This is a genomic window from Candidatus Merdisoma sp. JLR.KK011, from assembly GCF_036941125.1.
Lineage (GTDB): Bacteria > Bacillota > Clostridia > Lachnospirales > Lachnospiraceae > Laedolimicola.
Genome location: NZ_JAYWSZ010000003.1, coordinates 461,374 through 576,716, shown reverse-complemented (window position 1 = coordinate 576,716; position 115,343 = coordinate 461,374). Strand labels below are relative to the sequence as shown.

General features: G+C 45.6%; 98 protein-coding genes and 1 riboswitch (2 of these 99 only partly in view). Of the genes, 1 reads left to right on the top strand and 97 read right to left on the bottom strand.

Features of this window, described 5'->3' with window-relative positions; genetic code table 11:
• From VV089_RS03660 to VV089_RS03390, 55 genes are all read right to left on the bottom strand, one after another.
• Window positions 1–279, bottom strand: the 5' portion of a protein-coding gene (locus tag VV089_RS03660) for a bifunctional adenosylcobinamide kinase/adenosylcobinamide-phosphate guanylyltransferase (RefSeq protein WP_172541538.1). It extends 246 nt beyond the left edge of the window; the window shows 279 of its 525 coding nt (coding positions 1–279); it begins with the start codon at window positions 277–279; its stop codon lies off the left edge, out of view.
• Window positions 280–348: 69 nt separating this feature from the next.
• Entirely contained in the window at window positions 349–1,719 is a 1,371-nt protein-coding gene (locus VV089_RS03655; RefSeq protein WP_334334994.1) for a cobyrinate a,c-diamide synthase, read from the bottom strand.
• A 54-nt stretch (window positions 1,720–1,773) separates the two neighbouring features.
• Window positions 1,774–3,798: a precorrin-6A reductase gene (gene cobK / locus VV089_RS03650; RefSeq protein WP_334334993.1), complete on the bottom strand. Its 2,025-nt coding sequence runs from the start codon at window positions 3,796–3,798 to the stop codon at window positions 1,774–1,776.
• Window positions 3,799–3,909: 111 nt separating this feature from the next.
• Window positions 3,910–4,953: a cobalt-precorrin 5A hydrolase gene (locus tag VV089_RS03645; RefSeq protein WP_334334992.1), complete on the bottom strand. Its 1,044-nt coding sequence runs from the start codon at window positions 4,951–4,953 to the stop codon at window positions 3,910–3,912.
• 7 nt (window positions 4,954–4,960) lie between these two features.
• On the bottom strand, window positions 4,961–6,109 hold the full coding sequence (gene cbiD / locus VV089_RS03640; RefSeq protein ID WP_334334991.1) for a cobalt-precorrin-5B (C(1))-methyltransferase CbiD: 1,149 nt from the start codon (window positions 6,107–6,109) through the stop codon (window positions 4,961–4,963).
• Window positions 6,110–6,146: 37 nt separating this feature from the next.
• Window positions 6,147–6,896, bottom strand: coding sequence for a peroxide stress protein YaaA (gene yaaA / locus VV089_RS03635; protein ID WP_334334990.1), 750 nt, complete (start codon window positions 6,894–6,896; stop codon window positions 6,147–6,149).
• Between the two features lie 44 nt (window positions 6,897–6,940).
• On the bottom strand, window positions 6,941–8,011 hold the full coding sequence (cobT, locus tag VV089_RS03630; RefSeq protein ID WP_334334989.1) for a nicotinate-nucleotide--dimethylbenzimidazole phosphoribosyltransferase: 1,071 nt from the start codon (window positions 8,009–8,011) through the stop codon (window positions 6,941–6,943).
• A gap of 41 nt (window positions 8,012–8,052) precedes the next feature.
• Entirely contained in the window at window positions 8,053–8,676 is a 624-nt protein-coding gene (locus tag VV089_RS03625; protein ID WP_334334988.1) for a precorrin-8X methylmutase, read from the bottom strand.
• A complete protein-coding gene (locus VV089_RS03620; protein WP_334334987.1) occupies window positions 8,670–10,181 on the bottom strand; it encodes a cobyric acid synthase in 1,512 nt (503 codons plus the stop codon). Before VV089_RS03620 ends, VV089_RS03625 begins: the two co-directional genes overlap by 7 nt.
• Window positions 10,178–11,317, bottom strand: coding sequence for a threonine-phosphate decarboxylase CobD (gene cobD / locus VV089_RS03615; RefSeq protein ID WP_334334986.1), 1,140 nt, complete (start codon window positions 11,315–11,317; stop codon window positions 10,178–10,180). The genes VV089_RS03620 and cobD overlap by 4 nt, the downstream gene beginning before the upstream one ends.
• 74 nt (window positions 11,318–11,391) lie before the next feature.
• Complete coding sequence (gene hemC, locus VV089_RS03610; protein WP_334334985.1) at window positions 11,392–13,899, bottom strand: hydroxymethylbilane synthase; 2,508 nt, start codon at window positions 13,897–13,899, stop codon at window positions 11,392–11,394.
• Entirely contained in the window at window positions 13,896–14,627 is a 732-nt protein-coding gene (gene cobJ / locus VV089_RS03605) for a precorrin-3B C(17)-methyltransferase (protein WP_172541160.1), read from the bottom strand. Before cobJ ends, hemC begins: the two co-directional genes overlap by 4 nt.
• Before the next feature lie 63 nt (window positions 14,628–14,690).
• Window positions 14,691–15,881, bottom strand: coding sequence for a glutamyl-tRNA reductase (gene hemA / locus VV089_RS03600; protein WP_334334984.1), 1,191 nt, complete (start codon window positions 15,879–15,881; stop codon window positions 14,691–14,693).
• Complete coding sequence (gene cobM / locus VV089_RS03595; protein ID WP_172541162.1) at window positions 15,882–16,637, bottom strand: precorrin-4 C(11)-methyltransferase; 756 nt, start codon at window positions 16,635–16,637, stop codon at window positions 15,882–15,884. It abuts the gene before it with no gap.
• A gap of 191 nt (window positions 16,638–16,828) precedes the next feature.
• Window positions 16,829–17,047, bottom strand: a riboswitch (cobalamin riboswitch).
• 47 nt (window positions 17,048–17,094) lie between these two features.
• Window positions 17,095–18,057 carry an acyltransferase gene (locus tag VV089_RS03590; RefSeq protein ID WP_334334983.1) on the bottom strand — a complete coding sequence of 321 codons (963 nt, stop codon included), beginning with the start codon at window positions 18,055–18,057 and terminating at the stop codon, window positions 17,095–17,097.
• Window positions 18,058–18,287: 230 nt separating this feature from the next.
• Window positions 18,288–19,973 carry an AAA family ATPase gene (locus VV089_RS03585; protein ID WP_334334982.1) on the bottom strand — a complete coding sequence of 562 codons (1,686 nt, stop codon included), beginning with the start codon at window positions 19,971–19,973 and terminating at the stop codon, window positions 18,288–18,290.
• Window positions 19,974–20,075: 102 nt separating this feature from the next.
• Window positions 20,076–21,284: a glycosyltransferase family 2 protein gene (locus tag VV089_RS03580; RefSeq protein ID WP_334334980.1), complete on the bottom strand. Its 1,209-nt coding sequence runs from the start codon at window positions 21,282–21,284 to the stop codon at window positions 20,076–20,078.
• 26 nt (window positions 21,285–21,310) lie between these two features.
• Entirely contained in the window at window positions 21,311–22,753 is a 1,443-nt protein-coding gene (locus VV089_RS03575; RefSeq protein ID WP_334334979.1) for a CDP-glycerol glycerophosphotransferase family protein, read from the bottom strand.
• Window positions 22,754–22,835: 82 nt separating this feature from the next.
• The gene (locus tag VV089_RS03570; RefSeq protein ID WP_334334978.1) at window positions 22,836–23,957 is read right to left on the bottom strand and encodes a rhamnan synthesis F family protein; all 1,122 of its coding nucleotides are present in this window, start codon (window positions 23,955–23,957) and stop codon (window positions 22,836–22,838) included.
• Window positions 23,926–25,398: a glycosyltransferase family 4 protein gene (locus VV089_RS03565; RefSeq protein WP_334334977.1), complete on the bottom strand. Its 1,473-nt coding sequence runs from the start codon at window positions 25,396–25,398 to the stop codon at window positions 23,926–23,928. Before VV089_RS03565 ends, VV089_RS03570 begins: the two co-directional genes overlap by 32 nt.
• Entirely contained in the window at window positions 25,395–26,621 is a 1,227-nt protein-coding gene (locus VV089_RS03560; protein ID WP_334334976.1) for a glycosyltransferase family 2 protein, read from the bottom strand. Before VV089_RS03560 ends, VV089_RS03565 begins: the two co-directional genes overlap by 4 nt.
• Before the next feature lie 70 nt (window positions 26,622–26,691).
• A complete protein-coding gene (locus VV089_RS03555) occupies window positions 26,692–27,588 on the bottom strand; it encodes an NAD-dependent epimerase/dehydratase family protein (RefSeq protein WP_334334975.1) in 897 nt (298 codons plus the stop codon).
• A 48-nt stretch (window positions 27,589–27,636) separates the two neighbouring features.
• On the bottom strand, window positions 27,637–28,794 hold the full coding sequence (locus VV089_RS03550) for a glycosyltransferase family 2 protein (RefSeq protein ID WP_334334974.1): 1,158 nt from the start codon (window positions 28,792–28,794) through the stop codon (window positions 27,637–27,639).
• 29 nt (window positions 28,795–28,823) lie between these two features.
• Complete coding sequence (locus VV089_RS03545) at window positions 28,824–29,963, bottom strand: hypothetical protein (protein WP_334334973.1); 1,140 nt, start codon at window positions 29,961–29,963, stop codon at window positions 28,824–28,826.
• Window positions 29,960–30,961, bottom strand: coding sequence for a class I SAM-dependent methyltransferase (locus VV089_RS03540; protein WP_334334972.1), 1,002 nt, complete (start codon window positions 30,959–30,961; stop codon window positions 29,960–29,962). The genes VV089_RS03545 and VV089_RS03540 overlap by 4 nt, the downstream gene beginning before the upstream one ends.
• Before the next feature lie 138 nt (window positions 30,962–31,099).
• On the bottom strand, window positions 31,100–32,395 hold the full coding sequence (locus VV089_RS03535) for a hypothetical protein (protein WP_334334971.1): 1,296 nt from the start codon (window positions 32,393–32,395) through the stop codon (window positions 31,100–31,102).
• Between the two features lie 78 nt (window positions 32,396–32,473).
• Window positions 32,474–32,974, bottom strand: coding sequence for a hypothetical protein (locus VV089_RS03530; RefSeq protein ID WP_334334970.1), 501 nt, complete (start codon window positions 32,972–32,974; stop codon window positions 32,474–32,476).
• Window positions 32,975–32,983: 9 nt separating this feature from the next.
• Window positions 32,984–33,769 (bottom strand): hypothetical protein, encoded by a 786-nt coding sequence (locus VV089_RS03525; RefSeq protein WP_334334969.1) that lies wholly within the window; start codon window positions 33,767–33,769, stop codon window positions 32,984–32,986.
• A 320-nt stretch (window positions 33,770–34,089) separates the two neighbouring features.
• On the bottom strand, window positions 34,090–35,436 hold the full coding sequence (locus tag VV089_RS03520; protein ID WP_334334968.1) for a zinc ribbon domain-containing protein: 1,347 nt from the start codon (window positions 35,434–35,436) through the stop codon (window positions 34,090–34,092).
• 253 nt (window positions 35,437–35,689) lie between these two features.
• A complete protein-coding gene (locus VV089_RS03515; protein ID WP_334334967.1) occupies window positions 35,690–37,375 on the bottom strand; it encodes an AAA family ATPase in 1,686 nt (561 codons plus the stop codon).
• A gap of 23 nt (window positions 37,376–37,398) precedes the next feature.
• Complete coding sequence (locus tag VV089_RS03510; RefSeq protein WP_334334966.1) at window positions 37,399–39,084, bottom strand: AAA family ATPase; 1,686 nt, start codon at window positions 39,082–39,084, stop codon at window positions 37,399–37,401.
• Between the two features lie 23 nt (window positions 39,085–39,107).
• The gene (locus VV089_RS03505) at window positions 39,108–40,793 is read right to left on the bottom strand and encodes an AAA family ATPase (protein ID WP_334334965.1); all 1,686 of its coding nucleotides are present in this window, start codon (window positions 40,791–40,793) and stop codon (window positions 39,108–39,110) included.
• Window positions 40,794–40,895: 102 nt separating this feature from the next.
• A complete protein-coding gene (locus VV089_RS03500; protein WP_334334964.1) occupies window positions 40,896–42,104 on the bottom strand; it encodes a glycosyltransferase family 2 protein in 1,209 nt (402 codons plus the stop codon).
• A 75-nt stretch (window positions 42,105–42,179) separates the two neighbouring features.
• Window positions 42,180–44,123 (bottom strand): rhamnan synthesis F family protein, encoded by a 1,944-nt coding sequence (locus tag VV089_RS03495; RefSeq protein WP_172541953.1) that lies wholly within the window; start codon window positions 44,121–44,123, stop codon window positions 42,180–42,182.
• Between the two features lie 9 nt (window positions 44,124–44,132).
• Complete coding sequence (locus tag VV089_RS03490) at window positions 44,133–45,257, bottom strand: FkbM family methyltransferase (RefSeq protein WP_172541952.1); 1,125 nt, start codon at window positions 45,255–45,257, stop codon at window positions 44,133–44,135.
• Window positions 45,258–45,268: 11 nt separating this feature from the next.
• Window positions 45,269–46,474 (bottom strand): GT-D fold domain-containing glycosyltransferase, encoded by a 1,206-nt coding sequence (locus tag VV089_RS03485; RefSeq protein WP_172541951.1) that lies wholly within the window; start codon window positions 46,472–46,474, stop codon window positions 45,269–45,271.
• Between the two features lie 38 nt (window positions 46,475–46,512).
• The gene (locus VV089_RS03480; protein WP_172471450.1) at window positions 46,513–47,628 is read right to left on the bottom strand and encodes a glycosyltransferase; all 1,116 of its coding nucleotides are present in this window, start codon (window positions 47,626–47,628) and stop codon (window positions 46,513–46,515) included.
• 36 nt (window positions 47,629–47,664) lie between these two features.
• On the bottom strand, window positions 47,665–48,714 hold the full coding sequence (locus VV089_RS03475; RefSeq protein WP_334334963.1) for a DUF268 domain-containing protein: 1,050 nt from the start codon (window positions 48,712–48,714) through the stop codon (window positions 47,665–47,667).
• Between the two features lie 46 nt (window positions 48,715–48,760).
• Window positions 48,761–49,237: a hypothetical protein gene (locus VV089_RS03470; RefSeq protein WP_334334962.1), complete on the bottom strand. Its 477-nt coding sequence runs from the start codon at window positions 49,235–49,237 to the stop codon at window positions 48,761–48,763.
• A gap of 30 nt (window positions 49,238–49,267) precedes the next feature.
• Complete coding sequence (locus VV089_RS03465; RefSeq protein WP_334334961.1) at window positions 49,268–50,401, bottom strand: methyltransferase, TIGR04325 family; 1,134 nt, start codon at window positions 50,399–50,401, stop codon at window positions 49,268–49,270.
• Between the two features lie 5 nt (window positions 50,402–50,406).
• Complete coding sequence (locus VV089_RS03460; protein WP_334334960.1) at window positions 50,407–51,477, bottom strand: hypothetical protein; 1,071 nt, start codon at window positions 51,475–51,477, stop codon at window positions 50,407–50,409.
• A gap of 87 nt (window positions 51,478–51,564) precedes the next feature.
• Window positions 51,565–52,719, bottom strand: a complete 1,155-nt coding sequence (locus VV089_RS03455; protein ID WP_334334959.1) for a hypothetical protein — start codon at window positions 52,717–52,719, stop codon at window positions 51,565–51,567.
• Between the two features lie 29 nt (window positions 52,720–52,748).
• Window positions 52,749–54,338: an amidohydrolase gene (locus VV089_RS03450; protein WP_334334958.1), complete on the bottom strand. Its 1,590-nt coding sequence runs from the start codon at window positions 54,336–54,338 to the stop codon at window positions 52,749–52,751.
• 23 nt (window positions 54,339–54,361) lie between these two features.
• Window positions 54,362–55,714 carry a sodium/glutamate symporter gene (locus tag VV089_RS03445; RefSeq protein WP_334334957.1) on the bottom strand — a complete coding sequence of 451 codons (1,353 nt, stop codon included), beginning with the start codon at window positions 55,712–55,714 and terminating at the stop codon, window positions 54,362–54,364.
• Window positions 55,711–56,874: an ATP-grasp fold amidoligase family protein gene (locus VV089_RS03440; protein WP_334334956.1), complete on the bottom strand. Its 1,164-nt coding sequence runs from the start codon at window positions 56,872–56,874 to the stop codon at window positions 55,711–55,713. Before VV089_RS03440 ends, VV089_RS03445 begins: the two co-directional genes overlap by 4 nt.
• Window positions 56,875–56,902: 28 nt before the next feature.
• Window positions 56,903–58,090 (bottom strand): hypothetical protein, encoded by a 1,188-nt coding sequence (locus VV089_RS03435; RefSeq protein WP_172541943.1) that lies wholly within the window; start codon window positions 58,088–58,090, stop codon window positions 56,903–56,905.
• A gap of 48 nt (window positions 58,091–58,138) precedes the next feature.
• Window positions 58,139–59,041, bottom strand: coding sequence for an FkbM family methyltransferase (locus tag VV089_RS03430; RefSeq protein ID WP_172541942.1), 903 nt, complete (start codon window positions 59,039–59,041; stop codon window positions 58,139–58,141).
• Between the two features lie 145 nt (window positions 59,042–59,186).
• Window positions 59,187–59,315: a hypothetical protein gene (locus tag VV089_RS03425; protein ID WP_334334955.1), complete on the bottom strand. Its 129-nt coding sequence runs from the start codon at window positions 59,313–59,315 to the stop codon at window positions 59,187–59,189.
• A gap of 130 nt (window positions 59,316–59,445) precedes the next feature.
• On the bottom strand, window positions 59,446–60,792 hold the full coding sequence (locus VV089_RS03420) for a zinc ribbon domain-containing protein (RefSeq protein ID WP_334334954.1): 1,347 nt from the start codon (window positions 60,790–60,792) through the stop codon (window positions 59,446–59,448).
• 255 nt (window positions 60,793–61,047) lie between these two features.
• Window positions 61,048–62,727 carry an AAA family ATPase gene (locus VV089_RS03415; RefSeq protein WP_334334953.1) on the bottom strand — a complete coding sequence of 560 codons (1,680 nt, stop codon included), beginning with the start codon at window positions 62,725–62,727 and terminating at the stop codon, window positions 61,048–61,050.
• Window positions 62,728–62,750: 23 nt separating this feature from the next.
• Window positions 62,751–64,430 (bottom strand): AAA family ATPase, encoded by a 1,680-nt coding sequence (locus VV089_RS03410; protein WP_334334952.1) that lies wholly within the window; start codon window positions 64,428–64,430, stop codon window positions 62,751–62,753.
• A 199-nt stretch (window positions 64,431–64,629) separates the two neighbouring features.
• Window positions 64,630–66,306, bottom strand: coding sequence for an IS66 family transposase (locus VV089_RS03405; RefSeq protein ID WP_334334951.1), 1,677 nt, complete (start codon window positions 66,304–66,306; stop codon window positions 64,630–64,632).
• 4 nt (window positions 66,307–66,310) lie between these two features.
• Complete coding sequence (locus tag VV089_RS03400; protein WP_172541642.1) at window positions 66,311–66,493, bottom strand: hypothetical protein; 183 nt, start codon at window positions 66,491–66,493, stop codon at window positions 66,311–66,313.
• A 535-nt stretch (window positions 66,494–67,028) separates the two neighbouring features.
• Window positions 67,029–67,442 (bottom strand): type II toxin-antitoxin system VapC family toxin, encoded by a 414-nt coding sequence (locus tag VV089_RS03395; RefSeq protein ID WP_334334950.1) that lies wholly within the window; start codon window positions 67,440–67,442, stop codon window positions 67,029–67,031.
• Window positions 67,432–67,656 carry a UDP-N-acetylenolpyruvoylglucosamine reductase gene (locus VV089_RS03390; RefSeq protein WP_172540435.1) on the bottom strand — a complete coding sequence of 75 codons (225 nt, stop codon included), beginning with the start codon at window positions 67,654–67,656 and terminating at the stop codon, window positions 67,432–67,434. The genes VV089_RS03395 and VV089_RS03390 overlap by 11 nt, the downstream gene beginning before the upstream one ends.
• Before the next feature lie 391 nt (window positions 67,657–68,047).
• Here VV089_RS03390 and VV089_RS03385 point away from each other — a divergent pair, with 391 nt between their 5' ends.
• Window positions 68,048–69,358 (top strand): IS4 family transposase, encoded by a 1,311-nt coding sequence (locus VV089_RS03385; RefSeq protein WP_334334949.1) that lies wholly within the window; start codon window positions 68,048–68,050, stop codon window positions 69,356–69,358.
• A gap of 373 nt (window positions 69,359–69,731) precedes the next feature.
• Here VV089_RS03385 and VV089_RS03380 read toward each other — a convergent pair whose 3' ends face one another.
• From VV089_RS03380 to leuB, 42 genes are all read right to left on the bottom strand, one after another.
• A complete protein-coding gene (locus VV089_RS03380; RefSeq protein ID WP_334334948.1) occupies window positions 69,732–71,495 on the bottom strand; it encodes an AAA family ATPase in 1,764 nt (587 codons plus the stop codon).
• 102 nt (window positions 71,496–71,597) lie between these two features.
• Window positions 71,598–72,044 (bottom strand): hypothetical protein, encoded by a 447-nt coding sequence (locus tag VV089_RS03375; RefSeq protein WP_334334947.1) that lies wholly within the window; start codon window positions 72,042–72,044, stop codon window positions 71,598–71,600.
• 173 nt (window positions 72,045–72,217) lie between these two features.
• On the bottom strand, window positions 72,218–73,903 hold the full coding sequence (locus VV089_RS03370; RefSeq protein WP_334334946.1) for an AAA family ATPase: 1,686 nt from the start codon (window positions 73,901–73,903) through the stop codon (window positions 72,218–72,220).
• 23 nt (window positions 73,904–73,926) lie between these two features.
• On the bottom strand, window positions 73,927–75,612 hold the full coding sequence (locus VV089_RS03365; protein WP_334334945.1) for an AAA family ATPase: 1,686 nt from the start codon (window positions 75,610–75,612) through the stop codon (window positions 73,927–73,929).
• Between the two features lie 28 nt (window positions 75,613–75,640).
• A complete protein-coding gene (locus VV089_RS03360; protein WP_334334944.1) occupies window positions 75,641–77,320 on the bottom strand; it encodes an AAA family ATPase in 1,680 nt (559 codons plus the stop codon).
• A 115-nt stretch (window positions 77,321–77,435) separates the two neighbouring features.
• Complete coding sequence (locus tag VV089_RS03355; protein WP_334334943.1) at window positions 77,436–78,644, bottom strand: glycosyltransferase family 2 protein; 1,209 nt, start codon at window positions 78,642–78,644, stop codon at window positions 77,436–77,438.
• 45 nt (window positions 78,645–78,689) lie between these two features.
• Window positions 78,690–79,883: a glycosyltransferase family 2 protein gene (locus tag VV089_RS03350; RefSeq protein WP_334334942.1), complete on the bottom strand. Its 1,194-nt coding sequence runs from the start codon at window positions 79,881–79,883 to the stop codon at window positions 78,690–78,692.
• A gap of 5 nt (window positions 79,884–79,888) precedes the next feature.
• A complete protein-coding gene (locus VV089_RS03345) occupies window positions 79,889–81,046 on the bottom strand; it encodes an SPASM domain-containing protein (RefSeq protein ID WP_334334941.1) in 1,158 nt (385 codons plus the stop codon).
• Between the two features lie 14 nt (window positions 81,047–81,060).
• Window positions 81,061–81,999: an NAD-dependent epimerase/dehydratase family protein gene (locus VV089_RS03340; protein ID WP_334334940.1), complete on the bottom strand. Its 939-nt coding sequence runs from the start codon at window positions 81,997–81,999 to the stop codon at window positions 81,061–81,063.
• Between the two features lies 1 nt (window position 82,000).
• On the bottom strand, window positions 82,001–83,260 hold the full coding sequence (locus VV089_RS03335; protein ID WP_334336201.1) for a glycosyltransferase family 8 protein: 1,260 nt from the start codon (window positions 83,258–83,260) through the stop codon (window positions 82,001–82,003).
• 78 nt (window positions 83,261–83,338) lie between these two features.
• Entirely contained in the window at window positions 83,339–84,208 is an 870-nt protein-coding gene (locus VV089_RS03330) for an alpha-1,2-fucosyltransferase (protein WP_334334939.1), read from the bottom strand.
• A 28-nt stretch (window positions 84,209–84,236) separates the two neighbouring features.
• Window positions 84,237–84,722 carry a hypothetical protein gene (locus VV089_RS03325; RefSeq protein WP_334334938.1) on the bottom strand — a complete coding sequence of 162 codons (486 nt, stop codon included), beginning with the start codon at window positions 84,720–84,722 and terminating at the stop codon, window positions 84,237–84,239.
• A 19-nt stretch (window positions 84,723–84,741) separates the two neighbouring features.
• Window positions 84,742–85,785 (bottom strand): DUF268 domain-containing protein, encoded by a 1,044-nt coding sequence (locus VV089_RS03320; RefSeq protein WP_334334937.1) that lies wholly within the window; start codon window positions 85,783–85,785, stop codon window positions 84,742–84,744.
• Window positions 85,786–85,831: 46 nt separating this feature from the next.
• Window positions 85,832–86,917 (bottom strand): FkbM family methyltransferase, encoded by a 1,086-nt coding sequence (locus VV089_RS03315; RefSeq protein ID WP_334334936.1) that lies wholly within the window; start codon window positions 86,915–86,917, stop codon window positions 85,832–85,834.
• 19 nt (window positions 86,918–86,936) lie between these two features.
• Window positions 86,937–88,211, bottom strand: a complete 1,275-nt coding sequence (locus tag VV089_RS03310; RefSeq protein WP_334334935.1) for a glycosyltransferase family 2 protein — start codon at window positions 88,209–88,211, stop codon at window positions 86,937–86,939.
• Between the two features lie 59 nt (window positions 88,212–88,270).
• A complete protein-coding gene (locus VV089_RS03305) occupies window positions 88,271–89,572 on the bottom strand; it encodes a glycosyltransferase family 2 protein (protein WP_334334934.1) in 1,302 nt (433 codons plus the stop codon).
• A complete protein-coding gene (locus VV089_RS03300) occupies window positions 89,548–90,750 on the bottom strand; it encodes a hypothetical protein (protein ID WP_334334933.1) in 1,203 nt (400 codons plus the stop codon). Before VV089_RS03300 ends, VV089_RS03305 begins: the two co-directional genes overlap by 25 nt.
• A 4-nt stretch (window positions 90,751–90,754) precedes the next feature.
• Window positions 90,755–91,906 (bottom strand): hypothetical protein, encoded by a 1,152-nt coding sequence (locus tag VV089_RS03295; RefSeq protein ID WP_334334932.1) that lies wholly within the window; start codon window positions 91,904–91,906, stop codon window positions 90,755–90,757.
• Between the two features lie 20 nt (window positions 91,907–91,926).
• Window positions 91,927–93,165 carry an acyl-CoA reductase gene (locus tag VV089_RS03290; protein ID WP_334334931.1) on the bottom strand — a complete coding sequence of 413 codons (1,239 nt, stop codon included), beginning with the start codon at window positions 93,163–93,165 and terminating at the stop codon, window positions 91,927–91,929.
• Window positions 93,119–94,213, bottom strand: coding sequence for a LuxE/PaaK family acyltransferase (locus tag VV089_RS03285; protein ID WP_334334930.1), 1,095 nt, complete (start codon window positions 94,211–94,213; stop codon window positions 93,119–93,121). The genes VV089_RS03290 and VV089_RS03285 overlap by 47 nt, the downstream gene beginning before the upstream one ends.
• A complete protein-coding gene (locus tag VV089_RS03280; RefSeq protein WP_334334929.1) occupies window positions 94,197–94,928 on the bottom strand; it encodes a thioesterase II family protein in 732 nt (243 codons plus the stop codon). The genes VV089_RS03285 and VV089_RS03280 overlap by 17 nt, the downstream gene beginning before the upstream one ends.
• Window positions 94,918–96,327, bottom strand: coding sequence for an AMP-binding protein (locus tag VV089_RS03275; RefSeq protein WP_334334928.1), 1,410 nt, complete (start codon window positions 96,325–96,327; stop codon window positions 94,918–94,920). The genes VV089_RS03280 and VV089_RS03275 overlap by 11 nt, the downstream gene beginning before the upstream one ends.
• A 30-nt stretch (window positions 96,328–96,357) precedes the next feature.
• Entirely contained in the window at window positions 96,358–96,600 is a 243-nt protein-coding gene (locus tag VV089_RS03270) for an acyl carrier protein (RefSeq protein ID WP_334334927.1), read from the bottom strand.
• Between the two features lie 27 nt (window positions 96,601–96,627).
• The gene (locus VV089_RS25180) at window positions 96,628–96,855 is read right to left on the bottom strand and encodes a hypothetical protein (protein ID WP_442891464.1); all 228 of its coding nucleotides are present in this window, start codon (window positions 96,853–96,855) and stop codon (window positions 96,628–96,630) included.
• Window positions 96,833–97,324, bottom strand: a complete 492-nt coding sequence (locus VV089_RS03265) for a radical SAM protein (RefSeq protein ID WP_334334926.1) — start codon at window positions 97,322–97,324, stop codon at window positions 96,833–96,835. Before VV089_RS03265 ends, VV089_RS25180 begins: the two co-directional genes overlap by 23 nt.
• A complete protein-coding gene (locus VV089_RS03260; RefSeq protein WP_334336200.1) occupies window positions 97,312–98,259 on the bottom strand; it encodes a transketolase family protein in 948 nt (315 codons plus the stop codon). The genes VV089_RS03265 and VV089_RS03260 overlap by 13 nt, the downstream gene beginning before the upstream one ends.
• A gap of 47 nt (window positions 98,260–98,306) precedes the next feature.
• Window positions 98,307–99,116: a transketolase gene (locus tag VV089_RS03255; protein ID WP_334334925.1), complete on the bottom strand. Its 810-nt coding sequence runs from the start codon at window positions 99,114–99,116 to the stop codon at window positions 98,307–98,309.
• Window positions 99,109–99,897 carry an SDR family NAD(P)-dependent oxidoreductase gene (locus VV089_RS03250; protein WP_334334924.1) on the bottom strand — a complete coding sequence of 263 codons (789 nt, stop codon included), beginning with the start codon at window positions 99,895–99,897 and terminating at the stop codon, window positions 99,109–99,111. Before VV089_RS03250 ends, VV089_RS03255 begins: the two co-directional genes overlap by 8 nt.
• Window positions 99,897–100,367 carry a 3-hydroxyacyl-ACP dehydratase FabZ family protein gene (locus VV089_RS03245; RefSeq protein ID WP_334334923.1) on the bottom strand — a complete coding sequence of 157 codons (471 nt, stop codon included), beginning with the start codon at window positions 100,365–100,367 and terminating at the stop codon, window positions 99,897–99,899. Before VV089_RS03245 ends, VV089_RS03250 begins: the two co-directional genes overlap by 1 nt.
• Before the next feature lies 1 nt (window position 100,368).
• Window positions 100,369–101,346, bottom strand: coding sequence for a transketolase family protein (locus VV089_RS03240; protein ID WP_334334922.1), 978 nt, complete (start codon window positions 101,344–101,346; stop codon window positions 100,369–100,371).
• Complete coding sequence (locus VV089_RS03235; protein ID WP_334334921.1) at window positions 101,333–102,172, bottom strand: transketolase; 840 nt, start codon at window positions 102,170–102,172, stop codon at window positions 101,333–101,335. Before VV089_RS03235 ends, VV089_RS03240 begins: the two co-directional genes overlap by 14 nt.
• Window positions 102,173–102,184: 12 nt before the next feature.
• A complete protein-coding gene (locus VV089_RS03230; protein ID WP_334334920.1) occupies window positions 102,185–102,835 on the bottom strand; it encodes a NeuD/PglB/VioB family sugar acetyltransferase in 651 nt (216 codons plus the stop codon).
• 35 nt (window positions 102,836–102,870) lie between these two features.
• Window positions 102,871–103,980 (bottom strand): DegT/DnrJ/EryC1/StrS family aminotransferase, encoded by a 1,110-nt coding sequence (locus tag VV089_RS03225; RefSeq protein WP_334334919.1) that lies wholly within the window; start codon window positions 103,978–103,980, stop codon window positions 102,871–102,873.
• A 326-nt stretch (window positions 103,981–104,306) separates the two neighbouring features.
• Entirely contained in the window at window positions 104,307–104,918 is a 612-nt protein-coding gene (locus tag VV089_RS03220; RefSeq protein ID WP_334334918.1) for a recombinase family protein, read from the bottom strand.
• A gap of 236 nt (window positions 104,919–105,154) precedes the next feature.
• Entirely contained in the window at window positions 105,155–105,583 is a 429-nt protein-coding gene (locus VV089_RS03215; RefSeq protein WP_334334917.1) for a DUF6465 family protein, read from the bottom strand.
• A gap of 249 nt (window positions 105,584–105,832) precedes the next feature.
• Window positions 105,833–107,071 (bottom strand): DUF1015 domain-containing protein, encoded by a 1,239-nt coding sequence (locus VV089_RS03210; protein ID WP_334334916.1) that lies wholly within the window; start codon window positions 107,069–107,071, stop codon window positions 105,833–105,835.
• On the bottom strand, window positions 107,071–108,234 hold the full coding sequence (locus VV089_RS03205) for a phosphoglycerate dehydrogenase (RefSeq protein ID WP_172540471.1): 1,164 nt from the start codon (window positions 108,232–108,234) through the stop codon (window positions 107,071–107,073). Before VV089_RS03205 ends, VV089_RS03210 begins: the two co-directional genes overlap by 1 nt.
• Window positions 108,227–109,312 (bottom strand): 3-phosphoserine/phosphohydroxythreonine transaminase, encoded by a 1,086-nt coding sequence (gene serC / locus VV089_RS03200; protein ID WP_334334915.1) that lies wholly within the window; start codon window positions 109,310–109,312, stop codon window positions 108,227–108,229. The genes VV089_RS03205 and serC overlap by 8 nt, the downstream gene beginning before the upstream one ends.
• 200 nt (window positions 109,313–109,512) lie before the next feature.
• Window positions 109,513–110,871, bottom strand: coding sequence for a L,D-transpeptidase family protein (locus VV089_RS03195; protein WP_334334914.1), 1,359 nt, complete (start codon window positions 110,869–110,871; stop codon window positions 109,513–109,515).
• A 189-nt stretch (window positions 110,872–111,060) separates the two neighbouring features.
• On the bottom strand, window positions 111,061–112,746 hold the full coding sequence (gene ilvB / locus VV089_RS03190) for a biosynthetic-type acetolactate synthase large subunit (protein WP_334334913.1): 1,686 nt from the start codon (window positions 112,744–112,746) through the stop codon (window positions 111,061–111,063).
• Window positions 112,747–112,891: 145 nt separating this feature from the next.
• Window positions 112,892–114,556 (bottom strand): dihydroxy-acid dehydratase, encoded by a 1,665-nt coding sequence (ilvD, locus tag VV089_RS03185; RefSeq protein ID WP_172540467.1) that lies wholly within the window; start codon window positions 114,554–114,556, stop codon window positions 112,892–112,894.
• Window positions 114,557–114,699: 143 nt separating this feature from the next.
• Window positions 114,700–115,343: the 3' portion of a 3-isopropylmalate dehydrogenase gene (gene leuB, locus VV089_RS03180; protein WP_172543436.1), read on the bottom strand. It continues 439 nt past the right edge of the window; the window shows 644 of its 1,083 coding nt (coding positions 440–1,083); its start codon lies off the right edge, out of view; the stop codon is at window positions 114,700–114,702.

Genomic DNA, 115,343 nt, shown 5'->3' with positions numbered 1-115,343 from the left:
TTCGTTTGCCGTCAGGTTGGAAAGACACTCCAAAAGAACGACGCCTTCCTTTGGAAGCTTCAGTTCTTTCAAGTTTACATAACGTTCCACTGTAAGAAACCCTTTCCCGGATCTGAGCTTTTGGTGGCGTTCCACCCGTTTTCTGCCTTCCTCTCCGAAGGGCTTCATTGTGGCTATATAATAGAGGGGAAGCCCTGTTTCATTCGAAAGCCTTACGGCCCGGTTCTCCGCATACTCCGATTTTCCGCTTCCGCTTCCTCCGGTAATCAGCACAAACATGGCGTCACCTCACATTTCCCTAGAACAATCAGCATAAATATGAAGCCTCCTCATATTTCCTCAAAACGATCAGCATAAATATGAGGCCTCCTCACATTTCCTAAGGAAATTCCAGGCTGCTTTGGTGTTGGAATAGAAAAATAAATGGGGAAAGCCGGCATATAAGGTCTCGCTTCCATGCACGCATTTCCAGCTCCGCTTCCGCAAAGGCTTTTTCGCCCTCATACTGCAGCCGCAGTTTCCACTCTCCCAGTAGTGAAATTCATGGCCTCTTATCTCTGCCCCCTTCTCAAACAGCATCTGATCTTCCAGGGCCTCCAGGGTTACATAGCCGAATCTGGTCAGCCTCTCCCTCCGGCCGGCCCCTGCATCCAGAACGCCTGCCATAGGATAGTCCCTGCCGTCCGCTCCTTCCAGACTCTTGTGCAGATAGAGAAAGCCGCCGCATTCTGCAATGCAGGGAAGCCCTCCCCGAACCGCCCTGCAAACGGAAGCCCGCATGGAGGCATTCTCACTCAAAGCTTTTGCGTGAAGCTCTGGATAACCGCCGCTTAAGATAAGCCCCTGGATTCCTTCTGGAAGCTCCCTGTCATGGAGGGGTGAAAAGCGCACCAGACGGGCGCCCATTTCCTCCAGAAGCTGCAGATTGTCCCGATAGGTAAAACAAAACGCCTCGTCCTCCGCCACTGCAAGGGCCACACTTCCGGGATTCTTCAAAACGGGAACCTGGGGCGCTTCATATTCCAGGCTGGGCGCTGCCGCTGCCATAGCCAGAAATGCGTCCAGATCCAGCGTTTCCTCCAGACGCTCTGCCAGCTTTTGAAGCTTCTCCTGGAGGGCTTCGATCTCTCCCGGCAGTACCAGGCCCAGATGGCGGCTTTCCAGGGTCAGCTCCGGAAGTCTCGGCACATACCCCAGAACCTTCAAGGGAAAATGCTCCTCCACCATTCTTTTCAAATCCGGGTACATGCCCTCAGACACCTGGTTTAAAATAATTCCCCGGATATGAGAGGGCTTTTCAAATTCCAGGAAGCCCTGGATCAACGGCAGCAGGGAGACGCTTAAGCCGCGGCAGTTTACAATCAGAACCACCGGAATGTCCAGTGTTCCGGCTACATCCGCCGAGCTTGCCGCTGTGGAAATGCCGGCCAGGCCGTCAAAATAGCCCATGACCCCCTCCACCACGGAAATCTCCGCCTCCTGGGCAGCCTTTCCAAAGAGATAACGGGTGATCTTCTCTTCCGTAAAAAAGGTGTCCAGACTGCCGGAGCGTGTGCCGATAACACGGCTGTGAAACATCGGATCAATATAGTCCGGGCCGCATTTAAAAGAAGCCGTCCGGTATCCTCTGTTTACCAGGGCTTTGAGAATTCCGCAGGTGATCAAAGTCTTTCCGCTTCCGCTGGCCGGAGCGGCCAGCATGATTCTTGGCAGTTTCATCTATGTTTTCTCCTAAATTTCCATTGCTCTAAAGCAGTGCGCATACCGGATTCCTCAGTCTGGAAGCTCCTGCTCCTGCCGGTTCCCACAGGCTGTAAAAATATACACGGGATTCTGGCCTGTCATCAGCTGATACCGGCCCAGAGTCTTTGCCTTTGAAAGCTGCACCTGTACGGTTTCCACATGGGAAAAGGGAAGCTCCTTAAAGCATTGCACTGCCTCGCCCACGGTTTCCAGCGTTACTGCGTTTACTGCCACCCGGACAGCTGGGTTTTTCTTAAGCAGAAGCGTAAGAATCTCCCGCAGATTCCCGGAAGAGCCGCCGATAAATGCATGTGTGGGAGCCGGAAGCTGTTCCAGCGCCTCCGGCGCCGTGCCTTCGATGACCTTCACATTGGAGGTTTGGAACCTTCGGGCATTTTCTCTGATAAGACGGGCAGCCTCCTCTTCCTTTTCAATGGCCCAGACCGTCCCCTCCGGCGCCTGCAGCGCCATTTCCACGCTGACGGATCCCGTTCCGGCGCCGATATCGTAGATCATGGAATTCCGCGCAAGTCCAAGCTTTGCCACAGAAAGGCAGCGGATCTCGCTCTTGGTCATAGGCGCCTTTCCCCTAAGAAATGCCTCGTCGGGAATGCAGGAGACCGCGCCGCCCTTATAACCGGGATTTTCAATAAGAGCCGCACAGAGGCCGTCAAAGGTGATGTTCCTAAGCTCTTTTGGACTTCCTTTTGTGATATGCTCCTCAAAATAGCCGAGCCGCTCTCCCACATAGATCGCCACATGTTCCAGGCCATAGTATAGAAGCTCATCACATAATGCCTGCACATTGTCTTTTCCGCCAAGAAGGGTAAAGGTGCGGAAATTCTCCCGGACAGCCCCTATGAGATTGCTCTTGCGGCCATGAATGCTTACCAGCTTCACATCCTCCCAGCCAATCCGAAGCCTGCTGCACAGATAGGACACAGAGGATATGCCGGGCAGAAGCTCTGTCTTAATGCCCTCCTGCTCAAATAGCGCAAGCAGCCGCTTTGCGTTGCTGTAAAATCCCACATCCCCGGAAAGGGCTATGGCAATCCTTTGGTACTCTGGGTGTTCCTGAAGATAAGCGCGCATCTCATCCGGGTCGTAAGCATCCAGCATAGGCTTTTGCAAAGGGGCGAAGCCTTCAATCATCCGCCTTGCTCCCAGAATGCAGTCGGCCTGCTCAAAGACTGCCCAGGCCTCCTTTGTCATATTTTCCTGGGGCCCCATGCCGATTCCCGCCAAAAATGCACGTCTTTCCTGGAATCTATCTCTCGGATAGCTTTTCAGAGAAAAGCGCTTGCGCAAAAGCGCAATTCCCTCTTCCACGGAACGTCCTTCCTGCTCCGGAGGCCTTCCGATCAGCACCACCTTCGCCCCGGCTTCCCGTGCTGCCAAAAGCTTTTCCCCGAAGCCGCCTTCTTTTCCGGACTCCTTGGTCACAAGCCAGGAAGCGCCGAACTGGCGGAGCATGGCTGTATTCAGTTCCTTGGAAAAGGGGCCCTGCATACAGATAAGGTGCTGTCCCAGGAATCCAAGGCTCTGACAATGCTCTACCACCTCTTTGGATGCGAGAACCCGGGCATAGACCCGTTCCTGGTAATCGGGCAGAGTTGTAAAATGATGAAGCTCCTTGCTTCCAGTGGCCGTCAGAATCCGTCCTGTCGTTCCGGCCAGATAGGCGGCTGCTTCCTCCACGCTTCCTACAGTTATACAGTCCTCTCCTGCCTGTTCTCCCTTTCTATCCTCAGCCCGGATAAGGCGGAGATATTCACAATCTGCCTCTTTGCAGGCTGTCCGTATGTTACGGGATACCTCTGTGGCATAAGGGTGGGTAGCGTCCAATACCAAAGGACGCCCCTCTGCCTCCAAAAGCTGTGCCATTTCTTCCTGGGTCAGACGGCCCTGGCGTACATGAAGATGATCTTCTTCCCTCACCAGATGGCTCCCGTATTCGGTTGCCACGCAGGCAAGAACCTCCAGTCCTTCCCCGGCGAGCCATTCGCTGAGCTGACGCCCCTCTGTTGTTCCTGCAAATACAATTATCTGTTTCATACCCTTTTTTATCCTAGTTCCGCAGTACCCATGAAGTGCATTCCGTACAGAAGTATTTCCGGTCTCAGAAGCATGAGCCCGTAAATCCTTCACGGGTATTGCTGTTTTTGTTTAAAATCTTACCACGTATTCTTCCAGTGCTATTGCAACGGTAACGCCGTTTTCCGCTGTCTTTCTCTGGAGCAGCTTTGTCCGGCCGGAGGCTTTGAGGGCGCTGCGCTCGCATATATTCCCCAGGCCGGTTATCTCTTTTACAAATGCGGATTCCAGAAAGCCCTCCTCACAGGCCGCCCCTTCCAGCTCCTCCCTGCTGTAAGTGAGAAATTCTGCTGTATAAGCCTCGCAGAACTCCAAAAGTCCCGGCTCTTCCTTTTTTAAGTCAATGGAAGCTACCCGTCTGATGCTGTGCATGGAAATCTGGTTCTGGGCCATAACCTTTTTTACCAGGGCTTCTATCTGCTCCTTTGAAGTTCCTTTCTTACATCCAATGCCGAGAACTGTAATCCGAGGCACCAGGTGAAGGGTCATAGGAAACGGATTGCAGCTGTCGTCCAGGGAAATGCTGATTCCCAGCTCCTTGTTCGTTCCAAGAGCCAGCTCTACGGGCACCTGCCCGGACAGCTCAAAATCACTGTAAAGCCCTAGGGGGCGCTTTTCCAGCACCTGGGCGGAAATCCGTTTGGCAAGCTTCAGATTATCCAGATACAGATTCTCTTTCCTGGCAAAGCTGTCTACGGAAAAACGTCCGCCTGCGTCCGTAGCCGTTGTAATCACCGGTATGGAGCCGCAGATGGCGGCAAGCTCCCGGGTCAGCTCATTGGCTCCGCCCAGATGGCCGGACAAAAGAGAAATCAGAAACCTTCCCTGTTCATCCATGCACAGCACCGCAGGATCCGATGCCTTGCTCTCCACAAAAGGAGCAATGGCGCGGACTGCAATTCCGGCGGCCCCGATAAAGAGCAGGGCATCCTGGGACGCAAACTGCCGCTTCGTCCATTCTCTTAAAGGTTCTTCCAGAACGGGAACGCCCCAGGAAGCTGCCTCTCTTCCTTTTGCACAGATCTCGCATGAATTGCCTCTGGAATCCATAACCTTGCGTATCTTTTCCCCATGCCGGCAGCCGGCACGGGTAAATGCAATCATAGCTAATTTCATAATGTTTTTATTCCAGTTCCTTAATATTCCAGTTTTGCAGTATCTCCTCCGCATGGGCCGATCTTCCCAGGATTCCATGCTTCTGGGAAAAGGTAATCACACCGCAGGGAAATGCGCCGCCGGTTCTGTGACTGGCGTAGAATTCCATCCGTTCCATGAGGCGGCTCATCACTCCCTCCAAAAGCCCGGCAGCCTTTAGAAGCTCCACGGCCTCGTCGGTGGTCACACAGGCCATAAGGGTCTTGGCCGTATCCGCTCCGGCTCCCAGTACGGCTGCATGGGAGGTAAGAATCTCCATTCTGGCATCTGCGTTGTGGGAGTGGGTGTTCATGATTCCTCCGGCCAGCTTCACCAGCTTGCCGATATGTCCTGCCACAAGCACACCCCGGAAACCGTATTCTGCCGCAGCGTCAAGGGCTTCCCCCAGAAAATTGCTGTACTTCACGCACTGCTCCAGCAGCTTCGGGTTATATTCTTTCAGAAAATCCAAGCCATAATTGCCGGGGGCCAATACCAGATACCTGTTTCCCCGGGCCTGCTGCATGCGGATCTCCATGCGGATTGTTTCAATGAGCGCAGCCTCGCTCATGGGCTCCACAATTCCGCTTGTGCCAAGAACCGAGATGCCGTCCTCAATCCCCAGCCTGGGGTTAAAGGTTTTCTTGGCAAGGTCCCGGCCTTCGGGAATCGAGATGATTACGGAAATCCCTCCCTCATATCCAAAACAGCTGCATATTTCCTCCACGCCCTCCCGTATCATAGCCCGGGGAACCCTGTTGATGGCAGCGCTTCCCACGGGCTGCTCAAGCCCTTCCCTGGTTACCCGGCCTACGCCCTCGCCCCCGTCAATGCGGATCCCCTCCTCTGGTGTCTTATGCACCGCAGCATATATTTTGAGGCCGTCGGTTACATCCGGGTCGTCTCCCGCATCCTTTTTTACAGCACAGGAAACCGTGTCTTGGGAAAATGGAATCTTTATATCCAGAACTTCCAGATTCAGAAGAATGCCCTTTGGCGTCATCAGTTCTATATTATGCACCGGCTTCCCTGTAAAGAGCATCTGCGCCGCCGCCTTTGCCGCTGCGGCTGCACAGGAACCGGTCGTATAGCCCAGGCGCATTTTTTGATTGTTTTTGTAAATGTATTGATCTAACATCTGCTTCTTATCTTTCCGAGCCTGTCTTCCCTGTTGTCTAAGCTCCTGTTTTCAAAAACACATACTCACCGGGCCCGGATCTGTCCGCACAGTAAGAAAACCCAAGCCCCTCAAACTTCCGGACGTCCTCCGGCTCTTCTATCTGCTGCATGGAAAGCCACCGTACCATCTCGCCCCGGGCCATCTTGGCTTCCGTCCCCTTCACCTTGACCTTCCCCTCCTGCAGGCTTCCAAACACACAGGTCACATACCGGATCTCTCGCTTAAGATAAGGCTCTATGGCTTTGGAATACTCCTTTGAAGCCAGATTCAGAACCACCTGTTCCTCCCTTACCAGCTCCTTATAAAGCCTGTCTCCCCAGAAGGCATAGAGATCCTTCGCTTCCCCCACGGAAAGCCGCGCCTGCATCTCCAGCCGGTAGGGCGTTATCCCCTGCTTTGGACGCAGCATCCCGTAAAATCCGCTTAAGATCCACAAATGCTTCCTCACATACTCCCACTGATCCACCGTAAATACCTGCGGCGCCATATACTGGTACTGAAGCCCCACATAGGAAAGCAATGCAGGCGTCCTTCCCTTTTCCAGATCCATACAGGCGTACCTTAGATAGTTTTCCTCTGTAATCTTCTCATTGGTGCGAAACAGTTCCCGGAGCGCTCCCCTGTCAAAAGTCTTCAGGCGGCTTAAGAGCTTCTTTGTCTCCTCCAAAAAGAAAGGCTGTCCCTCTGCTTCTATGGAATCCGTATCCACACGCATCTGCTTTGCCGGTGAAATGATAATCTGCATTCACTCGCTCCTTACTTCAAAAATACCGTTCCTCCAAAAAGGCCCTATTTCAAATGCTCATAAGCCTCCACCTTCGCATCGTTCCAGCCGGGAAGGCCCTCGTACAGGGCAAAGGCATACTGATACAAGCTGTAGGCCGTCACTGCCCCGGTGCCTTCTCCCAGATGCATACCGGCCTGGATCGGGGCCTCCATTCCCAGAGCTTCTAAAAGAAGCCGTCCCGCCGGCTCCGCAGAGCAGTGGGTGGGCACCATATACGCCTTGCATTCTGGAGCCAGAAGGGCCGCGCAGTAAGCCGCCACCGACGAAATAAATCCGTCAATCAACGCCGGAACCCGGCAGACGGCCGCCCCGATATAGCAGCCAATCATCCCTGCAATATCCAGGCTCCCCACCTTGCCAAGCACATCCAGAACATCCTCCTTATCCGGCTGATTCACTTCAATGGCCCTCTTAATCACCTGAATCTTCCGTTCCAGCCCTTCACTGGAAAGTCCCGCTCCCCGTCCCGTCATCATTTCCACTTCCCGGGACAAAAGAACCGAAGCCATGGCCGAGCTTGGGGTAGTATTCCCGATTCCCATCTCCCCGGTAATCACCATCCGGAATCCCTTCTCATAAAGCTCCTTCACAACCTCAATCCCTGTCACAATGGCCTGAACCGCCTCTTCCCGGGTCATAGCCGGCCCCTTGGCGATATTTTCCGTCCCATAGCGCACGACCCGGTTCCAGATCCGCGGATGTTTTCCGTCTACCAGCATCCCGATATTCACGGGAATAATCTCAATCCCCTGTGTCCGCGCCATGATGCAGACGGAAGAAATCCGTTCTCCCATATTCTCCAGAACCTGGGCCGTCACCTCGCTCCCGGTCTGGCTGACCCCTTCCGCCACAACTCCGTTATCCGCCCCCATAATCACGACCACAGGCTTAAGCTCCTTTGGATGGGCCGTCCCGTAAATCCCGGCAAGCTGAACTACCATCTCTTCCAGCTTTCCCATCCCCCGTAAAGGCTTGCACAAAGAATCCCAGCGCCCCCAGGCTTCTTCCACAGCCCTCTCATCCAAAGGCCGGATCTCCTCTATATACTTTTGAAGCGTCTCAAACAATTCCATCACACCAACCTCCTGATCTCCTGAAAGCTCTCGCAGCGTTGTCATTGATACAACAGCGCATTGCAGACAGCCGCCGCAATATTGCTCCCCCCTTTACGCCCCTTGGGGACAATAAAAGGCACTCCGGCTGTCATAATCAATTCCTTGGCTTCCACCACATTCACAAACCCCACCGGCGCCCCTACAATCAGCACCGGCTGAATCTCCCCGGCCTGAATGAGCTCGTAAAGCCGAATCAGGGCCGTAGGCGCATTTCCCACCGCAATCACCAGATTTTCCCGAAGAGCCGCCGCCCGTTCCATGCAGACAGCCGCCCGGGTGCAGCCCCGCTCCCTGGCCTCCTCTGCCACATCCGGCGCGTCCATAAAGCAGTGAACCTCTCCCCCATACTCTGCAAGCCGCCTCTTGTTGATCCCCGAAGCAGCCATCCTTGTATCCGTCACAATGGACACGCCCTTCTTAAGAGCCTCCACCGCCAGAGCGGCCGCTCCCTCGGAAAAGCAAAGATTATCCGCATAGTCAAAATCCGCCGATGTATGGATACACCGCTTTACAACGGAAAATTCCGGCTCGGGCCAGGTTCTTCCCTTCAGCTCCTTTGTGATCATCTCCATACTCCGGGCTTCAATCATTTCCGGCTTAACAAATTGTATTTTCTCTAACATGTAATTCCTGCCTCCAGTATCTCATAAATTTTGTCCATATCCAAGGAACTGCGCACCAAATCCGCCAGCTTATCATACTCCTGCTGCTTATGTGCCTCCGGATCAAAATGCCAGCTTCCCGGGTCAAGACCTTTTTTCCGCATCAGCCGTACAGCCGCCAGGGCCGCCAGATCCCCGAAATCAAAGATTCCATGAAGATATGTGCCGAACACCGTACCCCTCTCATTGCAAAGGCCGTCCACGCGTCCGTCCTCCAGACGGATGGTTTCCCGGCAGCCTCCCAGGCTGGTTGTCCTGCCCATGTGGATCTCATAGCCCCGAACCTCCTTCCCCTCAGCGCTGTCTGCTCCGTCCCGATCCCAGATAACACGGCCGGACACCTGGGTACGTGTTTTATCCGGCAGAAAAACCGTCCGGGCATTCAAAAGCCCCATGCCGCGCATAGAACCGCCCTGCTCCACTCCTTTTGGATCCTCAAGCTGTTCCCCCAGCATCTGATAACCGCCGCAGATGCCCACAATAGGCGTATGCTGCCCAGCCTGGCGCAGTATGGCCGCTTCCAGACCGGATTCCCTAAGCCAGCGCAGATCGCCCATGGTATTTTTCGTTCCCGGCAGGAAGATGAGATCCGGCTGTCCAAGATCCTTTGCCTGCTTCACGTACCGGAGGGAAATGCCCTCCATTCCTTCAAAGACATTGAAATCCGTAAAATTGGAAATGTGGGGCAGATGAATGACTGCCATGTCTACGGCCCCTTGTGCCTCCCTGCGGCTCAGCCGTTCGGACAGGCTGTCCTCGTCGTCCAGATCAAGAGGAGTCATGGGAACCACGCCGACTACGGGGATTCCTGTCTTTTCTTCAATCATCCTCAGACCAGGACGCAGGATTTCTACATCTCCCCGGAATTTATTGACAATAAGGCCCTTGATGCGCCGCTGCTCCTCTTCTTCTAAGAGCTTTACGGTGCCGTAAAGGGAAGCGAAGACGCCGCCCCGGTCGATGTCTCCGGCCAGGAGCACAGGAGCCTTGGCCAGCTTTGCCATTCCCATGTTTACGATATCATTGTCCTTCAGATTGATTTCTGCCGGGCTTCCGGCGCCCTCGATCACGATGATATCGTATTCCCCGGAAAGCTTCTGAAAGGCCTTTTCTACCTGGGGGATAAGCTGGGGCTTGTAGGCGTAGTAGTCCGCGGCGCTCATATTTCCCAGGACTTCGCCGTTTACAATGACCTGGCTGCCGGTATGGCTGGTTGGCTTTAGAAGGATGGGATTCATCTCCACCGCCGGCTCGATTCCGGCGGCCTCGGCCTGCATAACCTGGGCGCGTCCCATTTCCAGGCCGGATTTTGTGATGTAGGAGTTCAGGGCCATGTTCTGGGATTTGAAGGGAGCTGCCCGGTAGCCGTCCTGCCGGAAAATGCGGCAGAGCGCAGCAGTGAGAAAGCTTTTGCCGGCGTTGGAGGTGGTGCCTTGGATCATAATGGTTTTTGCGGTGTGGGTCATTTTCTGCTCCTTTGTGAAGACTGTGGTTTTGTATGCGGCGCTCTGCCGGCTGTGAGGATTTCGTCTACTGCCTGCAGGAAGCGGCTGTTTTCTTCGGGGGTGCGCACGGCTGCCCGGTAGTCCTCCTTTGTGAGGCCATGGTAATTTTGGCAGCGTCGGATCAGGATTCCCATTTCCAGGAGTTTTTCATAGAGTTCTGGCTCGCCCGGGACTCGGAAGCACAGGTAATTGGCTTTTCCGGGCCATACGGTGCAGCCCAGCTTTATCAAAGCAGTCTGCAAGCGCTCCCGCTCTTTTTCTACGAAAGCAAGGGTGCGCTGGCGAAAATCCCTTTCCCCAAGGGCGGCTATCCCAGCCTGCTGGGCCGGTTCGGATACAGACCAGGGCTGGCCAGCCTGCCGGATGCGTTCCAGCAGCTCCTGGTTCTTCGACAGGAGGTAGCCTAAGCGCAGACCGGGCATAGCGTAGAGCTTGGTAAAGGATTTGAGAATCAGCAGGCCGGGGTAGTCTGCAAGCATTCCCGTCAAGGTGTAAGCTTCTTTTTCTCTTACAAAGTCCAGGAAGCACTCGTCGATGCAGACGCAGATCTCCAGGGCTTTTGCTTTTTCCAGTATCTCCAGAAGGAGCAGCCGGCCGGTCAGCAGTCCCGTGGGATTGTTGGGGTTGCAGATAAAAAGCAGATCCAGGTCTTCTGTGACGGCCTGCAGGTATGCCCTGTCAAGCTCCATGGAGGCCGGAAGCCTGTAGCGGCGAACCTGGGCCCCCGCCTGCTGCAGGGCCTCTTCATATTCGGCAAAGGCCGGAGCCGTTACCAGGGCCTGCTTTGGCCTTAGGGCGTATGCCAGACGGTAGATGAGATCGGCGCCTCCGTTTCCGCAGAGAATGCTTTCTGCCTCTACGCCTTCTTTTTCCGCCAGCTCTGCCCGTAAGCGGCGGCAGAGGGGATCCGGATAATGGAGGGAAGCCGTAAGTCCGGTGAGAATTGCTTCTTTTATGCTCTCTGGCATCCCTAGAGGATTGATGTTTGCAGAAAAGTCCAGGAGCTCTTCCTGGGAAAAATGGGTCTCCAGGGATGCTCCGTAGCGGTCGCCTCCGTGTATGGGTTGTTGTGATCCTGTCTGCTGTGCCGGTTTCATGTTTGTCTCCTAATGTCTCAAGCCAATGGGCTTGCAGATTTCTTTGCGCTTTCCCTTCCCACAAGGGCTGCTGCTTATGTCAACTGCTTTTCCCTCAAAAGGACGTCACGGATTCCCTCTGCCGTATAGTCTACGGCGCTCCTGCGTACCTGTAAGCCTGCCTTCCGGGCCTCGCGCTCTGTCACCGGGCCGATGCAGATAACCTTTGCCTTAAGGCCGCTCAAATCTCCCGCCATGCTGACAAAGGCTTTTACGGCCGACGCGCTGGCAAATGTAATGTAGTCGACGCTTGGAAGCATCCGTTTCAATTCCTCTTCCTTTCTCCGGTCGGTTTCTGTGGTGTACAGAGGAATGGACTGATAGGGGATCTCTGCCTGCTCCAAGGCCTCCGTAAGCTCCCTGGACGCCTCCTTTGCGCGCAGGAGCAGCACCCGGTCTTTGCCTGTCAGGCCTGGAATCCACTCTGCGGCCAGATCCTTACTGGAATAACGGGACGGCACGAAGTCCGGATAGATGCCTTTTGCCTCCAGGGCCTCTTTCGTTCCGCTTCCGATGACGGCGAAGCGGATTCCTGCCAGGCTTCGGATGTCCTTGCGGTTTTCCTTTAGTTCTTCAAAGAAAAAGTCTACGCCGCTGCTGCTTGTGAACACAAGCCAGGTACTGCCCTTGGCATGGAGGCCGGGCTCACCTTCTTTGGCAGAAGCTGTCTTTTCCGCTGTCTGTCCGCCTCCCAGCTCCTTTACTGCCTTGGTAAGAGCCTGGGAATGAAGCCGCTTTGTGCGGATAAGGCTGAAGGAAACGGCTTCTGCCCCTTCGGCTTTTAAGACCTCCTGCTGCTTCCTGCACATGCTTTTTGTCCCCGTCAGCAGGACGCGGATGCCAAAGAGCGGTTTTCGGCCGAACCAGTCCAGCTCTTCCTTCATGGATATGACTTCTCCGACTAGGATAATCGCCGGGGTCTTGATTCCGGCCTTTTTCACTTCTTCCTCAATGGTTGCCAGGGTTCCCACTGCAGTGCGCTGACGGGCAGTGGTTCCCTCCTGGATCACGGCTGCGGGGGTCTTCGGATCTTTTCCTCCGGCGATCAGCTCTTTTGTGATACGAGGCAGGTTTCCGAGTCCCATGAGAAATGCAAGGGTTCCCTCTTCCTGGGCCAGAAGCTTATAATTCAGCGCAAGCCCCTCCTTGGTGTTGCTCTCGTGGCCTGTGATGATGTGGAAGGAGGAGGCAAAGTCACGGTGGGTTACGGGAATGCCCGCATAGGCTGCTGCCGCATAGGAGGAAGATACGCCGGAGACGATCTCGAATTCAATTCCGGCTTTTCGAAGCTCCAGGGCTTCCTCTCCGCCCCGTCCGAAGATAAAAGGATCTCCGCCCTTTAAGCGTGCGGTATCTTTTCCCTCCAAAGCCTTTTTTATCAGAAGCTCATTGGTCTCTTCCTGCCTTAAATGGTGGTTGGAGGCGCGTTTTCCTGCGTAAATAAGCTCTGCGTCCGGACGGGCTTCATTTAACAGGGAGGCAGATACCAGGTTGTCATAGACGATGACATCGGCTGTCCGCAGGCATTGAAGGCATTTTTCCGTAAGAAGGGCCGGATCGCCGGGGCCGGCTCCCAGAAGCCAGACCTTGCCCTGCTTTACCCGGGCGGCCATTTCCGCCCCCAGCTGCCTCATTTGTTCCGGCGCAGGAAGCTTTGAGCCGTCCTGGGACTTTCTTTCTTCTGCCTTGGAAAGCTCTGCCTGGCTCTCTTCGATAGATTTCCGGCAGGAAGCGTACTTTAGATGCTTTCCGTCCCCGGCGAACATCACCTTCATCCCTATCTCCCCGGCCGTAAAGCTGCACAGACCGGCAGCCGGCGCATTGCAGCTTCCTCCGATTCCTGCGAGAAAGCTGCGCTCCGCCTCCAGGGCCAGAGCCGCCTCCTGGCAGTGAATGGCGGAAAGCACCTCTGTCAGACGGCCCTCTTTTGCCTCCACGGCCAGAATCCCCTGGCCTGCCGCCGGAAGAAAGGTATCGGGATCTAAGTATTCCAGATGCAGATCCGGCTCCTTTAGAAGTCCGAGGCGTTCCAGGCCCGCCGCCGCCAGCAGGATCCCGTCATACTGGCCCTTGCGCAGCTTTCGAAGCCGGGTTTCCACATTTCCCCGAAGGAGGGCGATGCGTACCAGCGGATTTATGGCCTTGATCTGAAGCTCACGGCGCTGGGAGCTGGTTCCCACTATGCTTCCGGCCGGCAGATCCGCAGCTTTCACGCCGCTTGTTGTGACGAATACATCTCTTACATCGGCCCGCTCAAGGACGGCCCCAATCTCCAGCCCCTGTGGGAATTCCATGGGCATATCCTTGGCGCTGTGCACGGCCAGATCGATTTCGCCCAAAAGCAATGCCTCCTCAAGCTCTCTGGTAAACACGCCTTTTCCTCCAAAAGAGGTCAGGGAGCGATCCAGCTGTTCGTCGCCCTTGGTTGACAGCTTGAAAACCTCCACCTCTGCTTCCGGAAATGCCTGCTCTATCTTTTCTTTTACAAGCTCTGTCTGTATCAAGGCAAGACGGCTTTTTCTCGTTCCTATGCGAATCTTCATACGGAATACCCCCTGGGCGTGATCATCCGTCCCTTGCTCACATACGTCTGGGAATTTCCGATAATCACTACGCTGAACATATCGATCTCTGCATCCTTTAGATGCTCTAATGTGGTGATCTGGCTGCTCTCGTCCTTGCGCCCCGCATTGCGCACGATTCCCGCCGGCGTCCCGGGCTTGCGGTATCGGAGCAGGATATCGGCTGCCTGCTCGACGTAGGAAGTGCGCTTTTTGCTCTTGGGATTGTAAAGGCATACAATCAAATCTCCCTGGCCCGCACAGTCTACGCGTTTCCAGATGAGATCGAGAGGCGTCATCAGATCGCTTAGGCTGATGACTGCGAAATCATGCATTAAAGGGGCGCCCAGTACGGAAGCCGCCGCGCTTGCCGCCGTCACGCCGGGGACGGTTTCTATCTCTATGTCCGCTCCCATTTCCTCCGCTATCTGATAGATGATTCCGGCCATCCCGTATATGCCGCTGTCTCCGGAGCTGACCATGGCTACCACCTGGTCTTTCTGCGCCTCCTCCACGGCCATGCGGCAGCGTTTTACCTCCTGCATCATGGGGGTGGACAGGTACTTCTTATCCGGGAAGTACTCCTTTAATAGATTGATGTAGGTGGTGTAGCCTGTTACTACATCTGCCTCTTCTATCACTTGAATGCATTTGGCTGTCATATGCTCCCGTCCTCCGGGGCCAAAGCCTGCTACGTATAATTTTCCCATTTTTCGTTCTCCTATATTAAGTTCCGCATATTCCCATCCTGTACCAAAGACGGAGTATGCTGTTTAAACTTCTTCCCCCAGGCACCGGAAAATGGCTTCCAGTTCATCGGGGGACGCCTGCTCCCGCAGGCGGTAGAACAGTTTGTCAATGGCTTTGGAAAAGCCCTTTTTCTCCGCCTCTGCAAGCATCCATTCCTTCGTCTTTTCTATCTGGGGCATGGACTGCTGGAAAATCATCCAGCACATAAATTCTTCCTCATATTCCTTCAAAATCTCTCCCGCCTCCCTGGCCGCCTGCTTCTTAGCCTGGTTGTTCGCCTTTGCAAGGGCTTCCATATCATCCATATTGTATAGGAAGGTTCTCGGAATCTCCGTCACGGCTTCCTCAATATCCACCGGCACCGCCAGATCTACGAATACCCTGGGCTTTTCTGTATGTATCCGCTCCCGGATCTTATGGTAAGTCAATGTATAATGGGGACTTGAGGTGGCGCTTATAACCACGTCCATCTCATCCACATAGGAATACCGATCCTTGTAATCGATCACCTGACTGCTCTCACTTTTCAAATGGGCATCGTGGCTCAAGGTGATATTTCGAATCGTACTGTAGATGTGCAGTCCCTTCATACTGCAGAGATTCTTCAGCACAATCCCGCCGATCTCCCCGGTTCCCCCAATCACCATAACCTTCTTTCCCCCAAGGCCTCCCAGGGCTTCCTCCGCAGCTTTGACGGCAAGGGTGGCTGTGGAAACAGAGGTTTTGGAAAGCTCCGTATCCGTTTTGATGCGTTTTGCGCAGGTTACGGCGTAGCGGAACAGGGTATTCAGATATTTTCCTGTGGTGCCGGCCTCCCTGGCCTGGCCGTGGGCCTTCTTCACCTGGCCCAGAATCTGATCCTCTCCCACCACCATTGAATCCAGTCCGGCCGCCACCAAAAAGAGATGGCGCACTGCCTTCTCCCCCTGGTAAAACCGCAGATAATCGGTAATGTGATCTACCTTAAGGGCGCCTGCCTTCTCAAGGACAACCCTCTGGATCCTGGAAAACAGCTTCTGCCGCTGTTCCTCCCTCGTATAATAAGTATAAATCTCCGTCCGGTTGCAGGTGGAGATCACCACGCTTTCCGCCGCTTTAGCTTCAGAGCGCAAAGCCCCGAGAAGCTCCGTCTGCTGCTCCTGTGTAAAAGCGAATAATTCCCGTATGGCAAGGGGAGCCGTCTTATGGCTGATACTTAAAAGCTGAATCCCCATCTATGGCTCCACTCCTTTTCTGAATTCGTGGGTAAAGGTTTTATCATAAAGCTTAGACAGCTCATAATCATCCCCCAGAAAATCACCCACTACCGTCAGCGCCGTCTTTCGTATGCCGGCCTCCTTCACCTTTTCCGCCAGATCCGTAAGGGTGCCCCGGACGATCTTTTCATCCTCCCAGGTGGCCTTGTATACTACCGCTGCCGGGGTGTCCGCCCTGTACGCCTGCCGCAGCACAGCGCAGAGCTCCTCCAGCATTCCTACACTTAAAAAAATAACCATGGTAGCCTGGTGTCTTGCCAGATCTAAAAGCTTCTCTCCCTCCGGCATGGGGGTGCGCCCTTCCATCCGGGTAAGTATAACAGTCTGGCTGACGCCGGGCAGGGTGTACTCTTTTTTCAAGGCTGCGGCTGCGGCCAGAAAAGAGCTGACGCCGGGAATCACCTCATAAGAAATCCCCATTTTATCCAAAGCGTCCATCTGCTCCCTGTGGGCCCCGTAAACAGCCGGATCCCCGGTATGCACCCGGACTACCTTTTTCCCGGCTGCCTCCCCTTCCTGCATCACAGCCAGAACCTCCTCCAAGGTCATGCCCGCGCTGTTGTAAATACATGCATCCTTCTTTGCATCCGCCAGCACCTTAGGGTTCACCAAAGACCCTGCATAGATAATAATATCCGCACTGTCTATCAGCCGCTTTCCCTTAATAGTCAGAAGCTCCGGATCCCCCGGCCCCGCTCCAATAAACGATACCATAGCTCTACCTCTTTCTCTTGTATTTTCTTAACTCCGCCGCTTCCAAAACTGCTGTCTTATATTGCAGCAGCCCACACACACTATAAAAAAGAGCCCGCGGCATAAACGGGCCCTGTCTGTCTCTTTCTTTCCTCGAACAGCTTTTACCGGAAGCCCATTCAATCCCTGGAGGCCGCCTGTCTATATTGCAGCAGCCCCGCTGGCAGAAAGCAGGTTTCCTGACTTATAGTTCTCCGCCTTCGCCCTGCCTTCTCACGCTTTGCACGCAATGGCTTTCTGAAGCATCTGCTCCCGGACTCGGCTCCCTAATTACAGTGACCGGATCGCTTGGGATTCTAACCCAATTCCCTTTTCTGCGTCTGCGGATGCTGTGGTTCCCTTCGTGAACCGCAATCTGCGGACGCACACTTTCTGCTGTACTTTATTCATTTTTCTGTAATAACATCTGTTTTATAGTTTAACATATGGGGGGGAATTCGTCAAATAAGAAAGCTTTCATTTCTGCCTCCTGTGACAAACATGCATCCAAGGATTCGTGATTAAAATAATCCGTATCGTCCCTGCTCCAGCATACCCCCGTCCGAATCACTCTTGCAGGGCAGCCGGCTATTACCAGATTCCCGCCAAACTGACCAGAGGTAACTGCCCCAGCCCCTATAACAGAGCCTGCTCCGATCCTTGCCCCTGCCAGAATAATGGCTCTATAGCCGATCCATACATGATCGCCAATGATAACATCTGCAGGATGATTGATTCTCTTCTTCGTTTCCAAATCAAACATATGATGCCCGTCATGGTTCCGTATCTGCACCATTGTAGAAATCAGACTGTCCTTTCCTATCATCACTTTTGCTCCGGACACTGCAATATATGCTTCCATAATCTCTGCCCTGTCCCCGATCACGCACACACCGCCGTTCCCAAAACCAACCGTCAGACTGCCGGCTGTAACATGACTGCCGATTACCATCCTGTTATCTCTTCCACGAAAAATAATGGAAACCGTATCCGGAACTGTCGAATCAAACTCAACCCTGTTTCCCCAAAAATCCTCGTAATATCCCTTATTCTCCATTTTCTTAAGCATCTTGCCTGTGATATTTACCTGTCTTCCGATTATCTCATCAACATGAACAACCGTTGCTCCGGGAATATGCGCCATGTCGCTTCTTATAGATTCATTGGTCCATGGTGCCCCCCCCGATATGATCACAAGGCTGTTTTCCAGCTTATACAAGTTCTCCCGGCTGATAACCGGTATTCCATCAAAGCTCTCCGGTGCATCCGTATCCCATTTTCTGTCGCACAGATAGTCCGGCTTTATTTGAGCAAACAGCTCTGGTTTTATGGTTTTATAATATTGTCCGATTCCATATATAATAACAGACCGGAACATCTTCTTGTCTATCTTCCTTTCCATATGTATACCGTCCTTTCATGGCTGCTTAACAATGAAAACAGCCCTTCGTTGTCTTTAGTATAACAACTTCGAGCTGTTCATTCAATAATTATTCCGTGTTTTCTTCTGTTTCCTCCAGGCCAAAGACTCTCATGGATTCCTCCAAAAAATGAGCTCCACATCCGGCATATGCACCTTTTCTTTTGGATACACTTTTTTCTGATAATTCATGCTCCATCTTTGAGATATAATCACCCGATCAGAACCTTTTTCCCTTCAAAAGCAAAGCCATACCGGCGAATCCGCTCTGGGGCGATTCCTTTTGCTTCCAGGGCGGAAGCGTACTTCTTTTCTTCTATCTGTGCAAGGGCTGCCTGCACCGTGTCCTCCAAGGTCTGCTCCTTCCCAGGACGGAACACCTTGAATTCTATAATAATCCCATCATCCTCTTCCTTCACCGGCTCTAGCATCACATCGTAACGCCCCAGACCGCTCTCCCGATTGGAGCTCAGAATGTAGCGTCCACGGAGCTCCGCCAAAAGTCCCAGCACAAAGCCGTGGTAAAAGCGCTCCGGTTCCGCTGTTTTAGAAGGCTTTTTCCCGGTATCGAAGGAACTGAAAGTCTCCTCTGTGATATCGTTCATATATTTATTCATTTCTTCCAGACTGCCTTGAAGCAAAGCTTCTACAAATTCATTGTATCCCACTGTATCACTTGCAAACCATTCCCGGAACATCCCCTCAAACATGGTTCGCACTTCTTTATTTGTCAATGTCAGATCGTACTCCTCGCGCCCCCACTGCTCATTAAACCAAAATTTTTCCACACGCAGATATCCGCCAGCCAATAAAAGGCTCCAGACTGCGTTTTCACTGGCCTGCAGCTGATTGAATACAACCTGTTCGTCGAGCTCTGTGTGAAATGATTTTCCTTCCAGAAGATCTTCCATAATAAGCTTAATCCGTCTGCTTCCTTCCTTTATCAGTTTTCCTGCCAGACTGTTGCTGCTGGTATTGGCCCAGTAAGCAGAAATCTTTCCTGTTTTCAAAAAGTTCAGAATCGACCAGGGATTGTAGATGTCTCTTTTACTTCCGAAACTAAATCCGTCATACCAGTTCTTCACCCTCGCTTTTTCCTCAGAAAGCCCGAACTCCTCCAGAGCTGACCACACCTCCTCTTCTGTAAACCCAAAACAGTCCGCATAGGCGTCAGAGGTGGTTGACACAACGGTCAGATTATTCAGATCTGAAAAAACAGATTCCTTGCTCACCCGGGTAATCCCTGTCATAACAGCCCGTTCCAAACTAGAATTGCTTTTAAATGCAGTGTTAAAAAAGCTTCTGGTAAAAGATACAAGCTCCTTCCAGTAACCTCCCACATAAGCTTCCTGCAAAGGCGTATCATACTCATCTAAAAGAATAATTACCCGTTTTCCATGATACCGGTACAGATACTCCGACAGCTTCTGAAGGGCCATGGACGCCTCAACATCCCCCATATCTTCCCGGACGCTGTCAAAGAACCGCCTGTCGGCCCCTGTCAAGACATCCTTGTCCCTTAGATAATAGTGCCTTGCATAAAGCCCTGTCAGTATCTGATTGATTCTTCTGCGGACATCTTGATAGTTACTCTCCTTGATTTCCGCAAAGCTTAAGAATATCACCGGATAAGTTCCCTGAAGCTTCCGGTACTTCTCTTCCTCCCAGATGGCAAGCCCCTCAAACAGTTCGCCCTGCCCTGCATACTCTGTGGAAAAAAACCGCTCCAGGGTATTCATCATCAGTGTCTTTCCAAAACGTCTGGGACGGGTAATCAAGGTAACGTCATCCCTGTTCTCCCACCACTCCTTGATAAATCCCGTCTTATCCACGTAAAAACAATTATTTTCTCTTATTTTCTCAAAGCTCTGAAGTCCGATTCCTACGGTTCTTGCCATATGCGTACCGTCCTTTCATGGCCGCTTAACGATAAAAGCAGCCCTCCGTTGTCTCTAGTATAACAACTTCGGGCCGCCTGTTCAATGGCTATTCCTCGTTTTCTATCCGGCATTTTCCGTCAGGCCAAAGGCTTTCATGGATTCCTCCGAAAAAATCAGCTCCACATCCGGCATATGTACCTTTTCTTTCGGATACTTTCCAATCAGATCCTGATACAGCGCTTTTCTGGATCTCTCATAGGTGTTGGCTATCACAATGGCATCATAGGACACGCCTGGAATTACCTCCGGGCTCTCCACCAGAAGCCCCATACGCCCAAGCTCCTTGTAATTGCGGTCTACCCATGCGGCTACGGAACAAAAGCCCGTTTTCTTCAGAAAATGGTATATCCTCTGCCCATAGGCTCCCGCACCGTAGAGAACAATCCTGGAACCTCTTTTCACCCTGGGAAAGGGAAACAGAAAATCAAGCTCCCCATATCCATCATACAACCCGTCTGCCCGGGCTGTCATCAGAAACAAAACATAGGTTTTCCACTGCTGTCTCAAATCAAAGATGCCCTTATGACGCTCAAAGCTCCTGTTTACGGTCTGGTACAGAATGCGGAACTGCTCTCTTTCCGTCCTGGAATCTGGTATTTTCCGAACTATGGAGGCAGGCGTCTGCCTGTAATGATACAGGCACTCCTGCATAACATAGATACTTTCTGCATTCAGCAGGCAGGGATAGGTGCAGGCCGCATCCTCTCCCATCACAATCCGCTCATCCACCTCATACTGGAACCTTTCCAGGCACTCCTTGCGGAACAGCTTGTCCCACACACCGGGAAAAATTCCCCACTCAAAAAAAGCATCCTTTGCCATCATCCGGGGATACACCTCGCCAAGCAGCTCTTGCTTCCCATATCTGCCTTCCGGTATTCCGTGAAAAACCTCCCGTCCTGCCTTGCCGGTCTCCTCATAACGGCCGCACATAACCACATCCACTTTCTGATTTATCATTATGTGATACATGCACTCATACATATTCGGCTCTATCCAGTCGTCACCATCTACATAGGCAATATACGCTCCTGCTGCCGCTTTCAGTCCGGCCTTTCTTGCACTGACCAAACCGCCGTTTTCTTTATGTATCACAACAATCCGCGAGTCTCTTTGTCTGTATTCCTCACAGATACCGGCACAGCCGTCTTTGGAGCCGTCATCTATCAGAATGATTTCCAGATCCGTGTATGTCTGATGAAGTATGCTCTCGATACATTGGGGTAAATAAGCTTCTACATTGTAAATCGGAACAATTACACTAATCACCCTGCATTTCCTCCCATCTGTTGCAGCTACGGCCCATTCATTACTATGTCCAGCAAAAATTCCGCCGTCCTGTCTGCTGCGTGTCCGTCGTCATAATTTCCCATGGAATTCATAAACAGCTCCAATTTTTTCCTATAGGCCGCTTCGTCAAAATTCCTTATTTTTTCAGCCAGCTCTTCATTGGAACAAGCCTGGATATAGGGAAGCCTCTGGGGCGGAATATAAAAATTTCTCGTCCCTTTGTATTCCTCCAAATCCGGCTGGTACAGAAAAACAGGCCTTTGGGAGAAGGAAAAGTCATACATACACCCTGAATAATCCGTGATCAGTACATCGGATGCTGCCAGCAGCTCCTCAAAATCCTCATAATCCCCCACGTCAACATAATCAGCATGTCCCTCAAAAGGGTATTTCATATTCCGGTTGGAAGGGTGACGGCTTACAAGTATCACAAATTCTTTTTTGAACCTCGCCGACAGCGCCTCCAAAACGCCTGCCAGATCCAGGCCATAGCATCTATTCCCAAAATCATCCCGGAAAGTGGGTGCATATAAGGCTATCCATGCATCTTTATCCAAATGGTAATAATCCGCGATCTGTTCTCTTGCTTTATCTGTATTCCAGAAAATATCCTGCCGGGGCAGTCCATATTTTAAAATCATCCCATTGTACCAGAAGGATGTCCGGTATAACTGGGTATAAAATTCACTCCCTGACAAAAAAGCATCTGCCATCTTCGAATCCCGTTTTGCATTGGCTGCATAGGAATCCGGAAGAAGCTCTTCAATATCTGCTTCCACCCTTTTTCCCGGCGCAGCGCCGTGCCAGGCCTGAAGATAAAACTGCCCTTCCCTTTTCCTGGCATCAAAGGATTTTCTGATATTGTCCACCCAGATGTGAGCGGCTGCCAGTTCCTCGTAGTATGCTCTGCTGCCAATCTCTACCGTGCGTATTTCATCCGGAAAATAATAAGACCTTCCCCCTGTAACTGCCCAGACCAGATCCAAGCCATGGGTACGAGCCTGCTTTATGAGGCTCTGTGCAATATATTTTGGATTTCCGCCGTATCCCAGGCCGCCGTGATTCTGAAATAATATCTTCCCTTTCTGAACTGGAAGCCGCCATAATTCCTTATAGAATGCTTCCAGCAGTTCCTCCATATCCGGGCAGGCCACATTTCGAATTCCATGTTTTCTTAAGAATGATGTGATTTCATCCTTTACTGCAGTCTGGACGGCAAGGATCACCAGAGCATGCCGCATATGGCGGATAACAGTGGAGAATTCATATACTTTTACACCATACTTATCTGCCTGGTTGTTATTCATTCTGGAAACAACAAAGCCCTCTACCTTCTGCTGCAGATTTCTTTGGCATAAAGACAGATAGAATATATTCGCTGCCGTTCCCGCCCCATATATGTAAACAGCGCCTGCACTGCGGCACTTTTCAAAAGCAAAATCGTTCATGTATGTTCCTCTCGTGCGCCTTTGCAGCTTTACTGTTCAGCAGAAATCATTTTTCAAAAGTACCTGGCATTTCTTAACTGGACTAATCGCGGATTTTGGGAGAAAGCACTTGTTCTTTCCTGCATTTCTGCAGAACCGTATGGCGTATTTCTTTTATTACGCTGCTTGTCCCGACTGCAATAATGATTCCGTCTGCTGCCGAGAGCTCTGTCTCTGAAAATTTCAAACAGTTTTCATTTTCTTTCGGATATGTGACGAAATGTCCTGCCAGTTTCCAGCCCTTATACTGAAAATAAGCATCCAGATTCTTTCCCCAGATGCCATTCCCGTATAGGAAAACCCTCTCATGGGTTTCATAAAAAGCTTCCAGTTCTTCATAATCAAAGGATGCCTCGCCGACAGCATAATGGTGTATCCGCCTTATATGGTTTTCAATGAGGCTGACATTGTAATCCAGATTTCTGCCAATATATCCAAACGCCTGCAGCGCATTTAAAAAACCTTTATTGTCAAAAGAAAGGGCTTTCCTCTTCATAACCGGGATCTTCATATCCCGGATAAGTTCAAGGGCATGCATCCCATACGGATTATTTCCGCGCTCTGCTTGAAACTGAGGATCTACCCAGTCCATATAGCTTTTCCCAATATACATTTTCCGTTTCAAATACCTGTTTAAATCCAGCTCAAAAAAGCAGATTGCCTCCAAATGATCTTCCGGATATTTTAATTGATTCCAGAAATCATAAAAATCTCTGCTGTGCAGTAATCTTTTCTTAAATACAAGGAAATAGCTTTGTATATGAGAAAAATCTGCCATTCCTTCCGTATTTCCCGGATGACGTGTTACGCCCCAAAAATCACATGTTTCCTGCTCCATTCTGCAGAACATCTCATAAAACGGATACAACGGGCCGTAAAAGGTATCATTGGCAAGAAGCAGCTCTTCATAGCCCTCCAGCACACCTGAGGCAAAAAGCGGCATCAGCATATCTTTGTATGCCCCTGCATCGTATCCCCGATTGTCCCTGCATACAATTTTATCCGCATATTTTTCCAGATATCCGGTGCCTTTTTTTATCTTAGGAAAATTGCAGACAACTATAAGATGGGCCAGATAACTCTTTATTTCCTTTAAAACCCTTTCAATATATGGATCAACCGTTCCTTCGGCATCATATATTACATAAATCCCCAGTCTTTTCATGCTGTTCTCCATATACGTTTTTGCTCTGCTGGTTTTGATTGCACCAATGCTCCATTGTATCCTGCAGTGCTGTCTCTAGCCGTTCCCCAAAGCTCTCCATTGAAAAATGCGCCTCATAGATTTCTCTTGCCTTTCTTCCTATTTCAGGCAGCTTTTCCTGGTTATGAATTATCCACCGCATTTTTTCACATAAATCCTCCGGATCCCCGGTTCTGCAGATAAATCCGTTTTTACCGTCTTCTATGTACTGTGCAGTTCCTGTTCCATCCGATACAATACAGGGTTTCCCCCACATCATGCTCTCTGTCGCAACTATAGGCAGAGGATCCTCCAAAGACGGACACACGAGTACATTCACGCTTTTATAAGCTTCCTCCATTTTTTGTCTTGTAAAAAGCCCTTTTATCTTAAGTGTCTCATCTTCCGCCGCCATCTCTCTTATTTGATTGCTGTATTCATCTGTTCCGGCGAAACCAATGATCCAAAACTGCACTTTCCCTTTTTCCACTGCATTCAACAGTCTGGCTGCCTTTACAAAAACATCCTGTGCTTTTCTCGGGCATACATTTCCCACAATTGCAAAAATCAATTCTTCCGTTTTTCCTTTTAAAATCTTTCCGTCATTTTCATCTGGTATGCCATAAGAAAATGTCTCTTTGATTCGGTCTGGAAAATATAAATTAAAATTCCTCTTTGCAATATTGCTTACTGCATAAATATCTATGGTGCTTTTTTCATTTTGATTTATATATTTCTGAAACCGTGTTAATGTTCTTTTATACAGTCCCTCCGGTTCATGTATCCACCACATGACAGGTTTTATTTTGCTTATTTCATAAGCGCATAGCAGCATCTGAAATACATTTACCAGTACTGCGTCAAACTGATCTATCAAAAAAATTTCCTCTTTATGTAAATATGGCAGTGCCGGGCAGAGTGCAAGATTTATGCCGCCTTCTGTTATTTCATTTATGAAATCTTTATTTCCTCTCGGTGCTGCTAACAGAACGTTATTTCCACGCTCCTGAAGGGCTTTCGCCGCATATACTGCTGCAATTGTGCCCCCATTATAATCCAAAGCGGTAGAAATAATCAGAATCTTCTTTTTATATCCTTTTATAGGATTCCTAACTGCGCAATGTAGTTTAAATGTGCCATGATACGCTTCGCTAACCAGACGTTCCCAATACCAGATGCTCTCTTCCTTAACTCCCAATTCAATCAGCTGGCTTTTCATGGATTCCTCACTAACGCTCATAAGAACTATTTTGTCATAAGAAAGGCGGCTGACCTCACAAGGTGAGACAATGATACGATTTTCAATATATTGTCCCTGCAGTTTTGAATTATTATCAAGGAATGCTGCAACCTCTATATCTGCTGGTATCCATGCTTTTCTTTCCTGATAAAATCTTCCGACGCCGAAAATTACAATTTTCATATCAGCTCTCCTTTGAAGCCTTTATATACTTCTTCAAAGCCTCTTTTGTCCATTTTCGTGCTGTTCCATATAATTTTTTCCCTCCGCACTCCCAATTTGTTCAAATATCGTACAATTTCTCTGGCATTGTAATAATCATCTACGGCTATCAGAACATAATCAAACGAAATTCCTTTTATGGCCTCAGGACATTCTATTTCATAACAGCCAGCCTGCTTTTTCCTATAATCTGCATCTACCCATGAAACAATCATGCAAAATTGATATAAGGAATTTTGATCCATATATGCTTTCCCAAGCGTGCCTGCCCCATACAGTACAACCTTGCTTCCCGGCGGAATTCTATCAACTGGAAAATTTGCAGAAAATTCCAATTTAGGATATTCATAACAGCACTTTTTCAATTCCACAGAGCTTATATAGAAACAGTCCAGCTGGCCTTTCATAACATTCCAGTATTCTGTCTTTTGGAATTGAAGCTTTAAATATTCATATACTTGATGCAGTTTGGATAAAAATCCTTCCTCTTTGATATAAGGCGGAATCGTACCTGCCGGACGCTGTCGGTGGTAATAATATATTTTTCTTGTTATCCGGATGTTTTGTACCGCAAATATCATAGGAAATATCACCATACTGTCTTCTCCATAGTTACTGCCTACCCCCGATGCTCTTTCAAGATAATCCAGAATCATTCCTCTCTTGAATATCTTTGTACAGAGACTTGGATCAAGAGCCCAAGTCTCCAGCCTTGGACACCACAACATAACCGGAACAATTTCACTCAATATTTTTTCCTTGTCATAAACCCCTTCTTTTAAATATGGCACCTGCATAATTTGCTTCTTTGCATCTATATATCTGCAGATTCCCCCTGCGATTACATCACAATCCTCATACAGATCCAAATCCTGATATGCGTTTTCAGCGATCCAATCATCCGCATCCACAAAGGTTACCCATTGCCCCACAGAAGCTTTTACTCCTGCCAAACGCGCCTGCGTAATCCCTCCATGCTTTATATGCAATGTTTTAATACAATCATATCTAACTTCCAATAAATCACAAAGGCTTCCGCTTTTATCTGAAGAATCATCATCGACCAGAATAATTTCAAGCATTTTACCCTTTTGCTTTAAAATACTTTGTACACATTCCTCAATGTACTGTTCTGCATTATAAACAGGAACAATCACAGATATTGTCGGTTCATTTAGGAACATAATTTTTCACCTAATCCTCACAAACTCTTTTTCTTAAAATAATTTCATAGATAGAAATATCTTCTCCCTCTTATTTTTCATCATCCAAAATATTCCTGTATTCCATTCCGAACTCTTTGTCAAACCTGCTCGAATCAAAAACCACTGTCCCGCCATCCACTTTGTAATAAATCTCCGGCCATTCAACCATTTCAACAGGCACCTTGCTTCTATTTGCTATTTTTCCTGCAATATCTCGCAATGCCAGAGCTTTTCCACCTAGATTATATCTATCCCAATCCGGATTTCCTTTCTCAATGATCAAATCAAAAGCCTTACAAACATCAAGTATGTGTGTGAATGTTTTCCGTTGTTCTCCATTTCCAAACAAACGTATTTTACCTTCTTTTTCTGCCTGGTTTTTAAAAATCTCAAACGTTCCATAATTACCAAATTCTTTCAAAATCGTTCCGATTGGTGTACAAATTCGAAGAATCACAAACCTTATACCATAAACGTCGCGATATATTTCCAAGTACTTTTCAGCAGCATATTTTGTAACAGCATAGATGGAACGCATCCCCAGAGCAGAGGATTCATCTACAAGGGCTTTTTCATTACTCTTAAAAAGTAATCGACTAGATGGATATATAATCAATGCTTTAGATCCGATTTCTACATATACGTTTAGAATATTAAGGAAAAATATTTCATTCACTTTGATAAATTGCTGATAATCTTCAAATCCTTGAACCGCTCCGGTCTTTCCAATGAAAATCATTAGAATATCCACACTAAAATCTATTTTTCTTATACTTTCTAAAGTACCAAAATTTATCTGAACATAATAATGCCTCTTGCTTTTCGATTTTTCTGCACGATCATATAAATACAAATTCCATTCTGTTTTTTCATATTTTCGTTCCACATATTTGATAAAATTTCTTGCAAGAAAACTCTCTGAACCAATTATCGCAATACGTTTCATAATCTATAATTTCTCCAATAACCTATTTATCTGTTAGAAAAGAATTAATTAAATAATCGCATTCGGTTTACACCATATAATCTTATTCTCTTTAATTCCTTTATCCATAAGAAATTGCTTCATCTCTTCTGCAATTTCTTTTTTTTCAACAGCAATCAAAACCATATCGTACTGTTTTTTTAAAAAATCTTCTATTCCTATAACCTTTCTATACGGAAATTGCATTTTTTTAAAGCATTTGTCTACCCAGCACACAATATGACATTTTTCGTATTTGGATATTTGTGTTATGTAATCCTTTCCTACATTTCCAGCACCATAAATCGCGACTCTTTTCCCAAATAATTTCTCTATACATGGAAAACTATAATTCTGTATAGAATCAAATTCGTTAAAAAGCTGATACTGAAATGCCGAATACCATTTATAAAACAAACAACGATCTAGATCTTCCTGCCGCATAAACTCATCGTTAGCTAATATAAGTTTTCCTGAATAATTCCAAATTTCAAACTGTTGTCTTATGTACGAGATACTTCTCAAATGCGAAAGTGATTCTTCTCGATAGTTATAATGATAAAACACACCTTCTGTCTGAATTATCCTCCCTGACTGCAAAATACAGTGCACAATATTGATGAGATCCTCCCCACTCTGCATCCTATCAGGCACATTAGCATAGGAATTTTTTATTAAAGATGCTTTAAAAACTTTTGACCATATACTTTGCCTGATATTCATAAAATCGTCCAGCTCGAGTAATGCCAAGAATACTTTGTGTCTCATATATTTGTCTAATTCGTATACTCCTCTCTCCAGTTTTCTTTCGATATACGAACTATTATCTTTCTCACAAAAATAACCCGTATCAACAAAATCTGCTCCAGAACTTTCAAGAGAATCTATCATGTTCTCATACATGTCAAGCTCTATCCAATCATCATTATCTACAAATGCGATATATTCACCTCTGGCTTCCTGTAATCCTTCTTTCCTGGCTTTCACCAAACCCTCATTTTTCTTATGAATTACTTTAATGCGGCTATCTAACTGGGCATATTCATCACATATTTGAGAACTTCTATCTGTTGAACCATCATCAACCAGCAATAATTCAAACAATCTGTAAGTCTGATTGATAATACTTTCTATACATCTTGACAGATATTTTTCTGCGTTATAGATGGGAACAATCACTGATAACATATTACGCCTCTGCTTTCCTGCCCTGGTAACTACCTAAGAGTTTCCCAGATCTTTTTGCCAAAATGTTTTTCACCTTCTTGAACTAAAATAAACTCTTTTTCCTTTATTAAATCCAAGGCTAAATATTTCTCTAGATTCTTATCCTCATAATAAAAAAATCTTTTTACTTTCCGCACATACCTATAGTACTCTGTATACATTTTTTCCGAAAAATCATCCGCATACAAAATCTCTTTTGTACTACAAGTAAATGTACTTAAATTGACTACTTGTAAGGAATATCTCCAGGGCAAAAACCATAAATCTCTATCTTTCTTAAAATATTCCCAGTATCCTACAGAACCAAAAGTTTCTATAATGGACAGCGTTTCCGTTTCTTCCCATTTATTAATATTGTCCATCCGATTTCTATCTGTATCAAAAACCTTTATCTGATGCTGAGCAGCAGGAAGTAAAAATACAAATTTATTTTCTACAGCAATTCTTCCCACTTCTGTCTCTGCATTGACAAAAAGCTCTCGCAATATATTTCCTTCTTGATCAAATTGATACAAGACCTTTCCATGACGATCAACTGCCCAATTAATACTCTCAAAAAAATCTGCACATTCTAATACTCTTTCCCCTTGAATCTGTATCAACTGAAACTCCTTATTATTAACCCTTCCATAAAAACAAGAATTTTTAATAAGGAAAAAAAGATTCCCTTCAACCACTTTTGCATCCAGAATTATCATATTATCTACTGCTACAAGACCAAACTTACGCAAATCAAATTTCTTTACAACCTTTCTTTTATGCAAATTAATGCTTAAAACAGGGTTATAAACATCAGATGGAAGTACAATAAAATTATCTCCAATCACATTTCCTGCTATTGACTGATAACTTTCTGTGCAAAAAAAGTCATGCTCAACATTACCGTTCTGCTTATCATATATCACCCATTTTTTCCCTATTTCCAACGGTACAATCATAATCTTATCTCCCCATCCAACCAGATTGCCCGCCTTGTACCATCCATTTTTTAAAATTTCCATGGGAGAAACCATGCATACCACATCTAGTGTATTTATATTGATCCTAGATAAAGCGCATATTTTTTCATCATAACACCACAAATATTCCCCATCCCAATGGTATAGCCATCCAATTAAACTTTTTCTCATTTATATTCCCCAATATCAAAAGCAGAATAAATATTTTCTACATTCACATATCTTTGAATTTCATCCAGTACTTCTTTATGTACAGCCAGATTATTACAAGTATCAATTACAACAATTTCATTTGCTCTATTCTTTAGCTGCGCTGCTCTAAGTATGTTTTTTTCATTTTCTGTAACCATATTGTCTGCTAATATATAATTCTCAATTTCATACATATCCCGAAGAATTTTCTCACACAATTTCCCATTATTTCCATATGGATAGATAACAATTGTTTTATTTTGTACAGCTAATTTTTCAATAACTTGTTTTAATTTGAATGCTGCTTCTGGATAAAAAATATAATGGTTCAACGTTTTTTCAAAAGCTCGTTTCTTTTCAAGGGCTTCCTCCGGATGTACAACGTCTACTAACTGCCGTTTTGGCGCAATATTCCTTTTTGCTTTTGAGAAAAATAGCAAGTTCTGTTTTCTCCAGACACTAAGCCTCTGATCATCCCAAAAATAATTTCGTACTGAAAAATCACAGTAATATCCCCGATTCTTAAATTTCTCAATCCAATACGACTGCCACTGTTCATTAACATGATGTTCTCCACCCTGACCAGGTATTGCTGCACTAAACAACACTTGATCCGATGCCCTTGTAATATTATCAATAAAAACATCTGCAAATTTCTGTTCTAAATGTTCCGCCACTTCCAGAGAAACTGCCAAATCAAATCGTTGTTCCAGAAAAATATTCTCACGTAAATCAACCGCCCTAAAATTCTCTTTTGGTATATTTAATCTTTCTTTATTAATATAAGCGCCATCCATTCCCAGAATATCAATATCACTATTTTGACGCAGTGCCTCACCCAGCCATCTTCCTTCCCCACAGCCAAAATCAACAATTGATTTAGGCGATATCCATTGTATAATCAATGGCATAATTATTTGCTCATCTATTTTGCTTTCTTCAATAAACTTATAAAAATCCTCATTATATAGAAACATAACATACTCCATTTTTAAGCCTTATAATTGATAGAGCGGGCATATTATAAAATTATGTCCGCTCTATTAAATCTCAAAAGTTTTAACAATCCAATACTTACTTTTCTATTTCTTTCATGCAAGTATTACAATCTCTCCCTATGATATTGTAATAGGTGTCTCTATAGTAGAATCATCAGTCAAAGTAACAACAATCTTTGCGCTTGCTGCATCTTTTACCGCATTCTTCCATGCATCATTCAATTCAAATATAAGAGTTCCGCCATTTTCTTTATCCCAGGAATCAGTAACCCATACCATATTTTTATCTGTATCTATAGAATATGTCTCTGCATCAAGTACAATATTTGATGCCTTATAGTTATTTGCTGCAGTCAGATTTACGATTGTAATAATACCGTCATCCGAAGCTGTAACCTGCGGTCCCGCAACACCGGCATACAGACCATAAGTACAGTCACTCTCAACTTCTGCATACCGTGTTCCCGTAACTCCTGCAATGTCGTACTTAATCACAATCTTGCTGATATCAGACGCTGTCCAGGTCTCCTTGCCTTCTGACAGTTTTCCGATATACCGGAAGCCTGCCGCTCCACCAGCTCCGGCCTCACCATATACATATGCTTTGCCTGTAGCCAAGTCTTTCGAAAGCGTCTCTGCAGCTGCAGCCGTATAATACTTATTACCTGAAGCCCAAGTTACAGTTCCTCCCTTTTCAATAAGCGTCAAAGTACCAGAAGCTTCCTGATATAAATCACCGGCAGCAATAGCTGCATCCAGTTCATCCTGTTCAGAGCCTGCAGTCAATGTCATTTCTGTCAGCTCATAAAACTTTGCATATGAAATCTTCTTTGCAGCTGCCAATTCATCTGCATCAGTCGGTGCAACCTTGGTGTATGTTACAGTTGGAGTTGTCTCTGCCGCAAGATAGAACGTCTGCTCTGCTTTTGCTGTGCTCTTTGCAGCTTCCGTGCCCTGTGCAAATGTAGCAACATTTGCGTTGGCTTCCGTTAAGTCCTTGACATCCTTTCCCGCTTCCTCCGTATACTTTGATGCGCTTGTTTTTGCCGCAACAGCCAGCCAGGCTGCTCCGTCTACAGAAGTATCCTCTGCCGCTGCATCCTTGGTTGCCGTAAGGGTAATGGGGCTGGTTGTGTCTAAGGAGGCCGTAGAGGTTACGCTTACCTTTACAGGTATCTCGCTCTTGTTTGTAATATCAAACGCCTCAGAATAAACCTGGGAACCTGTATCTCCTTTCTCAAACTGGTTGACTGCAATTGCCAGGGTTGTAGGAACCTCTACCCGGATCACAGCCGTCCTGGTCGTAACATCTACTTCTACTTCTCCCCCATCGGCCGCCATAACCGGCATAGCCATCTGTGCCGCAACAAGCGCGCCTGCTACAACTGTTGATAAAAACCGTTTCGCTTTCATCTTTTTTCCTCCTTGAAAATATTTTTTTGTTTTCTATATAACCATTGCATTCCACAAAAAATGCAATAATTACCAAAATTAATTTTCTACCGTGATGGTTACATGGAAACCGGCACTGCTGTAATCTATGTAGGTTCCACCCTCCGCTTCATCCAGGAGATATACCATGCATACTGCATCATAGGTCCCGGCATCCAGATCCACATCCAGTTTAAACGCTGGAAGCTCTGCCCCCACCGGGAGCACTCCTGTAGAAAACACCAATTCGTCTGTTTCTTCCAGCAGCACCTCGCAGCGAATGGGCTTCTTATTATTAGGGGAATTTCCAAGAACCGCATTTGTCGTCTCTGATGTCCCGTCCGGAAATGTCCAGTCCGTATTCATGTAGGTCTCAAAATAACCCTCTTTTACCTCATTCCCGATATCCTCTTGAATCTGCTGATAGTTTTCTTCATTTATGGTATAACCCTCCGGCTCTTCTTTTCCCGTCATCAGAAAAACTGCCGTTCCCACAGCAATTATAAGAAGCAGGGCTCCTCCAATAATAACTGCCGTTTTCTTTTTATTTTTCTTTTCCATATATTCCTCCTAATTGTCTGTCTCTTTCTCTTCTGCAGCAGCTTCTCCGCTGTTATCATCTTCTTTGTTCTTCTCTTGAATCTCTTCCGCCTCTGTTACTTCATTTGGCAGTTGATCCCCATTTACAACAGGGCTCTCATCCTGTTCCTTCGCATCATCATCTGGTAAAACAAGATCTTCCTCTTGGGGATTCCCGCCAGCAGAAATCTTTTCAACCTCATCCCAGGAATAGATTCCTTCTATCTCAATATCTCCATTCTCCCAGGCCTCGGAAGCATTTTCATTCAATTCTCCATCAAAACAGATGGCCAGCTCCTCTCCTGCTCCAAGCTCTGTCTGGTATTCTGCGCCTTCTTCTGACAGGCACAGCTCCTCTCCGTTTCCGAGTATGATTTTTATATAAAGTGACTTGTTTTCATCATCATGGAGCCCTTCACTTTCAGTTTTAATAAAGGTGTTTCCGGATTCTCCCGGCTTGCAGGCAAAGGAAAGTGTCAATATGCCCGGCATTTTTCCCATATTTTGTATTACATACTCCTCAGAATAAATCTGGCCTTTTCCATCCATCTCCCAGGGATCCAAGACAACTGCCAGCCTTTGCGGTATCTGTAAATTTGCTATCTCTGACACCTCGCCTCTTACCGGTTCCTTATCTCCCGCCTCAGCCTGCTTCTCCAGGTTTGAGGCGGTTGCCTTCGGTATCCTTTCCTCCTGTACATCCGCTGCTCCGGCATTCAAAGAGCCTGCACCTATTCCAATCAAGCAGGCGGCTATCACTGCTATGCCTCTTTTCATAGATAACGCCTTTCTTTTTGCAATAAAATAAAATATATTGGTCACCTTTTTATAGCCGATATATTGGTCACCTTACATTGGTCACCCAAAAGTCCCAAAGCTCTAAGGTGATGCAGATGCACAACACTGCCTCCGCTTCGCTCCCTGCTACCTCACGCTCCGCGTGTTCACAGGGTCCTGGCATACCCAATGCGCAGGTCTTCAAGCTTCCTTCAAGCCCTGCCTTCTAATGCCGTTCTTTCTTTTTATATCATGAACCTGCCTCTTAGTCCTTCCGGTAAAGCCCGGCTCATCACCGGCACTTATCTAAACGGCTGTTCTTATGATCTTTCCAATCCGCCTTCTCCCTGTCCCCGCTTCCTGGCATTGAGAGCAGTGTTAGTCTTTTCCTCTTCCTCATAGCCGCAGAAGGGACAGATAAACCTCCTGTCCTGCTTTCCCCCGGCGCTTCCTCCCGGCCTGCTCACGGTAATAAAGCAGCACCGGCTGCACTCCCTGCTGATATCCTTTCCCAGAACCTCCACAATCTCAACGGACTGCTCCCCACACTTCTGGGTCAGTCTCTTGCGGATATAGCCTCTCTGCCACAGGCTGACGGAATGGTTGATTCTCTTACTGTTCCCCTTTGCCTGCGTCCCCGGAAGCTTTGCCATATAAACCGTCTGGGGCTTTTCGGTACTGAGAAAGCGGTTCAATTCCTGGTTGATATAGCTGTGAAGCTGTTCCTCCAGCTTCCTTTTCCTGGCATAGTACTTCTTCCGGCCGGGATTGCTCTCCCGGCTGCGCTGATAGCCTGCCGTCTTCTCGCGGATCCAGTCCGCATAAGCTGTCTGATACGTCCCAAGCTCCTCCCCGTACCGGTGTCCCTCATGGGTGGTGAGCATGGTGTACATTCCAAAGGCGATGCCGATTCTTCCCGTATAATCGGGATGCTTACGGACGGCCGTCTGGATCGGCACATGAATCTCCAGGGCGCTTTCTTTTGGATCCAGCTTGATATAAAGCTGGGATTTGTAGTGGTTGCCGTCTGTCAGCGGTATGAAGATCCGTTTTCGCTTTTCCTTGGTGGAGATGTATATGCCCCCGTCCCCATAGCGGTAAGCCCTCTCCGAGACGGCAAAGCCCAGCGTGTTCTCTGTATGGGGCTTTACGTGGCATTTTCTCACCTGTCTGCACAGATAGCGGTGAAGCCGCTCTGTCTCCAGATGCTCTGCAAGCAGCTCATACCGGGCTGTCAGTTCTCTGGTAAGCTCTACGGGCTTTTGGTTCAATACCTGCTCAAAGGCGGTGCTCACTTTTAGGAGAAAGCAGAGGTAATGCTTCTCTTCCTCCGTAAAGCCTGCATTCTGGTTTACATTCTTCTGGACATAGGCCTTCGTCCTGGTCCACTGGGCCTTGAGCTCTCCCAGGGCGTCAAAGACAGCGAGATAAAAGTATACGGAGGGCATTCCTAAGGCATCCCTTAAGCCGCTGGCCGTCATCTCATTCTGCACGGTGTAGCCGGGATACAGCTTGGACAGTCCTCCAATTCCGCCGAAGCGTGCATACACATAATTCTTTACCTTCCCGTAGTCCTCTGCGATTTCCAGAAGCTTCTGCATGTCCTCTGGGGGAACGGGGCCCTTGCTGTATTGGCGTATGATTTTGTAAACAGTCTTTGACGGCATGGAATGCATCCTCAAAAGGTGTACTTTTGTAGAATGAAAATGAAAGGAAAAAGATTGGAACTTTAGCACAAAAAAAGCAGAAAAAAACTTGCAATTTTGACTAATGTTATGGTAGAATGATGCCGATAGAAGTATAGACAGATAAAAACAAAAAAGTACACATTATGAAAATGAATTTTTCATAATGTGTACTTTTTTCTGATAATTCACGCATTCTTTAAATCACTGAGCACTCTCAATCCAAGAACTATGCTCACCCGATGAGAACCTTCTTCCCTTCAAAGGCAAACCCATACTTCCAAATCCGCTCTGGGGCGATTCCTTTTGCTTCCAAGGCCGCAGCATACTTCTTTTCTTCTATCTGTGCAAGGGCTGCCTGTACCGTGTCCTCCAAGGTCTCCTCCTTCCCCGGACGGAACACCTTGAATTCAATAATAATGGCTGGATCAGACTTTTGCAGAGGCTCCAGCATGATATCATAACGTCCGAAGCCGCTCTCCCGGTTGGAGGTCAGGACATAACGCCCCCTCAGATCCGCAAGCAGCCCCAGGACGAAGCCGTGGTAAAAACGCTCCGGTTCCGCTGCCCTGGAAGGCTTTTTGCCGGTATCGAAGGAACTGAAGGTCTCCTCTGTGATATCGTTCATGTATTTATTCATTTCTTCCAGGCTGCCTTGAAGCAAGGACTCCACAAATTCGCTGTATCCCGAGGTATCGCCTGCAAACCACTGGCGGAACATCCCTTCAAACATAGAACGCACTTCTTTATTTGTCAGTGCCAGCTCATACTCCCCGCGTCCCCATTCTTCATGGAACCAGAACCTTTCCATGCGCAGATATCCGCCGGCCAGCAGAAGGCTCCAGATTGCGCTTTCATTACTTGACAGCTGATTGAACACAATCTCCTCATCAATCTCTGTATGAAGCGGTTTTCCTTCCAAAAGATCCTCCATAATAAGCTTGATCCTTTTGCTTCCTTCCTGAATCAGCTTTCCTGCCAGGCTGTTGCTGCTGGTGTTGGCCCAATAGGCCGATATCTTCCCGGTTTTCAAAAAATTCAGAATTGACCAGGGATTGTAGATATCCCTTTTACTGCCGAAGGTAAACCCGTCATACCAGTTCTTTACCCTGGCCCTCTCTTCGGAAAGCCCGAATTCCTCCAGGGCCGCCCATACTTCCTCTTCTGTGAAGCCAAAGCAGTCCGCATAGGCATCAGAAGTGGTTGTAACCACCATCAGGTTATTCAGATCCGAGAAAACAGACTCCTTGCTCACCCGGGTAATTCCTGTCATAATGGCCCGTTCCAGATAGGGATTCGTCTTAAAGGCAGAATTGAACAGGCTCCGGATAAAGCTTACCGCCTCATCCCAGTATCCGCTTATATAAGCCTCCTGCATGGGCGTATCGTATTCGTCCAAAAGAAGAATCACCTTTTTTCCATAATAACGGAACAAATATTCCGAAAGCTGCCTTAAAGCAGGAACCGCATCCACATCCTCCATGTCCACATTCTTTCTTAGGAAGGTATCCTTCTGCTGCTCATTAAGGACATCCCCCTCCAATAAAAACATATGCCTTGTATATTCTTCGGCAATCAGCTGGCACAGTGTTTTCCTCATCTTGGAAAAGCTTTTATCCTTTGCCTCCGCAAAGCTTAAGAATATCACTGGATAAGTTCCTTGAAGCTTTCGGTACTTCTCCTCCTCCCAGATGGCAAGACCCTCAAACAGTTCGCCCTGCCCTGCATACTCTGTGGAAAAAAACCGCTCCAGGGTATTCATCATCAGTGTCTTTCCAAAGCGTCTTGGCCGGGTAATCAAGGTCACCGCATCCTGGTTTTCCCACCATTCCTTGATAAACAGCGTTTTATCCACGTAAAAATTATCATTCGTAATCAATTGTTCAAAATTCTGATGACCGATTCCTACAGTTCTTGCCATCCTTTTACCGCCTTTCATTCTACTCAACCGATCAGAACCTTCTTCCCTTCAAATGCAAACCCATACTTCCGAATCCGCTCCGGGGCGATTCCTTTTGCTTCCAAGGCCGCAGCATACTTCTTTTCTTCTATCTGGGCAAGGGCTGCCTGTACCGTGTCCTCCAAGGTCTCCTCCTTCCCCGGACGGAACACCTTGAATTCAATAATAATGGCCGGATCAGCCTTTTGGAGAGGCTCCAGCATGATATCGTAACGTCCGAAGCCGCTCTCCCGGTTGGAGGTCAGGACATAACGTCCCCTCAGATCCGCAAGCAGCCCCAGGACGAAGCCGTGGTAAAAACGCTCCGGTTCCGCCGCCCTGGAAGGCTTTTTTCCGGTATCGAAGGAACTGAAGGTCTCCTCTGTGATATCGTTCATGTATTTATTCATTTCTTCCAGGCTGTCTTGAAGCAAGGACTCCACAAATTCGCTGTATCCCGAGGTATCGCCTGCAAACCACTGGCGGAACATCCCTTCAAACATAGAACGCACTTCTTTATTTGTCAGTGCCAGCTCATACTCCCCGCGTCCCCATTCTTCATGGAACCAGAACCTTTCCATGCGCAGATATCCGCCGGCCAGCAGAAGGCTCCAGATTGCGCTTTCATTACTTGACAGCTGATTGAACACAATCTCCTCATCAATCTCTGTATGAAGCGGTTTTCCTTCCAAAAGATCCTCCATAATAAGCTTGATCCTTTTGCTTCCTTCCTGAATCAGCTTTCCTGCCAGGCTGTTGCTGCTGGTGTTGGCCCAATAGGCCGATATCTTCCCGGTTTTCAAAAAGTTCAGAATTGACCAGGGATTATAGATATCCCTTTTACTGCCAAAAGTAAATCCGTCATACCAGTTCTTTACCCTGGCCCTCTCTTCGGAAAGCCCGAATTCCTCCAGGGCCGCCCATACTTCCTCTTCTGTGAAGCCAAAACAGTCCGCATAGGCGTCGGAGGTGGTTGTGACTACCATCAGATTATTCAGATCCGAAAAAACGGACTCCTTGCTCACCCGGGTAATCCCTGTCATAATGGCCCGTTCCAGGTATGGATTCGTCTTAAAGGCGGCGTTAAATAAGCTTCGGGTAAAAGAAACCATTTCCTCCCAAAAGCCGCCTACATAAGCCTCCTGCATGGGCGTATCATACTCGTCCAGAAGAAAAATCACCTTTCTTCCATAATAACGAAATAAATATGAGGACAGCTCGTGAAGCGCATACGTTGCTGTTGCATCATCCATATCTACGGATACAGATTCAAAAAAGCTTTTCTCCTTCTCATCCAGCAGATCCCCCTCCATCAGAAATCGATGTTCCGAATAAAGCCCCGTTAAAATCTGGCAGATCCGCTTGCGTATCACCTGATATTTTGCATTCTTGACATTGGCAAAGGAAAGGCTGATTACCGGATATGTCCCTTGAAGCTTCCGGTACTTTTCTTCCTTCCAGATGGCAAGACCCTCAAACAGCTCGCCCTGCCCTGCATACTCTGCGGAGAAAAACCGCTCTACGGTATTCATCATCAGTGTCTTTCCGAAACGTCTGGGACGGGTAATCAAGGTCACCGCATCCTGGTTTTCCCACCATTCCTTGATAAACAGTGTTTTATCCACGTAGAAATTATCATTTGTAATCAATTGTTCAAAATTCTGATGACCAATTCCTACAGTTCTTGCCATCCTTTTACCGCCTTTCATTCTACTCAACCGATGAGAACCTTCTTCCCTTCAAAAGCAAACCCATACTTCCGAATCCGCTCTGGGACAATTCCTTTTGCTTCCAAGGCCGCAGCATACTTCTTTTCTTCTATCTGTGCAAGAGCTGCCTGTACCGTGTCCTCAAGACTCTGTTCCTTCCCAGGACGAAACACCTTGAATTCTATAATAATGGCCGGATCAGACTTTTGCAGAGGCTCCAGCATGATATCATAACGTCCGAAACCGCTCTCCCGATTGGAGGTTAGGACATAACGCCCCCTCAGATCCGCAAGCAGCCCCAGAACAAAGCCGTGGTAAAAACGCTCCGGTTCCGCAGCTTCTGACGGCTTTTTCCCAGTATCAAAGGAACTGAAGGTCTGCTCTGTGATCCGATTCATATATTCATTCATTTCCTCCAGCTCATCCCGCAGCAGAGCCTTAATAAATCCGTTATACGCAGAGAGGTTCTCTTTCAGCCACATCTGCAGTAAATGGTTAAACATGATCCACACTTCCCGGTTGGTCAACGCCAGCTCATATTCTTCCCTGCCGTATTCCTCGCAGAAGGTATAGCCCTCCATTTTCAGATAACCGCTGGCCAGAAACAGACTCCAGATGGCATTTTCATTTCCTTCCAGCGCACTGTATACAATCTGCTCGTCCACTTCTGTCCGAAGAGACTTTCCTCTCAACAGATCCTCCATGATTTCCTTTACTTCCCGGCTGCCCTCACGAACCAGCTTGCCCACCAGGCTGTTGCTGCTGGTGTTGGCCCAATAGGTGGAAAGCTTCCTTGTTTTCAGATAACTTATAATGGACCAGGGATTGTAGATATCCCTTTTATTTCCAAATACAAATCCGTCATACCAGCTTTTTACCGCTTCGCTTTTTCCGGAAAGCCCGTATTCTTCCAGCGCCTCCCATACCTCCTCCTCCGTAAACCCGAAGCAGTCCGCATAGAGATCCGAGACCGTTGTTATTACGGCCAGATTGTTGAGATCCGAAAAAATAGATTCCTTGCTCACACGGGTAATCCCTGTCATAATGGCCCGTTCCAGATAGGGATTCGTCTTAAAGGTAGAATTGAACAGGCTCCGGATAAAGCTTACCGCCTCATCCCAGTATCCGCTTATATAAGCCTCCTGCATGGGCGTATCGTATTCGTCCAAAAGAAGAATCACCTTTTTTCCATAATAACGGGACAAATATTCCGTCAGCTGGTTCACTGCCAGCACCGCATCTACATCCCCCATATCCTTTGTCTTTCTTAAAAAGGAAGCCTTTTCCTCCTCTGTCAGACAGGAACCCTCCAGCAAAAATGCGTTTCTCGCATATTCCCGGGCAATCAGTTCACATATCATCATCCGCATATTGTAAAAATCACTGCTTTTTACATGTGCAAAGGTTAAAAAAATTACCGGATAAGTCCCCTGGAGCTTTCGATACTTCTCCTCCTCCCAGATGGCAAGGCCTTCAAACAGATCGCCGCGTCCTGCATATTTTACAGAAAAGAATTGTTCCGTCATGCTCATGGTCAGTGTTTTTCCAAAGCGTCTGGGGCGGGTAATTAGAGTTACGGAATCCTTGTTTTCCCACCACTCCTTGATAAACAGCGTTTTATCCACGTAAAAATTATCATTCGTAATCAATTGTTCAAAATTCTGATATCCGATTCCTACGGTTCTTGCCATATGCGTACCGTCCTTTCATGGCCGCTTAACGATAAAAGCGGCCCTCCGTTGTCTCTAGTATAACAACTTCGGGCCGCCTGTTCAATGGCTATTCCTCGTTTTCTAGCCGGCATTTTCCGTCAGGCCAAAGGCTTTCATGGATTCCTCCGAAAAAATCAGCTCCACGTCCGGCATATGTACCTTTTCTTTCGGATACTTTCCAATCAGATCCTGATACAGCGCTTTTCTGGATCTCTCATAGGTGTTGGCTATCACAATGGCGTCATAGGACACGCCTGGAATTACCTCCGGGCTCTCCACCGGAAGTCCCATGCTCCGAAGCTCCTTGTAATTGCGGTCTACCCATGCGGTTATGGAGCAAAAGCCTGTTTTCTCCAGGTAATAATACAGCCTCTGCCCATAGGCTCCGGCTCCGTAAAGAATGATGCTGCTCTCTTTCTCTACTGCCGGAAATGGAAACAGATACGGAAGCTTTTCATAGCCGCGGTAAAGACTACAGGCTCTGGGCACCATCAAAAACAGCAGATATGTTTTCCACTGACTGCGCAGATCAAAAATATCCGCATATTTTTTAAGGCTTTTGTCCACCATCTCATACAAAATCCTAAACTGCTCCCTTTCCTGCACACAGTCCGGAATCCGTTTTACCATAGAGGCCGTGCTCTGCCTGTAATGATAAAGGCATTTCTTCATTATATAGATGCTTTCTGCATTCAGCAGACAAGGATAGGTGCAGGCCGCATCCTCTCCCATCACAATCCGTTCATCTACCTCGTGCTGAAATCTTTCCAGGCATTCCCTCCGGAACAGCTTGTCCCACACACCCGGGAAAATACCCCACTCAAAAAAAGCATCCTTTACAATCATCCGGGGATATACCTCTTTCAGAAGCTCCTCTTTCCCATACCGGCCCTCCGGTATGCCGTGGAACACTTCTCTGCTTACATCCCCTGTATCCTCAAAGCGTCCGCACATAACTACATCTACAGCCTGCTTTATGAGCTCTGCATACATACGCTCATACATATCCGGCTCGATAAAGTCGTCTCCGTCCACATAAGCAATATATGCTCCCTCTGCCATACGCAGCCCCGCCTTCCGGGCGCTGACCAGACCGCCGTTTTCTTTGTGAATCACCCGAATCCGGCTATCCTTCTTCCGGTACTCTTCGCAGAGAGCGCTGCTTCCGTCTGTAGAGCCGTCGTCCACCAGAATGATTTCCAGATCCGTGTATGCCTGGCAGAGCAGGCTTTCGATGCATTGGGAAAGATAAGCCTTTACATTATATATGGGTACTATTACACTGATCATACTCTCTCCTCCTCGCCGCTTCCCTTCCCTGCAGGCGGTACGCTCCCCTGTCCTTCTCCACCGCCTGGAAGATCCTCAAATACCTATATAATTCTCGATACCCCTTTTCTGCAGCTCGGAAACTACCTGTGCCTGGTTTTTCTCATCCATACACAGCACCAGTCCATAGCTTTGGGGATCCGCTATCTCCGACAGATATCTGACAGGCAGTCCCTCAAGGCTCTCTGCCCTGCTTCTTCCGTCCGACACTACAAAGCCTTCCACACGGGGCAGGATACTGCTGTATGCTCTTGCCATATAGCCGGTTCCGTAAATCAGCAGCCTGGAATGCTTCCCGCAGAACTCCTGCAGGGCTCCCCGGAAAATGTGTTTTTTCATAGAAAAAAAATCCCGGAAGCCTCCGTACTGTCTTTGAACCTGCATGGCTGTCTGTTTCAGGTAATACTGTAGATTGATCTCATTCATAGCCCCATAGGCTTCGCTTTCTACAATTCCGGAATAATATCCTGCATCCTGCGCAAGATAACTCCAAAGATAAGGCAGATACCTGCTGTATGCTGCAGGGAAATCCTTTAGACGCTTTAAGATGCTCCCGCGTATCCAGAAGCTCTCTGCCACCCGGAAAGGAGGATGCGTTTCCGAAATCCGGCATTTAAGCTTCAGCTCCTCTGCTATTTTCTCCACTTCACCGAAGACGCCCTTCCACCCTTCTCCAAGCTCTCCGAAAAAGTCTGCAAATACCGGCTGGGGATATGTCAGAAATCCAAGCCTTGCTTCCTCTTCAAAGCGCCGCACAATTCCTGCTGTATGCTTATCGTCCTTCAACAGATTCTCCCACCGGTTATAAAAACATGATTTTCCCGTGCAGCTTGATCTGTTCTTTGTACTTATGTCCTCGTCATATATGACACAGACCAGTTCTGCTCCGGAAAAGCCGTACAAAAGCTCCGGAAGTTCCTTATGTATTTCCCTGCATTCATACCCTGACTCCCGGTACAGTTTCCGAATCTCTTCCTCCCGGGAAAACAGTTTTATCTTGCAGCCCGGCCCGAGCCTTCCTAAATATTCCAGCACGTATTCCATAGATTCCTTATATTCCAGAATCACTGCAACCAGCACATCCATGGAAGCTTCCGATCCTTCTTCACGGGAAGAAATCCGGTACTGAAGACAAAGCTTTCTCTGCAGATCCGCCATATTCAACGTCCGGATAATATTTTCCCATATCAGATCCGCCTTGTAATCTGTATGCCGGTGGATATATTCCATTGCAAGGCGCAGCTGCTCCTGGGTCTGCTTCTCCAGGGTATCCGATGCTATCTGCTGCTTTTTCAGAAAAGGGAAGTTCCTCTTTTTAATCAGTTCATAAGAAATAAACTCATACTGGCAGTAATTATAGTCCTTATTTTCCGAATCATTCGCCTTTGTATCTGCCAGGGTGTCATAAGTGTAGCCAAGCTCCGCAAAGTGCTGGGTGAACTTAAATTCATATTCCTGAAACAGCTGGCTGAATACAGGATAATAGGGCATCCCTTCCCAATAGGCCCGAAATGCGTCCGAGTGAAGCATCCGTGTCCGCACAGCCATAAAATATGTCTGGATGTGTTCCGGAACATCCCTTCCAAAATTGCTTTTGCAGGCCCCATACTCCGCTCTGGCTATCCCCCAGAAATCCGCCGGCCTTTTATCCATTTCCGCAAAAATCTCTCTCATGGGACAAAACGGGCCGAACATGGAATCATTTACCAGGATTAACTCATCATATTCCCAGACCTTGTCCCAGCCTAAAAATAAGCACAATGCATCCTTAAAGCCCCCTGCGTCAAAGCCTTTGTTTTCCCGGAAGAAAATCTCATCTGCATATCCTTGTATATGCTCGATTCCCTCTTCTACTTTTTCTTCATTGCAGACCACTGCAAGATGATCTGCACATTCCCGCAGCTCCTTCAGCATATATCCGATATAAGCATCTACCACGCTGTCTTTATCATAGGTTAAATAAATACAAAGTCTTTTCATCCTCTATCCTTATCTGCAGATATGCTGGTTCTGTCTTCTTCCATATACAATCCCGCGTCTGAGATCTCCTAATTCCCAGGTATCATCCGAATATAGAAAAAGCATATATCCTTCCGATGTCTCTGTCTGATACCCATAATCCTCCAGCTTCCGTCTTATCGCTTTTTCATCGCCGTTTCTGTGATAGCTGCAAACAGAAGCTTTTATATCATTTGTGCGGAATGTCCTCTCTGCTCCGCAGATTGCAGACAGTTCTGCACCTTCGATATCCATTTTTATAAAATCAACCTTACGCTTTTGTACGACATCATCAATCCGGCAGGTCCTGTCCGATGATTTGTCGGAAAGAGCTTTCCTGATAATCGTTACTTTGCTCTCATACTTTCGAAAGGTGTATGCCAAGGGCTCCTGCCAGACCGGATCCATTTCAAACAGGTATAAATGTGATGCCGCGTCCACATACTTCAAGGCAAAATTGCCTTCGCACACCCCCGCATCAATGATACAGTCCCCGTCTGCCACCGTATGATCCTGTTTTACATATAAATGAGGGGAGCCTTCGCTTTGTTCCCATAACAGATTTTCAACGTATAACCCGCCGTTCTTTTTCACAAATTTGTATTCCCTCGGATAATACATGGGCACAATTCTGCCTTCCGCCGTCCTGAAATCTATGTAAGGCAGTTCCGTCCGCCTGTCCCATTTCACCTCATCATAAGTGTAATCTGCAGTAATAAACTGATTAAAAGTGCTGATTTTCCTATCTGAGATATATTCCAGTAGTTCCTTTATTTCTTTCTCCTGGGTATCCTTATAGTTTTTTTGCAGAAGTTCTTTTAAAGGAAAGGTATATTCCCGAATCTGTTCCGGCCGGAGATATGCCGCAAGCTGCCGGAATACTGTCTGATAACTCTCCTCTTCCATCAAAAAAATCAAAACCAAATCACAGGGGGCTTCCTTTAAAATATCCGGATGATAAACCGGATACCCGTCAAATAAGGTTCCGGCTTTCGTTTTGTCATTATCCAGAAATCCCAATATCTGAAACTCTCCCGTCCCCTCCAATATCTTCCTTACCCTGGCCCCAAAGGCTTCCGCGCAGTATCCGGTTCCAAAAAAATATACTTTTTTCATGTATGCTTCCTTTACACAATCCTCGCTATTATCTGATTTTTATAGACTGCTTCGTCTGCAATTTCAAACTTTTGCTCTGCCGCAATCTCTGCAACCATCTTCCCCGGAATTTCTATGCGTTCTTCTGCCTCCCGCAAATACCATTCATACTCATTATCCAGCTGGCCGATATCAAGGGCCTGGTACCCTTCTTTTGCCAGATCGTATGCAAGTACGGTTGCACTCGGCCCTAAGGAAATGCAGATCAAAGACTGCCGGGATACCCTGCACAGTACCTCATGCAGTATTTCCTGGTATTTATCCCATGCGTTTTGGGAAGGGCATAAAATACGGGAAAGAGAACGGGCATTTTTCATCAAATCGTTTCCGATTCCAATCCTTGAATACTCTCCTTCTACAATAACCACCTCTCTGCAATTCCATATTTTTTTAAAGAGAGGGAAGATTTCATCTGCATTTTTTTTATCCTTATAAATGATATAAGGCCTGGTGACATAGGTGTCATAATAGCATCTCTGAGAATTCAGTAATTGGAGAATCTCCCTTCTTGTATCCCCATACATGTATTCCCGGATTGCGTCTGCCGCAGCTTCTTTGTATTGTTCCAGTCCTACAAAGTTCTGTGCCACAGCTATGTTGATTCCGCTGTCTTCGGAAAACAGGACTTCCTTCAGCCGCCTGCTTAATTCCGGATCCGATTTTTGAAACCAGGGACGTTCTTTTTCTCGGATCATTTCAAACTCTCCGTCTCCAAACCTGCATAAGCTGCTGTGATCTGCATAAATTTTTTCTAAAAGCTCTGTTCCCCTGAGAATTCTGGGTGAAGCTTCTATTTCCCACTCATAAGGCGCACTGTCCAGGCGACACCGGAATATGTTTTTCTCTTTCACTAACTTTTCGATTCTTTCAGCTCTTCTCACGAATATGGAATCATCTGCGCCCTCTTTCCAGTAGCATATTACTTTTTCAGGTGCAATCCCCAATCTTACGCATTCTTTCTCAACCGATTCATAATTTTTGATGGAAACAACCACATAGTCAAAGTCTTTTCCCTGAATCTCCTGGGGGGAACAGACAAAAAGGGAAGGAAACAGCTCTGTTCCCTGCTTTCTCTCATCCTGATCCAAAATCCCCGCTATCTCTGCTTTTGTCAGATCGATTTCCTCCGCCACCTGCCGGACGCAGTTCCCGGCCCCCCATATGTATACCTGAAGCATATAAATCTCCTCCCATACAGATATTTCCTGACAGCCGTTTACCGGCTTACAAACTTTTCCCAGCTGCTGCTCCAGACAAGCTCATTTATCATGTCTTCCCAGGTAATACAGTACACTGCCGGGTTCTTTATCTTTTCAACCTGCAGTAAGATTTCATAGCTGGATTCTCTCACCATCAGCAGCAGGACACCGCAAAAGGCCTTTAATGCTTCCGGTTCCAAAACCGGTGTCCCGTTTTCCGTTATCCCCCGTTTTTCTGCATCGCTGTCAATAAAAAACGAAATCCTAAGCCCCCTCTGCTTCAATATGTCATGCACAAGCTTTCCCCAGTTCCCTGCTCCGAAGATTGCTATTTCATCATGCAATCCGACTCCTTCTTTTTCCAAAAGTACGTCATACAGCTTCCCTGGAAGGTTCTTTAACACATTTTCAAAATACAAAGCCTGTTTCCGGTGGAAAAGAATGTTTTTAACAGAAGCCCTCTTATCCAGCGGTGCATAGCGCAGATACTTCCGTGCAGCCATCAGCGTTTCTTTGCTGCAGGTTTCTCCCTGCTGGACGCTGACTCCGCTCATCCGGAAATTTGCCAGCGTCTGATCCAGATATGCAAACCGGACTCCTTTTGTATACAGCTTCAGTATAAATTCATAATCTGCCGCAATGTGATACTCTAACCGGAACGGCCCGTACTTTTCATAAATCTCTTTTTTCAGAAAAACCGTCGAATGCGGAATCTCCATCTCATACCTCATCTTTTCTATATCGCTTGGAATCAGCGCTTCCGTTCTGCCATCCTCATAAATCAGATTCATCCTTCCGTAGACTGCTTCTGCATCTGACTCCTGAAAACATCTTCTCACCATGTCAAAGGTTCCCGGTTCATACCAGTCATCGGAATTTATGATCCCCACTATATCACCGCATGATGACGCGATTCCTTTGTTCATGGCATCGTATATTCCCCTGTCCGGCCCACTGATGATTCTGGTTATATGATTCCGGTATTTCTCAATGATTTCTAGTGTTTTATCTGTAGAGCCTCCATCCACTATGATATACTCACAGTCCCTGTCATCTTGATTGATCACGCTTTGAATGGTCTGCTCGATTGTTTTTTCGCTGTTTAGACATACTGTGATAATTGAAATTTTCATACAGGTCTCCTTTACACAGGCTCTATTCTGGAAAAATCATTTTACGAAGAAAAATAATCCGTACCTGTACTCGCCGTTATGTGAATCCTGATCATATTTATGAATGTCCACATCATACTCGATTCTGCCTTCCGCAGCACATGAGAACTCTTTTAAGCTCAAAGAGGAAAAGCACTCTATGATTGTGGAAGCATTGAAAACCCGATGAGCGTTAAATTCCACACGTTCCTTACCAATTGGAACCGAAATATACAGCCTTCCGCCCTTTTTTAATTTTTTCTGTATATTCTTAAAGCATTCAAAACATCCTTCCGGATTGACCGGATCCCCGTATCGTCCCAACCCGAAATGCTCCAGTGAGCACAAAGCAGACATGCTTTCAATGCTATTATCCGGTATTTGGTGTAGTGTAGTGGCATCGTCCACCATGGTATGTAAATGCGCAATCTTCAAAGGAAACTCCCGGACATCAATCATAGTAACATCCACATCTGCTGCCAGCAGGTGCGCAATAAATCCATCTATCCTGGAACCTATATCAAAATGCACCTTCACTTCTGTATGAAGGATCTTATTTGCGGCCCACAAATCTTGAAAAAAATAATTTGTGACTTCCCCAGCCATAGCATACTTTTCCCAGATAATGGGCCAGAGATACTTTTCCTGTATCCGGAAATTCTCTCTCTTATTTAACTCTGTATATTTTTTTATGTCATCTGCAAAAAAAGACTCTTCCTTTAATCCAAACTCTGCACAGTAATTTGTAAAATTCTTTTCCCCTAATACCTCTCGGATTACCGTTAAATCCTTCAAACCTTCCCGGCTTTTTATACCTCTAAGAAAAAGTACTTTTTCCAAAGGAAGCTTTTTCCTGCAGCATGTATGATAAATCTCATCGGAAAAAGAGTTGGCCGCAATAATAAAATCATATTCCTTGGGAAGCTCGTCCAGCCCATATACACTTTTTCCATCGTACATATCCATACTTTTTTCAGATTGGATAAAACCAAGAAGCTCTCCGCAGATTCCATTTGACAACACCTGCTTTGCTATGGCTCCCGTACCCCAAATTAAAACCTTCTTCATTGCTTTTTGTGCCTCACCTTTCTTCTTTGATACTATGCTGTATTTATTAAATCTCATTTATGATGTCTTCAATTGCTATTACCGGACAAGACAGTCTTTTTGACAGCATATCCCTTACTTTGTCAAATCCATCTACGAGAGTAACAACCACTGCGTCTACATCCGGCAGGTTTTCCTCGATTGTCACCAATTTTATTTCCGAATAGATATTTGCAGCATTTCTATCTATTCCATATGCAATCTCTATTTCTGAATTCTTTAATTCTTTCACAAGACGTAGACCCACATAGCTCATTCCATAAACGGCTATCTTTTTATAATGATTTTTAATAAAATAGGCTTCTATATTCTTCTTTTCCTGCTTTATACTTACCCATTGATCCATCAAGCGGAATAATCCCCGATTCTTATCTGCCTGTTCTCTCCAGTTATTAATGCAGCGCTGCTGCAGACGCAGCAGACAAATGCCTGCTGTCACTGCTCCCAATAAAAAACCTACGGCTAATGGATTCCTGTTTTTCATTTTATCCCTTTCATTGTTCCCCTTTTTTAATCAGCCGATATTCTCAGCAGTATGCTCAAATACATAAAATCTGGATTCCGCTCTTCCGTCAGGAAAACAGGCCTCCTCCGGTACGCTGGAAATATCCTCTTCGACTAATTGATAATCTGTCCCCCAAAAATCTTTTACATCCTCTTCCCTGTAAATCCTTACCGGATAGCTGCTCTCACAAATCTCTTTCGGCACGGTTTCTCTGCATATCCGGTTTCTGTCACTGACTAAAAGCCTGTCCAGGATAATATAACGGGGCTCTGCTTTTCTTACCTTTCTTATAATCTCTTTATCACATGGAATATACTGCAGGCTTCCAGACATCAATACGATGTCAAAACTTCCATACTCTGTATAATCTTCTGTACTGCGGATAAATCTCAGTTCATCATTCTCCAGCTTTCCACGTCCGTAATCCGCAAAACTATCCTGCTCGGCAATTACATATTCCAGCTTCTTGATATCTTTTAAATAGTTTCTGTTCTGATAATATGTGCTTCCCAGCGCTCCGCCGATATCCAGGATACGTACGCCCTGATTCTCATTCTGCACGGCACATCTTAAAATTGCAGCGCATATCTGATAAGCATATTTCTGTTTGTAAAACAGATATCCATCTCTTTCCCACGCCGCGCTTCCGTCTAATACCCTGCCTATGGAACCGCTCACTTTATCAATAATTGCAGCATCCCCATATCCTCTGCATTCTTTTTTCGCACTGTCCCAGCTGTCATAATCTCCCAGATAGCGCACGCCGGAAACCGTTTCGTCATACAAGCGGTAAAAAGGACTGCTTTCCCACTCCTCATACAGCTTTACATGCAGCCCTCTGTTTCCCAGCTGCTCTGTGAGTATTTTTTCAATCTGTGCTTCTTTCCCTGGTACGGAAATGACTACCGCCTCCACATTCTCCCAGTCTACTTCTTCTGGGGCCTTAATCGGAAATCCAAAATAAGAATTTCCCTGCTTCCGGCTGTCCATATCTACAACATGCTTTACTCCATAAGACAGCAGATTCGTTTTCTCAAACAGCTTACATGTGTGCAGACCAGCACCCCATACTACAATATCAGATACCTGTTCCAACGCTTTCAGCCTTTCACAGATATCCCCCAGCTTCTCCTGTAAAAACATATCTCTCACCTCAATTTCACAGCTTTTTTATTCACAAACACAATATTATTTCTGCGGTTATAAAACCATTTTCTGCTGCCATCCAGTACGCCCTGTTCTTTGCATAACTGCTTGAATGATCGCTCTCCCTCAAAATAAAGGGTATGATCAACCTGCATTTGTTCAAAAGTCACATGATATGCTCTGGCCAAAAACATACGGACAGACAGAACTCTTCTAATGTATGCCCCGTAAATCAAACGAATCTTTCTGCCCATTCCCCCTGCTTCCGGTTTCCATATACTCAAATAGATACTGCCGTTATCTAAATATTTCATGCCTTCAAAATGATAAAAAACCAAAGGATATTTCCTGCCTCTGTATTCCATATAGATTTCTCTGTCTTTGTTCCGGCTTATCCTGTATTGGTGCAGATTCCAGGGGGCTGCTCCAACTCCCAGGTTCTCAGATTCATGTACACAGGAATAGCTCTGTTTCCATTTATCCGTATATTTCTGATCTCCAAGCCTGCCGTCCTCGCATCGATAATAGCACCAGTTCAGGCAGTCCTCTTCCCACTCCTTTAAAACCTGCATCCCGGCGTTGTCATTTAGAAAGGTATTAAATTGAATACAGTATTTTCCGTTATCAAATATGCAGCTCCCATACATGCTGTCCCGCTCAAATCTGTGCTCAACCAGTCCCACCGAGCACCCATGAGCAAGAATCTCTTCTATGGCTCCGGCGGGGCTTGAAAAAAAGAACGTATCCGCATCTATGTATGTACACAGCTTCTCGTGATATGTTTGAAGAACATGCCCTATCACAAAGGGTGTGCATGTCCAGCAGAATTCTGTACGAGTCCGTTCTTGCCTCACCTGACGCAATGCCTCTGTTATTATCTCTTCTATAGACAAAAGAACTACATATTTTAATTTCATGTGCGACAAAATCTCAAAAGCTTTTTCATCAAATGCAAAAATATATAATCGGAATGAACCGATGTGCTTCCTCATAGATTCATAAAGTACAAGTCCTCTGTCTAAATAATTTGAATCAAACAAGGTGCAGAACACCATTTTTTCCTGCTGTATCATTTTGCCTGTCCTCTCATAAAGCCCTTTCCAGCGCCTTACCTATTTAAAAGCCAAAACCAGCATAACCATATACCGGATTTGTAATCCTTAATGATATTTCCCAATCCCAAATTCTATGTTTTCTTTCGGAATGCTATAACGATGTACCATCTCCTCTGCAATCCTTATAGATTCCTTTTCATCCCGAATCATGATGACCAGTTTATCAAATTCATAATTTTCTATTTCATCCGGCAGCAGAATTTTCTTTCCTGCATAATAGCCCTTTTTATTCCTGTCAACAAAGGCCACGATATCGTAATCATCATTTACCCTTTTTTCATTTACCGAAAACAAGCTGCCCACTCCGTAAATCAACGCAGAACGCCTGTCCTTCTTTTGTCTGTACGTTAACGCTGTATAGCTGCCGTAAAACGGGACAAACGCTTTTTCAGTCTCCGGCGTGATTTCTGTATTGTCAGGCAGTAAAAATTCTTCCTGCTTTTTAGGGCACAATCGGACATCAAAACAGTCTGATTTACCACAATGAACTCCGCTGCCATCCAAACCAATATTTTGAATAAGTGATTCAAATGGATTTATGCAGAGCCCTCCTTCTTCGATCACCTTCAGCGCCCAGAATACGGCCCAGGAATCATTGTTTCCCCGGATGCGATCTACCAGCATTTCCTCCAAGTCCCGCCCCCACAATGCTAAACAAAGAGATTTTTCCTTATCCTTTTTCATTCGCTGGAGCATTCCGTAATCCTGCTCATATTTCTTCCAGCGATCTTTCCAGGTTCCCCATCCCCAGCTTGAAATACGGCCGCAAAAATACACGTCACTCTCACTGCTCCCTCTGATATGAAATGGATAGCTGTATCCACTGACGGAGTAGATCCTTTTATTGTTCTGGTATTTTTCAAAACACTGCTCCATAAAATCGATAAAGTCCGGTGCCGGCACACAGTCATCCTCCAAAACGATGACTGCATCATTCTCCGCCAGAACATGATTGATTCCTTCTACAATGGAATCAGCCAGCCCTCTGTTCTCTTTTGCAAAGCTGCTTTGAACTTCGCACCATGCAATATTTTTTATGACATCCCTTACCTTTTCCCATTCTCTTCTATGGGCTTCGCATTTCAGGCCGTCTTGAAACAGGTAGAGTTTGTCTACATTTCTATTTTTCTGCAGTCCATCCAGAACCTGTTGTAAATGCCGGCTTCTATTGTATGCAAAAACTGCAATTCCTGTTTTCATCTTTTTACCTCGCTGACTTGCCCCATCTCTTAAGCCTCATAGATAGTCTCTCCCTCTTTTATCGTCTCCAACACCTCAATATCCTTGATCTCAAGAGGTGAAACTTCCAGAGGTGAGCGATCCAACAAAACTAAATCTGCATTCTTTCCCTCTTCTATACTTCCCTTTATATCCTCTTCAAAATACTGGTACGCTGCATTGTACGTGATTGCCTTTAATGCATCACCAACTGAAATTTTCTGCTGTCTCCCGATTGTCTTTCCGCCACGGCTGATACGATTTACTGCACACCACACAGATTGAAGCATATCCGGCTTAGTTACAGGAGCATCCTGATGAAAATTAACAATGACTCCCCTCTCGACTGCATCTTTCACCGGACTAATATGCTCTCCCCGATATTTTCCGAAATTTCTCAAATGAATGTCTCCCCAATACCACACATGGCCAATAAAAACTGAAGCAATCATTGGAATACGAGCCATTCTATCTATTTGATCCTCTCTGACTGTCTGGCAATGAACCATCACAGGCCGTAAATCTACTTTATTTTCCGCCATACATTTCTCATAAATACGTAAAAACTGCTCCGATGCGGCGTCGCCGTTGCAGTGAACCAGCAATTGCCTTTCCTCTTTTATAGCCTGCATCACGTATTTTTCTACTACGGCATCCTCCAGATAAGGATAACCGCAATAATCTTTTTCTCCTTCTAAATAAGGCTCTGACATCCAAGCGGTTCTTCCTTGAGGCGAACCGTCCAAAATAAGCTTGTACCCTCCTATTTTTAAATGGTTCCGGTAGCTTCTGTCAAAATCTGAATATCTTTTTATAAGCTCTGCTCCTTGGGTAGTAATAAGGGGATATGCAACTACATCCGCTTTTAATTGATGCGTATCCGCCATCCATTTTAAAAGCTTCAGTTCAGTTTCTGTTGCTGCTCCTTCCTGTATAGTTGTAATTCCTCTTTTGATATAATCATCTTGCATTCCTTCTGCAATCTTATCTGCATGATAAGGAAAGCGTCTTTTTATCGCTTTCTGTACCAAAGCCAGCGCTGCTTCTTCCAAATAACCATTCGGCTCTGAGCCTTCCCCACTCTTTCCTATCAGCCCTCCCGGCGGATTCTTAGTATTTTCATCTATCCCCGACAATTTTAAAAACATACTATTCGCACAGGCCATATGAGCTGATATGTGTATAAGCAATACAGGTATTTCCTGACTCACTTTATCCAGCACAAATCTGTCAGGATGTCTTTTCTCTTTTAAAAAATTGTGATCATAGCCATAACCTATTACAACTTCCCGATCAGAAACAGAGTGACTAGCAATATACTCCTTCAATACTGTAATGATTTGCTCAAAGGAACTACAGGCCGTAAGATCCGCAAAAACAGACATTTGTCCGTTCATTATCATATGACTGTGGGAATCTATAAAAGATGGCATCATACACTTTCCCTGTAAATCAATCTCTTCTGTACTGCTTGAAGCCATAGCCCTCACATCTGCCAATTTCCCCGTCTTTTTAATCTTTCCGTCAGAAATCAGTACTGCCTCCGGTTCAGATCTTGTTATAGGGATTATTTTCCCGTTGAAATAGAGCTTTTCCATCATAATAAACCGCCTTACTCTTTCTATTACCTATAGCCACAAATAGGTTTTATCCCCCAGGATTTTGTTATCTTTAACATTGCCAGGTAAATAAGAACACAGACAGCCAAAAGTATCATTGCTTTTGTCAAGGTAATGCTTCCAGAAGCCAGTGCCAAAATAATAAAATACACTGGCGTAGAAGCAAGCATAACAAAATTACAGGCTCCTAATTCGATAGCTGTAGTTGTCTTAAAATAAGGATCTACAATTCTAACCAATGATATGCCGCTTGGAACTGTCCCTGTACATGTTCCGTAAAGTCCGAGTGTTCTTTCAAAATCATTTTCTCCTCCAATCCTTTGTCCAAAATAGAAACAGACAAAAAAGGTTACAATTGTGGTAACAGCAGAAACAATTATAATCGGCACAAGCCATTCGCTGATTACACCTGCCGAAACAGACATAAACGCACAAACTATCAAATAGTCCGCTGCCCAGCCGGTTATTTTACTTTGCAGTGTTGTTTCCTGCAGAAAATCAATATTCAGCTTTTTCATAAACCATTTCACAAGGCAGGCTGCATACATACCGTTCATAAACATCATGCTGCTCATAGAAGTTCCCATAAAGCCAGGAAGAAATCCTAATATTTTGGAAATCCCCACTGCCAATATATAGCAGACACCTATCAGAGCAAAATGAAAAGCCAGCGTTTCTATATTGTTGCTGCATGTAGTCTCCCTGACTGCATATTCTATCTGCTCATTCTTTTTTAAATAGCCCTTCAGCACGGCTTCATCCAGCCTTCCGCAGTATCTGGCAATTCCTTTTTTTATCCCTGTCTTTGCTGCTGGTATTCCGATTAAAAAAGCTACAATAAACCCAATTGATGCAAATGTAATAGCGACTGCAGACGCATTTTGCCAGCCATACTGTTCAAAAATTGCTCCGTAGGCCGCCGCCTGTCCCGGGCCCTGGCAAAAGGCAAAGGGAACCAGCATTCCGTAAATCACATTTATAGTTACATATTTGCCCAGAACCGCAAGAATACTGGCGGCAATAAGAGGCGTTAATGCATAAAGCAAGCACCATATAAAGCCTAATGCAACTGCTCCCTTTATTACATGCCTTTTCTCTTTTCTTAAACCACTCTCGGTGAGGCTGATTGAAATAAATGATATTGTAAACAGGTGATTCACAATTGCTGTGTACATTTGCGTATCTGTCCCAATACTAATACCAGCATATAAAAAAAAATTTACAAAACCAAAACCCAAAATACCGGCAATCACACTTGCAGGAACCAGCATATTGCGTAAAACCGAAATCTTTGCCCGCAAATAAACTCCTATACAAATCATCACACCTGCCCATCCAAAGGCCATCATAAGGTTCATCTTATGTCTCCCAATCTCCAATAACTTCCCAATTGATAATCAATCTCTGCAGGAGTAATATTTACGTTTCCGCCCCAGCTTGTAAATGTCATCTCTCCAAAATATATATTTTCCCCCGGAGCATACAAATCTACCCGAACCTGATCCATTCCCTCTGATAATTGTTCTGCGATTTCTACCATTTTCTCCAAAGATGCCGGCTTTTTAAAAGGAACCTCCGGCATACGAACTCCGTCGTCTAGTTCACAAGGAACAAAATGAAAATCCGCATCATAAAAACATCTGGCTGCATCCTCTTGTTCTATATTCTTTACAATCATAATCATCTGTACCTTCCCATCAAAGCAGAAAAATTTATAGTCATAAGATTCCTTATGGAATTCCTCTATATATTTCTCCGCAATAATGCAAGGCTGAATCTCCCGATACTGCAATTCAAAACTTAAATCCATATAATGATACTCCAGACATTTTTGCAGTTCTTCTCTCAGCAGAGTAATATCCTCTTTTTCTTTATCCTTCACAATATAATTCATTCCGCAGCCATGATTTGCTTTCAGTACGAACTTTTCTGGTAATTTATCAAAATCAATTTCATCTGCATTTTTATAAACTCCCAGTAGAGGAACAACATACTCCTCACCTATCTTTTCTTTTACCCACTCCTTTACCCGATACTTATCTGTCAATCTTGTCCTTAATCCATCTGCATCATAAATTTTAGAATACTGCATTTTCTCTGTATAAGTATTCAGCTTTCTTTTATCCAAAGTCCTATGGGTTAATTGCTCATATCCTTTTTTATTAATCTCCCACATCTCGTCTAGAGTAAGCAAATGATAGCATTCTTCTTTTGCAAACAAAAATATTTGTTCATCCAGAATCCCCATTTGAGATAGCTGAATATACATTTCCTCTGCATAATCAGCACTAGCCAGAACATATGCAGCTTTAGGGTATAAACATACTGCTTTCTTAGGGGAAATTATTTCACACCCCTGAATCCGTTCAGACTGCCTATCCTTATTATTGTCACAAAAACTTATGTATGTCTGTGGAAAAGCCCTGCTGCAATATAAATACGCACAGCTGCCAAAATCACCGGCTCCAAAAATCACTATTTTTACATCAACCAACTTCAATTCTTTTATCGATTTCATAATCATAAATATCCCTTTTAAAAGGCTCTCAGCCTTTTATTGCATAATAAATTTCCCTGCCTTCAGTATTTTGGTTATCACTTATCCTGTTTTCTTCCCTTTCTGAGGTTCCGTCACTACACAAATATTGCAGACTTTGACTGCCTTTTTCCCTTGTTATCATCTTTAAAGAAATGATACGCTCCAGAAATTGTATTTCTTCTTCCTGTGTAAATAAAATACTCATTTTAATCAACGAATTATCTTTATTTATCAAGCAATTCTTAAAATATTCTGATCTCTCACAGTCCATTTCTTCCCCATAAAGCATTTTCCCGTCTGCTACAGACTTCAAAACCATACTCAATCCTGTTTTTCCGCGCTTTTCTATCTGCTTTATCTCCTGGGATTTCAAGTCAACCCGGATATACATATTTGCACTCAAAGGAGCATAATAAATACTCTGATTCCACAAAATACTGCATGAAAAAAGCTCTGTTCTTGCTCCATTTTCCAGATTTATCTCAAAATCATCCGGAAATTTTTCAAAAAACTCTATGACATTTTCTTTTTTATTCCATTTACAAAGAAATTGTTTATCGCCGCTCAGCCAAAACTCCTTCCCATCAAAACAAATGGTGTTATAATGTATTTTTCTGTCCCCTATACGGTAAAAAGAAGAAACATTTTTTTCCATATCATATTCCATAATAAAATTGGCTTTTTGCAGGGAAATCCAGAAACAATGATCTACCACACAAAGATCCGTATGGGTATGTGTGCCAGTTGATTCTCCAAACTGCTTTTTAAATTCTGACTGCCATTTTGTACATTTTTCTATTTTATATGTTTTCATATCCAAAGAAATCAATGACGAATCCATATCTCCGATAAAGAAAGCCTTTTCCTTCCACACAACGGCCTTTTTATATAAATTGAACTTCTGTTCTTTGGGTTCATGTTTTAAAGATATTGGTATATATTGAAGCCTTTTCTCTTCCAAATCATATATTGCAATGTCTTTTCCTAAATAGGGTGGAAAAATCAATTTATTTTCGTATTCAATCATTGTAATATAAGCACGCCAGCTGCCGTTTCCAACCACATTCAAAAGTTTTTTCCCTTGAAACAATTCTGAATATAAAAAAATCTCTCCATAATCTGTAAGAATATAGCTTCCGCTTTTTCCATTTAAAATCTCAACGATACACCACTTTCGCATAATGTCTTCTTCCAAAACACTTCTCGCTTTCCCTGTCTTTTAACAGCATTCAAGTAAAATCTCTTATTTTTCGTAAATTACGGTTCTGCCATACTTGGCAGCCGCATCGTATCCTTTTTCTTTTAAAAATTGATACTCTGCCGTATTGCATAAAAATTCCGGTCTCTCAAATTGTTCCAGTAGTATGCAATCAATATCAAGGGAAAAATCTATAGACTCTAATACCTTCATTTCCAGCCCTTCCACATCAATATCCAAAAAGTCTATGTGTTTCACTTCATATTCTTCAAAAATGCTGGATAATTTCCGAACTTTAATCTGTCTTTTTTCAACAATCGGCAAAGCCTCATACATAAATGCGGCAAAACCATTGTATGCAGGTTCTTCATAACAGTAATAGGTCATTTCCCCCTCTCTGTCAGCAATTCCACAATTCAGATTGATATCCTCCGGTCTCAGCCGTTCAAATAATCGGAAAGAATCCACATTCGGTTCTATATTGATGCCTGTCCATCCTCTTTCATATGCCCACGCAGTATTAGAAAATTTATAGGGATGCAAGGCTCCCACATCTACATAAAAACCTTTTTCTTTTCCTGCAAATTTCTGCTGCAGATATACATCCTCGCCATCCTGGGACCAGGAATCATTTTTATATAATTCCTGTATTGTCTTATACAAGTGACTATGTACCTCATAAATTTTTAGCTTTTCACTCTTTATTCCAAGAAGCAACAGTTCTTCTATTACTTCATTAAAAAATGAAGTTGCAATTATTACATAATCCAACTCTGTAATCCTGCTCGTTAATGTTTTTGGAGAAACCACATCAAAGTTCTCATAAGTCCCCCATATATTTCGATCCTTGTCACATAAAAACAAAATATCTATCTCTGATTTTTTTCCCAGAAACCTAACAGCTTCTTTCCCTATTTTCCCACAACCATAAATACAAACCTTTTCCATATATCTCCTTAACCTAACCCGTTATGCTAATAATCTTAAAATAAGTACTTCGTATTTTTTAGAGTAATGACCTACAATATTGAAATGACTATTTGGATTTAACTGACATGACTGATTCATTTAACTATAAAATACATAAATTGCTTTATTTATAACCGATATATTGGTCACCCAAAAGCTCCACAGCTCCCAGGGTGATGCGGCGGCAGCCTGCCTCCGCTTCGCTCCCTGCTACCTCACGCTCCGCATGTTCACAGGGTCCTGGCCTACCCAATGCGCAGGTCTTCAAGCTTCCTTCAAGCCCTGCCTTCTAATGCCGTTCTTTCTTTTTATATCATGAACCTGCCTCTTAGTCCTTCCGGTAAAGCCCGGCTCATCACCGGCGCTTATCTAAACGGCTGTTCTTATGATCTTTCCAATCCGCCTTCTCCCTGCCCACGCTTCTTAGCGTTGAGGGCGGTGTTAGTCTTTTCCTCTTCCTCATAGCCGCAGGAGGGACAGATAAACCTCCTGTCCTGCTTTCCCCCGGCGCTTCCTCCCGGCCTGCCCGCGGTAACAAAGCCGCACCGGCTGCACTCCCTGCTGATATCCTTTCCCTGAACTTCCACCATCTCAACGGACTGCTCCTCACACTTCTGGGCCAGTCTCTTGCGGATATAGCCCCTCTGCCACAGGCTGACGGAATGGTTGATTCTCTTATTACTCCCCTTTGCCTGTGTTCCCGGAAGCTTTGCCATATAAACTGTCCGGGGCTTTTCGGTGCTGAGAAAGCGGTTCAATTCCTGGTTGATATAGCCGTGAAGCTGTTCCTCCAGCTTCCTTTTCCTGGCGTAGTACTTCTTCCGGCCGGGATTGCTCTCCCGGCTGCGCTGATAGCCTGCCGTCTTCTCGCGGATCCAGTCCGTATAAGCTGTCTGATACGTCCCAAGCTCCTCCCCGTACCGGTGTCCCTCATGGGTTGTGAGCATGGTGTACATTCCAAAGGCGATGCCGATCCTTCCCGTATAATCGGGATGTTTACGGACGGCCGTCTGAATCGGCACATAAATCTCCAGGGCGCTTTCTTTCGGATCCAGCTTGATATAAAGCTGGGATTTGTACCGGCTGCCGTCCGTCAGCGGTATGAAGATCCGTTTTCTCTTTTCCTTGGTGGAGATGTATATGCCCCCGTCCCCATAGCGGTAAGCCCTCTCCGAGACGGCAAAGCCCAGCGTGTTCTCTGTATGGGGCTTTACGTGGCATTTTCTCACCTGTCTGCACAGATAGCGGTGAAGCCGCTCTGTCTCCAGATGCTCTGCAAGCAGCTCATGCCGGGCTGTCAGTTCTCTGGTAAGCTCTACGGGCTTTTGGTTCAATACCTTCTCAAAGGCGGTGCTCACTTTTATGAGAAAGCAGAGGTAATGCTTCTCTTCCTCCGTAAAGCCTGCATTCTGATTTACATTCTTCTGGACACGGGCCTTGGTCCTGGTCCACTGGGCCTTGAGCTCTCCCAGGGCGTCAAAGACAGCAAGATAAAAGTATACGGAGGGCATTCCTAAGGTATCCCTTAAGCCGCTGGCCGTCATCTCATTCTGCACGGTGTAGCCGGGATACAGCTTGGACAGGCCTCCAATTCCGCCGAAGCGTGCATACACATAATTCTTTACCTTCCCGTAATCTTCTGCGATTTCCAGAAGCTTCTGCATATCCTCCGGGGGAACGGGGCCCTTGCTGTATTGGCGTATGATTTTGTAAACAGTCTTTGACGGCATGGACGTCATCCTCAAAAGGTGTACTTTTTTGTTTTTGTCTGTCTATACTTCTATCGGCATCATTCTACCATAACATTAGTTAAATCTGCAACCTTTTTTTCTTCCTTTTTTGTGCTAAAGTTCCAAATTTTTCCCCTGCATTTTCATTCTACAAAAGTACACATTATGAAAATAATTTTTTCATAACGTGTACTTTTTTCTGATAATTCACGCACTTTTCAAATCACTGAGCCGCTCTCAATCCAAGAACTATGCTCACCCGATGAGAACCTTCTTTCCCTCAAAAGCAAACCCATACTTCCGAATCCGCTCTGAGGCGATCCCCTTTGCCTCCAAAACTGCGGCATACCGCTTTTCCTCTATCTGCTTCAGCGCAGCGCATACCGTGTCCTCCAATGTTTTTTCCTCATCCGGATCATGAACCTTGAACTCCAGTATCATCGCCGGTTCTTCCTTTCTGCGCGGCTCCAGCATCACGTCGTATCTCCCGTAGCCGCTTTCCCTGTTGGAAGTGAGAATGTAGCGCTCCCGCAGCTCCACTAAAAGCCCCAGCACAAAGCCATGGTAAAAACGCTCCGGCTCCGTATATTCGGAAGCCCCGGCTCCTGTGTCAAAGTAACTGAAGGTAGACAGCGCAATTTTATTCATATAGATATTCATGCCTTTTCTGTCATCGCAGAGCAGCGCCTTGATGAATTCGTTGTAAGACAGGGGATCTCCCCCGAACCAGTCCTCGATCATTTCTTCAAACATCAGGCGTACTTCTTCATTGGTCAGGACTAGCTCGTAAGTGGTTCTTCCTTCCTTTAAGACATAGCTTTCCATCCTCAGATAGCCGCTGGCCAGCAGCAGGCTCCAGACAGCGCTCTCCTTTCGATCCAGCTGGCTGAATACAATCTGCTCGTCAAACTGGACATGAAAGGATTTCCCCAGCAGAAAATCCTCCATAATCATCTTGATATTGGGATTTCCCTCCTGTATCAGCTTTCCGATGAGGCTGTTGCTGCTTGTATTCGCCCAGTAGGCTGAAAATTTTCCAGTCTTCAAGTAGTTCAGGATCGACCATGGATTGTAGATATCGCTCCTTTTTCCAAAGGTAAATCCGTCATACCAATTTTTAACCTCCTCTTTTTCCTCCGAACGTCCGAACTCCTCCAGAGCTGCCCATACCTCTTTTTCTGTGAAACCAAAGCAGTCCGCATAGGCGTCGGAGGTGGTTGTGACTACCATCAGATTATTCAGATCCGAAAAAACGGACTCCTTGCTCACCCGGGTAATCCCTGTCATAATAGCCCGTTCCAGGTATGGATTCGTCTTAAAGGCGGCGTTAAATAAGCTTCGGGTAAAAGAAACCATTTCCTCCCAAAAGCCGCCTACATAAGCCTCCTGCATGGGCGTGTCATACTCGTCCAGAAGAAAAATCACCTTTCTTCCATAATAACGGGACAAATAGTCGCAAAGATATTTTAAGGAATCAACTGCCAGATAATCCTCCATTTCGGCAGAAATCTTTCGATAAAGCTCCTTTTCCCCCTCTCGCAGGCAATTTCCCTCCAGCAGGAAATCATATCTGTCATAAAGGCGCCGGATGTTCTGACATATTCTTTTTCTTGCCTGCGAAAAACAATTCTCCTTGATGTCCGCAAAGCTTAAGAATATCACCGGATAAGTTCCCTGAAGCTTCCGGTACTTCTCTTCCTTCCAGATGGCAAGCCCCTCAAACAGCCCGCCCTGCCCTGCATACTCTGCGGAGAAAAACCGCTCCACGGTATTCATCATCAGTGTCTTTCCGAAACGTCTGGGACGGGTAATCAGAGTCACCGCATCCTGATTTTCCCACCACTCCTTGATAAACAGTGTTTTATCCACGTAAAAATTATCATTCGTAATCAATTGTTCAAAATTCTGATGCCCGATTCCTACAGTTCTTGCCATCCTTTTTCCGCCTTTCATTCTACTCAACCGATGAGAACCTTCTTCCCTTCAAAGGCAAACCCATACTTCCGAATCCGCTCCGGGGCGATTCCTTTTGCTTCCAAGGCCGCAGCATACTTCTTTTCTTCTATCTGTGCAAGAGCCGCCTGTACCGTGTCTTCCAATGTTTTTTCCTCATCCGGATCATGAACCTTGAACTCCAGTATCATCGCCGGCTCTTCCTTTCTGCGCGGCTCCAGCATCACGTCATATCTCCCGTAGCCGCTTTCCCTGTTAGAAGTGAGAATATAACGCTCCCGCAGCTCCACTAAAAGCCCCAGCACAAAGCCATGGTAAAAACGCTCCGGCTCCGTATATTCGGAAGCCCTGGCTCCTGTGTCAAAGTAACTGAAGGTAGACAGCGCAATCTTATTCATATAGATATTCATGCCTTTTCTGTCATCGCAGAGCAGCGCCTTGATGAATTCATTGTAAGACAGGGGATCTCCCCCGAACCAGTCCTCAATCATTTCTTCAAACATCAGGCGTACTTCTTCATTGGTCAGGACAAGCTCGTAAGTGGTTCTTCCCCCCTTTAAGACATAGCTTTTCATTCTCAGATAGCCGCTGGCCAGCAGCAGACTCCAGACAGCGCTCTCCTTTCGATCCAGCTGGCTGAATACAATCTGCTCGTCAAACTGGACATGAAAGGATTTCCCCAGCAGAAAATCCTCCATAATCATCTTGATATTGGGATTTCCCTCCTGTATCAGCTTTCCGATAAGGCTGTTGCTGCTTGTATTCGCCCAGTAGGCTGAAAATTTTCCGGTCTTCAAGTAGTTCAGGATCGACCATGGATTGTAGATATCGCTCCTTTTTCCAAAGGTAAATCCGTCATACCAGTTCTTTACCCTGGCCCTCTCTTCAAAAAGCCCGAATTCCTCCAGGGCCGCCCATACCTCCTCTTCTGTAAAGCCAAAGCAGTCCGCATAGGCATCGGAAGTGGTTGTAACCACCATCAAGTTATTCAGATCCGAAAAAACGGACTCCTTGCTCACCCGGGTAATCCCTGTCATAATGGCCCGTTCCAGATAGGGATTCGTCTTAAAGGTAGAATTAAACAAGCTCCGGATAAAGCTTACCGCTTCATCCCAGTATCCGCTTATATAAGCCTCCTGCATGGGCGTATCGTATTCGTCCAAAAGAAGAATCACCTTTTTTCCATAATAACGGAACAAATATTCCGAAAGCTGCCTTAAAGCAGGAACCGCATCCACATCTTCCATGTCCACATGCTTTCTTAGAAAGGTATCCTTCTGCTGCTCATTAAGGACGTCGCCCTCCAGTAAAAACATATGCCTTGTATATTCTTCGGCAATCAGCTGGCACAGTGTTTTCCTCATCTTGGAAAAACTTTTATCCTTTGCCTCCGCAAAGCTTAAGAATATCACCGGATATGTCCCCTGAAGCTTCCGGTACTTCTCTTCCTTCCAGATGGCAAGCCCCTCAAACAGTTCGCCCTGCCCTGCATACTCTGCGGAGAAAAACCGCTCCACGGTATTCATCATCAGCGTTTTTCCGAAACGTCTGGGACGGGTAATCAGGGTCACCGCATCCTGGTTTTCCCACCACTCCTTGATAAACAGGGTTTTATCCACGTAAAAATTATCATTCGTAATCAATTGTTCAAAATTCTGAAGTCCGATTCCTACGGTTCTTGCCATATACGTACCGTCCTTTCATGGCTGCTTAATAATAACAGCGGCCCTCCGTTGTCTCTAGTATAACAACTTCGGGCCGCTCTTTCAATTAATATTGTCTTTTCTTAAACTATTTCCAAGGTAAATGTTACTGTTCAGAGGTCAGCTTGTGATAAACAAACCGATGGTGTAGACTAATCTTAGTCGAAACCATCGGTTTTCTTTATCCAAATATCTCGGATACTCTGTTATATAAATTTGATTCTTCGTTTTGGCGTATCTGAATAAGCATGCTCATGCATTCACAGAGATACTCGATGGACTCGAATCCCCTGAATGACACAGCCTGCTGCTGCTTGCGCTTATATCCTCTAAGCAGACGCTCCGCTTCATTGTTTGTAGCCGGAACTCTGTGATCATGCAGGAACAGAAGATGGTTGGACATGTATTCTTCCATCCGCAGATACAGGTTGTATCCGTCCTTATAATACTCACTTGCTGGAATGTATTCGTATTCCTCTTTCGCTTTTTGCAGTATTGCCCGGTAGCGTTCTTCATACTCCCTGACCTTTTCGGTGTCAGGAGGCGCCTCTTCCGGCAGGCCGTTCCGGTAGTGGATCATTTCCTGTACCAGAGCACGCATTTCCTTGTTCCAGGTCCGGTCAGCCTCATTATCTATGCTGTCCTTCAGATAGCGGAGGACATGCGCAAGACACTCCTGGTGTTGTGCACCATAGTTATAAAAGGTTTTCTCATGATCGTGAACCAGGATTCCCTGGTAATCTTCGACCGGGGTGCCTTTTACTCCTTCGTGCCCTTTTTTCCTGCGTGCAAAATACATCGCTTTTCCATCCGGGGCAGCGCACACAAATACATAAGCATTTTTTCCGTTTTCCTTTGCGTTGGTACAATCCGTATGAAGGACGGGGCTAAGCAGCAGATCGGCAAACGTCGCTTTTCGTTCCTGTTCCGTTTTTTTGGCAAATTCCCTGCCAAGCTTATTAACCATGCCCTTGGATATGCTGAGCCTGCCATCAGTCAAATCGGAAAGGAATTTCCTGCTTTTGTCGATGGAAGTGCAGCAGTCGTTATTCAACAGAAACAGGAAGGCCTTGACGCTTCCACCATAATTCACCTCGTCCACAACGCCGGGAGGAAACTCCGCATGGATCCGCTCGCCGGTTTTGGAATTATAATACACATCTGCGTGGTATTCCGTGACCTCCAGTATCGTACGTATGTTGACCAGCTGTTTCACGATCGTTTTTGAAGTCTTTTTGAAATCCGGATCTTCCAGCACTTCCCGGGGCGGCGGCAGCAGAACCGGATCCGTGGCAGGGATCTGCTTTTTCCTGCGGTGTCCCGGATGTCCCGGCTGGGCGCCCGGCTTACGGCCGCTTTTTTCCCGGCCGTTGGAGATCTTCTTGCGGCGGAGCGTTTTGGAAGAAGGGATGGAGGAATTTTCATAATCCCGGTTGATTTGCGCCCTCAGCTTCAAGTTCCTGCCCTTTTCCTCTTCCAGCGCCGTTTCCAGCCCATAGATCTTATGGCGCTGCCGGGTTGCCTTGTCCAGTGCGGCGTCTCTCTGTCTTTCTGCCTTTATGGCACGCCTTTCCATTCGTTCCAATTCTTTTCGCAAGGCCGACAGCTTTCGCTCGCATTCCTTTTGAAGTTCTTCAAATATCTCAAACCATTGATTGCGGACGGAAACGGTTTCACTGCGGGCACGTGAAAGCTCGTCCTTCAATTTCCGGATTTCCCGTTCCAAAGAACGTAATTCTTTCAGGTATTCCTCCTGCATGCGGACATATATTTCACCGGATTTGAAAGCGCATATCTGTGCGTTGGCCGCTTTCAGCCTGTATTCAAGAGTGGTGGTGTATTCAAAGGAAGCGTTCATGTGGTCAGCCCTTCTTTAAGGAGTCAAGAATTCTGTTCATCAGCGCCGATAATTCACCGTTGTGTTCCTGTTGGGCCTTAATGATGCGTTCCTGCTGCCTGATGATTTCATTTTTTGCCTGGACTTCCTCTTCGAGACAGGCAACGGCCTTGTTAAGCAGGACGATTTCATCTTCCATGTTTTTCATTCTCTCAATCCTCCGTTTTCATAAGGCAATTATACTATAGATGCCCTCAAAATGCGAATTTCCGTATTTGAGGGCATGGTCAATTTGACGGTGGATAATTTAAAAAAAGCGAGTAAATATTATCCATAAAAAGAGGGCAAGGAAGCATGCCTGGGACGAAACGGAAGACAGAAATGTGGATAACTTTCTGATAAATAAAGCGGACAGAAAAACTATAAACATCATTTTTCTGTCCGCTTTATTTATCCACATATAAAAAATTTAAATTTCGTCACTTTTCACAATCGTCAAATGTAGGGAGTGAACAGTAACAGGTAAATAGTTACTGTTCACTCCCAATATCAGTAAGTTTAAGGAAGCGATTAAACAACCGTATTAACCAACTACAACAGGAAACTATCAAACAGAATTGGAAAAACGTCTATCTCCAAAAAGCTGTTACTGAAATCCATAATAAGCAGCAGGACATAAAAGAAGCACCTTCAGATGATTGATTCATCCGTTGGTGCTTCTTCTTTCGCCGCAAATCAAACTTTTATAACTTTAAATAATCTTCCGGTAAAATTGCTTTTACTTCTGACATTTTATAGTCTGCTATATTCCTTGTTATGATATATTCCGCTCCATATGCTTTTGCACATTCCATCTGCAAGCAGTCCTCAAAGTCAGAAAAATCTTCATTCCGTAGTCCTGACAATAATTTATTCTTGTCTATCCCTTCAATATCAAAGATTGTACATAAGCCAGACAATATTTCCCGTCTCTCTTTTGCATCATAATCTTTCCTTAATATGAAAAACATATTGGAAATTGAATGAGCGGCAATACAGCCTTTTGTATTTCCCTCTGTACAAGTAAGCATAACTTTCTTTGCTTCCTCATAAAATGGCTTTCTTGTAAGAAGATAGTCCAGCAACACATTTGTATCAATAAGAATCCTATTTACCATATTTTTCTTCCCTATAAGAAGCCAACTCAGCATCATAATCAGTAACGGTTCCTTTTTTGCGTAACTGTTCTAATCTTGTAAATGCCTCCTTCCTTTCTGATTGGTTATCATTATATAGACCGTTAACCCCTTGCATAATCTGTAAAATAAAACTCACTTTATCTTCTGGCAATTTTTCCAATTCTTTCATGGCTGTCTGCCGTAAAGCTGTCATAGGTAATACCTCCAATCCTTGTTATATTTATTCTATACTGTTTTTCCTTGGTATATTGGCAATTTTACACAGGAAACCGCCTTTCCGCTTGTCAAATATTGTATTTATTATAGCATCTTTCTAATAGATAAACAATCATAACATTTTAGTAATAGGCGCTGCGTTTTCGCTATTCGTTACTGTTCACTCCCAATGTCATTAAGTTAAGCTGATTGAAAAAATCTTATCCTATGGTCTAACTCAAATTTATCAATAAATTTCTCAAAAAGTGGTTGACACAGAGCCTAAAATGTGCGGCCGCTCTCGCTGCTGATTATATTTTAAGAGGCGGCGAGAGCGGCCCTTGAAATTGAAGACAAAACTATTATTTCAATTTCAAGGAGGTACTTATATGTCATTTCCTCAAAAGGTCAAGTCCACTCTTTGGGCGATCGTGGACAACATGGCCTGCAACACTGCCTGCTTCGTTAAAAAACCAAAAAAGGACTTTACCCGTAACCGTAAGCTGGGCTTTGCTCAACTCATCCGTTTCTTTCTCTCTATGGAAAGCGGCTGCATCAACCACGAACTATTGAAATATTTTTATTTCCTTCCCGATGAAATCCCCTCTGCTTCCTCCTTCATCCAACAGCGGGCCAAGCTCCTTCCCGAAGCTTTCCGACATGTCCTCACGCAGTTTAACCTTCGTTTCCCGGCAAAAGGGCTTTGGGGCAAGTATTCCCTCATTGCCGTAGACGGCTGTGAATTTAACATTGCCCGGAACCCTGGGGACCCTTCCACCTTCCATCCTACAAGCGGAAGGTCTAAAAGAGGCTTCAACTCTCTCCATACCATTTCTCTGTATGACCTGCTTTCCAAGAGGTTTTTGGATATGGTTCTCCAGCCGGGAAAACTCAAAAATGAATTTCACGCTATCTGCCAGCTCATTGACCGCTATATTTATGGCGGTTTCCCAATCTTCGTGGCTGACAGGGGGTTTTCCAGCTATAACGTCTTTGCACATGCCATTGAAAAAGGCTGTTTCTTTGCCATCCGCACCAAAGACATCAACATAAAACGTCTCCTTGCAGCCGACAGCCTGACGGACCGGATGGATGGCTGGACAGAAGTTATCCTTTCCCGGTCCAGGGCCAGAAAGAAAATGCAGCACCCGGAATCAGCCCCCCTGTACCGCTATATATGCAAAACTGTCCCCTTTGACTTTATCTCGGACAACTCTCCGGAATACCATATGCGGCTGCGTGTGGTTCGTTTTCAGATAGCGGAAGGGGTTTTTGAGAATATCCTTACCAATCTCCCCTCGGATGAATTTTCATTGGAAGAGATAAAGCGACTTTACTATCTCCGGTGGGGCCAGGAAACTTCTTTCCGTGATTTGAAGCATACAATCGGAACCGCAAACTTTCATTCCAAGTCTCCGGAATACATCGAGTTCGAGATTCTTAGCCGGATGACCCTGTATAATTTTTGCACGATTATAACCATGGAGGTTCCCATAGAAAAGAGAACGGAGAAATGGGAATATCAAGTCAATTTGTCTATGGCAATAAAAATATGCTTTGCATTCCTTTCAGACCATGTGGGTCCCGGAAGCGTAAATGACCTGATCAGCCGTTATATACTGCCGATCAGGCCAGAGAGAACCTATGCCCGCCAGCTAAGGTTCCAAGCACCAGCCAGTTTCGCTTATCGTTTCATATAAAGCGCAACTGCCGCTAACAGTATACCATTATTTGAGGCAGATATGCAATCTGTCTGTTTGCTATACCAAAAAACTTCCCATTATACTGCAGATCAGCTTATAGAACTTCTGACAGCTAACAGAATCCTCATATCATCACAATATATGGCTGATTTATGGCAGGGTTCCTCTGACAAGCCTTGTTTAACTTAATGACATTGGTTCACTCCCCACTTTTCACAATTGTCAAATGTAGGGAGTGAACAGTAACAAATTTGGAACTTTAGCACAAAAAAGTACACATTATGAAAATGAATTTTTCATAATGTGTACTTTTTTCTGACAATTCACGCATTCTTTAAATCACTGAGCACTCTCAATCCAAGAACTATGCTCACCCGATGAGAACCTTCTTCCCTTCAAAGGCAAACCCATACTTCCAAATCCGCTCCGGGGCGATTCCTTTTGCTTCCAAGGCCGCAGCATACTTCTTTTCTTCTATCTGGGCAAGGGCCGCCTGCACCGTGTCCTCCAAGGTCTCCTCCTTCCCAGGACGGAACACCTTGAATTCAATAATAATGGCCGGATCAGCCTTTTGGAGAGGCTCCAGCATGATATCATAACGTCCAAAGCCGCTCTCCCGGTTGGAGGTCAGGACATAACGCCCCCTCAGATCCGCAAGCAGCCCCAGGACGAAGCCGTGGTAAAAACGCTCCGGTTCCGCAGCTTTTGACGGCTTTTTCCCGGTATCAAAGGAACTGAAGGTCTGCTCCGTGATCCGATTCATATACTCGTTCATTTCCTCCAGCTCATCCCGCAGCAGAGCCTTAATAAATCCGTTATACGCAGAGAGGTTCTCTTTCAGCCACATCTGCAGTAAATGGTTAAACATGATCCACACTTCCCGGTTGGTCAGCGCCAGCTCATATTCTTCCCTGCCGTATTCCTCGCAAAAGGTATAGCCCTCCATTTTCAGATAGCCGCTGGCCAGAAACAGACTCCAGATGGCATTTTCATTCCCTTCCAGCGCGCTGTATACAATCTGCTCATCCACTTCTGTCCGAAGAGTTTTTCCTCTCAGCAGATCCTCCATGATTTCCTTTACTTCCCGGCTGCCCTCACGGACCAGCCTGCCCACCAGGCTGTTGCTGCTGGTGTTTTCGCAATGGCAACGAGCCAAGTGGCCACTTGTGGACATTTGGCGACTGCCTGCGACCCGAATACTATGGTATTCGGGGGCCCAATAGGTGGAAAGCTTACGCTTATCCAGATAATTCAAAATCGACCAGGGATTGTAGATATCCCTTTGATTCCCAAATGCAAATCCGTCATACCAGCTTTTTACTTTATCCTTTTGATCAGACAGGCCATACTCCTCCAGCGCAGTCCACACCTCTTCCTGTGTAAATCCAAACGCTGTTTCATATTTCTTTGACGTAACTGAGATCACTTCCAGATTGTTGAGATCCGAAAAAACAGATTCCTTGCTCACACGGGTAATTCCCGTCATAATAGCCCGTTCCAAACTGGAATTACTTTTAAATGCAGTGTTAAAAAAGCTTCTGGTAAAAGATACAAGCTCCTTCCAGTAACCTCCCACATAAGCTTCCTGCAAAGGCGTATCATACTCATCTAAAAGAATAATTACCCGTTTTCCATGATACCGGTACAGATACTCCGACAGCTTCTGAAGGGCCATGGACGCCTCAACATCCCCCATATCTTCCCGGACGCTGTCAAAGAACCGCCTGTCGGCCTCTGTCAAGACATCCTTGTCCCTTAGATAATAGTGCCTTGCATAAAGCCCTGTCAGTATCTGATTGATTCTTCTGCGGACATCTTGATAGTTACTCTCTTTGATTTCCGCAAAGCTTAAGAATATCACCGGATAAGTTCCCTGCAGCTTGCGAAACCTTTCTTCCTTCCAGATCTCAAGCCCCTCAAACAGTCTGCCGCATCCTGCGCATTCTACAGAAAAGAACTGCTCCACGGTATTCATCATCAGTGTCTTTCCAAAACGTCTGGGACGGGTAATCAAGGTAACGTCATCCCTGTTCTCCCACCACTCCTTGATAAATCCCGTCTTATCCACGTAAAAACAATTATTTTCTCTTATTTTCTCAAAGCTCTGAAGTCCGATTCCTACGGTTCTTGCCATATGCGTACCGTCCTTTCATGGCCGCTTAACGATAAAAGCAGCCCTCCGTTGTCTCTAGTATAACAACTTCGGGCCGCCTGTTCAATGGCTATTCCTCGTTTTCTATCCGGCATTTTCCGTCAGGCCAAAGGCTTTCATGGATTCCTCCGAAAAAATCAGCTCCACATCCGGCATATGTACCTTTTCTTTCGGATACTTTCCAATCAGATCCTGATACAGCGCTTTTCTGGATCTCTCATAGGTGTTGGCTATCACAATGGCATCATAGGACACGCCTGGAATTACCTCCGGGCTCTCCACCAGAAGCCCCATACGCCCAAGCTCCTTGTAATTGCGGTCTACCCATGCGGCTACGGAACAAAAGCCCGTTTTCTTCAGAAAATGGTATATCCTCTGCCCATAGGCTCCCGCACCGTAGAGAACAATCCTGGAACCTCTTTTCACCCTGGGAAAGGGAAACAGAAAATCAAGCTCCCCATATCCATCATACAACCCGTCTGCCCGGGCTGTCATCAGAAACAAAACATAGGTTTTCCACTGCTGTCTCAAATCAAAGATGCCCTTATGACGCTCAAAGCTCCTGTTTACGGTCTGGTACAGAATGCGGCATAGATACTTTCTGCATTCAGCAGGCAGGGATAGGTGCAGGCCGCATCCTCTCCCATTACAATGCGCTCATCCACCTCATACTGGAACCTTTGCTCTCAATCCAAGAACTATGCTCACCCGATGAGAACCTTCTTCCCTTCAAAGGCAAACCCATACTTCCAAATCCGCTCTGGGGCGATTCCTTTTGCTTCCAAGGCCGCAGCATACTTCTTTTCTTCTATCTGTGCAAGGGCTGCCTGTACCGTGTCCTCCAAGGTCTCCTCCTTCCCCGGACGGAACACCTTGAATTCAATAATAATGGCTGGAGCAGACTTTTGCAGAGGCTCCAGCATGATATCATAACGTCCGAAGCCGCTCTCCCGGTTGGAGGTCAGGACATAACGCCCCCTCAGATCCGAAAGCAGCCCCAGGACGAAGCCGTGGTAAAAACGCTCCGGTTCCGCTGCCCTGGAAGGCTTTTTTCCGGTATCGAAGGAACTGAAGGTCTCCTCTGTGATATCGTTCATGTATTTATTCATTTCTTCCAGGCTGCCTTGAAGCAAGGACTCGACAAATTCGCTGTATCCCGAGGTATCGCCTGCAAACCACTGGCGGAACATCCCTTCAAACATAGAACGCACTTCTTTATTTGTCAGTGCCAGCTCATACTCCCCGCGTCCCCATTCTTCATGGAACCAGAACCTTTCCATGCGCAGATATCCGCCGGCCAGCAGAAGGCTCCAGATTGCGCTTTCATTACTTGACAGCTGATTGAACACAATCTCCTCATCAATCTCTGTATGAAGCGGTTTTCCTTCCAAAAGATCCTCCATAATAAGCTTGATCCTTTTGCTTCCTTCCTGAATCAGCTTTCCTGCCAGGCTGTTGCTGCTGGTGTTGGCCCAATAGGCCGATATCTTCCCGGTTTTCAAAAAGTTCAGAATTGACCAGGGATTATAGATATCCCTTTTACTGCCAAAAGTAAATCCGTCATACCAGTTCTTTACCCTGGCCCTCTCTTCGGAAAGCCCGAATTCCTCCAGGGCCGCCCATACTTCCTCTTCTGTGAAGCCAAAACAGTCCGCATAGGCGTCGGAGGTGGTTGTGACTACCATCAGATTATTCAGATCCGAAAAAACGGACTCCTTGCTCACCCGGGTAATCCCTGTCATAATGGCCCGTTCCAGGTATGGATTCGTCTTAAAGGCGGCGTTAAATAAGCTTCGGGTAAAAGAAACCATTTCCTCCCAAAAGCCGCCTACATAAGCCTCCTGCATGGGCGTGTCATACTCGTCCAGAAGAAAAATCACCTTTCTTCCATAATAACGGGACAAATAGTCGCAAAGATATTTTAAGGAATCAACTGCCAGATAATCCTCCATTTCGGCAGAAATCTTTCGATAAAGCTCCTTTTCCCCCTCTCGCAGGCAATTTCCCTTCAGCAGGAAATCATATCTGTCATAAAGGCGCCGGATGTTCTGACATATTCTTTTTCTTGCCTGCGAAAAACAATTCTCCTTGATGTCCGCAAAACTTAAAAATATCACCGGATAAGTTCCCTGAAGCTTTCGGTACTTCTCTTCCTCCCAGATGGCAAGACCCTCAAACAGCCCGCCCTGCCCTGCATACTCTGCGGAGAAAAACCGCTCCACCGTATTCATCATCAGTGTCTTTCCGAAACGTCTGGGACGGGTAATCAGGGTTACCGCATCCTGATTTTCCCACCATTCCTTGATAAACAGAGTTTTATCCACGTAGAAATTATCATTTGTAATCAATTGTTCAAAATTCTGATGCCCGATTCCTACAGTTCTTGCCATCCTTTTTCCGCCTTTCATTCTACTCAACCGATCAGAACCTTCTTCCCTTCAAATGCAAACCCATACCGCCGAATCCTCTCCGGGGCGATTCCTTTTGCTTCCAAGGCCGCAGCATACTTCTTTTCTTCTATCTGTGCAAGAGCTGCCTGTACCGTGTCCTCCAAAGTCTCCTCCTTCCCTGGACGGAACACCTTGAATTCTATAATAATGGCCGGATCAGCCTTTTGAAGAGGCTCCAGCATGATATCGTAACGTCCGAAGCCGCTCTCCCGGTTGGAGGTCAAGACATAACGCCCCCTCAGATCCGCAAGCAGCCCCAGGACGAAGCCGTGGTAAAAACGCTCCGGTTCCGCCGCCCTGGAAGGCTTTTTGCCGGTATCGAAGGAACTGAAGGTCTCCTCTGTGATATCGTTCATGTATTTATTCATTTCTTCCAGGCTGCCTTGAAGCAAGGACTCGACAAATTCGCTGTATCCCGAGGTATCGCCTGCAAACCACTGGCGGAACATCCCTTCAAACATAGAACGCACTTCTTTATTTGTCAGTGCCAGCTCATACTCCCCGCGTCCCCATTCTTCATGGAACCAGAACCTTTCCATGCGCAGATATCCGCCGGCCAGCAGAAGACTCCAGATTGCACTTTCATTACTTGACAGCTGATTGAATACAATCTCCTCATCAATCTCTGTATGAAGCGGTTTTCCTTCCAAAAGATCCTCCATAATAAGCTTGACCCTTTTGCTTCCTTCCTGAATCAGCTTTCCTGCCAGGCTGTTGCTGCTGGTGTTCGCCCAATAGGCCGATATCTTCCCGGTTTTCAAAAAATTCAGAATTGACCAGGGATTGTAGATATCCCTTTTACTGCCGAAGGTAAACCCGTCATACCAGTTCTTTACCCTGCCCTTCTCTTCAGAAAGCCCGAATTCCTCCAGGGCCTCCCATACTTCCTCTTCTGTGAAGCCAAAGCGGTTCGCATAGGCATCGGAAGTGGTTGTAACCACCATCAGGTTATTCAGATCCGAGAAAACAGACTCCTTGCTCACCCGGGTAATTCCTGTCATAATGGCCCGTTCCAGATAGGGATTCGTCTTAAAGGTAGAATTGAACAGGCTCCGGATAAAGCTTACCGCCTCATCCCAGTATCCGCTTATATAAGCCTCCTGCATGGGCGTATCGTATTCGTCCAAAAGAAGAATCACCTTTTTCCCATAATAACGGGACAAATATTCCGTCAGCTGGTTCACTGCCAGCACCGCGTCTACATCCCCCATATCCTTTGTCTTTCTTAAAAAGGAAGCCTTTTCCTCCTCTGTCAGACAGGAACCCTCCAGCAAAAATGCGTTTCTCGCATATTCCCGGGCAATCAGTTCACACATCATCATCCGCATATTGTAAAAATCACTGCTTTTTACATCTGCAAAGCTTAAAAAGATTACCGGATAAGTTCCCTGGAGCTTCCGGTACTTCTCCTCCTCCCAGATGGCAAGGCCTTCAAACAGCTCTCCCCTTCCTGCGTATTTTACAGAAAAAAACTGTTCTGTCATGCTCATAGTCAGTGTTTTCCCAAAACGTCTGGGACGGGTAATCAAGGTAACGTCATCCCTGTTCTCCCACCACTCCTTGATAAATCCCGTCTTATCCACGTAAAAACAATTATTTTCTCTTATTTTCTCAAAGCTCTGAAGTCCGATTCCTACGGTTCTTGCCATCCTTTTGCCTCCTTTTATGATACTATCCTCATCCGATGAGAACCCTCTTCCCCTCAAAAGCAAACCCATACCGCCGAATCCGCTCCGGGACGATCCCTTTTGCTTCCAAGGCCGCAGCATACTTCTTTTCTTCTATCTGTGCAAGAGCCGCCCGTACCGTGTCCTCCAATGTTTTTTCCTCATCCGGATCATGAACCTTGAACTCCAGTATCATCGCCGGCTCTTCCTTTCTGCGCGGCTCCAGCATCACGTCGTATCTCCCGTAGCCGCTTTCCCTGTTGGAAGTGAGAATGTAGCGCTCCCGCAGCTCCACTAAAAGCCCCAGCACAAAGCCATGGTAAAAACGCTCCGGCTCCGTATATCCGGAAGCCCCGGCTCCTGTGTCAAAGTAACTGAAAGTAGACAGCGCAATTTTATTCATATAGATATTCATGCCTTTTCTGTCATCGCAGAGCAGCGCCTTGATGAATTCGTTGTAAGACAGGGGATCTCCCCCGAACCAGTCCTCGATCATTTCTTCAAACATCAGACGTACTTCTTCATTGGTCAGGACTAGCTCGTAAGTGGTTCTTCCCCCTTTTAAAACATAGCTTTTCATCCTCAGATAGCCGCTGGCCAGCAAAAGACTCCAGACAGCGCTCTCCTTTCGATCCAGCTGGCTGAATACAATCTGCTCGTCAAACTGGACATGAAAGGATTTCCCCAGCAGAAAATCCTCCATAATCATCTTGATATTGGGATTTCCCTCCTGTATCAGCTTTCCGATGAGGCTGTTGCTGCTTGTATTCGCCCAGTAGGCTGAAAATTTTCCGGTCTTCAAGTAGTTCAGGATCGACCATGGATTATAGATATCGCTCCTTTTTCCAAAGGTAAATCCATCATACCAATTTTTAACCTCCCCTTTTTCCTCCAAACGTCCGAACTCCTCCAGAGCTGCCCATACCTCTTTTTCTGTGAAACCAAAGCAGTCCGCATAGGCGTCGGAGGTGGTTGTGACTACCATCAGATTATTCAGATCCGAAAAAACGGACTCCTTGCTCACCCGGGTAATCCCTGTCATAATAGCCCGTTCCAGGTATGGATTCGTCTTAAAGGTGGAATTAAAGAAGCTTCGGGTAAAAGAGACCATTTCCTCCCAAAAGCCGTCTACATAAGCTTCCTGCATAGGCGTATCGTACTCGTCCAACAAGATAATGGCCCTTTTTCCATAATAACGGGATAAATATTCCGATAACTGGTTAACTGATTGTACTGCGTCCACCTCGTCCATGCTGCTTGTCTTTTTCCGAAATGTATCCTTCTCCTGCTCAGTCAGACAGGAGCTCTCCAATAAAAATGCATTTCTGGAATATTCTCTGGCAATTAATTCACATACCATGTTTCTCATATTGTAAAAACTGCTGCTTTTCACATTGGCAAAGCTTAAAGAAATCACCGGGTAGGTGCCTTGAAGCTTTCGGTATTTCTCTTCCTTCCAGATGTCAAGCCCTTCAAACAGGTCACTGCGCCCGGCACATTTTACAGAAAAGAACTGCTCCACTGTATTCATCATCAGTGTCTTGCCAAAACGTCTGGGACGGGTAATCAAGGTAACGTCATCCCTGTTCTCCCACCACTCCTTGATAAATCCCGTCTTATCCACGTAAAAACAATTATTTTCTCTTATTTTCTCAAAGCTCTGAAGTCCGATTCCTACAGTTCTTGCCATATGCGTACCGTCCTTTCATGGCCGCTTAACAATAATAGCGGCCCTCCGTTGTCTCTAGTATAACAACTTCGGGCCGCCTGTTCAATGGCTATTCCTTGTTTTCTATCTAGCTTTTCTATCCGGCATTTTCCGTCAGACCAAAGGCTTTCATGGATTCCTCCGAAAAAATCAGCTCCACATCCGGCATATGTACCTTTTCTTTCGGATACTTTCCAATCAGCTCTTGATACAGCGCTTTTCTGGATCTCTCATAGGTGTTGGCTATCACAATGGCGTCATAGGACACGCCTGGAATTACCTCCGGGCTCTCCACCGGCAGCCCCATACTCCCAAGCTCCTTGTAATTGCGGTCTACCCATGCGGCTACGGAACAAAAGCCCGTTTTCTTCAGAAAATGGTATATCCTCTGCCCATACAGCCCCGCGCAGTAAAGAACAATCCGCTCTCCTTTCTTCACGCCTGAAAAGGGAAACAGAAAGTCAAGGTTTTCGCACCCCCGGTAAAGACTGTCCGTCCGGGGCAGCATTGCAAACAGCATATACGTCTTCCACTGCTGTCTCAGATCAAAAATACCGGCATACTTCTCCAGGCTTTTTTCTACTGTCTCATATAAAATGCGGAATTTCTCACGCTCCAGCTCTCTGTCCGGAATCTGCTTTACCATGGAAGACAGGGTCTGGCGGTAATGATAGAAGCAGTCTTCCATCACATAGATGCTTTCCGCATTCAGCAGGCACGGATAGATGCAGGCCGCATCCTCTCCGATTGTGACACGTTCGTCCACTTCGTACTGATACCTTTCCAGACATTCCTTCCGGTACAGCTTGTCCCATACCCCCACATAGATGCCCCACTCAAAAAAGCTCTCATTAACCAGCATCCGCGGATATACGTCTCTTACCAGCTCCTCTTTTCCGTATCTCCCCTCCGGTATTCCGTGAAGGACCTTTTTAACTGCTGCTCCCGTATCCTGATAATGTCCGCACATGACGATATCCGTTCTTTCTTCCGTCATTTTCTGGTACATGCGCTGGTACATATCCGGTTCAATCCAGTCATCGCCGTCCACGTAAGCAATGTATGTACCCCTTGCTGCTTTCACGCCGGCCTTTCTTGCACTGACCAGGCCTCCGTTTTCTCTGTGTATTATGACAATCCGGGAATCTTTTTTCCCATATTCCTCACAGATATCCGCACACCCGTCTGTGGAGCCGTCGTCTACCAGAATGATTTCCAGATCCGTGTATGTCTGGCAGAGCAGGCTTTCGATGCATTGGGAAAGATAAGCCTTTACATTATATATGGGTACTATTACACTGATCATATTCTCTCCTCTGCTTTCTTTCCTTAAAAACCATATCGTCTGCGGTCATCCTTGTCCCAGGTTCTGAATCATTGTCTGCGGTTTTTTATATAAGATTTTTTCCTCCGGAATTCCAAGGTTCAGAAGCTCTTCCTTGATCTGCTCCACCAGTCTGCTGTTCTCTGCCGCTATTAAGATGATATCCCAGGCAGCGTCATCCAAGACGGAAATATCGGTTACCGGAAGCCCTTTCTTTTGATATTTTCTCCACTGTCTGTCTATCCAGGCTGTTATCTCCACGCTTCCCCAAAGCCCGAAAGCCCGGAAATAATCCTGGCCTACCTGTCCCGCACCGTATAAAATAATTTTCTCTGCCTTTCGGCCTTTCAGCATCTCATAGGGAGGCAGATAAAAGGGCACCACCACTCCATATCCAAAGCCGAACTGCCGGTTAATCCCCCGCAGGACAAATTCCAGCATATAACGGTTCAGCTGTTCCAGCAGGCTGTCACAGCAGGAATGCTTCTCAAATTCTTCCTTCATCTGACGGTAAAACCATGTAATTCTTTCAAAATATTCCGGATCCTTACTGCGGCAGATAGACCCCTCCCGCAGACGATAATGGTAATAGGCCCTGTCTACCATCACCACACGCTCTGCATTTAAAAGACAAGAATACACGCAGATATCATCTTCCCCGTATCGGATCCGTTCATCTACGGCTGACTGATTCCGCAGCAGCAGGTCTCTCTTAAACAGCTTGTCATACAGATTGGGCGAGATTCCCTTTGAGCGGTAATCCTCCGAATAAATCAGATTCCGAACCAGGATCTCTTTCGAGCTTCCCTTCTCATAAATCCCTGCCGGCACGCCAAGTTTCTCCGGGTACTCCCCTGCTCCATGATTGATGTACTTCACACTGGCTGCCATATCCGCTTCCGCTTTTATACAGTACGCCAGCAGCTCTTCATACATATTCGGCTCTATAAAGTCATCGCTGTCCACAAATCCGATATATTCTCCCCTGGAAGCTCTTAAGCCTGCGTTGCGGGCTTTTGTGCTTCCTCCGTTTTCCTGGTGGATTACCAGAATCCTCTTATCCATATCCGCATACGCATCGCAAATCTGGGCCGAGCCGTCTGTGGAGCCATCATCCACCAATAAGATTTCAATCTCTTTTAATGTCTGCCTTCTGACGCTTTCCACACATTCCGCCAGATATTCTTTTACATTGTATACAGGAATTATAATACTTACCATACTTCTCACCCCATAGAAAAGGCATCGCAGTACCGGCATTTTCCCCAGTTCTCTCTGCCTTCGTAAAGACATCTGCGCACCTTCTGAAACGCTTCCCCATACCAAACGTCCAGGATGCTTTCTTTCGTCAAATCCCCCAGCGTATAGGCCCCCACCGCATCATTGCAGCACAGGGAAATCTTCCCGTCCGGCCGGACAATCAGCTGTTTAAAGGGCAGTACGCACCGCTCCTTTCCATAGTCCTCCATCTCTCTCCGATTGGGCGCTGTTCCTCCCCGGGAGGTTAAGATCTCATGGGGCTTACGCAGAACAATGGTTACTTTTTTTGCAATCTCAGGATGCTGTTTTGCATACTCCGCAACCTCTCTGCAAGGCTTTATCAGCTTCAATTCCTGCTGATAGTTATCGATAATCAGTTCATCCAGAACCTCTGTCAGCGCTTTGAATTTATCCAGGGTTAAAAGAGTTCCGTTTGTAAAGAGATGCATTCTGGCCTTCGGCAGGCGCTTTCTGGCATAGTGATTAAAGTCGATGATGCGCTCGTCAAGCAGAGGTTCATTGTTGGAAAAGGTGGTAAAACGCCCTGCATAATCCATCCCTGCAAGCTCCTCCACAATTTTTTCAAACAGGTCTTTTTCCATGACTTTCTTCTCCCTGGGATCAACTTTACAGTTGACAGGGCAGAAGGAGCAGGAGCCGTTGCAGCGGTTAATGGTTTCAATTTCTATATGGTTAAAGAGGCCCTGCTTTTCATAAAGAAATTCTGTCTCTTCATAGACGGCCTTTCTTGCCAGTTCCTGACGTCTGCTTTTGTTCCATTCCGCCTCTGTTCCCACCTCTGGCACAGCTTCGTAGGGATTGTAGATCAACTCTTCCGTCTCGTAAAAACGGAGGAATTCTTTCAAAAAAAAGGAGTAATCCGCAACCCCTGCTTCCAAAAGCTGCCTTTCCATGTTCCCTGCATACAGGCGGCTGGCTATCACCACATGGTACTGCTCTTTCATAGGAAGGAATTCTTCCGCACTGATAACCGGGAGCCCCTGAAAACTGGTTCCCTGCTTTTCTTTGTCATTATCCAGGAAATAAGCCGTCTGCTCTCTTCCCAGTTTTTTTAAAGCCTGCAGCCCATAGCTTCCGGCTCCGAAAATCACGTTTTTTTTCATAAATACCTCCATTTTTAAATATGGTATTGCTCTTTCATAAACGCAGCAGTTCTATGAATTCCTTCATACAAGGAAACCAGATTTAATTTTCCAAAACATGTTTCATATCTTGAGATATCAAGATAATTCTCCGGTACATCCGCCTTTCGTTTTGATTTATATACAACTTTCAAATCAGTTTTCAAAACTACACCGATTATTTCTAATACTTTTCTAATACTTGTTCCGCAGCCGCTCCCTATATTAAAAATGCGATGTCTGCTTTCTCCTTCTACAATATTTTCAATAGCTTTGATTGCATCCTCTATGTAAATAAAATCCCGTATCACGGAACCATCCCCATAAACCGTAATTTCTTCTCCTCTCAGAGCTTTATAGGTAAAGGTTGTTATCGCACCCAGCCCCCCGTTAGGTCTTTGATACGGCCTATAGGGATTCGACAAACGTATTACTCTATAATCCAAATCATGCAAATATGAGTACAAAAACAGCAGCTTTTCAATAGATAATTTCTGCAATCCATATGCGCAGATAGGATTCGTCGGCGCTTCTTCATTAATTGGGCATAGCACATCCTTTCCGTACACAGTACCTCCGGAAGAAAAAAATACTACCTTTTTCACCTTACAGCGGACACATGCCTCCAGCATATTTACAGTGACAATCACATTGGCCTTTAATTCCTGTTCTATGTGCTGATTGGAGGTTACAGGAGCTGTTGTGCTTACTAAATGATATACGATATCTTGTCCTTCCAGCAGCTTATCAAAATCTGTAGTTTCATCGAAAGCATCCTCCTTTATTTTCGTAGTCTCCGGGAAATACAGGTTTCCTTCCTGGAAAAAATGCTTTGATTTATCCACTAATGTAAGGTGGTTCTGAGGCTTTCGTCCAAGTCCTATAGTCAAATTTTTTCCTATAAACCCGGCTGCACCCAAAAGAATAATATTCATTTCATTTTCTCCTGCCGATTTCAGCGCCTTCCAGCTTTATTTCTTTTTGTCGTATCTCATACTCAAAAAAATCATCCTCCAGCATTTCAAAATATGCATCATTTTTATGCCGATATGTGATTATTTGCTCTTTTTCAACCCCTAACCCCTTTAGCTGACGGTTGATCTCTTGATAGCTGCGCTGACTTGTGTTCAACCATAATGCTTTTGGATGCTTTTCTGCCAATTCCTCTATGGAATAGATGGCAATATTCTCATCGCTTAACCTTTGCTTTCGAATCGAGTTATCACAATAGTATAATTCTGCTGTTACACCGCTCCTTTTTAAAGAAGTCAGAACATCTATTCCTATTCTTGAATAGCCGATAATCATAATTTCTTTGACTTGCGCACAGCGTTCCAGAATATAAGACCAATCACTTTGCTCCACAGCTCTTACAGCTTCAAGGTACATGGTTTGATATACTTCTTCCTCCAGGGCTTCTTTGGCACATTCCCACCATTCCTGCGCTCCATATACCCGAATATTCTGCCAGGGCTTATCATACCCGGCAAAATGCAGGATTTCCCATGTTTTACCATTTATTTTCTTTTTATCGCTGGCACTATAACATCCTGCAGTTTTACAGCGGCTGAAAAAATTGTATTTGAGTTCTAACAGTTTGATATTTCCCTCACAAACCTTATTTAAAATATCTTGATCCATATAAGGAAAATCAATTTTCATACATTCCAAAAAGCGTTCCTGCAGATGATCCTCTCTTAATTTTGTGAGATTAAAAAGCATCACTCCTGCATTTACATAGTGATAATAATCTTTAAATCCATAATTCTCCAAATGCCCAAAAGCAGCGTCCGGATCGTATAGGAACTCATTATCCCTTACACCTGCTATATAAAATTCCCCTATATCCTGTGAATAAAGAGCACATAAATCCGTATTGACAATCAGATCTCCATCTAAAAACAGACATTTTTCATATTCCTTCATTACATCCGCAATTACCAATCGATAAAATGACGCAACCGGAACATGCCCCATAGGTCTGGCCCTTGAAAAAATCTGAAAATCCACCTCATAAAACCGGATAGACAAATTCAAAAAGACAGCTTCCAATTCCTGCAGTCTTTTCCTGGAGGATTCTCCCAACTCCTTTAAACAAAGAATTGTAATTTCCAGAAAAGCCTCCTTACAGGTACTTTTTCTCATACTCCATATAGCAACCCTTATCTGGGAAATAAAATTATCATCTGACACCATTACAATTGGAATTCTCATTTTCTATTACCTTTTCAAATATTTCTCTGTTTAATTCTCTGCCGTCTTTTTTAACATATCTTAAACCCAGATACTTCCTTTTATATCCAGTCCCGGATTCAGCTGCACATATCTTTTTGGCATAATAATTTTTTTATCCTCATTCTGGTTTAGCCATGCTGCCCACCAGCTAAATGTGCTATTCGAAATAATTTGTCCCCTGCAATTGCTCATAAGAAGCAGCTGTTCATAATTTTCTAGCTTGCATATTTCATCTATATAAAATACTTCCGCTTTTTCTCCCCATTGAATATTCTGCTTTACCCATTGATAATCATCTGAAAAAACAAAATATATAGGATTCGCAATCTTTTTTTCCAGCACTGACTTCGCTTTAAGATAATATGCATGGGGCAAAGCCATGCCCAGCTTAACATAATCTCCTCTTCTGACATGAATAGCAGCGCTATTTTCAGACTTTATCATTTTCAATATCTCAGAAGAAATTTTAATCTTCTTTTTGGGAGTAAATTCTTGAAGCAATTCTTTTCGAATGTCTGCAAAATACCTCTGGTCCTGAAACCACCCTTTTAAATATACATTTCCTCTTATGCATGCAGCTTTTGACGAATAAAGTTCATTCTTTTCCTCTATAAATGAATACGGCCATAACCCCCGCTGTGCCAGAAAACAAATCCGCTTCTCTACCTCTGTCTGCTTTCTCAAATAAAAATATTTCCCATAGCCTTCAACATCAATGGAGGGAACTTTGATATGAAAATTCTGAATACAGTTAACACGAACCGCACTATTTCTCAAAGATGGATATGAATCCTCATATGCTCTATGCAAATCCAGCGAAACCGGTACGCCTTCTGCCATCCGCTTCCTTGCATAGGCATATTGAAACATTTGGTTTCCTAGGCCCTCCCAGATTCTTACAATAATCATAAGCCATCCCTCTTACCATTTCCTATTTTTATATCTCATACAAAATATCTTCCAAAGAAAGAATTGGACAGGAGATCTTTCCAGACAAGTCCCTTCTTATTTCATCCATAAAAAATATGGAGGTTACTATTACTGCATCCACTTCTTCCAACGCTTCCTCCGGGGTTACGATTTCAATATCTGCGTAAAGGCTTTCCGCATTTCTGTCTATCCCATATGCAGCTTTTATTTCGCTATCCTTTAATTCCTCCAAAAGGCGTTCTCCTATATAACTCATTCCATAAATTGCAACCGTTCTATAGTTTTGTTCCTTTAAATAATCTGCCGGGCTCTTCCCTCTTTGCCTTACCTGCACCCACCGGTTCATCATCAAAAACATCGCAAAATGCTTTTCCGACCTTGCCTTTTCCTTGTTGGCTTCTGCATTGGAAGTTTTCCCCAGAGCTGCTGCCGCTATAAATCCGACTGCAACCCCGGTTAATCCTGATAAAGCTGAAATTACTTGTTTCTTCATACGGCATCCCTCCAGCTATTTACTTTTGAAATCGGAACAGGCCATATCGGTATTCACCGTTTTCAAAACAATCATCATACTTATGGATGTCCACATCATATTCAATCCGGCCTTCCGCTGCGCAGGAAAATTCAAGCAGCTCCAGTTTATGGAAACATTCTCTTATGGTACTGGCATAAAAGACCCGATGTGCATTAAATTCCACTCTTTCTCTTCCTACCGGAACAGAAATATATAGTTTACCACCCTTTTTTAACTTATTTTGTATCTGTTCAAAACACTTAAAGCATGCTTCCGGATCTACCTCATCCCCGTATCTGCCAAGTCCAAAATGCTCTAAGGAGCAAAGGGCCGATATGCTTTCCAAACTTTCGGGCTCAATATTTTTCAGCATCGTTGCATCATCAACTATGGTATATAAATGATCCACCTGACTTGGAAAGGGCCGTATATCAATCATATTTACCTTGATATTAGAAGCAAGCAAATGTGCAATAAATCCGTCCACTCTGCTTCCAATATCATAATGCTCCTTTGTCCCATCCGAAATAATATACTTTGCCGCCCATAGATCCTGCCAAAAATAATTTTCCATTGCTCCGGCCATTGCATATTTATCTGATATAACAGGCCATAAGTACTCATCATAGATAGCAAATGATTCTCTTGCATTTAATTTTTCGTACTTCCTTCTGTCCTCTTCAAAAAAGGAATCCTTTATCCTTCCAAACTCGCCCAGATAATCAGTATAATTTTTCTCTCCCAATATATTTTTTAATTCCAAATCCGGACGAAAGGATACTTGACTTCCCATTTTCAAAAAGATTACTTTCTTTAAATTCATTTTCGTCTTTTTACATATTTCATAAATCTCATCGGAAAACCGATTGGCAACTATAATCCAATCAAAATGCTCTGGCAGCGTGTTAATATCAAATACAGGATAATCCATATAGACATCTCTTTTTTTTACAGTTTCCAAAAAACCCAATATCTCCCCCTCAATGCCGTTCCTGTAAACCTGCTCTGCAATTCTTCCGGTTCCCCATATTATAATTTTCATATTTTGTCCGCTTCTCCTGGTTTTACTATCCTATTTCTCTTTGAATCTATACAGCATACATTACTGTCTCATTTGTGGTTAATGCATAATGACGAAGATAAATCTTATAAGTGGGATAATGTGACAAAACATAATATGGAATCTCCCATAAATCATCCGCCTTATGATAAACAGAGACGGCCAATCTGGGCTTATATTTTTCTATTGTCTTTTTATCTCCCAGCAACGCTTCCATTTCCGCCCCTTCTATATCCATTTTTATAAATGTGGCTTTCTCACCTTTTAGCATATCGTCTATGGATACTACACGAATCACAGTTTCTCCGGCTTCTGTTATCCTTGATGAACCTGTTGCAGAATCTTCTTCAAATCTCAGCTCACCTGTAAAAGAATAGGCTCCGCTTTGAATCGGTACTACATGATCCATCTTATTTAATGCAGCATATTCTTTCATAATTTCAAACATCAAAGGATCGGGTTCCATCATATAAATTTTAGAATATCTTCCCTTCGTCCAATTACAGAAGTCCAGACTGGTTGCTCCATCATGGGCGCCGACATCTACGAATACTTCCTCATCCTTCAAGCGAATCCAATCCTCGGTAGGAAAATATTGTGCATGTTCTCTTTCATATATTTCTGGAATTCGTTTTCTGTCATTGGTAACCCGATACTCAATCAATCTGTCAAATACTTCTCTTGATCTTTCATCTGCTAAATTTTCTCTTATATAACGAATCTTATTGTCTGCTTTTTTAATAGCCTGCTTCATATGAGCAATATCAAATAAACCTGCTCCATATACATCTCCTGTAGTGTAAACATCAGCATTCTTCAATCTCGAAGTCTGTTCTAATATTTCTTGTTGATATTGATAAACATTAGTTGCAATATATATGGCTGTGTTTCCCATATTCGCAATTTCTTCGAATGTGTAAACCGGTATTCCCGCAAACATTTCATTTGGCCGGTTTGCAAAAGAATCTGTAAAACCAATAACCTCTATTCCGCAATTTCTCAATACTTTGTATATTTGTAATGCTGTTATCGATCTGCACCAGATAATCACCTTTTTCCCTTTTAATATTTCATAGTTATTTTCGATTTTATAGTAGTTATATTGATGAATCATATTTACCTCCGTAGAACTTCTAAATTTCTAATAAAAAAGGACAAATGTAATGTTTAATATCTGCTTTTTCCAAAGATTTTAATATATCGTCCCAGCGTACTGGATTAATTGCAATCACAACACCCGTTTGTTCCCTGTCAAAGGGTAATTGTGAAAGCTTCCAAACCGGTTTTCCAAAAAACCATTCTTCCTCCTGTTCTTTCTGAGACACTGCAAAGCCTTCAAATTCTATTTTATTAAGCTCAAACTGTTTTACGATTTTTTTACTGTAAGCCCCTTTTCCCATCACAACAATATTGTCAAATTCTTTTACAAAGCTCTTTAACGCATCAGAACAAAAAGCTTCATCAAACACCTGCCGCCTCAATTTTTCCAGCTTTTTAAGATATTTTTCAGAATCTAACATGAAATAATATCCCTTGTTCTTACATGTTCTAAAATAATTTTCCAATAAAATATTTGTATTAACAGAATTGATAATTGCCGAAGCATACGTCTGAATCTTATTCACCATCCACTTATGATGTTCATAACCTGTATAAACATCAAATTGTATCAGAAATAAAAGCATGCCCATATTAAAACTAAACGCCATTTCTTCATATTGTGTCAGCCTCTTACTGTAACTATCTTTACTAAAATACCGATAAACTGACATAATACGGCTGCTGTAATGTATCTTACCCTTTGTAAACATATAAAGCTGCCTTGTATAATCGCCTACAGGCGCTTCATAAAAGAAATCCGGCATATTCTCTTGAATATTTCGATAAAGCATAGAAGCCGTAGGAGGATGCCCTTTATACTGCATGATGAGCTCTTCTGAACTGATATCCTTTTCCATATTCCCATCATATGGATCCATGACTCTCATTGTTTCATCTTGACAATTTAACTTCAAAGCATTATGAATACTTAGCAAACATTCCGGATGATTTTCCATATGATCTACTTGAACCTGCAGCTTGTAACGGTCAATCCAGTAATCATCTCCTTCACAAACTGCAATATACTTCCCTTTGCAATTCTGCATTTCCAATTTTTGCAGCCACTTCCCAAATAAACGGGTTTTACTGTATTGATTTTCTGTTTCATAAATCCCATGTATCAAATCTGGATATCTTTTCTCATATTCTCTAATAATCTTGGGCGTTTTGTCAGTGGAAGCATCATCATGGATCAAAATTTCATACCTGAAATTTGTTTTCTGTGCCAAAAAACCTTCAATGGCATCTCTGATATATAATTCATGATTATATGTTACGCACCAAACAGACACCAAAATCTCTTCCATACTTTTCCGTCCTTTTGATGAAAATAGAACTTCTGTATCTTCTATATTTATGTCTTATATCAAATTAAAAAGGGACATATATAATTTACGATTCCTCTTTCTTCTATGGCGCTAATAATCTCTTCCCATATTATCGGACTGATTCCAATTATGATGCTTGAATCTTTTTTATCAATATCACTTAATCTCCATACAGGCTTCTTCAAATGTTCTTCTGGCTTTTCTTGATTATCTGAAACTACGAATCCCTCAAATTTAATTTTATGAAATTCCAATTTTCTGCCTATAATACCAGCATATTTCCCACAACCCATAATAAATAATTTAGGATTATTCCTGGTAAATTCACACAGAGCTTCATCCAAATATTCTATATTAGAAATCATCCGATATATTTTCATTAATCTCTCAAGTATATTACGATGCTTTTTATTTAGATGCATCTCATACTTCTGACACCATTCTATAAATCCTTCTTTGCTTTTTTCTCCAAATGAATCTAAGGCATAATATGCCATCCTTTGAATTTGGCATATACAGGCAATGTTAAATTTTTTCCTTGTATCATTGTTATATGTCTCCACTAAATCGATCATTTCCAGTACAAAGAACATTTTATTTTCCATACATGAGGTTACAGATTCACTCCAAGAACCCTTTGTATTTCTACGATATACCGACATAATCCTGTCAAAATAATAAACAGAACCCTTTTCCAATAAATATAATAAAAAAGGATAGTCTGCAATCCCAAATTCTCTTAAAAATCTGTTTAATTTTAAAGCTTTACGTATATACATTCTGGAAGATGGCTGTAAAGAAATTTTCTGCTGAATCAACTCGCTTGGATCTATCATCCCACTTTCTATCCCTGTATTAAAAGGCATTATTTTAAAATCTTTACAGTCCGCAACAATTTGATTATGTGCCGTCATCACACATTCCGGATGTTTCTCCATATAGTCTGCCTGCATTTGCAATTTCTTTGGATCTATCCAATAATCATCCCCATCGCAGCTAGCTATATATTTTCCTCTGCAGTTTTTGATAATTTGATTATATATGTACAAATATTTCCTATTCTCATCACATTTACTGTATTGATTTTCTGTTTGATAGATGCCTTTTATAAGTTTAGGATATTTTTGCTCATATTCTTTAATAATTTCTGCTGTCTTATCTGTTGATGCATCATCGTGAATAATTATTTCATATCTAAAATTTGTCCTTTGTTCCAAAAAACCATGAATCGCATCTCTTATATATAACTCATGGTTATAGGCAGAGCAAAAAATTGACACCAATATCTCGTTGGTCTTTCCCTCTATTTTCTCGCTCAATCCAAACTCATTTGCTCCCATATTTTGACTCCTGCTATCGTGGATCCAATATTTTCGCTATCTAAAATAGGATGCTTTAATGAATCTAATACCTCCTTCATACTGCATAAAGATTCCTGTAACATGCTCCTATTATATTTTATATATAAATCTTGATATTGCCTGCTTGTTGGAAAATTAAGCTTTATCCATCTTTCCTTCCCACTCCGCTTGTTTATGGCTAGAAAAAAGTTCATTGATCTCATGGCATAATAATAATGATCTTCATCCTCACAATAACCATGAAACTTTGACCAGCCTTCCGGCGCACAATATTTAAACCCTTCCGGATATGATTCGTACCTCTTTATTTCTCGTGTATTGATATCTAAAATAAAAATATCTGACCCCAAAGACGGAAGAAGATAAATATTTTTATCTGTTACAGCAAGTCTGGAAAAAGCCCCTCCATCTGCTTTTTCATCGCTGCAATCTGCTATTTCGTCTAAGCACATTCCTTGGGGTTCAAATGCATATACCTTTCCCTCTGCATTTAATATATAGATCTGCTCCCCATATGATATGGTATGAGCACAATCATTAATTTCTAAAGGCATTTCATACTGTTCCCAAGTACCGGACTCCATATTATAAGAAACCGCCAGCCTCCCCTTTCTTTGAAAAAGCCACACCTTGTCTCCCATCTGGCATCCGCAAATAAAATACTCTAAATCATCTTCCTGTTTGATGCTTTCTTTGTTTTTCTTATTTATTGGATATTCACGCCATGCCAGCTGCGCATTTTGAGATTTAAATGAAATTTTTACCATTTTGTCTAAATAAGTCGGGAACGCATACAATGTATTTCTATATTGAACAAACGCCGCAAAATTTCCCCAATCCTCTTTATGACAGTTAATTTGATAATACTGTATTTTCCTATCAAGCATAGAGACGTGCATCAGTCTGTGTCCTGATAATTCCAAAACATATATATTATCTTCATCACCTAACATCATATCTGGAGCAAAATCTGGGGCATAATTTTCCAAATCCATCAATAGGCCGATTTTTCCGCTATTAATATTTATCGTAATCGGAAGATTTCGTGGAATATTTGTAATCGCAAAAATTTCTCCATGTATCAAACTACAGATGGAAAACATAGTATCCTTTTCGCTGCTCTGTACTTTTGTGCATAGCTCTGTCGGACTTATCATATTTTTAAATCTCCTGCAATCCTTTATTCAATATCGTTGTCATAGCTCTTGCTCCAACTGTATTCAAATGTCTGGTATCCAAATAAAACCTAGGATTTTCTGAAATTTCCCTGCATTGCTTATACGACCAAAAGAATGCTTGATATTTAGAACACAAATGGGCAATCACATGATGAAACTCCTCTTTCCACTCTTTCATAAATGGCTCTGCAGCTTTTTCCATTGTTATATATTTGGGAATAAGCGTAAAAATAATTTTCATATCCTTATTCTTTTTTCTTATTGATTCTAAAAAGTGAATCATAATATCCATATTTTCTTCAATCGTTTTTTCAAATCGTTTCCTTATACCACTGCCTATCATCCAATTGGGAGAAAGAGGTGCATCCTTATCTATATAGTTCCACACATCATTTGGTCTAATAATTGGCTGAATATTAGAATTACTAAATATCTTATCCAAAATTCTCCGTTTTTCCCCCTCCCCTAAAATAATTCCATATATATCAAATAATTCGTCCTTTAAATTCCTAGAAAAATTCTTATTTTCTGCAAAATTATGCGGTTCATATAATCCGCCCAAATAAAAATACTCAAAAAAATAATGCCCCAAAGAAAGATCTATATTAAAAAATATATAATCATACAGATCTAATATAATATATTCCAAGTTTTGAAGCCTTGTCCCATATTCCGCCATACAACGGTTGCATATTTGATACGAATAAAACAAATCCTGACTTGTCACGGAAAGATTGATAAAAGGTTTTTCAATTCCTTCTTCTAAAAATCCATAAAATGCATAAGAATTTCCAAAAATCATTCCTCTTATATTTTCCAAGTCATATGTTTCCATTTTATATTTCCATAATTCTCGTTTTGCATATACCCAAAAAGGAATTATTTTCTCCAAAGGAATTCCATAATCTCTTACAAGTCTATTTTGAATATCCCATGCTATTTTACAATTGCTTACTGTTATAATCAGATAATCAAAGGTCTGATTTCTAATTTCATCTACTTCAAAAAAAGCCTTGCCTAAATATTCTTTTATCTTGGCATAAGAATCTGTATACCCTATAATTTCATGCTCATTTTTTATCCTTGATTCTATATTTTCCAGCTCTCCTCCAATTCCATATAGCAAAATTTTCATATAAGCTTCTCCTCGTATAACTAATATTTCGTAACCTTCCTTGTCAACCTCTCCCTCAAATCATACCCATCCCAAACAAATCCAAACTCCATAGTCTTCCCAATCTTCACCACCCGGTCTATCCCCTTCACTCCGGATTCAATCAGCGGCAAAACCTTCTTTTCATCTCCCCATACCGCTATGGTCTGCAGCTTCTCATTACAAATCAAAGCCAGCTCCATAACATCCCCCAGCTCATACTCATAGAAAACTCCTGAATCCCCCCGGTATTCCTGTATCCGGGGCGTCATCTTCTCCAATTCGATCCGTACAATCCGGTTATCCTTCATCCGGATCACCTGGATTCCCTCTATCGCTGCCGCCGCAAGGCAGCTGTTTGTCAGCTTATCCACATATTGTACCGGCTGGAATGGATACTTTCTCTCCACTGTCTCCCAAAGCTTCTCCCAGAAAACCTCTTTCGCCTCTTCTATCCTTTTATGCTCTCCCATCCAGCAGACCAGTCTCGGGGAAGTGCAGGCATTTTGATCTGTAAAATAAGTATCATTGTAGAAATCCTGCGCGAGCCTCTCTTTGTCCTTTGTATTCAAATATTCCTCCGCATCTACGATACAGATGGAATACCGATCCGCAAAGGTAATCTCCCCTGCCCTGGGAGGAAGCTCCGACTTCCGAATCTCCCCTATGGCCTTATCTCCTCCCCAGATTACCCTTACATTACAAATGGAAGAAAAGTAATCATTGATCTCTTTCTTCCTCCCGTACCTTAGAAAGACGATATAATCTCCCCATTTCCTATAAGCTTCCTCCTGGCGCAAAGCTTCCGATACCGCCCGGTTAATCAGCTCCGTCTGGCGGAATTCCCGGGACGGCAGACGCACAATGTTCGCATTTCCCAGTACAAATCCAACCGCAAAGGAATAGGCATAATTCACCGCCACATTGGACGGCGCGATGTGAAATACTACTCCCCGGCCCATCCGAAGCCTGTGATCGGAAAGAAACGCGTTCTTCTCTTTCTCCATATTTGCTTTTCTTATCCAGAAAGCAAACGTCACTACATCCGAATACGCCTTTGACTCTTTATCTGACAGCAGCCTCTTGGACACTTCGTTTAAAAAGGCAATCCGCTCCTCCTCAAAGGGCCTTCCCGCAGGAAGCTCCGGCATTCTTTCCACAGTCTTTCTGCTGCCTATATGAAATTGAAGCTCGTTAAAATTCAGCTCCATAGGTATCGCTGCACCCCCTGATTTCTGCATTCTTCAGCCTTCCAATTACAGAGAAATACTTTCCCTTTCTTTTGCAGGGACAGTCGTCCTCTCCCAGAAGCATTCCTTCATCCTCTGTCAAAAGGGAATGCCCCGGATAGGATTCCGGAATGGCCGACACCACCTGAAGGATCCCTTTTTCCCCTATGCCGCAGACAGAAAAGTCCTCCGGACGCCGGACGATCACATCCGAAAAAATGCTGGCATGAAGGTGGCCGTATTCACACTGCATATAGATGCACCCTGTCTGCTCCACCATTCCGTAATAATCATAAATCTGATGAAGGCCGCATGCCTTCTGCAGGCTGGCATGGAACTCCTCCCGGGAAACTGCCTCCCCCTCAAGCTTCTTCCAGCCTCCTCCGTGAATCAGGATTCCCCTTGACAGATCCCATACAGTCCCCTGCCGCTTAAGGCGCAGAAGCTCTTTGTAAAAATGCTGCCAGACCATAAAGGTAAATCCAAAAAGGAAAATCTGCTCCCCTTTGTGCTTTTCCAAAAAGGCGCTGACCCCTTCTGCGTCAAGCTCCATCTCATCATTCAGCGCATACAGCTTGTCCCTGCCGAAGATGGAAAAGCCGAGAATCCCTGCCCCTCTGGCGCTGAACATGGCCCTGTTGTTTACAACGGAAGGACAGTCGATAATCAGCATAGGCATACGGGCGCTTCCTGTGAAGGAGGAGACCAGCTTAACCAGGGTTTTCTGCTGATAGCCCGCCGTCTTTCGATCCACATAGATCCGGGATACGCGCTGGCCGCTGGTCCCGGAGGAGGTCATGGTCTTTACAATCTCCTCCTTTGGAACGCTTCTAAGCTCCAGCTCCTTAAACAGGCGCACCGGAAGGAAGGGAAGCTCATCGTAAGATGTTATCTGCTTCAAATCGATCCCAAAGGCATCCACGATTCTTTTGTACGCATCGCAGGTCTTATAGTGCTGCCTGGAAAGGCTTATCAGCCGCCTGCTTAGAAGCTCCTGCTTTTTCTCTTTTTCAAGGGAATAGGGCTCTAATTCCAGCATCTCTTCATAGTTTTGTTCCATAGCTTCTGCTTCCTGTATCCTTTAATAAATGGGAATTGATAATGTCTGCCATTTCTTTATAATGCTGATTCAGAAAAAAGTGATTCTTACCCAGCTCATAAAAATCGATGCTGCCGCCAACCAGCTTCCTCCATTCCCCGGCTCCTGCGGATAAGGGATCTTTTGGACTGTACATGACAGTCGTACCGCAGGGTATTCTGCAGCCGCTTTCTATGTACCTGTACTGCGACCAAACCTTATAATCCATCCGCACCGGTTCCATATAGATATCTAAAAATCTTTTATCCTTGAGGATCCTCTCATCCATCCCCCCAAGCGAAACCACCCTTTGCGTAAATTCTTCGTCTGACAGTTCATGATACCTTTGGCTAATGCCTGCATTCTTCAAATCCCCGCGGGCACAAAGAAAGCAATGCTCCGGCTTCCCTTCCAGCATTTCCTTTACAATTAACTCAAAGGCTAAAACACTGCCCAGGCTGTACCCTAATACAGCAAAAGGGAGCTCCCTTCGCCTGACATTTATATACTCAGCTGCATCCTTTAAAAATTTCTTATATTCGGTAATGTAAGCTTCTCTGCGGCGGCTCACTCTCCCTGCATACTCTACACAAACAGCTTCAATTCCGTCATCCAGCAATTCCGTCAGATGATGGAATGATAAGGAATTTCCTCCTGCAAAGGGCAGCAGAAACAGCTGTATTTTTTTATCGCTCATAATAGTTCTCTAATTCCCGGTACTGGATCTTGCCCGAATCATTTTTCGGAATCTCTTTGATTGTCTTTACATGGAATGCCGCCGGATTCAAACCTGTCTTCTCTGCTACAAACCGCTTCACAGCTTCCGTCACAGCCTCCTCCAGCACAAACAGATACAAATGATCATCTATGCCGGCGCTGGCCGCTTCAATTCCAAATTTCCCTTTAATCAGCCGCTCAATCTCATCCAAATTCACCCGGTTGCCGTAGATCTTCAAGAAGCGTTTCTTGCGCCCTACAATGTAATAGTACCCGTCCTCGTCGAACTGAGCCATATCCCCCGTATAAAGCACGCCGCCTCTCTCGTCGCCTTTGCTCAGCTCCTCGCCGCACTCCGCATAGCCCAGGGTAACGTTCTCCCCCTCGTAGACGAGCTCTCCTGTCGTATGCGGAACGGTAACCTCTTTCCCTTGTGTATCTATCAGATAAAACTTTCCTCCAGGGATTGCGATTCCCATAGAACCCTTTTTTTCCACTGCCTTTTCAGCAGGAAGATATCCCATACGGGCCGTCGCTTCGCACTGGCCGTACATCACCACAAACTTTTTCCCGTGCTCCTGTGCAAACCTGGCAAACTTCTCGTGAAGCTCCGGGGTCAGCTTTCCCCCTGCCTGGGTCATCGTCCGGAGGCTCGGCAGCTCCATCCCCATAAAACGCATCCGGTCAAGCATCTCATAGGTATAAGGCACGCCTCCAAAAGAAGTAGCCCCTGCCTCCTTAAAAAACTTCCAGAACTCCTTCTGCACCAGGGTTTTATCTGTGATAAGAACTGCGGCTCCGACTAACAGATGGCTGTTGATAATGGAAAGTCCGTATGTATAGTTCATGGGAAGCGTTGTAATCGGCCTCTCCGTCTCATCCAGTTTTAGATACTCTGCTATTGACTGTGCATTGGCGAAAACATTTTGATAACTCTGCCTTACAAGCTTCGGACTGCCGGTAGAGCCGGAAGTGGTAAGCAGGAGACATAATTCATCTCTTAGCCTATATACACTCTGATCTCCCGTCTCCAGCAGCACAAAATCAAAGGCCTCATATCTAACGGCAGCTTTTGGAAAATCCGCCTTCATCTCTGCCGGAGCCCACAAATAATCTGGTTTATACGTCTCTATCAGATGCTGCAGCAGCTCTTTGTCCAAGTTCTGAGCCAGAAGCAGCGGAACAGATCGATTGGTGATACAGCCGGCATATCCGGCAAATGCTCCAATTGTATTCGAGCATAAGATAAAAACAAGACATCTTTTTCCCAATGCCTCACCCAGGCGTCTGCTTTCTTCCTGCAGTTCCTGATAATTCAAGCTCTGGCCCTCTTCATTTATAACTGCTATACGCTGAGAAAACGCTTCAAAGTTCCACATGCTTATACTCTGACCTCTTTTCTGGAAATTTTACATCTCCATATCAACACCATACTTTTTCAAAAGTTCTATCCCTTTCTCAAAAGAATTAAAGTCAATAATATCATCCGTTTCCATCATAATATCAAAAGCATCCTCTAAGGTTGCAATCAGATCCATATGCCCAACGGAATCCCATGCATTGACTGCCTGATATGTCAGTGTTCTTGCTTCTTCCTTTGTTATTTCAAAGCATTCAACAAATGTATTTACGTAAGTCTCCATATTACTCATTATTACAATCTCCTTAAAATGTATTTTTTAATTTGTAAAATCTTCACTGGAAAAAACCTTGTCTGCTTCTTCCGGCGTAAACATAGAAGTACTGCCCTGCAGGTATTTCTCTCTAAATCTTCGATTCTGAGCCGCCAGACAAACCGGAGAATACTCCCCAAAATATTTTATACGAAATCCATAGTCTACAATCTCCTTTAAAGACTGCGCCTTCACATTGCCTATTTTGATATTAATAAACGGGCATGGCAGCACATCTCCCAAAGGTGTTATGAACAAACGATTTACAGCCCAGCACCCTGTTATCTTTTCTTTCTGTCATAAAAATCCCAGGTATCAAAAGAACATTGATAATTCTTTCTGATTTGGCTAAATATCTTGATATCCTCCGCATCCAGATAATTATCTTTCCATACCCCATATGGCATAGCAAGTAAAAAATAAATGCCATAATCCTTTGCTCTCCTCCCTGCAAAACAATTTCCCATATTCCCAGCTCATGGGCCTCGTCCGCAATTCTCTCAATCACCTCAAAGGGCAAACGTTCTTTATTATATTTTTTCTCTTCCTGTTCATAGCAAAATTCACATTTAAAATTACATACATTGTTGTAATCCAATGCCATACTGCGCGGTATCTTCCCGACACTGTTCCCGTTTTTCCGTACTGCACGTATATAATGGTGCATTTTTTCGATAACTACAGGTTTTTTCATTTCTGCCATTCTTTCCATTTCCCCATTTTTTTAAGCTGACTTTCGATCTGTGCAACAATTTTTTCCTCTGTCAAGCCGCAGTCTTCTAATAAGCTTTCATATTCATTGGCATTTGGATAATAATCTTTCACTGCAATGATTTGATGGATTGGACGTTTCTCCTTATCCGCATAATATTCAGCAATTGCACCTCCAAGGCCCCCTGCTGTCATATGTTCTTCCATACTTACAAGCAAGGGATAATCTGCCAAATAATCCAATTCTTCTATATCTAAAGGTTTTATTGTATGCATATTGATTACGCGGCTTTCAATCCCCTGTTTCTCCAATTCCGCGGCAGCCTTTAAAGCCGTTCCTACCATTGTTCCCGTTGCTACAAGAGCAATATCTGTTCCTTCCCTTAAGCATACGGACTTCCCGATTTTAAAATCATAATCCTTCGTATAAATGACTGGAATATTGGTCTTTCCTGACAGTCTAAGATACGCTGGCCCTGTATACTCCATCAATGCATACATGGCCTTAACCACCTCTGTTCCATCTGCCGGAGAGATAATTGCAATACCTGGAATTGCTCTCATATCCGCAATATCCTCCAAGCCCATATGTGTTGCGCTTAAATCCCCTTCAGCCAGACCTCCGCCTACGCCAATCAACTTCACTCCCAGTCCCATATACCCTAGACTGACACGTACTTGATCCAGGACTCTGGCCGTAATAAACGTCGCATAGGTAGCAGCAAAAACATGAAGTCCTTCTTTTTGCATTCCTGCCGCAGCGCCGATCAGATTTTGTTCTGCTATCCCTACATCAATCATCTGTTCTGGATAACTTTTCTGAAATTCTGCCGTGCCAAAATATCTGGCCACGTCAGCCGTTGCAAACATAAACTTTTCGTCTGTCTCTGCGAGATCTCCCAATATGCTGCCCAGAACTCTGCGCATCCCCAGCATAGACCATATTCTGGCATTTTTTCTGGTTATTTCCTGCTTCACCCCAATTCCTCCATTGCCTGTTTATACATTTCTTGTGTAAAATATGAAATATGCCAATCTACAACATTTTCCGCAAAAGAAACTCCTTTTCCCTTCACAGTATGTGCCAGTATTACTTTTGGATTATTCGTTTCCCTTTGAAATCCATCTCTTAATTCCAATACGTCATGGCCGTCCACTTCTATCGTATCAAAGCCAATACTGCTCCAGCGTTCAGCCATATTTCCCAATTTCATTACCTGCTCTGTTGTCCCGTCATTCTGAAGTCCGTTTAAATCAACAATGACTGTTATTTGTTTCAATCCAAAATGAATGATGGAGGCTGCTGCTTCCCATACTGAGCCTTCATCGCACTCGCCATCACCCAGCAAAACATAGATATTGGCTTTGCTATTCTTCTGCCGTCTCAGAGCTAACGCTGAACCAACTCCCAGCGACAATCCCTGTCCAAGGCTTCCTCCCGAAAATTCAAAGCCATGTCTCAAATCATACTTTGGGTGCTTATACAAAAACGAATCTCCATGTAAAGCTCCTTCAATATCTTCCTCTGTCAAATAGCCCGCGTATCTCAATGCTGCGTATAATCCGATAGCGCTGTGGGCTTTACTTAAGATAAATCGATCCCGTTCTTCCCATTCCGGATTCAGAACATCGTATTTGAGGATTTCACCATATAATACTGCCAATATTTCAACAGCAGACATACTCCCTCCGATATGTGCTCCTTTCGTTCCGGAATTCAACGCCATCTTAAAAATATCTTTGCGCATATTTTTTGCAATTAATTCCAGCTCTTTCCTATCCATTCTCTCCTCCCTGCCAGTTTGCTCTTGGCGGATTCGTTCCTCCGTCTACGCGCAATACCTGTCCTGTAACATACGACGCCAAATCCGATGCTAAAAATAAGACTGCATTTGCTATCTCCTGCACAGTTCCAAATCTTTGCAGCATAATGGCTGGCAAAATACTGTTTAGGTTATCCTTATCCGAATCTTTTATCATATCTGTCTGAACAATTCCCGGTGCAACCGCATTCACCCGTATTCCGCTCTGCCCCACTTCTCTGGCCTGCTGCTTCATTGCTGCGTTCACTGCTGCTTTGCATGCCACATAATCGTAAGAGGAAAAAAATCCATCCAAGGAAGCGATTGATGAAATGTATACAATACTTCCTTTTTTGTTCCTCTGCATCAATCGTAAGATCAACTGTGTAAGTTCCATCTGTGCAAAAAAATCCACATCAAACAATTTTCGGACATCTTGCAAAGGCATCATAGAAAAGCGCTGATATCCGGATAAAATCCCTGCATTGTTAACCAAAATATCAACTGGCTTCTTTTTACTCCGGATTTCTTTTACTGCTTCTTTCATGCCCTCGGAATCACAAAGCTCAAAATAAACAGGATGAATGGAACTTCCATATTTTTCTTCCAGGACATTCATATCTTCCTCAAATGCAGGATTTTTCTTTCTGGCACAGGCAAAAACAGACGCTCCATGCTGTGCAAATACCTCTGTAATTGCTCTCCCGATTCCTCTGTTGGCCCCTGTAATTACTGCACATTTATTTTCTAACAGCTTCTCCATTATTTTTCACCTCTTGGTAATGCAGACTGCAGCTCATTGGAAGAAATCAAAGAAAAATCCAGCTCACAGGACAGCTCTCCACCGACACTTGCTTTTCCATGAAATCGGGCAATCCCCCGTCGGTAGGTTTCCAATACAACTTCCGTTTTTAAGATATCTCCAGGCCTGACACCCTTATAAATGCGCGCAGACTTGCTGCTATGAAACAAAAGGGGAAACTCTTTTTTTCCTTCCATTGCATTAATGATCAATCCGCCTGTCTGCATAACAGCTTCCATCTGAAAAACCCCCGGCATAATAGGATTCTCCGGAAAATGATACTTAAAATACCAGTCCTGTGCTGATACCAGCTTCATGCCTTCTGCCGATACTCCCGGCACAATTTCTACCCGATCCAAAAAAATGAATTCAACAGTCTGACGGAAATAACTTTTGATATTCTTATAATCTAAAATCATGGTTTCTTCCATATCACATGCTTCTCCTCAACAAGGCCTCTATTCTTCTGCATATTCCATCTGCATCCAGTCCGGCGTTCTGTTTTAAATATTCATATCCTCCCGGGTGTAAAAACTCATCTTCAATTCCAATCCGCAGTTGTAAAGGCGGATTTTTTAAGGAAGTAAGAAATTCTGCCACTGCACTGCCCAATCCTCCGATAATATTGTGCTCTTCAACCGTAACAATCAGCTTTTCCTTGGAATATTCCTTTAGCGTTTCCATGTCCAAAGGTTTTATGGTATGCATATTGAGCACAGTGGGACAGATTCCTTTCTCTTCCAGCTTTTCCGCGGCATATATGGACTCAGAAACGGATCCGCCTGTGGCTATGATAACAATGTCTTTTCCCTTTTTCATTGTTACCGCTTTGCCAATCTGAAAATCATATGGCTCCTGATAAAGAACCTTTTCATTCAAATTACCCGAAAGCCTGATGTACATTGGGCCTTCCTGCTCATCTGCTGCATAAACGGCTTGATATGCCTCTGATGCATCTGCCGGTGATATTACTGTCATATTAGGAATTGCTCTCATAATTGCAATGTCCTCATAAGAATAATGCGTGTTCCCAGACATCCCCATAGCAAGCCCGGACGCTGAGCCAATAATCTTCACATTCGCTTTTTGATAGCCCAGATGATGTCGGATCTGTTCATAACTCCTCATAGAGATAAATGTGGCATAGGTTGTAGCAAAGACGAGATTTCCTTCAAATGCCAGTCCTGCCGCTACCCCGATCATATTTTGTTCTGCAATTCCCACATTAATGAGCCTATCCGGATAGTTCTGCTTTACCCTGTCTAAACCGGATAAATGAGCCAGATCCGCTGTAATAACGTAACAGTTCTCTTTCTCTTTCATCAATTCAGGCAGCGCAGCTCCGCACACCGTTCCTCTCTGCCCCAGTCTGGACCACATTCTTCCATTTTTTTTGTCAATCTTCTGCATGTGTCCGTTCCTCTCCTTGAACCTCCGCAACTGCCTGTTTATAAAGACTCTCATTTAACTCCGAATGATGCCACAGAGGATTTCCTTCCATAAAGGAAACGCCCTTTCCTTTTACTGTATTTGCAAGAATTGCCAAAGGTTTTCCTGGCTCGCCTTCTTGATAGGCTCGAACCATATCCCTTATATCATGGCCGTCCGCCTCTACTGCTTTCCATCCAAAAGCCCTTATCTTTTCCGGGAGATTGTCAAGGCCTGCCACCTCCGCGATTGTGCCGTCATACTGTAATTTATTCCAGTCTATTACTGCAACAAGATTATCCAGCTTATAATTTGCAGCAAACATCATAGCTTCCCATACGGAACCCTCTTCACACTCTCCGTCTCCCAGCAGCACATATATTTTACGTTTGCTGTTTACTGCTTTTGCATGAATCGCCATCCCTGCTGCAGCCGAAAGAGCCATTCCCAGACTTCCTCCTGCATACTCTATTCCTTTTTCAATATTTTTAAGAGGATGCCCAGCCAAATCACTTCCATTCTTCTCGAAAAGCTTCAGCTCCTCGTCTGTGATAAACCCAGCCTCATTTAATGCTGTATAATAGGCTAACACGCAGTGAGCTTTGCTGATAAGAATTCTATCCCTGTCTTCCCAATATGGATTGGAACAATCAAGCCTTGCAATTTCTCCATACAGCACTGCTAAAATTTCGATTGAAGAAAGACCTCCTCCCAAATGTGCCCCTGCTTTTCCAGCATGAAACGCCATATCGAGCGCCTTCAGCCGCATCCTTTTTGCCATTGCCGTCAGTCTATATTCCAATTCCATCCTCAAATCTCCTTATTTAAACACACGATGATCTTCATTCTTTCTTATCACTCTTGCAGGACTTCCCATAGCGATTACCTCGTCCTCTATGTCTCGGTACACATTGGAACCCATGCTGACAATAACATCATCTCCGATATGCAGCCGCTCCAATATGCTGCATCCCATACCGATATATGTCCTTTCTCCAATGTGCACTCCCCCTCCTGGAGATGCCTTTACCGACAATACCGAATGATTCCCTATACTGGTATCATGCCCGATTGTTACCATCTGCTGAATTACTGCATTTTTTCCAATCTGTGCCCCGCCTGTTATAGAAGCGAATGCTAAAACCACAGTTCCCTCACCTATTGCAACGCTCTCTGATATAGATGCGGATGGGTCGAGGAGCTTCGTAAAACGCAGCCCGTTTTCTCTGCATTTATTATACAAGCGCATTCTATTAAAAGGTTCCCCCAGTCCAATGACACATTCCGCCTCATCTTTTATGGCCAATGCTTCCTGAAACCTTAAAACATCTATTCCGTAATGCTGTCTCTCCTTTCGGATATCATCAATAAAAGCAATTCGATCCCATGTATGTTTCAGCCTGTTTATTTTCATAGCTATATCGCATAAATCAAGTCCCAGACCGCCTGAACCATATATTAGCAATTGCATTTTATCTTCTCCCTTTCATCACCCTTTGGCATATTCTAATCTGTATGAATTGCATGCAGTACTCTCTCTGCTGTTTCTCTTTCCATTCCTTCATACACCGGCAATACCAACACCCGCTCCGCCAGCTCTCTCGCACACCCAAGCTCCACATCCCGATACCGATTCTTAAAGCAGGCCTGATCCGAAGTCAGCGGATAAAAATATTTCCTCGTATGTATCCCCTTCTCCTTCAGCCTCTCATAAAGCTCATCCCTGCTCAGCGGATATTCCTCCTCCACCAATATCGGAAAATACCCGTAATTACGCTTCGTCTCCGGCTTTGCCTCAAACAAACGAATCCCGGGAACTTCCCTCAGCCCTCTTTCATAAGCCTCACTCAAAGCTCTTCTTCGTGCAGCAGCCTCCTCCACATGTTCCAGATTGCAAAGCCCCATAACCGCGCAGAACTCATTCATCTTCCCATTGGCTCCCACTGCCGTCACCAGCTCTTCCCCGCGGATTCCGAAATTCTTCAGATTATAAAGCTTCTCGTAAAGCCCGCGATCCGAAAAAGAAGCCGCCCCGCCTTCTATGGTATGAAACACCTTCGTAGCATGAAAGCTGAACACGGAAGCATCTCCATAGCTTCCGATTCCTTTTCCTTTGTAGGTAACACCAAAGGCATGAGCCGCATCGTAAATAACCTTCAGACTATATTTATCTGCAATCCGCTGTATCTCTTCCACATTGCACACGTTTCCATACACATGCACCGGAAGAATCGCCGCGGTACGCTCTGTAATCAGATTCTCAAGCTTTGTCTCGTCTATCGTCCCATCCTCCGGCTTCACATCGCAGAACACCGGTTTTAAATGACTGCGCACTATGGCGTGTGTCGTGGAGATAAACGTAAAGGGAGTGGTAATCACCTCCGCCCCTTCGGGAAATCCCATGGCCTGGATGGTCAGTTCCAGTGCTGTATGCCCATTCACCATCAAGGACAGCTCAGGCACATCCAGAAATTCTCTCAGCCTGTGCTCCAGCTCCCCATGATACCGCCCCATATTCGTCAGCCAGCGGCTGTCCCACAAGGGCTTGATTGCTTCTATGTATTCCTCGTAGGAGGGCATGGAGGACCTTGTTACATAAATTTTTTCATTCCTCATTGTTCTTCCTTTGATGCCTTATTTTCGAAACAGAGCTTTCACTTCTATAAAAGCAGCTTCACAAAAGCGCTTTCAAAACAGCACAAAATATATTGGTTATATTATTTATAACCGATATATATACCAAGAAAATATAAAATCAAAAAGATGGTATATAACCACCTATAATTCTATCGGCACTATTCTACCATAACATTAGACAAATATGCAAACTTTTTCTTCGTTCCAAATCTTCCCTATCCATGCTTACTCCTCAAAAGCCCAAAAAGCAGCCCTCCATTGTCTCCAATGCAACAATTTCGGGCCGCCAATCCAAGGATCATTCCCTATGTTATCTCCCGAAACTGATTCGCCCTCTTATAAAAAGTAGACAACGGCATATCACACAGCACCGCCGCCTGCTTTCCGATAAGCTCGCCGGAATTCCATCTCTGATACGCCTCCTTAAAATTCTCTGGCAGCGGCTTTTGAGGCCTTCCGAAGCGCACCCCCCGCTGCTTGGCAGCCCGGATCCCCTCCTCCTGCCGCTGCTTGATGTTGTGCCGCTCGCTCTCCGCCACATAACTGAGAAGGGCCAGGACAATGTCGCTGATAAATGTTCCCATCAGATTCTTCTCCCTCCTGGTATCCAGAATCGGCATATCAATCACGACAATATCCGCTCCCTTCTCCTTCGTAATCCTCCGCCACTGTTCGTTCAGATCCACATAGTTCCGTCCAAGCCGGTCAATGGACTTCACATACAGCACAGAATTATCATCCAGCTTCCGCAGCAGCTTCTTATACTGCGGCCTCTCAAAATCCTTTCCTGAAAGCTTATCCATATAGATCCGCTCCTTCGGCACCCCCATCTCCAATAGAGCAATCCGCTGCCGTTCCTCATTCTGTTCCCTTGTGGATACACGGATGTATCCATACATCTTTTGTTGTGCCATCATACCATACCTCCTAAAAAATTAACCCATCCACCGAAGCTGCTCCCAACAACCAGGAGTCCCCCCGATATATACAGGTTTTCTATATTCTGGCACATTTCAAAACCAAAGTTGACAACATATTCACTTCGAAGCCAAAACTGAAACAGCATTTAGGCCAGGCAGCTTCCGCCGCCTGGCCTAAATGCGCCCCCACAAAAAAAACGCCCCACACCCAAAGGCATGAAGCGTTCCCTCACTTACAGCTCAATCTTCCCATTCTCCTTACCATTGATCACATAGTAAGCAGCCGCATCCTCCGGCTTTACATAAACCTCCAGGCTCTTAATAGAAGAAACCCGATGTCCCTGTGCTGTCCAAAGAGCCTTCACCTGCTCAACCAGCTCCTCGGTCTTAACTTCCTTTCCTGCAAACTGAATATATACGTTCTGGCTCGCCGCCTCTTTTACTGTCTTCGCTGTCTTAGTCGTAGTCGTCTTAGCCGCAGCCTTCTTAGGCGCTGCCGCCTTTTTTGCAGGAGCCTTATCTTCCTTTACCGCCTCTTTTACAGGTGCAGTCTTTGCAGGCTCTGCCTTTTCTGCCGCATCCTTCACCAAAGCTGCAGCTGTCTCTGCTGCCTTTGCAGGGGCAGTCTTCTTTACCGTATCTGTTGCTTTCTTAGCACTCATGATAATCCTCCCTTATACTAATAGGAAATATACTTCTTAATTTACCGGATCTAATTATAGCCTCTTTTTCTGCGAAATTCAATGAGAGTGGGAAATTTCTCCATATTCATTACTTTTCTTCCGGCTGCATTCTGCTTTTTAGGAATAATTCTTGCAAAATACCAGCTTCCCTAAAAGGCCCTGGCTAAAGTGCCTAAAATAAAGGATTTTTTGCAGAAAACCTGGTCATTTCTTTAAGCTTCGGAAAATTTAAGCCTCAATGGTATGAAGAAACAGTCCGCTGCGAAGCTTCGGCTCAAACCAGGTGGATTTGGGCGGCATCAAAAGCCCGGCGTCCGCCACTGCAAACAGCTCCCCGATAGAAGTCGGATACATGGCAAATGCAAGCTCCATATCCGTATGTACCCGGCGCTCAAGCTCCTCAAGCCCCCGGATGCCTCCCACAAAATCAATGCGCTCATCCGTCCTGGGATCGCCGATTCCAAGAACCGGGCCCAAAAGCTCTCTCTGAAGAACAGACACATCCAGTCCCTCCACCGGATCCTCTCTCACATATTCCGGCCGCAGGGTCAAAAGATACCACTGTTCGGAAAGAAACAGAGCAATCTCTCCTTTTTTCTTTGGAGCCTTCCGCCCCTCCAGTTTTTCCACCTCAAAGACCTTTCCGGCGCGCTCTAAAAATTCCTCCGCAGATAGCCCGTTCAGATCCCGGACTACCCGGTTATAGTCCATAATCATCAGCTCGTCGTCGGGAAATAGCACCGATAAAAAGTAATTAAACTCTTCTTCTCCTGTATAACCCGGATGAGACTCCCGGCGCTTAAGGCCTGTCCGGACTGCAGAAGCCGCCCTGTGGTGCCCGTCTGCAATGTAAACTGCATCCATACCCTCAAAAATCTCCCGGATGCGCCCAAGGGCCTTCTCGTCACTTATCAGCCATCCCCTGTGCCCGATGCCGTCCTCTGACACAAAGGAAAAAAGAGGCTCCTTCTTCTTTTCCTCCTCCTTAAGCGCCTTAAGCTCCGGCCGGTTCCGGTACGCCAGGAAAATAGGCCCTGTCTGGGTACTGCATACATCCACATGCCGCACCCGGTCTTCTTCCTTCTCCCTCCGGGTATTTTCATGCTTCTTAATGCGCCCCTCCAGGTAATCGTCAATGGAGGCGCAGGCCACAATCCCCGTCTGGCTGCGGCCCTCCATGGTCAGCTCATATAAATAACAGCAGGAAACCGCATCTTGTACAAAGTCCCCCCGTTCCTTCATTTCCTCCAGCAGGTCCTTTGCTTTCTCATAAACCCGTTCGTCACAGGTATCCACATCGCCGGGAAGCTGCGTCTCCGCCCGGTCAATGCGAAGAAAGGACAAAGGCCTTCCTTCCACCGCCTTCTTTGCCTCCCTGCGGCTGTAAACATCGTAGGGAAGGGCCGCTATCTCTGCCTCTTTTCCCTTTGCCGGCCTGACTGCCCGAAAGGGACGAATCCTCACCATCAGCAGATCACCCTCACTTTCAGCACGCCGTCAATGGCCTCAAGCTTGCGTATAAGCTCCGGGCTGGCCTGGCTTTCCAGGTCAAACATAGAGTAGGCATAATCCCCCCGGCTCTTGTTGGTCATATTGGCAATGTTGTGATTTTCCTCACCCATCAGGTTTGTAAACTGGCTCAGCATATGCTTGATGTTCTTATGGCAGATAGCCACCCGGGCCGGGTAAGCCGGAACGCCCATGTCGCAGTTGGGATAATTCACGGAGTTGCTGATGTTGCCGTGCTCCAGATAGCAGCGCAGCTCTTTCACCGCCATACGGGCGCAGTTCTCCTCTGCTTCCTCCGTGGAGGCTCCCAGATGGGGAATCACGATGGTTCCCTTGGCTCCCGCCGTGTTCGGATTGGGAAAATCTGTCACATACCGCTTTACCTTGCCCTGCTTTAAGGCCAGTATCATGGCATCCTCGTCCACAAGAAGATCCCTTGCAAAGTTTAATACCACCACGCCGTCCTTCATTTTATCAATGGCCGCTTCGTTGATCATTTTCTTTGTACTGTCCATCAGGGGCACATGGATGGTGATGTAATCGCATTCCCGGTAGATATCGTCCACATTGGTAATATGGCGGATGTTTCTGGACAGGTTCCAGGCTGCCTCCACGGAAATATAGGGATCATAGCCTAAGACCTCCATGCCCAGATGGATCGCGGAATTGGCCACCTGGACGCCGATGGCTCCAAGGCCGATGATTCCAAGCTTCTTTCCCTGGATCTCATGGCCGGCAAACTGCTTTTTCTGCTTCTCGGAAAGCTGTGCAATCTCCTCGTTCTGACGCTCGGACTGCACCCAGTTCACCCCTCCGATGATATCACGGGAAGCCAGGAGCAGCCCGGCCAGAACCAGCTCCTTTACACCGTTGGCATTGGCCCCTGGGGTGTTGAATACTACAACGCCCTGTTCTGCGTATTTTCCTAAGGGAATGTTGTTCACACCTGCGCCTGCCCGGGCGATAGCCGAGATATTCTGCGGCAGCTCCATGTCGTGCATGGCTGCGCTGCGGACCAGGATGGCATCTGCCTCCTCCAGCTCCTCCACCTCTTTGTACTCTCTTGTAAAATGGTCAAGGCCGAATTTCGCTATGGGATTTAAGCATTTGTACTTATACATGGTGTTCCTCCTCAAATTTTCTCATAAACTCCACAAGGGCCTTTACGCCCTCTAAGGGCATGGCATTGTAAATGCTTGCCCGCATGCCGCCTACGCTCCGGTGGCCTTTGAGATTCACCAGTCCGGCCTCTGCGGCTGCCTTTACAAAGGCTGCATCCAGGTCGGCGCTGCCGGTCACAAAGGGAACGTTCATCAGAGAGCGGTCCTCCTTGCGGACAGTTCCCCGAAACAGCCGGCTTTCATCCAGGAAATCATAGAGGATGGACGCCTTCTCCTCATTCCGGGCCTTCATTGCCTCAAGGCCGCCCATTTTTTTCAGCCACTTGAACACCTTGCCGCACATATAGATGCAGTAGGCGTTCGGCGTATTGTAGAGGGAGCCTGCGTCGGCGTGAATCTTGTATTTCATATAGGTGGGCGTTCCCGGCAGGGTGTCCTCGGTGATAAGATCCTCGCGGATCACAGCGATAACCATGCCGGCGGGGCCGATATTTTTCTGGACTCCGCCGTAGAGCAGGCCGTATTTTGTCACGTCTACCGGCTCGGACAGGAAGCAGGAGGATACGTCGGACACCAGAAGCTTCCCCTTGGTGTTGGGAAGGGTATGGAATTTTGTTCCGTAAATGGTGTTATTCTCGCAGATGTACACATAGTCCGCATCGGGGCTGACAGGCAGATCGGAACAGTCCGGTATGTAGGAAAAAGTCTCGTCCTCAGAAGACGCAATCTTGTTGGCCTTTCCATAGATGGCTGCCTCGTTATAAGCTTTTTTTGCCCACTGGCCGGTGACGATGTAATCGGCCGACCGGTTTTTCATAAGGTTCATGGGGATCATGGCAAACTGCAGGTGGGCGCCTCCCTGGAGGAACAGCACCTTGTAGCTGTCGGGAATTCCCATCAGATCACGGAGATCCTGCTCCGCCTCATTTAAGATGCCCTCAAATATCTTGGAGCGGTGGGACATCTCCATAACCGACATGCCTGTTCCCTGGTAATCCAGCATCTCGGCGGCTGCTTCCTTTAAGACCTCCTCCGGCAAGACCGCCGGGCCTGCGGAAAAATTGTACACACGTTTCATCTTTCATCCTCCTATTTTAAGTCGCTGCGCGACAGCACTAAAGGGTAAAGCTGCTTCGACACACCGGTAATGAGAGAAACTTTTATTCGAAAGGACACTCATAAAAGTTCCTCTCGTGCGCCTTTGCAGCTTTACCGTCCAGCAGAATTTATTTTTCAAAAACACTTGACATTTCTTAGCTGGACTATTCCCATCTGATTCTAATAATACAACACAACCGGCGTTCCCTTCTCTGCCTGTTCGAATAATATCTTCATGTTGGCCGGGGGCGTGTTGACGCAGCCGTGGGAGCCGTTGGTTTTGTAGATGGCTCCGCCGAACTTTCCCCTCCACCCTGCGTCGTGAATGCCGTAATTTCCATAAAAGGGCATCCAGTACTTCACTGGTGTTTCATAGTCTGCGCCTCGGAGCACGGCGTTGCGGGCCTTGTATTTGACAGCAGCCACGATGGCCGGTGTTCCGTAGCCGCGGCTCATATTTCCCGTTACTACGTCTGTATCCACAATGAGCTGCCCGTTTTTATAGAACCACATATGCTGAGCCCCCATATCCACTTCAATATAGGTGTCGCCGATGTCGTAATTATTGCTCCACACATTGCCCCTCTGGGTGTAGGCCGGCTCCTTTGTGAGAATATCTCCCTGCTCAATGTGATCAAGCAGCGCCTGGCTTTCCGTTTCCCGGTCAATCTGCCAGCCGTAATTGCCGCCTTTCACTGTAATCACGCCCCGGAGGGTGCTTTTGAACTTCCGGGGCTTTTTGTAGGTGTCCCGGCTTTCCGCCAGCTCATGCACCCACGCTGTCACCGCCTCTTTGTCAATCGATGCCTCATAGCCCTCCAGGCTGATAAATCCGCTGATGACCTTGTTGTCTACCACCTGGTTTTCCGGGCCGAACTCGTAAGTAATCTCTGACCCAAGCCAGTGATCCAGCTTTTTTGTAAGGGCAGTTACCTTTTCCGATTCTGCCGTAATTCCGGGAGCCAGATAACAGCCGGCCTCCTGCAGGTCAAGCTTTGGCAGCTGATTGGCTGCGGCCTCCTTCATCTGCTCCTCAAGGCTGCGGATACTTAAGCGGCTGCCCTGCTGCTCCTGGTGAAGCTCGTAACCGTCCCCCGTAAGCTCAACCCAGGCATTCTGCGGATGTTTCCCATTTTTTACCAGTTTCAGTTCCCGGACTGTCCCCCGAAGCTGTTCCTCGTCAATGGAAATGCCCGGCGCAAGCTGGTAAGAATCTCTCTGCCAGAACATCCGCGGCCAGAGAAAGCCGTTCTGAAGCCGCTTAAGCTGTCCGGCGGCATCCGTCTCGTAATAGGTTACGCCCAGATCCGCCGGGGCAAGCTCCTCCGTCTCTCCTTCCCTGCCCAGAAGCGTAAGCTTATAGGCCTGGGCCTGGCTCATCAGCAGAGCATTTACCTGCTTCACCGTTAAATATTCCGCATTTGTGTTATTAATGGAGGTTCCGGGAAAAAAATGTTCCATAAAATACACGGAAATTCCCGTATATATCGCCAGAACCGCAAACAGGCTCCACACAAACCACCTTATCCGCTTTTGCATCCTGCAAGCTCCCTGTTTCCAATTGTACCTTGCCGGGGAGAATCCGCCCATCCCGAAGGGATATGCATAGAAGGGCGCCCGAAGGGTACAAGGTAAAAATAGCATGGAAACTGTCCGGTGATTGGAAAGAATACACTGGCTGACTGCCAGGAAACCAGCACACACAATCACCGCACAGTTTCTCAAATGTTATGAATCCGTTTTTTTCAAATCCTCTGCGTCAAAGGCTTCCTCGATAGGCGCGCCTGCCGCCACCATAGGAAATACCTTATCCTCGCAGTCAATGATGCAGTCAATGACTACAGGCCGTCCAAGGGACATGGCTTTTTCAATTGCCGGGCCGGCCTCTTCCCGTTTTGTCACGCGCATTCCTACGGCTCCCAAGGCCTCCGCAAGCTTTACAAAATCCACCTGGTCGTCCAGGATGGTTGCAGAGTAATGCCTATTGTAGAATAAGGTCTGCCACTGATGTACCATGCCCAGAACGTGGTTATTTAATACAAGCTGAATGATCGGTACATTGTAACGGGCTGCTGTGGCAATCTCGTTCATGTTCATGCGGAAGCAGCCGTCTCCGGCCACATTGACCACGGTTTTGTCAGGACGCCCCAGCTTTGCGCCGATGGATGCGCCGAGGCCATAGCCCATGGTTCCAAGTCCTCCGGAGGTCAGAAAGGTTCTGGGCTCTTTGTACTTGTAGAACTGCGCCGCCCACATCTGATTCTGTCCTACCTCAGTGGTGATAATGGCGTCGCCCTTGGTGACGCGATAGAGCTCCTCCACCACGTAAGGGCCGGTAAGGCGGCTTTCCTCGTATTTCAGAGGGTGTTTTCCCTTGAGCTCCTCTATCTGTCCCAGCCACTCCGGATGCTTCTTTTTCTCAATCCTGGAGAGCAGGCGTGTGAGAACCTCCTTCACATCTCCGATGATGCTTGCGTCCACCATAACGTTTTTATTGATTTCCGCCGGATCAATGTCAATCTGGAGGATTCTTGCCTTCCTTGCAAACCGGGTGGCGTCTCCCGTTACCCGATCGCTGAACCGGGCTCCCACGGTAATCAACAGATCGCACTGGGTCACGCCGAAATTGGAAGCCTTTGTTCCATGCATGCCAAGCATTCCCGTATACAGCGGATCCTCTCCGGGAAATGCACCCTTTCCCATCAGAGAATCACAGACGGGAGCCTCCAGTTTTTTTGCAAGCTGGGCCACTTCCTTCGCAGCTCCGGAGAGCACTGCTCCGCCTCCCACGAAAATGAAGGGTCTCTTTGCCTTGGCTATCATGGCTGCGGCCCGCTCCAAATCTTCCTCTAAAATGGTGTCTGCCTTCCGCTCCGCTTCCAATGGCTTCTGATACTCGTACTCTGTCTTATTTGCCGTCACGTCCTTGGTTACATCTATCAACACCGGGCCGGGACGGCCGCTTCTTGCAATGTGGAAGGCTCTTCGGATGGCCGGAGCCAGGTTTTCCACATCCTTGATAATATAATTATGCTTTGTCACCGGCATAGTAATACCGGCAATATCTACCTCCTGGAAGGAATCCCGGCCAAGGAGGGGCTTTCCTACGTTGGCTGTGATGGCTACCAGGGGAATGGAATCCATATAAGCCGTGGCAATTCCCGTAACCAGGTTGGTTGCTCCCGGCCCGGAGGTTGCCATGCACACGCCTACCTTTCCCGTTGCCCGGGCATAGCCGTCCGCCGCATGGGAAGCTCCCTGTTCGTGGGAGGTCAGAATATGCCGGATTTCGCCGCTGTGCTTATATAATTCATCATAGACGTTTAAGATTGCGCCTCCCGGATAGCCGAATACGGTATCTACGCCCTGTTCCTTGAGGCATTCAATGATGATCTCTGATCCTGTCAACTGCATATATTTTCTCCGTTCTATTATAAGTTCCGTAATATTACACCTAGTACACCTCTATAAATCAATTTACAGTCACAAAACCATGTGCCTGTAAATCGATTTGTGCACTAGGTGTAATATTACTGTTTAAGTTCCGTAATATCCTTGTTTATTTGATTTCCAGGACTGCGCCGCGGTTTCCGGAGGTTACCATCTTTGCGTAACGGGCCAGATAGCCTGTGGTGACTCTCGGCTCCCTGGGCTGCCATTTTGCCTTTCTTGCAGAAAGCTCCTCGTCGGATACGAGAACCTCCAGACGGTTATTGGGAATATCGATGCGGATTGTGTCGCCCTCTTCCACCAGTGCAATGGGGCCGCCTACGGCTGCCTCCGGAGATACATGTCCGATGGAAGCGCCTCTGGAAGCTCCGCTGAAGCGTCCGTCTGTGATAAGGGCTACGGACGCGCCAAGTCCCATGCCTGCGATGGCGGAGGTCGGGTTCAGCATCTCACGCATGCCGGGGCCTCCCTTTGGCCCCTCATAGCGGATAACAACCACGTCGCCTGCCACAATTTTACCGCCTTTAATGGCGTTGATGGCATCTTCCTCGCAGTCAAATACACGGGCCGGTCCCTCGTGGGTCATCATCTCCGGCACAACGGCGGAACGCTTTACCACTGCCGTGTCGGGAGCCAGGTTGCCCTTAAGAACGGCAATTCCGCCAATCGCACTGTAGGGGTTGTCAATGGGACGTATCACCTCGGGATTGCGGTTTACGCAGCCTGCTATATTTTCGCCTACGGTTTTTCCTGTGACGGTGATCAGATCTGTATAAAGAAGCTGCTTTTTATTCAATTCGTTCATAACGGCGTAGACGCCGCCCGCCTCGTTCAGATCCTCCATATAGGTGGGGCCTGCCGGGGCCAGATGGCAGAGGTTCGGCGTCTTTGCGCTCATCTCATTGGCCGATTCCATGTTCAGATCTACGCCTGCCTCGTGGGCAATGGCCGGGAGGTGGAGCATGCTGTTGGTGGAACAGCCAAGAGCCATATCAACGGTCAGGGCATTTAAGAATGCTTTCTCTGTCATAATGTCCCGGGGACGGATATTCCGGCGGAACATCTCCATGACCTGCATACCGGCGTGCTTTGCCAGCTTGATGCGCTCGGAATATACGGCCGGAATGGTTCCGTTTCCTCCAAGTCCCATACCCAGAGCCTCGGTCAGGCAGTTCATGCTGTTGGCCGTGTACATACCGGAGCAGGAGCCGCAGGTCGGACAGGTCTTTTCCTCAAATTCCCTTACGTCTTCCTCGGTCATAGTTCCAGCTGCATGGGCGCCTACGGCCTCAAACATGCTGGAGAGGCTGCGCTTCTGGCCCTTCACATGGCCGGCCAGCATGGGGCCTCCGCTGACAAAGACGGTGGGCACGTTGATTCTGGCCGCCGCCATCAGAAGTCCCGGCACGTTTTTGTCACAGTTTGGAACCATCACCAAGGCGTCAAACTGATGGGCCAGAGCCATACACTCGGTGGAATCGGCAATCAGATCACGGGTTACCAGGGAATATTTCATTCCTACATGGCCCATGGCGATTCCGTCGCAGACTGCGATGGCCGGGAACACAATCGGGGTTCCTCCGCCCATAGCTACGCCTAATTTTACGGCCTCTACAATCTTGTCCAGATTCATATGGCCCGGTACAATCTCATTATAGGAACTGACAATTCCTACCAGCGGCTTGTCGAGCTCCTCCTGGGTCAGTCCCAGGGCATTGAATAAACTTCTGTGGGGCGCCTGCTGCATTCCCTTTGTTACCGCATCACTTTTCATACCTCTATTCCTCCTATTTGTAGTCGCTGCGCGACAGCACTAAAGGGTAAAGTCGCTTCGACACACCAGTATTGAGAGAAACTTTTATTCGAAAGGGCCCTCATAAAAGTTCCTCTCGTGCGCCTTTGCGACTTTACCGTTATTTATATATGCTGTGCAATCAAATCTCCCATTTCTGCCGTGCCTGCCCGGGTACAGCCCTCGGACATAATGTCGCCTGTTCGGAAGCCTTCGGTCAGCACCTGCTGGACGGCTGCTTCTACGGCATCTGCTTCCTTGTCCAGATCAAAGGTAAAACGAAGCATCATGGCCGCCGAAAGAATGGTTGCAATGGGATTGGCCAGATCCTGTCCTGCTATGTCCGGCGCAGAACCGTGGCTGGGCTCATAAAGGCCGAACTTTGTATCGTTTAAGCTTGCGCTTGCCAGCATTCCGATGGAGCCCGTCACCATGCTTGCCTCGTCGGAAAGGATATCACCGAACATATTCTCGGTGAGAATCACGTCAAACTGCCCCGGATCCTTCACAAGCTGCATGGCGCAGTTGTCTACCAGCATGTGGGAAAGCCGGATTTCGGGATAGTCCTTTGCGACCTCCTCCACAACCTTTCTCCAAAGCCTGGAGGAATCCAGAACATTCGCCTTATCTACGCTGCAGACCCTCTTTCTTCTCTTTCCCGCTATGTCGAAAGCTCTCCTGGCTATGCGGCGGATTTCTTCCACATTATATGTAAGGGTGTCTACTGCGGTGAGAACCCCGTCGATTTCCTCGGTTCTGCGTTCTCCAA

Coding starts and splice junctions, on each gene's coding strand:
- VV089_RS03575 (WP_334334979.1), bottom strand. CDS start 22,753: ATGAACGATTTTGCTTTTGAAAAGTGCCGCAGTGCAGGCGCTGTTTAC.
- VV089_RS03370 (WP_334334946.1), bottom strand. CDS start 73,903: ATGGCAAGAACTGTAGGAATCGGGCATCAGAATTTTGAACAATTGATT.
- VV089_RS03430 (WP_172541942.1), bottom strand. CDS start 59,041: ATGGAAAAGGTTTGTATTTATGGTTGTGGGAAAATAGGGAAAGAAGCT.
- VV089_RS03365 (WP_334334945.1), bottom strand. CDS start 75,612: ATGGCAAGAACCGTAGGAATCGGACTTCAGAGCTTTGAGAAAATAAGA.
- VV089_RS03195 (WP_334334914.1), bottom strand. CDS start 110,871: ATGCAAAAGCGGATAAGGTGGTTTGTGTGGAGCCTGTTTGCGGTTCTG.
- VV089_RS03305 (WP_334334934.1), bottom strand. CDS start 89,572: ATGGGAGCAAATGAGTTTGGATTGAGCGAGAAAATAGAGGGAAAGACC.
- VV089_RS03535 (WP_334334971.1), bottom strand. CDS start 32,395: ATGAAAGCGAAACGGTTTTTATCAACAGTTGTAGCAGGCGCGCTTGTT.
- cobD (WP_334334986.1), bottom strand. CDS start 11,317: ATGAAACCGGCACAGCAGACAGGATCACAACAACCCATACACGGAGGC.
- VV089_RS03230 (WP_334334920.1), bottom strand. CDS start 102,835: ATGCAATTGCTAATATATGGTTCAGGCGGTCTGGGACTTGATTTATGC.
- VV089_RS03530 (WP_334334970.1), bottom strand. CDS start 32,974: ATGGAAAAGAAAAATAAAAAGAAAACGGCAGTTATTATTGGAGGAGCC.
- VV089_RS03480 (WP_172471450.1), bottom strand. CDS start 47,628: ATGAAAATTTCAATTATCACAGTATGTCTAAACAGCGAAAAAACAATC.
- VV089_RS03290 (WP_334334931.1), bottom strand. CDS start 93,165: ATGCAGAAATCAGGGGGTGCAGCGATACCTATGGAGCTGAATTTTAAC.
- ilvB (WP_334334913.1), bottom strand. CDS start 112,746: ATGCAGTTGACAGGATCAGAGATCATCATTGAATGCCTCAAGGAACAG.
- VV089_RS03490 (WP_172541952.1), bottom strand. CDS start 45,257: ATGAAAAAAGTATATTTTTTTGGAACCGGATACTGCGCGGAAGCCTTT.
- VV089_RS03500 (WP_334334964.1), bottom strand. CDS start 42,104: ATGATCAGTGTAATAGTACCCATATATAATGTAAAGGCTTATCTTTCC.
- VV089_RS03410 (WP_334334952.1), bottom strand. CDS start 64,430: ATGGCAAGAACCGTAGGAATCGGACTTCAGAATTTTGAACAATTGATT.
- VV089_RS03295 (WP_334334932.1), bottom strand. CDS start 91,906: ATGAAAATTTTGCTATATGGAATTGGAGGAGAGCTGGAAAATATAGAA.
- cobT (WP_334334989.1), bottom strand. CDS start 8,011: ATGGAATTGTTTGAGACGCTTCAAAAGTATATAGAGGAGATCCGGCCT.
- VV089_RS03525 (WP_334334969.1), bottom strand. CDS start 33,769: ATGAAAAGAGGCATAGCAGTGATAGCCGCCTGCTTGATTGGAATAGGT.
- cobK (WP_334334993.1), bottom strand. CDS start 3,798: ATGAAACAGATAATTGTATTTGCAGGAACAACAGAGGGGCGTCAGCTC.
- ilvD (WP_172540467.1), bottom strand. CDS start 114,556: ATGAAAAGTGATGCGGTAACAAAGGGAATGCAGCAGGCGCCCCACAGA.
- yaaA (WP_334334990.1), bottom strand. CDS start 6,896: ATGCAGATTATCATTTCACCGGCAAAGCAGATGCGTGTGGATACGGAT.
- VV089_RS03475 (WP_334334963.1), bottom strand. CDS start 48,714: ATGAAGAAGGTTTTAATTTGGGGTACGGGAGCCATAGCAAAGCAGGTG.
- VV089_RS03550 (WP_334334974.1), bottom strand. CDS start 28,794: ATGTTATCAGTGATTGTTCCCATCTATAACGCAGAAAAATATCTGTCA.
- VV089_RS03485 (WP_172541951.1), bottom strand. CDS start 46,474: ATGCTTCAGGTATACATATGGGGGGCCGGGAACTGCGTCCGGCAGGTG.
- VV089_RS03440 (WP_334334956.1), bottom strand. CDS start 56,874: ATGAAATCGATAAAAGAATTGAAGTTGGTTGATGTAAAAATAGTGATT.
- VV089_RS03570 (WP_334334978.1), bottom strand. CDS start 23,957: ATGAAAAGACTGGGGATTTATGTAATATATGATGCCGAAGGAACGGTT.
- VV089_RS03385 (WP_334334949.1), top strand. CDS start 68,048: ATGTCATTTCCTCAAAAGGTCAAGTCCACTCTTTGGGCGATCGTGGAC.
- VV089_RS03245 (WP_334334923.1), bottom strand. CDS start 100,367: ATGGAAGAAACCATGATTTTAGATTATAAGAATATCAAAAGTTATTTC.
- VV089_RS03455 (WP_334334959.1), bottom strand. CDS start 52,719: ATGAAAACAGGAATTGCAGTTTTTGCATACAATAGAAGCCGGCATTTA.
- VV089_RS03255 (WP_334334925.1), bottom strand. CDS start 99,116: ATGGATAGGAAAGAGCTGGAATTAATTGCAAAAAATATGCGCAAAGAT.
- VV089_RS03560 (WP_334334976.1), bottom strand. CDS start 26,621: ATGTTCCTAAATGAACCGACAATATCTGTGATTGTTCCTGTTTATAAT.
- VV089_RS03400 (WP_172541642.1), bottom strand. CDS start 66,493: ATGAAAAACATGGAAGATGAAATCGTCCTGCTTAACAAGGCCGTTGCC.
- VV089_RS03335 (WP_334336201.1), bottom strand. CDS start 83,260: ATGGTGTCAGATGATAATTTTATTTCCCAGATAAGGGTTGCTATATGG.
- VV089_RS03515 (WP_334334967.1), bottom strand. CDS start 37,375: ATGGCAAGAACTGTAGGAATCGGTCATCAGAATTTTGAACAATTGATT.
- VV089_RS03325 (WP_334334938.1), bottom strand. CDS start 84,722: ATGAAGAAACAAGTAATTTCAGCTTTATCAGGATTAACCGGGGTTGCA.
- VV089_RS03285 (WP_334334930.1), bottom strand. CDS start 94,213: ATGGAACAAAACTATGAAGAGATGCTGGAATTAGAGCCCTATTCCCTT.
- VV089_RS03205 (WP_172540471.1), bottom strand. CDS start 108,234: ATGTATAAGTACAAATGCTTAAATCCCATAGCGAAATTCGGCCTTGAC.
- VV089_RS03340 (WP_334334940.1), bottom strand. CDS start 81,999: ATGAATATTATTCTTTTGGGTGCAGCCGGGTTTATAGGAAAAAATTTG.
- hemA (WP_334334984.1), bottom strand. CDS start 15,881: ATGGGGATTCAGCTTTTAAGTATCAGCCATAAGACGGCTCCCCTTGCC.
- VV089_RS03320 (WP_334334937.1), bottom strand. CDS start 85,785: ATGAAAATTATAATATGGGGAACCGGAAGAATTGCAGAGCAGGTTTAC.
- VV089_RS03380 (WP_334334948.1), bottom strand. CDS start 71,495: ATGGCAAGAACCGTAGGAATCGGACTTCAGAGCTTTGAGAAAATAAGA.
- VV089_RS03505 (WP_334334965.1), bottom strand. CDS start 40,793: ATGGCAAGAACCGTAGGAATCGGATATCAGAATTTTGAACAATTGATT.
- VV089_RS03620 (WP_334334987.1), bottom strand. CDS start 10,181: ATGACCCACACCGCAAAAACCATTATGATCCAAGGCACCACCTCCAAC.
- VV089_RS03495 (WP_172541953.1), bottom strand. CDS start 44,123: ATGAAAAGACTTTGTATTTATTTAACCTATGATAAAGACAGCGTGGTA.
- cobJ (WP_172541160.1), bottom strand. CDS start 14,627: ATGGGAAAATTATACGTAGCAGGCTTTGGCCCCGGAGGACGGGAGCAT.
- VV089_RS03265 (WP_334334926.1), bottom strand. CDS start 97,324: ATGGCAGAAATGAAAAAACCTGTAGTTATCGAAAAAATGCACCATTAT.
- VV089_RS03465 (WP_334334961.1), bottom strand. CDS start 50,401: ATGTTTTTACAGGAGAAGCTGGGGGATATCTGTGAAAGGCTGAAAGCG.
- VV089_RS03405 (WP_334334951.1), bottom strand. CDS start 66,306: ATGAACGCTTCCTTTGAATACACCACCACTCTTGAATACAGGCTGAAA.
- VV089_RS03415 (WP_334334953.1), bottom strand. CDS start 62,727: ATGGCAAGAACTGTAGGAATCGGGCATCAGAATTTTGAACAATTGATT.
- VV089_RS03445 (WP_334334957.1), bottom strand. CDS start 55,714: ATGAACCTTATGATGGCCTTTGGATGGGCAGGTGTGATGATTTGTATA.
- VV089_RS03350 (WP_334334942.1), bottom strand. CDS start 79,883: ATGGTAAGTATTATAATTCCTGTATACAATGTAAAAGAATATCTGGCG.
- VV089_RS03510 (WP_334334966.1), bottom strand. CDS start 39,084: ATGGCAAGAACTGTAGGAATTGGTCATCAGAATTTTGAACAATTGATT.
- hemC (WP_334334985.1), bottom strand. CDS start 13,899: ATGAAGATTCGCATAGGAACGAGAAAAAGCCGTCTTGCCTTGATACAG.
- VV089_RS03555 (WP_334334975.1), bottom strand. CDS start 27,588: ATGAAACGTATTGCGATAATTGGTTCAGAGAGTTTTCTTGCAAGAAAT.
- cobM (WP_172541162.1), bottom strand. CDS start 16,637: ATGGTATCGTTTATTGGAGCGGGGCCGGGGGATCCGGAGCTTCTGACT.
- VV089_RS03250 (WP_334334924.1), bottom strand. CDS start 99,897: ATGGAGAAGCTGTTAGAAAATAAATGTGCAGTAATTACAGGGGCCAAC.
- VV089_RS03520 (WP_334334968.1), bottom strand. CDS start 35,436: ATGCCGTCAAAGACTGTTTACAAAATCATACGCCAATACAGCAAGGGC.
- VV089_RS03330 (WP_334334939.1), bottom strand. CDS start 84,208: ATGATTATTGTAAGAATCTGGGAGGGCCTAGGAAACCAAATGTTTCAA.
- VV089_RS03545 (WP_334334973.1), bottom strand. CDS start 29,963: ATGAGAAAAAGTTTAATTGGATGGCTATACCATTGGGATGGGGAATAT.
- VV089_RS03565 (WP_334334977.1), bottom strand. CDS start 25,398: ATGAAAATTGTAATTTTCGGCGTCGGAAGATTTTATCAGGAAAGAAAA.
- VV089_RS03280 (WP_334334929.1), bottom strand. CDS start 94,928: ATGAGCGATAAAAAAATACAGCTGTTTCTGCTGCCCTTTGCAGGAGGA.
- VV089_RS03220 (WP_334334918.1), bottom strand. CDS start 104,918: ATGATGGCACAACAAAAGATGTATGGATACATCCGTGTATCCACAAGG.
- VV089_RS03590 (WP_334334983.1), bottom strand. CDS start 18,057: ATGGAAAGGAAGATAGACAAGAAGATGTTCCGGTCTGTTATTATATAT.
- VV089_RS03275 (WP_334334928.1), bottom strand. CDS start 96,327: ATGTGGAACTTTGAAGCGTTTTCTCAGCGTATAGCAGTTATAAATGAA.
- VV089_RS03450 (WP_334334958.1), bottom strand. CDS start 54,338: ATGATGGAAAAGCTCTATTTCAACGGGAAAATAATCCCTATAACAAGA.
- VV089_RS03240 (WP_334334922.1), bottom strand. CDS start 101,346: ATGCAGAAGATTGACAAAAAAAATGGAAGAATGTGGTCCAGACTGGGG.
- VV089_RS03360 (WP_334334944.1), bottom strand. CDS start 77,320: ATGGCAAGAACTGTAGGAATCGGACTTCAGAGCTTTGAGAAAATAAGA.
- VV089_RS03390 (WP_172540435.1), bottom strand. CDS start 67,656: ATGACAGCTTTACGGCAGACAGCCATGAAAGAATTGGAAAAATTGCCA.
- VV089_RS03210 (WP_334334916.1), bottom strand. CDS start 107,071: ATGGTGAGGATTCGTCCCTTTCGGGCAGTCAGGCCGGCAAAGGGAAAA.
- VV089_RS03420 (WP_334334954.1), bottom strand. CDS start 60,792: ATGCCGTCAAAGACTGTTTACAAAATCATACGCCAATACAGCAAGGGC.
- VV089_RS03395 (WP_334334950.1), bottom strand. CDS start 67,442: ATGGTAAATAGGATTCTTATTGATACAAATGTGTTGCTGGACTATCTT.
- VV089_RS03310 (WP_334334935.1), bottom strand. CDS start 88,211: ATGGAAGAGATTTTGGTGTCTGTTTGGTGCGTAACATATAATCATGAA.
- VV089_RS03235 (WP_334334921.1), bottom strand. CDS start 102,172: ATGGAATTGGAATATAGACTGACGGCAATGGCAAAAAGGATGCGGCTG.
- cbiD (WP_334334991.1), bottom strand. CDS start 6,109: ATGTTAGATCAATACATTTACAAAAACAATCAAAAAATGCGCCTGGGC.
- VV089_RS03540 (WP_334334972.1), bottom strand. CDS start 30,961: ATGTTTCTATATAATGAGGATTTTTATAAGTTTATTGAAGAAAGCAAA.
- VV089_RS03355 (WP_334334943.1), bottom strand. CDS start 78,644: ATGATCAGTGTAATAGTACCCATATATAATGTAAAGGCTTATCTTTCC.
- VV089_RS03300 (WP_334334933.1), bottom strand. CDS start 90,750: ATGATAAGTCCGACAGAGCTATGCACAAAAGTACAGAGCAGCGAAAAG.
- VV089_RS03470 (WP_334334962.1), bottom strand. CDS start 49,237: ATGAAAAACAGGAATCCATTAGCCGTAGGTTTTTTATTGGGAGCAGTG.
- VV089_RS03655 (WP_334334994.1), bottom strand. CDS start 1,719: ATGAAACTGCCAAGAATCATGCTGGCCGCTCCGGCCAGCGGAAGCGGA.
- VV089_RS03625 (WP_334334988.1), bottom strand. CDS start 8,676: ATGTTAGAGAAAATACAATTTGTTAAGCCGGAAATGATTGAAGCCCGG.
- VV089_RS03460 (WP_334334960.1), bottom strand. CDS start 51,477: ATGATACAGCAGGAAAAAATGGTGTTCTGCACCTTGTTTGATTCAAAT.
- serC (WP_334334915.1), bottom strand. CDS start 109,312: ATGAAACGTGTGTACAATTTTTCCGCAGGCCCGGCGGTCTTGCCGGAG.
- VV089_RS03585 (WP_334334982.1), bottom strand. CDS start 19,973: ATGGCAAGAACCGTAGGAATCGGACTTCAGAGCTTTGAGAAAATAAGA.
- VV089_RS03645 (WP_334334992.1), bottom strand. CDS start 4,953: ATGAAATTAGCTATGATTGCATTTACCCGTGCCGGCTGCCGGCATGGG.
- VV089_RS03315 (WP_334334936.1), bottom strand. CDS start 86,917: ATGATTCATCAATATAACTACTATAAAATCGAAAATAACTATGAAATA.
- VV089_RS03215 (WP_334334917.1), bottom strand. CDS start 105,583: ATGAGTGCTAAGAAAGCAACAGATACGGTAAAGAAGACTGCCCCTGCA.
- VV089_RS03345 (WP_334334941.1), bottom strand. CDS start 81,046: ATGAAAAAAAACGTGATTTTCGGAGCCGGAAGCTATGGGCTGCAGGCT.
- VV089_RS03225 (WP_334334919.1), bottom strand. CDS start 103,980: ATGAGGAATGAAAAAATTTATGTAACAAGGTCCTCCATGCCCTCCTAC.
- VV089_RS03260 (WP_334336200.1), bottom strand. CDS start 98,259: ATGCGCAGAGTTCTGGGCAGCATATTGGGAGATCTCGCAGAGACAGAC.
- VV089_RS03270 (WP_334334927.1), bottom strand. CDS start 96,600: ATGAGTAATATGGAGACTTACGTAAATACATTTGTTGAATGCTTTGAA.